This window comes from Rhodobacter flavimaris, assembly GCF_021378075.1.
GTDB lineage: Bacteria > Pseudomonadota > Alphaproteobacteria > Rhodobacterales > Rhodobacteraceae > Rhodobacter > Rhodobacter flavimaris.
In genome coordinates, this window is record NZ_JAJUOS010000003.1 from 110,803 (window position 1) to 223,280 (window position 112,478).

The 112,478-nt window shown below is 64.5% G+C and carries 110 protein-coding genes and 1 tRNA gene (2 of these 111 only partly in view); 47 read left to right on the top strand and 64 right to left on the bottom strand.

Features of this window, described 5'->3' with window-relative positions; translation table 11 throughout:
* The 9 genes from LZA78_RS05270 to purF form a co-directional block, all read left to right on the top strand.
* Positions 1–562, top strand: the 3' portion of a protein-coding gene (locus LZA78_RS05270; RefSeq protein ID WP_233675890.1) for an orotate phosphoribosyltransferase. Its footprint begins 119 nt before the window's first position; only the last 562 of its 681 coding nucleotides appear in the window; the start codon falls outside the window, past its left edge; it ends in the stop codon at positions 560–562.
* A 230-nt stretch (positions 563–792) separates the two neighbouring features.
* Entirely contained in the window at positions 793–2,289 is a 1,497-nt protein-coding gene (locus tag LZA78_RS05275) for a replicative DNA helicase (RefSeq protein WP_233675891.1), read from the top strand.
* Between the two features lie 111 nt (positions 2,290–2,400).
* On the top strand, positions 2,401–3,450 hold the full coding sequence (gene alr, locus LZA78_RS05280; protein WP_233675892.1) for an alanine racemase: 1,050 nt from the start codon (positions 2,401–2,403) through the stop codon (positions 3,448–3,450).
* Positions 3,450–4,229, top strand: a complete 780-nt coding sequence (locus LZA78_RS05285) for an MlaE family ABC transporter permease (RefSeq protein WP_218629746.1) — start codon at positions 3,450–3,452, stop codon at positions 4,227–4,229. Before alr ends, LZA78_RS05285 begins: the two co-directional genes overlap by 1 nt.
* On the top strand, positions 4,226–4,972 hold the full coding sequence (locus tag LZA78_RS05290; RefSeq protein ID WP_233675893.1) for an ABC transporter ATP-binding protein: 747 nt from the start codon (positions 4,226–4,228) through the stop codon (positions 4,970–4,972). Before LZA78_RS05285 ends, LZA78_RS05290 begins: the two co-directional genes overlap by 4 nt.
* A gap of 30 nt (positions 4,973–5,002) precedes the next feature.
* Entirely contained in the window at positions 5,003–5,431 is a 429-nt protein-coding gene (locus LZA78_RS05295; protein ID WP_233676111.1) for a paraquat-inducible protein A, read from the top strand.
* A 44-nt stretch (positions 5,432–5,475) separates the two neighbouring features.
* Entirely contained in the window at positions 5,476–6,843 is a 1,368-nt protein-coding gene (gene radA, locus LZA78_RS05300) for a DNA repair protein RadA (RefSeq protein WP_233675894.1), read from the top strand.
* Positions 6,844–6,867: 24 nt separating this feature from the next.
* Entirely contained in the window at positions 6,868–7,470 is a 603-nt protein-coding gene (locus LZA78_RS05305) for a CvpA family protein (RefSeq protein ID WP_233675895.1), read from the top strand.
* Between the two features lie 116 nt (positions 7,471–7,586).
* Entirely contained in the window at positions 7,587–9,059 is a 1,473-nt protein-coding gene (gene purF, locus LZA78_RS05310) for an amidophosphoribosyltransferase (protein WP_233675896.1), read from the top strand.
* A gap of 59 nt (positions 9,060–9,118) precedes the next feature.
* Here the strand turns inward: purF and LZA78_RS05315 are convergent, their stop codons facing one another.
* Genes LZA78_RS05315 through LZA78_RS05325 form a run of 3 tightly spaced genes read right to left on the bottom strand, consistent with a single transcriptional unit; the run spans position 9,119 to position 10,360 of the window.
* Positions 9,119–9,457, bottom strand: coding sequence for an MliC family protein (locus LZA78_RS05315; protein WP_233675897.1), 339 nt, complete (start codon positions 9,455–9,457; stop codon positions 9,119–9,121).
* Positions 9,454–9,831, bottom strand: a complete 378-nt coding sequence (locus tag LZA78_RS05320; RefSeq protein WP_233675898.1) for a cell division protein ZapA — start codon at positions 9,829–9,831, stop codon at positions 9,454–9,456. Before LZA78_RS05320 ends, LZA78_RS05315 begins: the two co-directional genes overlap by 4 nt.
* Positions 9,824–10,360, bottom strand: coding sequence for a hypothetical protein (locus tag LZA78_RS05325; protein ID WP_233675899.1), 537 nt, complete (start codon positions 10,358–10,360; stop codon positions 9,824–9,826). Before LZA78_RS05325 ends, LZA78_RS05320 begins: the two co-directional genes overlap by 8 nt.
* Before the next feature lie 203 nt (positions 10,361–10,563).
* On the opposite strand from LZA78_RS05325, the gene tkt reads away from it, so the two are divergent.
* The 3 genes from tkt to LZA78_RS05340 are packed head-to-tail and all read left to right on the top strand — an operon-like array spanning position 10,564 to position 14,398.
* A complete protein-coding gene (gene tkt, locus LZA78_RS05330; protein ID WP_233675900.1) occupies positions 10,564–12,582 on the top strand; it encodes a transketolase in 2,019 nt (672 codons plus the stop codon).
* Positions 12,579–13,511, top strand: a complete 933-nt coding sequence (locus LZA78_RS05335; protein ID WP_233675901.1) for a DMT family transporter — start codon at positions 12,579–12,581, stop codon at positions 13,509–13,511. Before tkt ends, LZA78_RS05335 begins: the two co-directional genes overlap by 4 nt.
* A complete protein-coding gene (locus tag LZA78_RS05340; RefSeq protein ID WP_233675902.1) occupies positions 13,508–14,398 on the top strand; it encodes a lysophospholipid acyltransferase family protein in 891 nt (296 codons plus the stop codon). The genes LZA78_RS05335 and LZA78_RS05340 overlap by 4 nt, the downstream gene beginning before the upstream one ends.
* Here the strand turns inward: LZA78_RS05340 and LZA78_RS05345 are convergent, their stop codons facing one another.
* A complete protein-coding gene (locus LZA78_RS05345) occupies positions 14,399–15,253 on the bottom strand; it encodes a DUF1223 domain-containing protein (RefSeq protein ID WP_233675903.1) in 855 nt (284 codons plus the stop codon).
* Positions 15,254–15,583: 330 nt separating this feature from the next.
* Between LZA78_RS05345 and acnA the strand changes: the two genes are divergently transcribed.
* The 3 genes from acnA to LZA78_RS05360 all read left to right on the top strand — a co-directional run bounded on the left by acnA (position 15,584) and on the right by LZA78_RS05360 (position 19,786).
* Complete coding sequence (gene acnA, locus LZA78_RS05350) at positions 15,584–18,334, top strand: aconitate hydratase AcnA (protein ID WP_233675904.1); 2,751 nt, start codon at positions 15,584–15,586, stop codon at positions 18,332–18,334.
* A 113-nt stretch (positions 18,335–18,447) separates the two neighbouring features.
* A complete protein-coding gene (locus LZA78_RS05355) occupies positions 18,448–19,419 on the top strand; it encodes an acyltransferase family protein (protein ID WP_233675905.1) in 972 nt (323 codons plus the stop codon).
* Positions 19,420–19,474: 55 nt separating this feature from the next.
* Positions 19,475–19,786, top strand: a complete 312-nt coding sequence (locus LZA78_RS05360; protein WP_233675906.1) for a TM2 domain-containing protein — start codon at positions 19,475–19,477, stop codon at positions 19,784–19,786.
* On the opposite strand, the gene LZA78_RS05365 is transcribed toward LZA78_RS05360, so the two are convergent.
* The gene (locus LZA78_RS05365) at positions 19,787–20,572 is read right to left on the bottom strand and encodes a heme-dependent oxidative N-demethylase family protein (protein ID WP_233675907.1); all 786 of its coding nucleotides are present in this window, start codon (positions 20,570–20,572) and stop codon (positions 19,787–19,789) included.
* Between the two features lie 61 nt (positions 20,573–20,633).
* Positions 20,634–21,041, bottom strand: a complete 408-nt coding sequence (locus tag LZA78_RS05370; protein ID WP_233675908.1) for a DUF6314 family protein — start codon at positions 21,039–21,041, stop codon at positions 20,634–20,636.
* 78 nt (positions 21,042–21,119) lie between these two features.
* Here LZA78_RS05370 and purB point away from each other — a divergent pair, with 78 nt between their 5' ends.
* The 7 genes from purB to LZA78_RS05405 all read left to right on the top strand — a co-directional run bounded on the left by purB (position 21,120) and on the right by LZA78_RS05405 (position 27,068).
* The gene (purB, locus tag LZA78_RS05375) at positions 21,120–22,424 is read left to right on the top strand and encodes an adenylosuccinate lyase (RefSeq protein WP_233675909.1); all 1,305 of its coding nucleotides are present in this window, start codon (positions 21,120–21,122) and stop codon (positions 22,422–22,424) included.
* 69 nt (positions 22,425–22,493) lie between these two features.
* Entirely contained in the window at positions 22,494–22,643 is a 150-nt protein-coding gene (locus LZA78_RS05380) for a hypothetical protein (RefSeq protein WP_233675910.1), read from the top strand.
* Positions 22,644–22,718: 75 nt separating this feature from the next.
* Positions 22,719–23,771 carry a flagellar motor switch protein FliG gene (locus LZA78_RS05385; RefSeq protein ID WP_438811059.1) on the top strand — a complete coding sequence of 351 codons (1,053 nt, stop codon included), beginning with the start codon at positions 22,719–22,721 and terminating at the stop codon, positions 23,769–23,771.
* A 292-nt stretch (positions 23,772–24,063) separates the two neighbouring features.
* Positions 24,064–25,065, top strand: a complete 1,002-nt coding sequence (gene gap, locus LZA78_RS05390) for a type I glyceraldehyde-3-phosphate dehydrogenase (RefSeq protein WP_233675911.1) — start codon at positions 24,064–24,066, stop codon at positions 25,063–25,065.
* A gap of 37 nt (positions 25,066–25,102) precedes the next feature.
* On the top strand, positions 25,103–25,246 hold the full coding sequence (locus LZA78_RS05395; RefSeq protein ID WP_233675912.1) for a hypothetical protein: 144 nt from the start codon (positions 25,103–25,105) through the stop codon (positions 25,244–25,246).
* An 88-nt stretch (positions 25,247–25,334) separates the two neighbouring features.
* Positions 25,335–26,336 (top strand): type I glyceraldehyde-3-phosphate dehydrogenase, encoded by a 1,002-nt coding sequence (gene gap / locus LZA78_RS05400; RefSeq protein ID WP_233675913.1) that lies wholly within the window; start codon positions 25,335–25,337, stop codon positions 26,334–26,336.
* A 99-nt stretch (positions 26,337–26,435) separates the two neighbouring features.
* Positions 26,436–27,068 (top strand): MarC family protein, encoded by a 633-nt coding sequence (locus tag LZA78_RS05405; RefSeq protein WP_233675914.1) that lies wholly within the window; start codon positions 26,436–26,438, stop codon positions 27,066–27,068.
* A 5-nt stretch (positions 27,069–27,073) separates the two neighbouring features.
* Here the strand turns inward: LZA78_RS05405 and coaD are convergent, their stop codons facing one another.
* The 3 genes from coaD to LZA78_RS05420 all read right to left on the bottom strand — a co-directional run bounded on the left by coaD (position 27,074) and on the right by LZA78_RS05420 (position 29,078).
* The gene (gene coaD, locus LZA78_RS05410) at positions 27,074–27,571 is read right to left on the bottom strand and encodes a pantetheine-phosphate adenylyltransferase (protein ID WP_233675915.1); all 498 of its coding nucleotides are present in this window, start codon (positions 27,569–27,571) and stop codon (positions 27,074–27,076) included.
* A gap of 92 nt (positions 27,572–27,663) precedes the next feature.
* On the bottom strand, positions 27,664–28,098 hold the full coding sequence (locus LZA78_RS05415; RefSeq protein ID WP_233675916.1) for a CBS domain-containing protein: 435 nt from the start codon (positions 28,096–28,098) through the stop codon (positions 27,664–27,666).
* Between the two features lie 80 nt (positions 28,099–28,178).
* Positions 28,179–29,078: a LysR family transcriptional regulator gene (locus tag LZA78_RS05420; RefSeq protein ID WP_233675917.1), complete on the bottom strand. Its 900-nt coding sequence runs from the start codon at positions 29,076–29,078 to the stop codon at positions 28,179–28,181.
* 106 nt (positions 29,079–29,184) lie between these two features.
* On the opposite strand from LZA78_RS05420, the gene LZA78_RS05425 reads away from it, so the two are divergent.
* The 7 genes from LZA78_RS05425 (at position 29,185) to LZA78_RS05455 (ending at position 35,467) form a co-directional block, all read left to right on the top strand.
* On the top strand, positions 29,185–30,684 hold the full coding sequence (locus LZA78_RS05425) for a CoA-acylating methylmalonate-semialdehyde dehydrogenase (RefSeq protein WP_233675918.1): 1,500 nt from the start codon (positions 29,185–29,187) through the stop codon (positions 30,682–30,684).
* Between the two features lie 158 nt (positions 30,685–30,842).
* Complete coding sequence (locus LZA78_RS05430) at positions 30,843–31,988, top strand: acyl-CoA dehydrogenase family protein (protein ID WP_233675919.1); 1,146 nt, start codon at positions 30,843–30,845, stop codon at positions 31,986–31,988.
* Positions 31,988–33,034 carry a 3-hydroxyisobutyryl-CoA hydrolase gene (locus LZA78_RS05435; protein ID WP_233675920.1) on the top strand — a complete coding sequence of 349 codons (1,047 nt, stop codon included), beginning with the start codon at positions 31,988–31,990 and terminating at the stop codon, positions 33,032–33,034. The genes LZA78_RS05430 and LZA78_RS05435 overlap by 1 nt, the downstream gene beginning before the upstream one ends.
* A 29-nt stretch (positions 33,035–33,063) precedes the next feature.
* Complete coding sequence (gene mmsB, locus LZA78_RS05440; protein ID WP_233675921.1) at positions 33,064–33,936, top strand: 3-hydroxyisobutyrate dehydrogenase; 873 nt, start codon at positions 33,064–33,066, stop codon at positions 33,934–33,936.
* Positions 33,937–34,003: 67 nt separating this feature from the next.
* The gene (locus LZA78_RS05445) at positions 34,004–34,666 is read left to right on the top strand and encodes a Crp/Fnr family transcriptional regulator (RefSeq protein WP_233675922.1); all 663 of its coding nucleotides are present in this window, start codon (positions 34,004–34,006) and stop codon (positions 34,664–34,666) included.
* 109 nt (positions 34,667–34,775) lie between these two features.
* Complete coding sequence (locus LZA78_RS05450; protein WP_233675923.1) at positions 34,776–34,979, top strand: YgaP family membrane protein; 204 nt, start codon at positions 34,776–34,778, stop codon at positions 34,977–34,979.
* Between the two features lie 125 nt (positions 34,980–35,104).
* Positions 35,105–35,467 (top strand): excinuclease ABC subunit A, encoded by a 363-nt coding sequence (locus LZA78_RS05455; RefSeq protein ID WP_233675924.1) that lies wholly within the window; start codon positions 35,105–35,107, stop codon positions 35,465–35,467.
* Between the two features lie 54 nt (positions 35,468–35,521).
* Here the strand turns inward: LZA78_RS05455 and uvrA are convergent, their stop codons facing one another.
* A complete protein-coding gene (gene uvrA / locus LZA78_RS05460) occupies positions 35,522–38,395 on the bottom strand; it encodes an excinuclease ABC subunit UvrA (protein WP_233675925.1) in 2,874 nt (957 codons plus the stop codon).
* A 301-nt stretch (positions 38,396–38,696) separates the two neighbouring features.
* Between uvrA and LZA78_RS05465 the strand changes: the two genes are divergently transcribed.
* Complete coding sequence (locus tag LZA78_RS05465; protein ID WP_233675926.1) at positions 38,697–39,068, top strand: rhodanese-like domain-containing protein; 372 nt, start codon at positions 38,697–38,699, stop codon at positions 39,066–39,068.
* Positions 39,069–39,191: 123 nt separating this feature from the next.
* Here the strand turns inward: LZA78_RS05465 and lpdA are convergent, their stop codons facing one another.
* The 4 genes from lpdA to LZA78_RS05485 all read right to left on the bottom strand — a co-directional run bounded on the left by lpdA (position 39,192) and on the right by LZA78_RS05485 (position 46,280).
* On the bottom strand, positions 39,192–40,586 hold the full coding sequence (lpdA, locus tag LZA78_RS05470) for a dihydrolipoyl dehydrogenase (RefSeq protein ID WP_233675927.1): 1,395 nt from the start codon (positions 40,584–40,586) through the stop codon (positions 39,192–39,194).
* A 118-nt stretch (positions 40,587–40,704) separates the two neighbouring features.
* On the bottom strand, positions 40,705–41,952 hold the full coding sequence (locus LZA78_RS05475) for an MFS transporter (RefSeq protein WP_233675928.1): 1,248 nt from the start codon (positions 41,950–41,952) through the stop codon (positions 40,705–40,707).
* A gap of 72 nt (positions 41,953–42,024) precedes the next feature.
* Positions 42,025–43,074 (bottom strand): tRNA preQ1(34) S-adenosylmethionine ribosyltransferase-isomerase QueA, encoded by a 1,050-nt coding sequence (gene queA, locus LZA78_RS05480; protein ID WP_233675929.1) that lies wholly within the window; start codon positions 43,072–43,074, stop codon positions 42,025–42,027.
* Positions 43,071–46,280, bottom strand: coding sequence for an AsmA family protein (locus tag LZA78_RS05485; protein WP_233675930.1), 3,210 nt, complete (start codon positions 46,278–46,280; stop codon positions 43,071–43,073). The genes queA and LZA78_RS05485 overlap by 4 nt, the downstream gene beginning before the upstream one ends.
* Before the next feature lie 233 nt (positions 46,281–46,513).
* On the opposite strand from LZA78_RS05485, the gene LZA78_RS05490 reads away from it, so the two are divergent.
* From LZA78_RS05490 to LZA78_RS05500, 3 genes are all read left to right on the top strand, one after another.
* Complete coding sequence (locus LZA78_RS05490; RefSeq protein ID WP_233675931.1) at positions 46,514–46,990, top strand: peroxiredoxin; 477 nt, start codon at positions 46,514–46,516, stop codon at positions 46,988–46,990.
* Positions 46,991–47,185: 195 nt separating this feature from the next.
* Positions 47,186–48,505 carry a DUF5930 domain-containing protein gene (locus tag LZA78_RS05495; protein ID WP_233675932.1) on the top strand — a complete coding sequence of 440 codons (1,320 nt, stop codon included), beginning with the start codon at positions 47,186–47,188 and terminating at the stop codon, positions 48,503–48,505.
* Positions 48,495–48,989, top strand: a complete 495-nt coding sequence (locus LZA78_RS05500; protein ID WP_233675933.1) for a bactofilin family protein — start codon at positions 48,495–48,497, stop codon at positions 48,987–48,989. Before LZA78_RS05495 ends, LZA78_RS05500 begins: the two co-directional genes overlap by 11 nt.
* A gap of 54 nt (positions 48,990–49,043) precedes the next feature.
* Here the strand turns inward: LZA78_RS05500 and LZA78_RS05505 are convergent, their stop codons facing one another.
* Positions 49,044–49,823: a DUF2189 domain-containing protein gene (locus tag LZA78_RS05505; protein ID WP_233675934.1), complete on the bottom strand. Its 780-nt coding sequence runs from the start codon at positions 49,821–49,823 to the stop codon at positions 49,044–49,046.
* Between the two features lie 191 nt (positions 49,824–50,014).
* On the opposite strand from LZA78_RS05505, the gene LZA78_RS05510 reads away from it, so the two are divergent.
* Positions 50,015–51,163, top strand: coding sequence for a Hint domain-containing protein (locus LZA78_RS05510; RefSeq protein ID WP_233675935.1), 1,149 nt, complete (start codon positions 50,015–50,017; stop codon positions 51,161–51,163).
* A gap of 9 nt (positions 51,164–51,172) precedes the next feature.
* On the opposite strand, the gene LZA78_RS05515 is transcribed toward LZA78_RS05510, so the two are convergent.
* From LZA78_RS05515 to LZA78_RS05535, 5 genes are all read right to left on the bottom strand, one after another.
* The gene (locus LZA78_RS05515; RefSeq protein ID WP_233675936.1) at positions 51,173–51,712 is read right to left on the bottom strand and encodes an ATP-binding protein; all 540 of its coding nucleotides are present in this window, start codon (positions 51,710–51,712) and stop codon (positions 51,173–51,175) included.
* Positions 51,713–51,715: 3 nt separating this feature from the next.
* On the bottom strand, positions 51,716–52,843 hold the full coding sequence (gene prfB, locus LZA78_RS05520) for a peptide chain release factor 2 (RefSeq protein ID WP_233676113.1): 1,128 nt from the start codon (positions 52,841–52,843) through the stop codon (positions 51,716–51,718).
* 94 nt (positions 52,844–52,937) lie between these two features.
* Positions 52,938–55,499, bottom strand: a complete 2,562-nt coding sequence (locus tag LZA78_RS05525; protein ID WP_233675937.1) for a penicillin-binding protein 1A — start codon at positions 55,497–55,499, stop codon at positions 52,938–52,940.
* A 141-nt stretch (positions 55,500–55,640) separates the two neighbouring features.
* Entirely contained in the window at positions 55,641–56,855 is a 1,215-nt protein-coding gene (locus LZA78_RS05530; protein WP_233675938.1) for an N-acetylmuramoyl-L-alanine amidase, read from the bottom strand.
* A gap of 55 nt (positions 56,856–56,910) precedes the next feature.
* The gene (locus tag LZA78_RS05535) at positions 56,911–58,053 is read right to left on the bottom strand and encodes a pyridoxal phosphate-dependent aminotransferase (RefSeq protein WP_233675939.1); all 1,143 of its coding nucleotides are present in this window, start codon (positions 58,051–58,053) and stop codon (positions 56,911–56,913) included.
* 166 nt (positions 58,054–58,219) lie between these two features.
* Between LZA78_RS05535 and LZA78_RS05540 the strand changes: the two genes are divergently transcribed.
* Complete coding sequence (locus LZA78_RS05540) at positions 58,220–58,966, top strand: DsbA family protein (protein ID WP_233675940.1); 747 nt, start codon at positions 58,220–58,222, stop codon at positions 58,964–58,966.
* Between the two features lie 57 nt (positions 58,967–59,023).
* Here LZA78_RS05540 and ispG read toward each other — a convergent pair whose 3' ends face one another.
* From ispG to hemA, 3 genes are all read right to left on the bottom strand, one after another.
* Positions 59,024–60,154, bottom strand: a complete 1,131-nt coding sequence (ispG, locus tag LZA78_RS05545) for a flavodoxin-dependent (E)-4-hydroxy-3-methylbut-2-enyl-diphosphate synthase (protein WP_233675941.1) — start codon at positions 60,152–60,154, stop codon at positions 59,024–59,026.
* 80 nt (positions 60,155–60,234) lie between these two features.
* Entirely contained in the window at positions 60,235–61,437 is a 1,203-nt protein-coding gene (locus LZA78_RS05550; RefSeq protein ID WP_233675942.1) for a helix-turn-helix domain-containing protein, read from the bottom strand.
* 110 nt (positions 61,438–61,547) lie between these two features.
* Positions 61,548–62,777: a 5-aminolevulinate synthase gene (gene hemA / locus LZA78_RS05555; protein ID WP_233675943.1), complete on the bottom strand. Its 1,230-nt coding sequence runs from the start codon at positions 62,775–62,777 to the stop codon at positions 61,548–61,550.
* 217 nt (positions 62,778–62,994) lie between these two features.
* On the opposite strand from hemA, the gene LZA78_RS05560 reads away from it, so the two are divergent.
* Positions 62,995–64,368, top strand: coding sequence for a M20/M25/M40 family metallo-hydrolase (locus LZA78_RS05560; RefSeq protein ID WP_233675944.1), 1,374 nt, complete (start codon positions 62,995–62,997; stop codon positions 64,366–64,368).
* A 25-nt stretch (positions 64,369–64,393) separates the two neighbouring features.
* On the opposite strand, the gene proB is transcribed toward LZA78_RS05560, so the two are convergent.
* The 6 genes from proB to rplU form a co-directional block, all read right to left on the bottom strand.
* Positions 64,394–65,509 (bottom strand): glutamate 5-kinase, encoded by a 1,116-nt coding sequence (gene proB, locus LZA78_RS05565; RefSeq protein WP_233675945.1) that lies wholly within the window; start codon positions 65,507–65,509, stop codon positions 64,394–64,396.
* Positions 65,497–66,522, bottom strand: a complete 1,026-nt coding sequence (obgE, locus tag LZA78_RS05570; protein WP_233675946.1) for a GTPase ObgE — start codon at positions 66,520–66,522, stop codon at positions 65,497–65,499. Before obgE ends, proB begins: the two co-directional genes overlap by 13 nt.
* 49 nt (positions 66,523–66,571) lie before the next feature.
* Entirely contained in the window at positions 66,572–67,108 is a 537-nt protein-coding gene (locus LZA78_RS05575; RefSeq protein ID WP_233675947.1) for a GNAT family N-acetyltransferase, read from the bottom strand.
* 2 nt (positions 67,109–67,110) lie between these two features.
* Positions 67,111–67,650: a GNAT family N-acetyltransferase gene (locus tag LZA78_RS05580; RefSeq protein ID WP_233675948.1), complete on the bottom strand. Its 540-nt coding sequence runs from the start codon at positions 67,648–67,650 to the stop codon at positions 67,111–67,113.
* Positions 67,651–67,852: 202 nt separating this feature from the next.
* Entirely contained in the window at positions 67,853–68,122 is a 270-nt protein-coding gene (gene rpmA, locus LZA78_RS05585; protein ID WP_233675949.1) for a 50S ribosomal protein L27, read from the bottom strand.
* Positions 68,123–68,137: 15 nt separating this feature from the next.
* Positions 68,138–68,524: a 50S ribosomal protein L21 gene (gene rplU / locus LZA78_RS05590; protein ID WP_233675950.1), complete on the bottom strand. Its 387-nt coding sequence runs from the start codon at positions 68,522–68,524 to the stop codon at positions 68,138–68,140.
* 358 nt (positions 68,525–68,882) lie between these two features.
* Between rplU and LZA78_RS05595 the strand changes: the two genes are divergently transcribed.
* Entirely contained in the window at positions 68,883–69,137 is a 255-nt protein-coding gene (locus LZA78_RS05595; RefSeq protein ID WP_233675951.1) for a YjhX family toxin, read from the top strand.
* On the opposite strand, the gene LZA78_RS05600 is transcribed toward LZA78_RS05595, so the two are convergent.
* From LZA78_RS05600 to LZA78_RS05615, 4 genes are all read right to left on the bottom strand, one after another.
* Positions 69,134–70,243 carry a CaiB/BaiF CoA transferase family protein gene (locus LZA78_RS05600; protein ID WP_233675952.1) on the bottom strand — a complete coding sequence of 370 codons (1,110 nt, stop codon included), beginning with the start codon at positions 70,241–70,243 and terminating at the stop codon, positions 69,134–69,136. The genes LZA78_RS05595 and LZA78_RS05600 overlap by 4 nt on opposite strands.
* 104 nt (positions 70,244–70,347) lie before the next feature.
* Positions 70,348–72,168 carry an ABC-F family ATP-binding cassette domain-containing protein gene (locus LZA78_RS05605; protein WP_233675953.1) on the bottom strand — a complete coding sequence of 607 codons (1,821 nt, stop codon included), beginning with the start codon at positions 72,166–72,168 and terminating at the stop codon, positions 70,348–70,350.
* Positions 72,169–72,218: 50 nt separating this feature from the next.
* Positions 72,219–72,983, bottom strand: coding sequence for a GNAT family N-acetyltransferase (locus LZA78_RS05610; protein WP_233675954.1), 765 nt, complete (start codon positions 72,981–72,983; stop codon positions 72,219–72,221).
* Between the two features lie 102 nt (positions 72,984–73,085).
* Positions 73,086–73,550: an outer membrane protein assembly factor BamE gene (locus tag LZA78_RS05615; RefSeq protein ID WP_233675955.1), complete on the bottom strand. Its 465-nt coding sequence runs from the start codon at positions 73,548–73,550 to the stop codon at positions 73,086–73,088.
* A gap of 124 nt (positions 73,551–73,674) precedes the next feature.
* Between LZA78_RS05615 and LZA78_RS05620 the strand changes: the two genes are divergently transcribed.
* The 9 genes from LZA78_RS05620 to LZA78_RS05660 all read left to right on the top strand — a co-directional run bounded on the left by LZA78_RS05620 (position 73,675) and on the right by LZA78_RS05660 (position 79,804).
* Positions 73,675–74,259, top strand: a complete 585-nt coding sequence (locus LZA78_RS05620) for a YceD family protein (protein WP_233675956.1) — start codon at positions 73,675–73,677, stop codon at positions 74,257–74,259.
* Between the two features lie 193 nt (positions 74,260–74,452).
* Positions 74,453–74,659, top strand: coding sequence for a 50S ribosomal protein L32 (rpmF, locus tag LZA78_RS05625; RefSeq protein WP_218629682.1), 207 nt, complete (start codon positions 74,453–74,455; stop codon positions 74,657–74,659).
* An 83-nt stretch (positions 74,660–74,742) separates the two neighbouring features.
* Complete coding sequence (gene plsX, locus LZA78_RS05630) at positions 74,743–75,861, top strand: phosphate acyltransferase PlsX (RefSeq protein ID WP_233676114.1); 1,119 nt, start codon at positions 74,743–74,745, stop codon at positions 75,859–75,861.
* Positions 75,858–76,832 carry a beta-ketoacyl-ACP synthase III gene (locus LZA78_RS05635; RefSeq protein ID WP_233675957.1) on the top strand — a complete coding sequence of 325 codons (975 nt, stop codon included), beginning with the start codon at positions 75,858–75,860 and terminating at the stop codon, positions 76,830–76,832. Before plsX ends, LZA78_RS05635 begins: the two co-directional genes overlap by 4 nt.
* A 105-nt stretch (positions 76,833–76,937) precedes the next feature.
* Positions 76,938–77,240, top strand: a complete 303-nt coding sequence (gene ihfA, locus LZA78_RS05640) for an integration host factor subunit alpha (RefSeq protein WP_233675958.1) — start codon at positions 76,938–76,940, stop codon at positions 77,238–77,240.
* 53 nt (positions 77,241–77,293) lie between these two features.
* Positions 77,294–78,010 carry a MerR family transcriptional regulator gene (locus LZA78_RS05645; protein ID WP_233675959.1) on the top strand — a complete coding sequence of 239 codons (717 nt, stop codon included), beginning with the start codon at positions 77,294–77,296 and terminating at the stop codon, positions 78,008–78,010.
* Positions 78,011–78,130: 120 nt separating this feature from the next.
* Positions 78,131–78,208: transfer RNA gene (locus LZA78_RS05650), tRNA-Pro, on the top strand.
* Positions 78,209–78,269: 61 nt separating this feature from the next.
* Positions 78,270–79,349: a 2'-deoxycytidine 5'-triphosphate deaminase gene (locus LZA78_RS05655; RefSeq protein ID WP_233675960.1), complete on the top strand. Its 1,080-nt coding sequence runs from the start codon at positions 78,270–78,272 to the stop codon at positions 79,347–79,349.
* A gap of 86 nt (positions 79,350–79,435) precedes the next feature.
* Positions 79,436–79,804 carry a YigZ family protein gene (locus LZA78_RS05660; RefSeq protein WP_233675961.1) on the top strand — a complete coding sequence of 123 codons (369 nt, stop codon included), beginning with the start codon at positions 79,436–79,438 and terminating at the stop codon, positions 79,802–79,804.
* Here LZA78_RS05660 and LZA78_RS05665 read toward each other — a convergent pair.
* The 7 genes from LZA78_RS05665 to LZA78_RS05695 form a co-directional block, all read right to left on the bottom strand.
* Positions 79,785–79,958, bottom strand: coding sequence for a hypothetical protein (locus LZA78_RS05665; RefSeq protein ID WP_233675962.1), 174 nt, complete (start codon positions 79,956–79,958; stop codon positions 79,785–79,787). The two genes, LZA78_RS05660 and LZA78_RS05665, sit on opposite strands and share 20 nt — an antisense overlap.
* A 29-nt stretch (positions 79,959–79,987) precedes the next feature.
* Positions 79,988–80,617: an SMC-Scp complex subunit ScpB gene (gene scpB / locus LZA78_RS05670; protein ID WP_233675963.1), complete on the bottom strand. Its 630-nt coding sequence runs from the start codon at positions 80,615–80,617 to the stop codon at positions 79,988–79,990.
* Positions 80,610–81,419, bottom strand: coding sequence for a segregation and condensation protein A (locus LZA78_RS05675; protein ID WP_438811060.1), 810 nt, complete (start codon positions 81,417–81,419; stop codon positions 80,610–80,612). The genes scpB and LZA78_RS05675 overlap by 8 nt, the downstream gene beginning before the upstream one ends.
* Positions 81,403–82,404 carry a glycoside hydrolase family 3 N-terminal domain-containing protein gene (locus tag LZA78_RS05680; protein WP_233675965.1) on the bottom strand — a complete coding sequence of 334 codons (1,002 nt, stop codon included), beginning with the start codon at positions 82,402–82,404 and terminating at the stop codon, positions 81,403–81,405. Before LZA78_RS05680 ends, LZA78_RS05675 begins: the two co-directional genes overlap by 17 nt.
* Positions 82,404–83,411 (bottom strand): SPOR domain-containing protein, encoded by a 1,008-nt coding sequence (locus tag LZA78_RS05685; protein ID WP_233675966.1) that lies wholly within the window; start codon positions 83,409–83,411, stop codon positions 82,404–82,406. Before LZA78_RS05685 ends, LZA78_RS05680 begins: the two co-directional genes overlap by 1 nt.
* Before the next feature lie 55 nt (positions 83,412–83,466).
* A complete protein-coding gene (gene argS, locus LZA78_RS05690; protein ID WP_233675967.1) occupies positions 83,467–85,212 on the bottom strand; it encodes an arginine--tRNA ligase in 1,746 nt (581 codons plus the stop codon).
* Between the two features lie 71 nt (positions 85,213–85,283).
* The gene (locus tag LZA78_RS05695; RefSeq protein ID WP_233675968.1) at positions 85,284–87,149 is read right to left on the bottom strand and encodes a cation:proton antiporter; all 1,866 of its coding nucleotides are present in this window, start codon (positions 87,147–87,149) and stop codon (positions 85,284–85,286) included.
* Positions 87,150–87,380: 231 nt separating this feature from the next.
* Here LZA78_RS05695 and LZA78_RS05700 point away from each other — a divergent pair, with 231 nt between their 5' ends.
* A complete protein-coding gene (locus tag LZA78_RS05700; protein WP_233675969.1) occupies positions 87,381–88,916 on the top strand; it encodes a DEAD/DEAH box helicase in 1,536 nt (511 codons plus the stop codon).
* 72 nt (positions 88,917–88,988) lie between these two features.
* Here the strand turns inward: LZA78_RS05700 and LZA78_RS05705 are convergent, their stop codons facing one another.
* The 24 genes from LZA78_RS05705 to LZA78_RS05820 all read right to left on the bottom strand — a co-directional run.
* Positions 88,989–90,614: a ribonuclease J gene (locus tag LZA78_RS05705; RefSeq protein WP_233676115.1), complete on the bottom strand. Its 1,626-nt coding sequence runs from the start codon at positions 90,612–90,614 to the stop codon at positions 88,989–88,991.
* Positions 90,615–90,661: 47 nt separating this feature from the next.
* On the bottom strand, positions 90,662–91,438 hold the full coding sequence (locus LZA78_RS05710) for a type III pantothenate kinase (RefSeq protein ID WP_233675970.1): 777 nt from the start codon (positions 91,436–91,438) through the stop codon (positions 90,662–90,664).
* 14 nt (positions 91,439–91,452) lie between these two features.
* Positions 91,453–92,202: a biotin--[acetyl-CoA-carboxylase] ligase gene (locus tag LZA78_RS05715; RefSeq protein ID WP_233676116.1), complete on the bottom strand. Its 750-nt coding sequence runs from the start codon at positions 92,200–92,202 to the stop codon at positions 91,453–91,455.
* A 1-nt stretch (position 92,203) separates the two neighbouring features.
* The gene (gene nuoN / locus LZA78_RS05720; protein ID WP_233675971.1) at positions 92,204–93,643 is read right to left on the bottom strand and encodes an NADH-quinone oxidoreductase subunit NuoN; all 1,440 of its coding nucleotides are present in this window, start codon (positions 93,641–93,643) and stop codon (positions 92,204–92,206) included.
* Positions 93,644–93,654: 11 nt separating this feature from the next.
* Positions 93,655–95,190 carry an NADH-quinone oxidoreductase subunit M gene (locus tag LZA78_RS05725; RefSeq protein ID WP_233675972.1) on the bottom strand — a complete coding sequence of 512 codons (1,536 nt, stop codon included), beginning with the start codon at positions 95,188–95,190 and terminating at the stop codon, positions 93,655–93,657.
* Positions 95,190–97,346, bottom strand: coding sequence for an NADH-quinone oxidoreductase subunit L (gene nuoL / locus LZA78_RS05730; protein WP_233675973.1), 2,157 nt, complete (start codon positions 97,344–97,346; stop codon positions 95,190–95,192). The genes LZA78_RS05725 and nuoL overlap by 1 nt, the downstream gene beginning before the upstream one ends.
* 6 nt (positions 97,347–97,352) lie before the next feature.
* Positions 97,353–97,658 carry an NADH-quinone oxidoreductase subunit NuoK gene (gene nuoK, locus LZA78_RS05735; RefSeq protein ID WP_218629665.1) on the bottom strand — a complete coding sequence of 102 codons (306 nt, stop codon included), beginning with the start codon at positions 97,656–97,658 and terminating at the stop codon, positions 97,353–97,355.
* A 46-nt stretch (positions 97,659–97,704) separates the two neighbouring features.
* Positions 97,705–98,313 carry an NADH-quinone oxidoreductase subunit J gene (locus tag LZA78_RS05740; protein WP_218629664.1) on the bottom strand — a complete coding sequence of 203 codons (609 nt, stop codon included), beginning with the start codon at positions 98,311–98,313 and terminating at the stop codon, positions 97,705–97,707.
* Positions 98,310–98,720: a carboxymuconolactone decarboxylase family protein gene (locus LZA78_RS05745; RefSeq protein WP_233675974.1), complete on the bottom strand. Its 411-nt coding sequence runs from the start codon at positions 98,718–98,720 to the stop codon at positions 98,310–98,312. The genes LZA78_RS05740 and LZA78_RS05745 overlap by 4 nt, the downstream gene beginning before the upstream one ends.
* Positions 98,717–99,208 carry an NADH-quinone oxidoreductase subunit NuoI gene (gene nuoI, locus LZA78_RS05750; RefSeq protein WP_233675975.1) on the bottom strand — a complete coding sequence of 164 codons (492 nt, stop codon included), beginning with the start codon at positions 99,206–99,208 and terminating at the stop codon, positions 98,717–98,719. The genes LZA78_RS05745 and nuoI overlap by 4 nt, the downstream gene beginning before the upstream one ends.
* Before the next feature lie 2 nt (positions 99,209–99,210).
* On the bottom strand, positions 99,211–100,248 hold the full coding sequence (gene nuoH / locus LZA78_RS05755) for an NADH-quinone oxidoreductase subunit NuoH (protein ID WP_233675976.1): 1,038 nt from the start codon (positions 100,246–100,248) through the stop codon (positions 99,211–99,213).
* 78 nt (positions 100,249–100,326) lie between these two features.
* Positions 100,327–102,342, bottom strand: a complete 2,016-nt coding sequence (gene nuoG / locus LZA78_RS05760) for an NADH-quinone oxidoreductase subunit NuoG (RefSeq protein ID WP_233675977.1) — start codon at positions 102,340–102,342, stop codon at positions 100,327–100,329.
* Positions 102,343–102,403: 61 nt separating this feature from the next.
* Positions 102,404–102,682 carry a hypothetical protein gene (locus tag LZA78_RS05765; protein ID WP_218629659.1) on the bottom strand — a complete coding sequence of 93 codons (279 nt, stop codon included), beginning with the start codon at positions 102,680–102,682 and terminating at the stop codon, positions 102,404–102,406.
* Positions 102,683–102,687: 5 nt separating this feature from the next.
* Positions 102,688–103,983 carry an NADH-quinone oxidoreductase subunit NuoF gene (nuoF, locus tag LZA78_RS05770; protein WP_233675978.1) on the bottom strand — a complete coding sequence of 432 codons (1,296 nt, stop codon included), beginning with the start codon at positions 103,981–103,983 and terminating at the stop codon, positions 102,688–102,690.
* A gap of 10 nt (positions 103,984–103,993) precedes the next feature.
* A complete protein-coding gene (locus LZA78_RS05775) occupies positions 103,994–104,224 on the bottom strand; it encodes a DUF5337 domain-containing protein (RefSeq protein WP_233675979.1) in 231 nt (76 codons plus the stop codon).
* Between the two features lie 7 nt (positions 104,225–104,231).
* Positions 104,232–105,377, bottom strand: a complete 1,146-nt coding sequence (locus tag LZA78_RS05780) for an NADH-quinone oxidoreductase subunit E (protein WP_233675980.1) — start codon at positions 105,375–105,377, stop codon at positions 104,232–104,234.
* The gene (locus tag LZA78_RS05785; RefSeq protein WP_233675981.1) at positions 105,377–106,618 is read right to left on the bottom strand and encodes an NADH-quinone oxidoreductase subunit D; all 1,242 of its coding nucleotides are present in this window, start codon (positions 106,616–106,618) and stop codon (positions 105,377–105,379) included. Before LZA78_RS05785 ends, LZA78_RS05780 begins: the two co-directional genes overlap by 1 nt.
* A gap of 53 nt (positions 106,619–106,671) precedes the next feature.
* The gene (locus tag LZA78_RS05790; protein WP_233675982.1) at positions 106,672–107,271 is read right to left on the bottom strand and encodes an NADH-quinone oxidoreductase subunit C; all 600 of its coding nucleotides are present in this window, start codon (positions 107,269–107,271) and stop codon (positions 106,672–106,674) included.
* Positions 107,272–107,281: 10 nt separating this feature from the next.
* Positions 107,282–107,815 carry a NuoB/complex I 20 kDa subunit family protein gene (locus LZA78_RS05795; RefSeq protein WP_218629653.1) on the bottom strand — a complete coding sequence of 178 codons (534 nt, stop codon included), beginning with the start codon at positions 107,813–107,815 and terminating at the stop codon, positions 107,282–107,284.
* A complete protein-coding gene (locus LZA78_RS05800) occupies positions 107,806–108,171 on the bottom strand; it encodes an NADH-quinone oxidoreductase subunit A (RefSeq protein WP_218629652.1) in 366 nt (121 codons plus the stop codon). Before LZA78_RS05800 ends, LZA78_RS05795 begins: the two co-directional genes overlap by 10 nt.
* Before the next feature lie 269 nt (positions 108,172–108,440).
* Positions 108,441–109,223 carry a crotonase/enoyl-CoA hydratase family protein gene (locus LZA78_RS05805; protein ID WP_233675983.1) on the bottom strand — a complete coding sequence of 261 codons (783 nt, stop codon included), beginning with the start codon at positions 109,221–109,223 and terminating at the stop codon, positions 108,441–108,443.
* Positions 109,216–110,079, bottom strand: a complete 864-nt coding sequence (locus LZA78_RS05810) for a hydroxymethylglutaryl-CoA lyase (RefSeq protein ID WP_233675984.1) — start codon at positions 110,077–110,079, stop codon at positions 109,216–109,218. The genes LZA78_RS05805 and LZA78_RS05810 overlap by 8 nt, the downstream gene beginning before the upstream one ends.
* The gene (locus tag LZA78_RS05815; protein WP_233675985.1) at positions 110,072–110,722 is read right to left on the bottom strand and encodes a glutathione S-transferase family protein; all 651 of its coding nucleotides are present in this window, start codon (positions 110,720–110,722) and stop codon (positions 110,072–110,074) included. Before LZA78_RS05815 ends, LZA78_RS05810 begins: the two co-directional genes overlap by 8 nt.
* A protein-coding gene (locus LZA78_RS05820; RefSeq protein WP_233675986.1) for an acetyl/propionyl/methylcrotonyl-CoA carboxylase subunit alpha crosses the window boundary here: on the bottom strand, positions 110,719–112,478 show its 3' portion. Its footprint extends 166 nt past the window's final position; only the last 1,760 of its 1,926 coding nucleotides appear in the window; the start codon falls outside the window, past its right edge; its stop codon occupies positions 110,719–110,721. Before LZA78_RS05820 ends, LZA78_RS05815 begins: the two co-directional genes overlap by 4 nt.

A 112,478-nucleotide genomic window follows, 5' to 3' on the forward strand; every position in this document is an offset into this window, starting at 1 on the left:
GCCCTCGCCGACCTATATCGACTGCCGCAAGCTGATCAGCTTCCCGCGCATCCGCTCGACCCTGATGGATTTCCTGTCGGTCACCGTAATGCGCGAGGCGGGCTTCGAGGCCTTTGACAATATCGCGGGCGGTGAAACTGCGGGCATCCCCTTCGCCGCCATGGTGGCCGAGCGTCTGGCCCTGCCGATGACCTATGTGCGCAAGAAGCCGAAGGGCTACGGCCGCAACGCGCGCATCGAGGGCGCCATGACCGAGGGCCAGCGCGTCCTGCTGGTCGAGGATCTGACGACCGACGGCGGCTCGAAGCTGAGCTTCGTCGATGCGATCCGCGACACCGGCGCCAGCTGCGGCCATACCGCCGTGATCTTCTACTACGGCATCTTCCCGGAAACCGTCCCGAACCTCGACGCGCATGGCGTCAAGCTGCATTACCTGTGCACCTGGTGGGATGTTCTGGCGGAAGCCCGCAAACAGGGCCATTTCTCGAAAGAGACGCTGGATGAGGTCGAGGCCTTCCTGACCAATCCGCGCCCCTGGCAGGAAGCCCGCAAGAAGGGCTGAGCCCTTTTCAGATTTCTGTGGATAAGCCTGTGGGCAGCTTGGGGGCGATTGGCACGTCGAATCGCGCCCCCTCCCCCGGCACCGCAACATGTGGTAGGCTTAGCCAAAGCCCAACACCAAGAAGGCGCTAACCGCAACTGAAACGCTGCGGTTATCCACATAATTATCCCGATAGCCTTGCGCCGCTCAGATCGGCTATGAGCGCGCTTCGTGGGGGGAATGAGGCAGAGATGAACAGCGTCGCAGCGATCCAGAACGACACTGCCGAACCAGCGGCAGGCGGGGAGGACAACGACCCGCATAACATCGAAGCCGAGCAGCAGCTGCTTGGCGCGATCCTGACGAACAACGACATCTACGACCGCATCGCCTCGATCGTGCGGGCCGAGCATTTCTACGAACCCGTGCACCGGCGCATCTATGAAACTGCCATCGCGCGGATCCAGAAGAATGCACTGGCTTCGCCGGTCACGCTCAAGGGCTATCTTGAGGACGACCCGGGGCTGAAGGAACTGGGCGGCCCGGCTTATCTGGCGCGCCTCGCGGGGGCTGCAATCTCGGCCTATGCAGCGCGGGACTATGCGCAGATGATCCATGACCTCGCCTTGCGGCGCGAGCTGATCCGTCTGGGCAAGGATCTGTCGGCCTCGGCCACCAAGCTTGATGTCGGCACCGAACCCGAAGAGCTGATCGTGCGCACCGAGGGCGCGCTTTACAAGCTGGCCGAGACGGGCACCGCCGAGAAGGGTTTTGTCAGCTTTCTCAAGGCCGTAACCGAGGCAGTTCAATCGGCTAACGCGGCTTACCAGCGCGAGGGCGGCCTTGCGGGCGTCTCGACTGGCCTGCGCGATCTCGACAAGAAGCTCGGCGGCCTGCACCCGTCCGACCTCCTGATCCTTGCCGGGCGTCCGTCGATGGGGAAAACCTCGCTGGCGACGAACATCGCCTTCAACGTCGCCAAGGCCTATAAGCGCGGGATGCGCCATGACGGCGTGGAAGGCGCGGTCGAGGGCGGCGTCGTCGGCTTCTTCTCGCTGGAAATGTCGGCCGAACAGCTGGCCGCACGTATCCTGTCGGAAGCCTCCGAAGTGCCCTCGGAGCAGATCCGCCGCGGCGACATGACCGAGACCGAGTTCCGCCGCTTCGTCGAGGCCGCAAAGTCGCTCGAAACCTGCCCGCTCTATATCGACGACACCCCGGCCCTACCGATCAGCCAGGTGGCCGCGCGCTGCCGCCGCCTCAAGCGCACACATGGGCTTGATGTGGTGATCGTCGACTACCTTCAGCTTTTGCGTGGCACCGGCCGCACCGACAACCGGGTGCAGGAGATCGGCGAGATCTCGATGGGTCTCAAGGCCATCGCGAAGGAATTGAATATCCCTGTTATTGCACTCTCGCAGCTCAGCCGGACGGTGGAAAGCCGAGAAGACAAGCGGCCCCAGCTTTCGGACCTGCGGGAATCGGGCTCTATCGAGCAGGACGCCGACGTGGTGATGTTCGTCTATCGCGACGAATATTACCACGAACGCCTAAAACCACCGGAGGACGACCCGAAGTTCGCCGAGTGGATCCAGAAGGCCGAACGTGTCCATGGCAAGGCCGAGGTCATCCTCGGCAAGCAGCGCCATGGTCCGATCGGCACGGTCGAGGTGGCGTTCGAGAGCCGCTTCACCCGCTTCTCCGACCTCGCCCGGCCTTGGCAGGGCGAAGGGGAAGAAGGGTTCTAAGGGGGGCTTCGGCCCCCTTTTCCTTGCCCGCAGCGCCACTTTTCGCTTAGGCGCCCGGCACGTGGCCAGATTGCGCTTGACCTTGGCGGCGCGGGGTTCAAGAACTCGGCCATGGCTACTGCATCTCTTCGTATCGACATTAACGCCGTGCTCGCCAACTGGCGGGCGCTGGACGCACTCTCTGGCCCCTCCACGGAAACTGGTGCCGTGGTGAAGGCGAACAGCTATGGCCTTGGGGCGGCGCGTGTCGCGCAGGCCCTTGCCCGCGCGGGCGTGCGCAAGTTCTTCGTCGCGGCCGCCGAGGAAGGCGCCGCCGTGCGTCAGGCTCTTGGCGAGGGGCCGCAGATCTTCGTCTTTTCCGGCCATATGGCGGGCGACACGCAGATGATCGCCGAACGCGGCCTGACACCGATGCTCAACTCGCTTGAGCAGGTCACCCGGTATTTCGAGGCCCTGCCTGGCGCGCCCTTCGGCGTGCAGCTTGATACGGGCATGAACCGTCTGGGCATGGAGGCCGCCGAATGGGAGGCCGTCGCGCCGATCGTTCTGGGCGCCGGCCCGCAACTGGTCATGAGCCACCTTGCCTGCGCCGATGAGCCCGCGCATCCGATGAACGCCCTGCAACTGGCCGAGTTTCGGCGCATGACAGATGGCTGTGGCGTGGCGCGCTCGCTGTCGGCCACCGGCGGTATCCTTTTGGGCCCCGAGTATCATTTTGACGTCACGCGGCCCGGGATCGGCATGTATGGCGGGTTGCCGTTCGAGAACGCCCGCCCGGTCGTGCGCCTCTCGCTGCCGGTGGTGCAGGTGCGCGATGTCGCGCCGGGCGAAACCGTCGGTTATTCGAACACCTGGCAGGCCGAGACCGAGACGCGCATCGCGACCGTCGCCGCCGGTTATGCGGATGGGCTGATGCGCACGCTTAGCTCGAAGGCGACGCTTTGGGCGGGCGACACCCCCTGCCCGGTCATCGGCCGCGTCTCGATGGACCTGATCACCGTCGATGTCTCGCATCTGCCCGAGGCGCCCGCTGCGCTTGATATCCTTGGCCCGCATCAGGGCGTCGATGATCTTGCTGATGTGGCAGGCACCATTGGCTACGAAATCCTCACCTCGCTCGGCCAGCGCTATCAGCGCCAGTATGTCGAGGGGACGGCCTGATGATCGCGCACGCGCTTGCAGCCCTCGGGCGCGGCGCGCTGGCGGCGCTGGCGGGCATCGGGCGCATTGCGCTTTATGCCGGCTCGGGCGTGGCGCATCTGCTGCGCCCACCCTACTACCCGCGTGAATTCCTTCAGGCCCTGCTGCAAATCGGCTGGCTGTCGCTGCCCGTCGTCGGCTTGACCGCCGTGTTTACCGGCGCCGCGCTTGCCTTGCAGATCTATGCCGGTTCCAGCCGCTTCTCGGCGGAATCCGTGGTGCCCTCGATCACCGCCATCGGCATGGTGCGCGAGTTGGGCCCGGTTCTGGGCGGGCTGATGGTGGCCGCGCGCGTGGCCTCGTCCATCGCGGCCGAGGTCGGCACGATGAAGGTGACCGAGCAGATCGACGCCCTCGTGACCCTCTCGACCCATCCGATGAAATACCTGACCGCGCCGCGCCTGCTAGCCGCGACGCTCAGCGTGCCGATTCTGGTCGGCGTGGGCGATATCATCGGCATCATGGGCGGCTGGATGGTCGGCACCGGTCGGCTTGGGTTCAACTCGACCACGTATCTGAAGAACACCTGGGAATACCTTGAGTTCTGGGATGTCGGATCGGGCCTTGTGAAGGGCGCGGCCTTCGGCTTCATCATCGCGCTGATGGGGTGCTATTACGGCATGAACTCCGAGCGCGGGGCACAGGGCGTGGGCCGCGCCACCAAATCCGCCGTGGTCGCGGCCTCGATCGCCATCCTCGCCGCGAACTACCTGCTGACGGAGGCATTCTTCAGCGCATGATCGAGCTAGAGGGCATCACCAAGGCATTCGGCAAGAAGCAGGTTCTGCGCGGCGTGAACCTGTCGGTCGGGCGTGGCCAGAGCCTTGTCGTGATCGGCGGCTCCGGCACCGGAAAATCCGTTCTGCTCAAATGCATCCTTGGCCTTATTCAACCGGATGACGGGGTGATCCGCCTTGACGGGCAGGACGTGCGCGAGGCCCCGCGCGACGCCTTTCTGGCGCGCTTCGGGATGCTGTTTCAGGGCGGCGCACTGTTCGACAGCCTTCCCGTTTGGCAAAACGTCGCCTTCCGCCTGCTGCGTGGCTCGCTCAAGCGCCCCCGCACCGAAGCGCGCGAGATCGCGCTTGAAAAGCTGCGTCGGGTCGGGCTTGGCGAAGAGGTGCTCGACCTGTTCCCCGCCGAGCTTTCGGGTGGGATGCAAAAGCGCGTCAGCCTTGCCCGTGCCATCGCCGCCGAGCCCGAGGTGATTTTCTTCGATGAGCCGACAACTGGCCTCGACCCGATCATGGCGGGGGTCATCAACCAGCTGATCCGCGAGATCGTGACCGAGATGGGCGCCACAGCGATCACCATCACGCATGACATGACCTCGGTCCGGGCGATTGCCGATCAGGTCGCCATGCTGCATGACGGGCGTGTGCAATGGGCGGGAAGCATCGCCGAAATGGACACGACATCAGACCCTTATGTGCAGCAGTTCATCCACGGCCGCGCCGAGGGCCCGATTGCGGCGCTGCGCTGAATCGGGGGCGGTATGAACCGACGCGCGGACATGTTGAAATACGCCAACCTCGTGCTGTTGGTCCTGCTGCCCATCTCATGGTTCGCGCCGCTCTTGCGCGCGGGGTTGCTGCCGTTCTTCGATCTCGATGCGATCTCGGTCATGTCGGGCCTTGTGGCGCTGTGGGAAAAGGACATCTTCCTTGCCGCCCTCGTAACCTTCTTCGCCCTTGTCGCCCCGCTTGCGAAGATCGCGGGGCTCGCGCTGATCCAGTTTGGCGTGACCTCGGCGCGATATCTACCCGTGCTGAGGGCCATGGGGCGCCTGGCGATGGCGGATATCTTCCTGATCGCGCTTTACGTCGTGCTCGCCAAGGGTGTCGGTGTCGGGCGGGTCGAGACCGGCTGGGGTCTTTACCTCTTCACCTTCTGCGTTCTGGCCTCTCTGGCTCTTTCCCACAGGGCCGAGCGGACGCGCTGAGCGGGCGCCCTTGCCGCGCGCGGCAAGCTCTGACACAAAGAGCCATGGCAAAAGCATCCCCCCAATTCACCTGCACCGAATGCGGCGCCGCCCATAAAAAATGGGCGGGCAAATGCGATGCCTGCGGGGCGTGGAACTCGATCGTCGAAGAGGCGCCGCTGTCTACTGGCCCGGCGTCAAAAACCCTCGGCGCGGCCAAGGGCCGCCGGATCGAGCTGAGCACGCTGGCCGCGGATGAGGCGCCGCCGCCGCGCACCCGCTCGGGGATGACCGAGTTCGACCGGGTTCTGGGCGGCGGGCTGGTTCCGGCCTCGGCCATTCTTGTGGGGGGCGATCCGGGTATCGGCAAATCCACATTGCTGCTGCAGGCCGTGGCAAATTTCGCGCGTAGTGGATTGAAATGCCTGTATATCTCGGGCGAGGAGGCATCGGCGCAGGTGCGGATGCGCGCCGCGCGGCTCGGCCTATCCGAGGCCCCCGTGCAACTCGGCGCCGAAACGAACCTGCGCAACATCCTGACCACGCTTGAGGCCGAGCGGCCCGATCTGGTGGTCATCGATTCGATCCAGACAATGTGGGCCGATATGGTCGAGGCCGCCCCCGGCTCGGTCAGCCAGGTGCGCGCCGCCGCGCATGAACTGGTGACCTTCGCCAAGACCCGTGGCGTCTCGGTCATCCTCGTGGGACACGTCACCAAGGAAGGCCAGATCGCCGGCCCCCGCGTGGTAGAGCACATGGTCGATACGGTCCTTTATTTCGAAGGCGAGCGCGGCCACCAGTTCCGCATTCTGCGCGCGGTCAAGAACCGCTTCGGCCCCGCCTCCGAGATCGGCGTCTTCGAGATGACCGGCGCGGGCCTGGCCGAGGTCGCCAACCCCTCGGCGCTGTTCCTGAGCGAGCGCGGGCAGGCCGCACCCGGCTCGGCCGTTTTCGCCGGAATCGAGGGCACCCGGCCCGTTCTGACCGAGATCCAAGCGCTGGTCGCGCCCTCGTCGCTGGCAAGCCCGCGGCGCACAGTGGTGGGCCTCGACTCGGGGCGCGTGTCCACGATCCTTGCGGTGCTTGAAAGCCGCTGCGGGATTCCCTTCACCGGGCTTGATGTCTTCCTCAACGTCGCGGGCGGCATGAAGGTGCTCGAGCCCGCAGCCGATCTGGCACTGGCCGCCTCCTTGCTTTCGGCGCGCGAAGATGTGGCACTTCCGCCCGATCTGGTGATTTTCGGCGAAATCAGCCTGTCCGCGGCGCTGCGGCCCGTAGGTCAGGCGGAAAACAGGTTGAAAGAGGCAGAGAAACTTGGTTTCTCACAGGCGGTCGCGCCACAAGGGACCAAGGTCGAGGGTGGCGCCGGGATGCGGTTGCGCAAGCTGCCTGATCTTGTGACATTCGTTGGAGACATGTTCGGCGCAGGCTAGCGCCACAAGGGGACGCGGGAACGCATGGAAGGTTTTACCATCGTAGATGCCATTGTGGCGGCCGTCATCATTCTGTCGGCAATCTTGGCCTATAGTCGCGGCTTTGTCCGCGAGGGCCTTGCAATCGCGGGTTGGATCGCCTCGGCGGTCGTCGCCTATATCTTCGCCGATGCCGCGCGGCCGCTGATCGCGCAGCTTCCGGTGCTCAACAAGTTCCTGGCTGACAGCTGCGAGCTGGCGACGATCGGCGGCTTCGCGGCGGTCTTTGCCTTGGCGCTGATCGTATTCTCTATCATCACGCCGCTGTTTTCCTCGGCGGTGCAGCGCTCGGCGCTTGGCGGGATCGACCAAGGCCTGGGCTTCCTGTTCGGGGTCCTGCGCGGGATCATCATCGTCGCAGTTACCTTCGTGGTCTATGATCGCGTGATGGTGGATGACGCGATGCCGATGGTGGACACCTCGCGCTCGGCTTCGGTGTTCCAGCGCCTGAGCGGCCAGATGGACGAAACCATGCCCGCCGACGCGCCCGGCTGGATCGTCGCGCGCTACGAGGAACTGGTCGCGAAATGCTCGGCCACGGGCGAGGCACCGGTGGCTACGCCGGCCCCTGCAGCGGCGTCGAACTGAGCACTATTCGAAATAGTGACATCCAGATGACGGTTTTCGGGACGGGAGGGCTTAACACCCCTCCCGTTTCGCAGTAAATGGGCCTCGCAAGCCCCACCGGACCAAGGACACCTCCCATGACCCAACCGGCCAAGCCCTTCCTTTCGCATCCGTTCGACGACGACAAGCTCAAGGAAGAATGCGGCGTTTTCGGCGTGATCGGCGTGGCAGATGCCGCGAACTTCGTGGCCCTTGGCCTGCACGCGCTCCAGCATCGCGGGCAAGAGGCGGGCGGCATCGTCGCCCACCACCCCGACAAGGGCTTCAACTCGGCGCACCGCTTTGGCTATGTGCGCGACAATTTCACCAAGGCCTCGCTGATGGAGACCCTGCCGGGTCCGCTGGCGATCGGCCATGTGCGCTACTCGACCGCCGGTTCGAAGGCCGCTGTCATCCGCGACGTGCAGCCCTTCTTCGGCGAATTCTCGATGGGTGGCTGTGCCATCGCCCATAACGGCAACCTGACCAATGCCGACGCGCTGCGGATGGAACTGATCGAGCGCGGCGCGATTTTCCAGTCCAGCTCGGATTCGGAATGCATCATTCACCTGATGGCCCGCTCGATCCAGAAGCATCACGCCGACCGGATCGCCGATGCGCTGCGCCGCGTCGAGGGCGCCTTCTCGGTCGTGGCGATGACGCGCACCAAGCTGATCGGTGTCCGCGACCCGCTCGGCGTGCGCCCGCTGGTTCTGGGCCGTCTGGGTGACAACGGTTATGTGCTGTCGTCCGAGACCTGCGGTCTCGACATCATCGGCGCGGACTTCGTGCGCGAGATCGAGCCGGGCGAGATGATCGTCATCCAGGATGGCAAGATCGAGACCTCGCGCCCCTTCGGCCCGTCGAAAGGCCGCTTCTGCATCTTCGAGCACGTCTATTTCTCGCGCCCCGACAGCATCATCGGTGGCCGCTCGGTCTATGAGACGCGCTATCAGATCGGCGTGGAACTTGCCGCCGAGGCGCCGGTTGAGGCCGACCTCGTCTGCCCGGTGCCGGATTCGGGCACGCCCGCGGCCATCGGCTACAGCCACGCCTCGGGCATTCCCTTCGCGCTAGGCATCACGCGCAACCAATACATGGGCCGCACCTTCATCGAGCCGACCGAGCAGATCCGCAACATGGGTGTGCGCCTCAAGCTCAACGTCAACAAGGGCCTGATCAAGGGCAAGCGCGTCATTCTGGTCGATGACTCGGTCGTGCGCGGCACCACCTCGCGCAAGATCAAGGAGATGATCCTTGATGCGGGCGCCGCCGAGGTCCACTTCCGCATCGCCTCGCCGCCGACCGCCTGGCCGTGCTTCTACGGCGTTGATACGCCCGACCGCGAGAAATTGCTGGCCGCGCGCATGACCGAGGAAGAGATGCGTGACTGGATCGGGGTGGACAGCCTCAAGTTCATCTCGCTCGACGGTCTTTACCGCGCGGCGGGTGAGGCACAGGGGCGCGACAATTCCTGCCCGCAATATTGCGACGCCTGCTTCTCGGGCGAATACCCGATTGCCCCTTCGGACAAGATCGCGCAGGGCTTCGAGATGAAAGCCGCCGAGTAAGGCACTGGCAAAAAAACGAAAACGCGCGGCTCGGTCCGCGCGTTTTGCGTTGATGGGCCTTATTCGACGATCCTACAGCCGCTGAGCAAGGTGAGACTGTCGTCCCCGGTGGCCCAGTTCAGCATCGCCTCGTCGCCCTTCATCCACAGCTCGTAGCGCCCGCCGCGATCTGCGGCGTCACGCTCGGCATAGCGCGCGCGCGAGCCTGAGATGACATGCTCCAGCAACACCGGACGCCCGAGGATTGCGCCGTAAATCAGGTCGCTTTTGCGATCCAGCGCGAGGGCAAATCGCGCCCCGTTTTCGCATTGGTAATCAAGCGGGATCGTCGCAGGCTCCTGCGCCCAAGCCGCCGAGGCAAGGGCGCCAGACACCATCAGGGCCGCGAACGGTTTCACAGCGTCTCTTCGACCTTGTCGGCCAGTGCCTCGGCGCGCGCGGCGATCTCGGCCAGAGTATCCGACACGGCGGTCGGAATCACCGGCACCTCGACCATGGCCGGGTTTTCGCGTGCCTCGGCAATCTCGACCTCCAGCTCGGCGACGCGCGCAAGCGCCGCGCGCAACTGATCCTCGACCCCTGCGGTCTTGTCGGCCAGCATCAGGCCCGCCATCAACAACATCCGCCCTTCGGGCATACGGCCGATCTGGCTGATCAGAACGCTCGCCTCGGCATCCAGCAACGATGCGGCGGCGCGCAGGAAATGTTCCTCGCCGGGCTGACAGGCCACGTCGAAATCGCGTCCCCCGATGCTGACTTTCATCTCAGGCATGGTCCCCGGCCCCCATCTGTTCCTGCGCCTCGATTAGCGGCTCGATACTGTCGAGAATGTCGCCAAGCTCTGCAACCTCGGCGGCGCGCGCGGCGCGCAGTGATTCCAGCTCGGCCTGAAGCGCGCGGTTGATCAGGTGCGGGGCAAGATCATTGCCCGCCTCGATCAACGCGCGATTGGCCTCAGCCAGATCCGTGTTGGCGCGCTTGAGCCGCGTCAGTTCGACCTGCGCGCTTTCATAGCTGCGCGTGGCCTGCGCCAGACGCTTTTCCATCGTTGAAAGTGTGGTTTCCTGCTTTTCACGGATCGCGCGCACCCGTTCGGAAAGCTGCGCATTAGCGGTGCGCTCGGCCTCAAGCGCGTCGCGAAGCTCGGCGATCTCGGCGGCGCGGGCATCGTCTTCGGGAACTTCGACCACGAGGCTTTCGCTGATCGAGACACCGCCGCCCGCCGTCAAGGTCTCGACCCCGCGCGCGATCCGCTCCAGCGCGAAACTGATCCGGCGTTCGTATTCGGCAATATCTGTCATCTGCCCGCCCCGTCCGTAAGTCCCTAATGAAATCGTCTGCGCGACCGAATCGCGCTCCTGCTCTTATTATGCAAGTTTACCCAACATACGGGGGGATAGCCCACCCTTTTGCATCAATGACTTGGGTGCTGCGCTTGATCTTGCCCCGATCCCTGCTATCAGGGGCGCAAGTTACCGTTATCAATAGCGAAGAGGACAGAGCCTTGGACATCGCTACGCTGCGCGCCAATCACCCCGACCACTGGAAGCTTGCCACCGCGATCCGCGCGCTGGCGATGGATGCCGTGCAGGCGGCGAATTCGGGCCACCCCGGCATGCCGATGGGCATGGCCGACGTGGCGACCGTTCTTTATCGCAACCACCTGAAATTCGACGCCTCGGCGCCGAACTGGGCCGACCGTGATCGCTTCATCCTCTCGGCGGGCCATGGCTCGATGCTGCTTTACGCGCTGCTGCACCTGACCGGCTACAAACAGGCTACGCTGGAAGAGGTGAAGAACTTCCGCCAGTGGGGCTCGCGCATGGCGGGTCACCCGGAATATGGCCACCTTGAGGGTGTCGAGACCACCACCGGCCCGCTCGGCCAGGGTATCTCGACCGCTGTCGGCATGGCGATCGCGGAAAAGTCGATGGCCGCGCGCTTCGGCACGAAGGTCGTCGATCACAAGATCTGGGTCATCGCGGGCGACGGCTGCCTGATGGAAGGCATCAGCCAGGAGGCCATCGGCCTGGCTGGCAAGCAGGAACTCGATAACCTGATCGTCCTGTGGGACAACAACAACATCACCATCGACGGCCGCGTGACGGTGTCGGACATCACCGATCAGCACAAGCGTTTCGAGGCCTCGGGCTGGACCACGCTTGCCTGCGACGGCCACGATCCCGCCGATATCGACCGCGCGCTGACCGAGGCCAAGAAGGCCAAGGGACCTGTTCTGGTGGACTGCAAGACCATCATCGGCTTCGGTTCGCCCAACAAGGCCGACAGCTACTCGGTCCACGGCTCGCCGCTTGGCGACGCCGAGATCGCGCTGACCCGCGAGGTTTACGGCTGGGGCTATGGCCCGTTCGAGATCCCGGCGGAAATCAAGGCCGCGTGGGAAGCCATTGGTTCCAAGGGCGCTGCTGACCGCGCCGAGTGGGAAGCCCGTCTGAACGGCCTCTCGGGTGCCAAGAAAGCCGAGTTCGAGCGCCAGATGGCGGGTGGCGTGCCGAAAAAGCTCGCCTCGGCGATCCGCGCCTTCAAGAAGGCCAACTCGGAAGCCGCGCCGAAGGTTGCGACCCGCAAGGCCTCGGAAATGGTGCTGGCGGCTATCAACCCGGTCGTGCCGGAAACCATCGGCGGCTCGGCCGACCTTACCGGCTCGAACCTGACCAAGACCGCCGACATGTCGGACTTCATGCCCGACAACCGCAAGGGCCGTTACGTGCGCTACGGTATCCGTGAGCACGGCATGGCGGCTGCGATGAACGGGCTGTGGCTGCACGGTGGCGCCCGCCCCTATGGCGGCACCTTCTTCTGCTTCACCGATTACGCCCGTGGTGCGATGCGCCTGTCGGCGCTGATGGGTGTTCCGGCGGTCTATGTCATGACCCATGACTCGATCGGTCTTGGCGAAGACGGCCCGACGCACCAGCCGGTCGAGCATCTGGCGATCTGCCGCGCGACCCCCAACACCTGGACCTTCCGCCCCGCCGACGTGATCGAGACCGCCGAGGCTTGGGAGCTGGCCATCTCGGCCGAAAAGACCCCGTCGGTGCTGGCGCTCAGCCGTCAGAACCTGCCGACGCTTCGCAAGGCCCACACTAACACGAACATGGTCGCCAAGGGCGCCTATGTGATCGAAGAGGCCGCGGGCAAGCGTCAGGCGATCATCATGGCCACCGGCTCCGAGGTCGAGATCGCGCTGAAGGCTCGCGACATCCTGCAAGCGCAGGCGATCGGGACGCGCGTGGTTTCCATGCCCTGCATGGAGCTGTTCGCAGCCCAGGACGAGGCCTATCGCCGCAAGATCCTGCCCCCGGGCGCGGTGCGCGTGGCCGTCGAGGCCGCCGTGCGCCAGCCCTGGGATCGCTGGCTCCTGGGTGAGCGTGGCACCGAGAAGAAAGCGGGCTTTGTCGGCATGGACAGCTTCGGCGCCTCGGCCCCGGCCGAGCGGCTCTACGCCGAGTTCGGCATCACCCCCGAGGCGGTCGCCGAAAAGGTCAAGAGACTGCTGTGACGCAGGACACCAGCCAGATTATCGAGGGGGGGCCGATTGCGGCCCCCTCTGTCGTTACGCCCAACCGGCCGGGTCTAGGAATTGCACTGCTGATCGGGTCGCTTGGCTTTTTCACGCTGATGGATGCTGCCGCCAAGCATCTGGGCACAGGCTACCATCCGGCGCAGATCGTCTGGGCACGCTTTGTTGTCAATGCGGCCCTGCTGGCACTGATCTTCCGCGCACGCCTACCGCGCCTGATCCGCTCCCGCCAGCCGGGGCTGCAACTTGCCCGTGCGGGGATGCAACTGGCCACCGTCATCCTGTTCTTCTGGGCCATCCGCCACATCGGTCTGGCCGAGGCCGCCGCCCTGACTGACCTCAATCCCGTTTTGATCACTCTCGGCGCCGCACTCTTCCTGGGCGAGAAGCTGGGCCCGCGGCGGCTGATCGGCATCGCGGTCTCCTTCGTCGGCGCGATGATCATTATCCGCCCTGGCGCGGGCGTGTTCGAGCCCGCAGCCCTTCTCGCCCTTGCCGCGGCCTTCACCTATGCCTTCGGTGCGCTTTTGACGCGGGTTGTGCGGTTTGACAGCACGGCCACCTCGCTCGTCTGGTCCGCCATGTTCGGCACCTTCGCTACCTCGCTCGTCATGCCCTTCGTCTGGACCCCGATCGAGGCGCAAGACCTGTGGGCCTTTGCCGCCTGCGGCGCGCTTGGCGCCGTTGGCCAAGCGCTGTTGATCCGCGCCTTCAGCGTGGCCGAGGCGGGCACCCTTGCGCCATTCGGCTATCTCGGCCTGATCTTCTCAAGCATCTGGGGCTGGCTATTCTTTGACCAGCTTCCCGATCGCTGGACGATCAGCGGCGCCCTTGTGATCGTGGCGGCCGGGCTTTATGTCTGGGCCAGAGAACACCGCGCGGCGGCGAAAACCGAACCGAGCCAATGAACGACACCGAAGATCTCCCGACGCTTTCAGACCGCATCAGCACCTCGGTCTTCACCGGGCTCATGCGTGTGCTACGCGCCATGCCCTATGAGCGGCGCGTGGCCTTGGCGGGCCGGGCGATGTCGGGCCTGATCGCGCCGCTCGCCGGTTGGCGGCGACGCATTCGCATCAATCTGGCGATGACCTGCCCAGACCTGCCCGCGTCCGAGGTCGAGCAACTGGTGCGCCTTGTGCCCGACAACATCGGCCGCTCGCTGTCCGAGATCTATTCGGGCGATGAGTTTCTCGACCGTGTGCGCGACCTACCCCTGACCGGCCCCGGCGCAGCGCATCTCGAAGCCCTGCGCACCGAGGGCAAACCCGCCGTGCTGGTCACCGGGCATTTCGGCAATTACGACGCCTGGCGCGGCGCGCTGCATGCGCGAGGCTACCGGATAGGCGCGCTGTACCGGCCAATGAACAACCGCGCTTTCAACGCGCAATATGTCGAGGCCATCGAGGGTATCGCCGAGCCGCTCTTCCCCCGCGACAAGCGCGGCATGGCGCAGATGCTGCGCTACCTGCGCGATGGCGGCATGGTCGGTCTGGCCATCGACCAGTATTTCCGTGCGGGCGCGGCCTGCACGTTTTTCGGGCTTGAGGCCAAGACACCGCTTTCGGCGGCCGAGCTCGCGCTGAAATACGATGCGCCGATGATCCCGATCTTCGCCGTTCGGCAAAAGGATGGCTTGTCGTTCGTGATCGAAGTCGAGGAGGCGATTCCGCCCTCTGACGCCCAAACCATGTCGCAGCAGTTCAACGACGCGCTGGAGCGCAAGGTCCGCGCCCATATGGATCAGTGGTTCTGGATTCACCGGCGCTGGAAAAAACGCGCGCCGCGCGACTGATCAGTTCAGCCGTCCCGCTGCAAGGATTGCGCCCGGCAGAGGCGCCGATTTAGACGGGCGGGCCGATTGCACGATTACCACGGCGGGCTCGTCTCCTTGGATCTTGGCCGTCAGTCGCGTGGGGATACGACCATCCCACTCGGCCACCGCGTGCCAGGCCGTGACCACGTTGGCATAGTCCATCTCAAGCCCGGCATTCTCGCCGCGCAGGATCTCGACGCGGGCCTGCGGGGCGTAGCGCACGATCTGCACAACGGTGCCTTGCTCAAGCGGAGGATCGGCGCGCAACTCGATCTCATATTGCCCGCCGCTACCGCTGATGGTCATGGCGACTGGCTGCTTGACCGACGCCTGGCTTGCAATGGCGCCTTCAAGGGCCTCGGCCGATGGGCCGACAAGTGTCTCGCTGCCTCCGATGATCATCTGCGGGGTGTAGATCATCCGCTCACCCGCGCCCCGGGCATAGGCCTTTTGCCGGGCGGTGAACGCGGGCTGGGCGAAGGGATCTTCCCAGCCCAGATAGTCCCAGTAATCGACATGCAGCGCGAGCGCGATGATATCCTGACGCGGCGCGATCTGTGCCAGCAGCTCATCCGCAGGAGGACAAGATGAACAGCCCTGCGAAGTGAACAACTCGACCACGACCGGGCTGGAGTGCATGGGTGCGGCTGCCGAAGCCGGGTTCGCCTTGAGGACCGAGGCCGTTTCTGCGGCTAGGGCACCCGCCAGCGCCTCGGCGCCGATACGCGCGGCCTCGGCAATATCCGTAGCGCCGTTCTGGGCGGTCGCGGCGAAGGATTGGATGCGGGCACCAGCAGCCCCAGCAAGCCCCGTATCGGCTGCTTCGCCGGGCATTACCTGCGCAAAGGAAAAAGACGACAGCGCCAGGCCAAACACCATACTCAAGGTCGCTGCGCGTGATATGCTGATGATCGTCGGTGTCATGCCGCCCCGTCCAGGTTCCTTTCTTTCCTATGACGCGATCCCTGCCTTTGCCAATCAAGGTTTTGCGATCTTGGCGATGTTTGCGCCCGAACTCGGATCTCGAAGTAGCCGGGCGCGCGGGAAGACACAAGAATTTGTATACATTGGTATACCAAATATGCCTCCCTGCACTTGATCGACTCCTTGCGATGGGGCAAGAACTGATCAGCAACACCGACACAGCAAAAGGGAGGCCATCTGATGCCCATCATTACCGGCAAGGACACCGCCAAGACCCGTCGTCAACTGACAGCTGGCGGCAAGACTGTTTCCTACTATTCGATCCCCGCCGCACAAGAGGCGGGCCTGGGTGATTTCTCGAAGCTGCCCGCTTCGCTCAAAGTCGTTCTGGAAAACATGCTGCGTTTCGAGGACGGCGGCTTCACCGTCTCGGTCGAGGACATCAAGGCCTTCGCCGAATGGGGCGCCAACGGCGGCAACAACCCGCGCGAGATCGCCTACCGCCCGGCCCGCGTGCTGATGCAGGACTTCACCGGCGTTCCGGCCGTGGTTGACCTTGCCGCGATGCGCGACGGCATCAAGGCGCTTGGCGGCGACGCCAAGAAGATCAACCCGCTGGTTCCGGTTGACCTCGTGATCGACCACTCGGTCATGATCGACGAGTTCGGTAACCCGCGCGCCTTCCAGAAGAATGTTGACCTCGAGTACGAGCGCAACATGGAGCGTTACCAGTTCCTCAAATGGGGTCAGGGCGCGTTCGACAACTTCCGCGTGGTTCCCCCGGGCACCGGTATCTGCCATCAGGTGAACGTCGAGTATCTGGCCCAGACCGTCTGGACCGACACCGACCAGTCGGGTGAGACCGTGGCCTACCCGGATACCCTTGTCGGGACCGACAGCCACACCACCATGGTCAACGGCCTGGCGGTTCTGGGCTGGGGCGTGGGCGGGATTGAGGCCGAGGCTGCGATGCTGGGCCAGCCGATCTCGATGCTGATCCCGGAAGTCGTCGGCTTCAAGCTGACCGGCGAGCTGGTCGAAGGCACCACCGGCACCGATCTCGTGCTGAAGGTCGTGCAGATGCTGCGCAAGCACGGCGTTGTGGGCAAGTTCGTTGAATTCTACGGCGAGGGCCTCGACAACCTGCCAATCGCGCAGCGCTCGACCATTGCCAACATGGCCCCGGAATACGGCGCGACCTGCGGCTTCTTCCCGATCGACGGCGAGACCCTGCGCTACCTGCGCCAGACCGGCCGCGACGAAGAGCGTATCGCGCTTGTCGAGGCCTACGCCAAGGAAAACGGCTTCTGGCGCGGTGCGGATTACGCGCCGATCTACTCGTCGCAGCTCGAACTCGACATGGGGTCGATCGTCCCGTCGATTTCGGGTCCGAAGCGCCCGCAGGACTACCTGCCGCTGACCGACGCCGCCCCGGCCTTCGCCAAGGTCGTCGCGGGCTACCGCGGCATCGACATCTCGGCCGAGGCATCGGACATGGCCGAGGAAGGCAACACCACCACCAAGCCGGTCGAGATCTGCAAATCGGCCAAAGTCGAGGGTGAAAACTACGAGCTCCATGACGGTTCAGTCGTGATCGCTTCGATCACGTCCTGCACCAACACCTCGAACCCCTATGTGATGATCGGCGCGGGTCTCGTGGCCCGCAAGGCGCGTGCGCTTGGCCTGAACCGCAAGCCCTGGGTCAAGACCTCTCTGGCGCCCGGCTCGCAGGTCGTCTCGGAATACCTTGAGGCCGCTGGCCTGCAGGAAGACTTGGATGCTGTCGGCTTCAACCTCGTCGGTTACGGCTGCACCACCTGCATCGGCAACTCGGGCCCGCTCCAGCCGGAAATCTCGAAGGCGATCAACGAGAACGACCTGATCGCGACCGCAGTCCTCTCGGGCAACCGCAACTTCGAAGGCCGCATCTCGCCCGACGTTCGCGCCAACTACCTCGCCTCGCCGCCGCTCGTGGTGGCCTATGCGCTGGCTGGCGACATGAACATCGACATCACCACGGATGCGATCGGCACCTCCAAGGATGGCAAGCCGGTGTATCTCAAGGACATCTGGCCGACCAATGCCGAGATCGCCGAACTGGTCGAGAAGACCGTGACGCGCGAAGCTTTCATCCGCAAATATGCGGACGTGTTCAAGGGCGACGAAAAGTGGCAGGGCGTGGAGACCTCGGAGGGGGAAACCTACGACTGGCCGGCGTCGTCGACATATATCCAGAACCCGCCCTATTTCCGCGGCATGTCGGCCGAGCCGGGCGTAATCTCGAACATCCGCTCGGCCCGCGTTCTGGCCGTGCTGGGTGACATGATCACCACCGACCACATCTCGCCTGCGGGTTCGTTCAAGCCAACCACCCCGGCAGGCAAGTATCTGACCGAGCGCCAGGTCGCGCCGAAGGACTTCAACAGCTACGGCTCGCGCCGCGGCAACCACGAAGTCATGATGCGCGGCACCTTCGCCAACATCCGCATCAAGAACGAGATGCTGGATGGCGTCGAGGGCGGCTACACCAAGGGTCCGAACGGCGAGCAGACCTCTATCTACGACGCCTCGATGGAATATCAGGCGGCGGGCACTCCGCTCGTTATCTTCGGTGGCATCGAATACGGCGCTGGTTCGTCGCGAGACTGGGCGGCCAAGGGTACCAACCTGCTGGGCGTCAAGGGCGTGATCGCCGAGAGCTTCGAGCGTATCCACCGCTCGAACCTGATCGGCATGGGCGTCGTTCCGTTCGAGTTCACCGGCGGCGACACCCGCAAGACGCTCAGCCTGACCGGCGACGAAGTGGTGACCATCGAAGGTCTGGAAGGCGACATCAAGCCGCTCAGCCTCGTGCCCTGCACGATCGAGTACAAGGACGGCTCGAAGAAGACCATCCAGCTCAAGTCGCGCATCGATACCGAGGTCGAGATCGAATACCTCAAGAACGGCGGTGTGCTGCACTACGTGCTGCGCAATCTCGCCAAGTCATAAACGACTGATATATAAGGAAACGGCCCCGCTCGCGCGGGGCCTTTTTCGTGCGGGCCCCCCTCGCGGTTTTTCAATGGCCCGTGGGCCGCAGTCTCAGGTGCATCGTGGCGGCCATGTCGTCCTCTCTCCCCTCGACCGGTACCGGCAAGCGCCTTGTCGCGTTGGACCTTCTCAAGTTCTTCCTTGCGCTGCTGGTGGTGACGATCCACGCCAACCCGCTCAGGGATGTGTCCGAGCAGGGCATGTGGCTGCTTGGAAACGGGCTGGCGCGGGTCGCGGTGCCGGGTTTTTTCGCGGTGGCCGGGTTCAACTTCCGTCCCGAGGTTCCAGGTCGCTCAGCGCGGCTCGTCTGGCGCTACCTCAAGCTACACCTGATCTGGCTGACGCTTTACATCTCGTTCTGGTGGCCATCGGTCGCGGCGGGCGGTCTGAAGCAATACCTGAACTGGTGGATCTTCGGCTGGTGGCACCTGTGGTTCCTAACCGGGCTGGCTGTGACGGTGCTGGCCGCCTCGCTGGTGTGGCGCTGGCGGTTGGGGGCGATCATCGCGCTGATCGCGGTCACCTTCCTGATCGGCTACGGCATTCAGGAGGCGATCATGCTGCGCATCATCCCGCGCGGCTACTGGCCCGCTGAGGTGCGCAACGGCATCCTGCTGGGGCTGCCCTTCTTCCTTCTGGGCTATGTCGTGCGCCGCGCGGGCCTGACCGCGCGCGTAGGCTTTGGCACGGCCATGACGCTTGGCCTTGCCGGGCTTGGCCTTGCGATGCTTGAATCCTGGACGCTGCGCCAGTTCGCCCATCCGCAATTCCCGCTGGCGCCCGAGACGCTGATCGCCGCGCTGCTTGCCTGCCCGCTGCTGATCATCGCGGCAGCGAAGGCGCCTGCTCTTCCCGGCTGGGTCGCGCGGCTGCCGCTTGGCACCTACTCGACCGGCATCTATTTCATCCATGTCGGCTTCGTCATCACGCTCAGCAAGCACTTCACCCTGCCCCGCGCCGAGGTCTTCCTGATCGCGGTCATCGGCGCGCTACTGGTGACGCAGGCGCTGATCTGGCTGCGGCTCGACAAGAAGCTGTTCTGAGCTCCTTGAACCGCGCGCGGCAGCCCCCATATCGCGTCATGTTATGGAGGTTAACATGACAGACACCCGCACCCTTTACATCGAACAACGCGTCGCGAACGAGGCACGCTCTCCCTTCGTGGCCTACCTGCTGTGGTTCTTCCTCGGCATGCTTGGCGCGCACCGCTTCTATCTGGGGCGGTGGGGGTCGGCGCTTTTGATGCTGATCCTGTTCGGCATCGGCTCGGCGCTGAGCTTCATCCTTGTGGGTTACCTGCCGCTGGCCGTTGTGGGCCTGTGGTGGCTGATTGACGCCTTCCTGATCCCCGGCATGATCGAGCGCGACAACGACATGCTGCGCTGGCAGTTGGCGCGCGAACTGCCCTGATCAGGCCGCGTGACGGATCGGGAACTCGGCGAGCAGCGCCGCCTGTTCGGGGCTAAGCGCCGAGGGCTCCACCACATAGGTGTGGATCGAGAAGGCCACGGCGCGGGTCTGCGGCAGGCGCACGAGGCCCTGCCGCTCGACCCGGATAAAGGGCAACTCACCCTCGGGCGCGCGGCCTTGCTCTTCCCGGCGCGGATTGAACAGCGGCGCGTTCGAGTGGTGCGCCGTGCCGCGCATCAGCGGGCGCCCGGGCTGAACCCCATCCATCAGGCGCTGAACACGACTACCGATATCCTCGGTGTAGACCTTGACGGGCTTGTGAATGCCGAACATCGCGCGACCGAATTTCTCGGTCAACGTCCAGCCAGCGGGAAAGCACAGCACCGCGCCGGTCAGGATATGGCCATCGGGGCCATCCTCCATCAGGCACAGATCTTCCTGCACAAGCCGGCCAAGCGTGGCGAGCGGGTTTTCGCGGTCCAGCACCATGCTTACCCCATCGGGGCGTGTGGCCTTTGTCGCCGTGATCGTGAAGCCCAAGGCAGGCAGAAGCGGCAGCACCAGATCGTAAAGCTCGTCCGCTGCGGGGCGGGCGGCCTCGGATAGGGCCAAGACGCGCTCGGGGCTGTCCAAGATCAGCCGCTCACGCAGCGCCATCTGCGCGGCGTAAGCGTCGTCGATTTGCAGCCAGTCCTCCATCGAAATCGGCATGATCCCCGGCAGGCGCCGGGTGCGCGGATCGACCCAGGGGGCGAAGGGCAGGCTTTTTTGACGAATGTCGCTCATGGCGCCACGCTGCCGCTGTTCACCATGCGGCGCAAGCCCCCGCGCTGCGGCACTTTGCACCTCAGGCGCGGCGATAGTCGGACACCATCACGTAGTCTTTTCGTGGGCCACGCACCCGCCATTCGGCGCGCCACACCGGCCAGCCCGAGAAATCATAGGCCACGCGGTAATCATCGGGGTCACACCAATGTGTGGCCTTGGGTGCTGCGGGATCGAAATCGTGAAACGCGCGCCCGTCCGAGAAGGCCACGACGATCCCTGCCCCACCCTCGGACCAGCGATAGGCGCGCTCGGCCCGCATCGGGGGCGCACCGGGCATCGTCAACTCCCCCTCTTCTCGGTAAAGCAGGCCTGCGCCCTCGGGGCGAAAGACCGCATGGCCGGAAAACCGCGCCTCGGGTTGGCCAACCGCGCGAATGATACGCTCGACGCGCCATTCTCCCTCAAAATCCGCCAGTTTTGGCGCCATCGCGCGTCCCTCCGCCTTGCCCCACAGGCCCCCGCAGTCTAGAAGCCCGCCAAACCCGTCACAAGCAAGAGGCCTCCGATGATCCCGCGTTATGCCCGCAAAGAGATGGTCGACATCTGGGAACCCGCCACCAAGTTCAAGATCTGGTACGAGATCGAGGCCCATGCCTGCGACGCGCAGGCCGAACTGGGCGTGATCCCCAAGGCCAGCGCCGAGGCGGTCTGGACCGCCAAGGACGTGGAATTCGACGTTGCCCGCATCGACGAGATCGAGGCCGTGACCAAGCATGACGTCATCGCCTTCCTGACCCATCTGGCCGAGCATATCGGCTCGACCGAGGCGCGCTTTGTACACCAGGGCATGACCTCGTCAGACGTGCTCGACACCACGCTGAACGTGCAGCTCGTGCGCGCTGCCGACATCCTGCTGAAGGACATGGACCGCGTTCTGGCCGCGCTGAAAAAGCGCGCCTATGAGCACAAGGACACCGTCCGCATCGGCCGCTCGCACGGCATCCACGCCGAGCCGACCACCATGGGCCTGACTTTCGCGCGCTTCTACGCCGAGATGGATCGCAACAAGAACCGCCTGGAAAAAGCCCGTTGGGAAATCGCCACCGGCGCGATCTCGGGCGCGGTCGGCACCTTTGCCAACATCGACCCGGCGGTCGAAGAGCATGTCTGCGAGAAACTGGGCCTGCGCCCCGAGCCGATCTCGACGCAGGTGATCCCGCGCGACCGCCACGCGATGTTCTTCGCCACGCTCGGCGTCATCGCCTCGTCGATCGAGAACGTCGCCATCGAAATCCGCCACATGCAGCGCACCGAGGTGCTTGAGGCCGAAGAGTTCTTCTCGAAGGGCCAGAAGGGCTCGTCGGCGATGCCGCACAAGCGCAACCCGGTGCTGACCGAGAATCTCACCGGCCTCGCGCGCCTCGTGCGCATGTGCGTCGTGCCCGCGATGGAGAACGTGGCGCTCTGGCACGAGCGCGACATCTCGCACAGCTCGGTCGAGCGCGGCATCGGCCCGGACGCGACCATCACCCTCGACTTCGCGCTGAACCGTCTGGCCGGCGTGATCGAGAACCTTGTGATCTACCCCGACAACATGCTGAAGAACATGAACAAGTTCAAAGGCCTGGTCATGTCGCAGCGGGTTCTGCTGGCGCTGACCCAGGCAGGTGTTTCGCGTGAAGACTCCTATCGTCTGGTGCAGCGCAACGCGATGAAGGTCTGGGAACAGGGTGCGGATTTCAAAACCGAACTGCTGGCCGACCCCGAAGTGACCGCCGCGCTAAGCCCTGCGGAGATCGAGGAAAAGTTCGACCTCGGCTACCATACCAAGCACGTGGACACGATCTTCCGCCGCGTCTTCGGCGAGTGATCACGCATCCGTGAAGCGGGGATCGGCCTGATTCGTGGTCTGCTATTCCTTTAAGGAAAGGAGCCGACCATGAAGACGATCCTCGCTTCCATCGCTTTGGCCCTTCTGCCGGTCGCGGCACTGGCCGAGTGCCCCTGGAAAGACAAGACCGCCATGAGCTGCCCGCAGGGGCAGGCATGGGATGGGCACGCCAAGGCCTGCGTGGTCCAGTCGAGCTAAGCGAAACAGGGCCGGTGTAACCGGCCCTTAACCTGCCCCATGCCAGCCTGCCCCAAGCAGGAATCGGAGGTTGGGGTGAACGCGATCACGCAGATCGACCCGGCGGCCCCGCCCGAAAAGGCGCGTGCCGGGGCAGTCAAGTTGAGCAAGCAGCAGAAGGCGGCGATCATCGTGCGTCTTCTGTCGTCCGAGGGGGCACGCCTGCCGCTCGCGCAGCTGAGCGAAGATCAGCAAACCATTCTGACCGAACAAATCGCCGCGCTCAGCCTGATCGGAAAGGACACGCTGCGCGAGGTGGTTGAGGAATTCTGCGCCGAGATCGGTGCGGTCGGCCTCGCCTTTCCGGGTGGGCTTGAAGGCGCGCTGTCGCTGCTTGACGGGCAGATCTCGGTTTCGGCCGCCAGCCGCCTGCGCCGGATCGCCGCCGCCAGCCCCTCGGCCGACCCGTGGGAGCGGATCGCAGCGCTACCCTCCGAGGCAATCGAGCCGCTTCTGCAAGCCGAAAGCGCCGAGGTTTGTGCCGTTGTGCTGTCCAAGCTCTCGGTACCGAAAGCCGCCGAAGTCCTTGGCAAGCTGCCCGGCGACAAGGCCCGGCGCGTGGCCTATCTGGTGTCACTGACCGGGAATGTCGCGCCCGAAACCGTGCGGCGGATCGGGCTTGCGCTGCTCCAGCAGCTTGATGCCGTGCCGCCCAAGGCCTTCGTCAGCGGCCCGGTCGAGCGGGTCGGCGCCATCCTCAACCATGCCGCAGCGGGGACACGCGACGATGTGCTGAGCGGTCTGGACGAACAGGATGCCGCCTTCGCCGAGCAGGTGCGCAAGGCGATCTTCACCTTCGCCAATATCCCCGCCCGGATCGAGCCGCGCGACATCCCCAAGATCCTGCGCGCGGTCGAGCAGCCGCGCCTCGTGACGGCCCTGACCGCCGCCGGGGCCGAGGATCCGTCAGCCTCCTTCATTCTGGCGAATATCTCGCAGCGCATGGCCGCAACACTGCGCGAAGAGATCGAGGCGCGCGGATCGGTCAAACCGCGCGATGCCGAGGAGGCCATGGCCGCGGTGGTCGCCGCAATCCGCACGTTGCAGATGGCAGGCGAGATCACTCTGATCACCCCGGAGGAGGAATGACACCCGCCTGCGGGCGCGCCCGGACGACCCGCGCCGCAGACGCCGTTCAGGGGGCGTTGCGCCGCGTGAGCGCCCGACTCAGCGCTTGGCTCGGCCCCGCCATTGCCGCGCCAAATGCACAACTGGTCTGCAATCCGGGCCAATTACCATCGCTAACGTTACCGCCATCAGTGCATGTTTCCGCTATCATCCCGAAACGCCGGGTTTTCCGAGGGCACAGAGCGTGGTATCGCCATGCGATCGGCACTCATCGCACGAAGGCCGCCTCATTTCGCCAGTTCAGGAGAGCGCTATGACCGTCACCATCGGGATCAACGGCTTTGGTCGTATCGGCCGCTGCACCCTCGCCCATATCGCGGAAGCCGCGCGCAATGACGTGCAGGTGGTCAAGATCAACGCGACCGGCCCGATCGAGACCAACGCCCACCTGCTGAAATACGACTCGGTTCACGGCCGTTTCGGTGGCCCGGTGAAAGTCGAAGGCAAGACGCTTGACCTCGGCCATGGCCCGATCGAGGTGATGTCAACCTACAATCCGGACGAGCTGGACTGGGATGGCGTTGACGTCGTGCTGGAATGCACCGGCAAGTTCAACGACCGCGCCAAGGCCGCCGTTCACCTGGGCCGCGGCGCCAAGCGCGTGCTGGTCTCGGCCCCGGCCAAGAACGCCGACAAGACCATCGTCTATGGCGTGAACCACCGCGATCTGAAGACCGACCACCATGTCGTGTCGAACGGTTCGTGCACCACGAACTGCCTCGCGCCGCTGGCGAAGGTGCTGAACGATGCGATCGGCATCGAGTCGGGCATCATGACCACGATCCACTCTTACACCGGTGACCAGCCGACGCTGGACCGCCGCCACAAAGATCTGTATCGCGCCCGCGCCGCCGCCATGGCGATGATCCCGACCTCGACCGGCGCCGCGAAGGCCATCGGCGAAGTGATGCCGGAACTGGCTGGCAAGCTCGACGGCACCGCGATCCGCGTTCCCACTCCGAACGTCTCGGCCGTGGACCTGACCTTCATCGCCAACAAGTCGGTGACCAAGGATGAGGTCAACGAGATCGTGCGCGAGGCCGCACAGGGCTACATGGGCATGGTTCTGGCCTATGACCCCGAGCCGAAAGTTTCGATCGACTTCAACCACACGCCCTACTCGTCCATCTTCGCTCCCGACCAGACCAAGGTCACCGGCGGCAAGCTGGTGCGCGTTCTGGCGTGGTACGACAACGAATGGGGCTTCTCGTGCCGCATGGCCGACGTGGCCGGCGCGATGGGCCGCCTGCTGTAAGGCGCTCCGGGAAGGCCTCGACGCGCGAGGGAGTGGTATGAATACCTCTGTCGCCGTCGGGCTTTCTGCACTTATTATCCTTGCCGCCCTGGTCGATGGCTTTGCCAACGACTGGGGCTTTTTCCTTTTTCTGGCCCGCAAGACCGTCGAATTGATCGATTGGGTCGAATTCTGGCGCTGAATGGCCCCACCTTTCTGTTGACCTTTGGCTCGAAATCGCGATGTTAGCGCTAAACTTGCGCTGCAGCGCAGAGTCACAGGAGGCAAAAATGGCGGTCAAGGTAGCAATCAACGGTTTTGGACGTATCGGGCGCAACATCCTGCGCGCGATCATCGAGTCGGGCCGCCGCGATATCGAAGTTATCGCGATCAACGATCTTGGCCCGGTCGAGACCAACGCGCACCTGCTGCGCTTCGACTCTGTGCATGGCCGCTTCCCCGCCGAGGTGACCACTGGCGAAGACTGGATCGACGTCGGGCGCGGACCGATCCGCTGCACCGCGATGCGCAACCCGGCCGACCTGCCCTGGTCGGATGTGGATGTCGTGCTCGAATGCACCGGTATCTTCACCTCGAAGGAAAAGTGCCAGCCGCACCTTGAGAACGGCTCGAAGCGGGTACTGATCTCGGCCCCCGGCGAAGATGCTGACAAGACCATCGTCTTCGGCGTCAACCATGGCACCCTGACCAAGGACGACATCGTCGTGTCGAACGCGAGCTGCACGACCAACTGCCTGTCGCCCGTTGCCAAGACGCTGAACGACGCGATCGGGATCGTGAAGGGCTTCATGACCACGATCCACAGCTACACGGGCGACCAACCGACGCTCGACACCTTCCACAAGGATCTCTACCGCGCCCGTGCCGCCGCGCTGAGCATGATCCCAACCTCGACCGGTGCCGCCAAGGCGGTCGGGCTGGTGCTGCCGGAACTGAAGGGCAAGCTCGACGGTGTCGCGATCCGGGTTCCGACCCCGAACGTCTCGGTCGTCGACCTGGTGTTCGAGGCCAGCCGCCCCACAACCGTCGAAGAGGTGAACGAGGCGATCCGCGCCGCCGCCGACGGCCCGCTGAAGGGCGTTCTGGGCTACACCAAGTTCAAGAATGTCAGCATGGACTTCAACCACGACAGCCATTCCTCGGTCTTCCACATGGATCAGACCAAGGTCATGGACGGCACGATGGTCCGTATCCTGAGCTGGTATGACAACGAATGGGGTTTCTCCAACCGCATGGCGGATACCGCTGTTGCCATGGGCAAGCTCATCTGACCTCCTCTTGGCGCGGTTGTGATCGTTCAGCAGCCGAATGAGATAGCCGCGCTTTTTCTGCTTTGGTAACTTGGGGCAACCCTCTGAAAGGATTGCCTCTTGCTTACTCCCGCGCAGCTATTGCAGGAATTCATCACGCTTTGGGTCGTGATTGATCCGATTGGCACGCTGCCGGTGTTTCTGGCGGTGACAACGGGCATGTCGGCAGCGCAGCGTCGCTCGGTCGCGGTGCGCGCTATCGTCGTTTCCTTCGTCGTCCTGACCCTGTTCATCGTCCTCGGGCAGATCGTTCTCGAAGCGCTTGGTCTGGCCTTGCCAGCCTTTCAAATCGCAGGCGGGATCGTGCTGTTCCTTTTCGCGCTCAGCATGATCTTTGGCCACTCGAAACCCGAAGAGGAAATCGCCGAGGCCGAGCGCGTCCGGCAAACATCAGTGTTTCCCGTGGCTATCCCGTCGATCGCTTCGCCCGGCGCGATGCTTACGGTCGTAATCCTGACTGACAACGACCGGTTCTCGATTGCGCATCAGGCGATCACGACGGGTCTGATGGGCTTGGTGCTGTTGGCAACACTGGCGATCTTGCTGCTGGCCACACCGCTTTTCCGCATCCTCGGTACGACCGGTGCGGCGGTCATCAGCCGCGTCATGGGGATGATCCTGGCCGCAGTCGCGGTCGATGCGGTGTTGCGTGCGCTTTCCACGATCGGTGCGCTGCCCGCGCTTGGTCCCTGATCCACTCAGACCTTGCCGAGACGCTCCATCAACCGCTCTTTGACAGCGGGGGTAACAAAGCGCGACACGTCACCATCGAGGCGGGCGATTTCCTTGACCAGTTTCGAGGCAATCGCCTGACGGCGGGCGTCGGCCATCAGAAAGACGGTCTCGACACTCGAATCGAGGGCGCGGTTCATCCCGACCATCTGGAATTCGTATTCGAAATCGGCCACGGCGCGCAGACCGCGAATAATCACGTTCGCGCCGACGTCGCGTGCACAATTGATCAGCAGGTTCTCGAACGGGTGGACCTGGATCTCACCGCCGCAGCGCGCGGTAATCTCTGCGCATTCGGCCTCGATCATCTCGACACGCTCTTCGAGTGTGAACATCGGACCCTTGTCGCGGTTGATCGCCACACCGATCACCAATCGATCCACCAGCGCCAACGCGCGCTGAATGATATCGATATGCCCGAGCGTCACCGGGTCGAAGGTGCCGGGATACAGGCCGATGCGCATGGGCGAACTCCTCACTTGCCGCTCACGAAATGGTTAGGGCACGCAACAATATTGCGTGCCCATTTGCAAGCATCTCTTGCCGCAGCGCAGAATTAATTGCCCATAATCATGCCGGTAAGGGCTTCTTTCTCAAGCTGAAGCTCCGACAGGCGGGCCTTCACGACGTCGCCGATCGACACGAGGCCGATCATCACGTCGCCATCCATCACCGGCATGTGCCGGAAACGGCCTTCGCTCATGCGCTCCATCACCTGGTCGGTGGTGTCGGTGCGCGCACAGCCGACGGCGTTCTTGGTCATGATCTCATCAACGGGGAGGTTTAGCACCGAGGGGCCACGGCGCCCAAGCTCGCGCACCACGTCGCGCTCCGAGACAATGCCGTCCACATGCTTGCCGTCCCGCGAAACGATCAGGGCACCGATGCGGCGCTGCGACAACGCCTCGGCCACCGCTGCAACAGTCGACCCGGGCGCAATCGTCGCCACGCTATCATCGCCCTTCGTTTTCAGAATTTGCAGAACCTGCATTGCAACCTCCCAATCGCTTCTCTGACTCGCAGCGTCACCGGGCGATGGGCGCCTGTCAAGACTGCTTTGCGGTTGAGAACTCAAGAGCTTGCCGCAAGGGCCTCAAGTCGTGCAACCTCGGCCCGCAAGCCTTGTCCGAGGGCATCTGCAAGACGGGTCAGCCGCTCGGAACGTCGATCATCCGCATGGCGAATGAGCCAGAAGGTCCGGCTGAGCGAGACCTGATCCATCAGCACACGCCGCACACCGGGGCAGAACGGAATCGCGAAGTCATGGACGATGCCGACCCCGGCCCCCGCCCGCACCATCTGCATCTGCACCGAGACAGAGTTCGACGCGAGGCCGACCGTCTCGCCCCCGGTCTCGGCGAAATAGTCCAGCTCCTTGTCGAAAATCATGTCGGGGATATAGCCGATCATCCGATGCGCCTTGAGGTCAGCGCGCGTGGTGATCGGCCCAACCTGGCCAAGGTAGTCGTCATGCGCCGCAAGATGCAGCTGGTAGTCGGTCAGCTTCTGCACCGTCAGCCGCCCGGCGGTTGGGCGCGACACGGCGATGGCCATGTCGGCTTCGCGCTTGGACAGGTTGAAGACGCGCGGCAGGGCGACGATGTGGATCTCAAGTCCGGGGTTTGCGTCACAGATCGCCGCACAGACCTGCGGCAGCAAGTAGTTCGCGCAACCATCGGGCGCGCCGATGCGCAACTGCCCGGTCAGCTTCCCGGCCGAGCCACCCAGTTCCTCGGCCGCGCCCGCCATCGCCTGCTCGGCCTGTTCGGCATGGGGCAGAAGGCGCGATCCGGCCTCGGTCAGTGCATAGCCCTGCGGCGACTTGACGAAAAGCTTGGCGCCGAAGGCTTCTTCAAGCCGCGCGATCCGTCGCCCGACTGTGGCCGCATCGCATTTGAGCGCCCTGCCCGCCCCGGACAGGCTTTCTGCCCGCGCGACGGCAAGGAAAACACGCAGATCGTCCCAATCCATTTTCGTCCAACCTTTGCATTAATGCAAAACACTTTTGCCAGACTTCCTCTTTTTCCGGCATTTTCGCAAGGCTAATGTGTTGCCAATCAATCCACGGGAGGATGCGATGAAAGAGATCGGTCACTGGATCAACGGCAAACATGTTGCAGGCACTTCGGGCCGCTTTGCCGACGTTTACAACCCCGCCACCGGCGAAGTGCAGGCCAAGGTCGCACTAGCTACCAAAGCGGAACTGGATGCGGCGGTTGCCGCCGCCGCCGAGGCCCAGAAGGCCTGGGGCGCCACCAACCCGCAAAAGCGCGCCCGCGTCATGATGGAACTCGTGCGCCTGATCAACCGTGACATGGACAAGATGGCCGAGGCACTCTCGTCCGAGCATGGCAAGACCTTCCCCGACGCGAAGGGCGACATTCAGCGTGGCCTTGAGGTGATCGAGTTCTGCATCGGCGCGCCGCAGATGCTCAAGGGCGAGTTCACCGACAGCGCTGGCCCCGGCATCGACATGTATTCGATGCGCCAGCCGCTTGGCGTCGTCGCCGGCATCACGCCGTTCAACTTCCCCGCCATGATCCCGCTGTGGAAAATGGGCCCGGCGCTCAGCTCGGGCAACGCGATGATCCTCAAGCCGTCCGAGCGTGACCCCTCGGTCCCGCTGATGCTGGCCGAACTCTGCCAGGAAGCGGGTCTGCCCGATGGCGTCCTGCAAGTCATCAACGGCGACAAGGAGTCGGTGGACGCGATCCTCGACAGCGAGATCATCCAGGCGGTGGGCTTCGTCGGCTCGACCCCGATCGCGCAGTATATCTATGAGCGTGCCGCCGCGACCGGCAAGCGCGCGCAGTGCTTCGGCGGCGCGAAGAACCACATGATCATCATGCCGGATGCCGATATGGACCAGGCCGCCGACGCGCTGGTTGGCGCAGGCTTCGGCGCTGCGGGCGAGCGCTGCATGGCGATCTCGGTCGCTGTTCCGGTGGGCGATGAAACCGCCGACCGCCTGATCGAAAAGCTGGTGCCGCGCATCGAGAAACTGAAGGTCGGCCCCTACACCGCCGGCAACGACGTCGATTACGGCCCGGTCGTGACCGCCGCCGCCGCCGAGCGTATCAAGGGCCTCATCGGCTCGGGCGTCGATCAGGGCGCGACGCTGGTCTGCGACGGCCGCAACTTCAGCCTGCAGGGTTATGAGAACGGCTTCTTCGTCGGCCCGACCCTCTTCGACAACGTCACCCGCGACATGGAGATCTACAAGCAGGAGATCTTCGGACCCGTGCTTTCGACCGTCCGTGCCAAGACCTACGAAGAGGCGCTGAGCTACGCCATGGACCACGAATATGGCAACGGCACCGCGATCTTCACCCGTGACGGCGACACCGCGCGCGACTTTGCCAACCGTATCAACATCGGCATGGTCGGTATCAACGTTCCGATCCCGGTTCCGCTGGCTTACCACACCTTCGGCGGCTGGAAGAAATCGGGCTTTGGCGACCTGAACCAGCACGGCCCGGACGGGTTCCGCTTCTACACCCGCACCAAGACGATCACATCGCGCTGGCCGTCGGGCATCAAGGAAGGTTCCGCCTTCAACTTCAAGGCAATGGACTGATCGGTTCGGGGGCGCTGCGGCGCCCCCAGCCATCCCTGCGGGCACCACGGCCCGCACGCCATCCGGATTCATTTTGCCTCGGATCCGCCCCTTGCAAAATTCCTGCAAGGTTTCACAATTAAACAGACGTTCAATTCACGCGTTTCGGGGAGGAAACCATGGATTTTGCTCTGAGCGAAGAGCAGCAGGCCATCTTCGATATGGCCCTGGCATTCGGCCAAGAGAATATCGCTCCCTTTGCCCGCGAATGGGAAGCTGCCGGCACGATCCCGAAAGAGCTTTGGCCCAAGGTGGCCGAGCTGGGCCTGGGCGGTATCTACGTCTCCGAGGAATACGGCGGCTCGGGCCTTTCGCGGCTGGATGCGACGCTGGTCTTCGAGGCGCTGGCGATGTCCTGCCCGGCGGTCGGCTCGTTCCTGTCGATCCACAATATGTGCGGCGGCATGATCGACAAGTTCGGCAGCGAGGAAACCAAGGCCCGCTGGCTTCCGGCGCTGTGCTCGATGGAAAAGATCTTCTCCTACTGCCTGACGGAGCCGGGCTCGGGTTCGGACGCGGCGGCGCTGCGCACCCGCGCCGAGCGCACGAACGACGGCTGGAAGCTGAACGGTAACAAGGCCTTCATCTCGGGCGGCGGCTATTCGGACGTCTATGTCACGATGGTGCGCAGCGGCGACAATAGCCCCAAGGGCATCTCGACCGTCATCGTCGAGGATGGTGCACCGGGCCTCAGCTTTGGCGGGCTGGAAGACAAGATGGGCTGGCGCGCGCAACCGACCGCGCAGGTCCAGTTCGACGATTGCGTGATCCCGGCCGAGAACCTTTTGGGCGAGGAAGGCAAAGGCTTCGCCTATGCGATGGCGGGCCTTGACGGCGGGCGGCTGAACATCGCGGCCTCGGCCCTTGGCGGCGCACAGGCGGCCCTGAACGCCACCCTGACCTACATGGGCGAGCGCAAGGCTTTCGGTAAATCGCTCGACCAGTTTCAAGCGCTGCAATTCCGGCTGGCAGAGATGGAAGTCAAGCTGCAATCGGCCCGCACCTTCCTGCGTCAGGCGGCGTGGAAGCTTGATAACAAGGCGCCGGATGCAACCAAGTTCTGCGCCATGGCCAAGCTGTATGTCACCGACGCGGCCTTCGAGGTTGCCAACCAGTGCCTGCAATTGCACGGTGGCTATGGCTATCTGGCCGATTACGGGATCGAAAAAATCGTGCGCGACCTGCGGGTTCACCAGATCCTTGAAGGCACGAATGAAATCATGCGGCTGATAGTCGGCCGCGCCCTGCTGGAGGAACGTGGTTGATGAACGACGCGCCGACCCTCATCGCCCGCAAACAGGGCCGCGCCGGGTGGATCACGCTCAACCGTCCCAAGGCGCTCAACGCGCTTGATTACGAGATGTCGATGGGGATCGAGAACGCCCTGCTGGCTTGGCGCGACGATCCCGAGGTCGCGGTGGTGATCATCGACGGCGCGGGCGAGCGCGCCTTTTGCGCGGGCGGCGACATCGCCAAGATCTATCACATGGGGTTGCAGGGCGATTTCACCACCGGCCCGACCTTCTGGCGCGAAGAATACCGCATGAATGCGACCGTCGCCGAATATCGCAAGCCCATTGTCGCCTTCATGCAGGGCTTTGTGATGGGCGGCGGCGTGGGCGTGGGCAGCCATGCCGCGCACCGGATTGTCGGAGACACGACACAGATCGCCATGCCCGAAACCGGCATCGGCCTGATCCCCGACGTGGGCGGCACGATGATCCTCGCCAAGGCGCCCGGCCGTGTCGGCGAATATCTGGGCGTCAGCGGTACCCGGATCGGGGCGGCGGATGCGATCTACACGGGCTTTGCCGATCTCTATATCCCCGAGGCCGAGTGGGAGGCGCTCAAGCGCGCGCTTTGTGAAACCGGTGATCCGGGGATCCTGCCCAAGGGTCTGGTGCCCGCGAAACCCGGCTATCTGCACGACCAGCGCCCGGTGATCGACGCGGCCTTTGCCGGCGCCACTGTGCCCGAGATCATGCAGGCCCTTGCGGGAATGGAAGGCGATTTTGCCGCCGACACGCTGGCGACCCTGCGCCGCAACTCGGCCCTGTCGGAAGAGGCGACCCTGCGTCTGGTCCGCATGACGCGCCAGTCGCCCGACATTCGCACCGCGCTGGAAAACGAATTCCGCTTTACCCTGCGCGCGGCGAAGGACGGCGATTTCCTTGAGGGGATCCGCGCCCAGATCATCGACAAGGACCGCAACCCGAGCTGGAAATACTCGCATGAGACCCTGTCGGAGGAAGTCGTTGCGGCCATGCTGGAACCGCTGCCAGAGGAATGGAAGATCCCCTTCGAGGATTAATTTTGGCGCCTGACGCCATGGGAGGAAACATGAAAGTCGGATTTATCGGATTGGGCAACATGGGCGGGCCGATGGCCGCCAACCTGCTGCGCGAAGGCAATGAGGTGACGGGCTTCGATCTGGCCGCGCCGATGCCCGAGGGCGTCAGCAAGGCCGCCAGCGCCGCAGATGCCGCCAAGGGCGCGGATGTGGTCATCACCATGCTGCCAAACGGCGCGATCCTGCGTTCGGTCGCGGCCGAGGTGATCCCGGCCATGGCTCCGGGCGCGGTGCTGTGCGACTGCTCGACCGTCGATGTCGAAAGCGCCCGTGCGGTCGCCGAGCAGGCGGCGGCAGCCGGTCTCGGCGCACTCGACGCCCCCGTCTCGGGCGGCGTGGGCGGCGCGACCAATGGCACCCTGACCTTCATGGTGGGCGGCACGGCCGCAGCCTTCGACAAGGTCAAACCGCTCTTCGATATCATGGGCCAGAAGGCCGTGCATTGCGGCGAGGCGGGCGCCGGTCAGGCCGCCAAGATCTGCAACAACATGATCCTCGGCGTGACCATGATCGCGACTTGCGAGGCCTTTGCGCTGGCAGATAAGCTCGGCCTCGACCGACAGAAGATGTTCGACGTGGTCTCGACCTCGTCGGGCTATAGCTGGACGATGAACGCCTATTGCCCCGCCCCCGGCGTCGGCCCGAAGAGCCCCGCCGACAATGACTACAAGCCGGGCTTCGCCGCCGAACTGATGCTCAAGGACCTGCGCCTGAGCCAGCAGGCCGCCGAGGCCGCCGATGCCGACACGCCGATGGGCCAGCTTGCCGCCGCGCTCTATACCCAGTTCGTCGAGCAGGAGGACGGACGCGGGATGGATTTCTCGGCCATGCTGCCGCGCTTCGAAAAGCGCCACCGCACCTGACCTTTTTGCGGCGCGCGTCACCGCGCGCCGCACTTGCACCTGCGCTCGGCTAGGCTAGAACCTATGCATGACCGACTGGATCGCCGACACCCCCAGCCTGAGCGCCCTCTCCCCCGCCAGCAAGACGCGCCTTGGCGCGTTACAGCCGATGGCGCTGCCACGCGGCGCCGTCATCTTTCGCCCGGGCGATGACGTTACGGGCTTCCCCGTCATCCTGTCCGGCCGCGTCGAGGTGTTCCTGACCGGCGCGGGCGGACGCGAGCTTCTGCTCTATGCGGTCGAGCCGGGACAGACCTGCGTTCAAACAACCCTCGGCCTGCTCGGCGGCGACGCGAGCTACTCTGCCGAGGCGCTCTGCGCGACCGACTCGCGCGCGATCCTGATCCCCCGCCCGGTCTTCCTGACCCTGATGGACAGCGATCCGGCCTTTCGCCAGCTTGTCTTCACCGCCTTCGCCGAACGCATGGGCGGCATGATCCAACTGATGGAGCGCGTCTCGTTCCAGTCGGTCGAGTGTCGCCTGGCCGCCTTCCTGTGCAACCGCGCCGAAAACGGCCGGGTTCAAGCGACCCAATCCGAGATCGCCGCCCAGATCGGCACCGCGCGCGAGGTGGTCTCGCGCCGCCTCGACGCCTTCGCCCGCCGCGGATGGGTGCGCACCGAGCGCGGCGCCGTCGAGATCATCGACGCCCCCGCCTTGCGCCGCCTTGCCCTGGCCGAGGGCCTCTGAACGAAGGTGACCTTGTCACAGACAAGGCGGTGCGACTCGGCGTAAGTTCATGTCACACGGGCAGAAACGCCCGCAAATTTCAGAAACGCGCCTGGGAAGGGAGCATATCATGTTGAAATCCAATGTCGGCGGCATCGACCGCGTGCTGCGCATCCTCGTCGGTCTCGCCCTGCTGGCAGGCTTTTTCCTCAACGCCGAGGCCACCTATCGTTGGGCCTATCTGATCGGCGTCGTGCCGCTGCTGACCGGACTGATGGGCAGCTGCCCGCTCTATTCGATCTTCGGGTTCAACACCTGCCCGATGAAGAAATAATCCTGCGCAGCGCCCGCCATCCCGGCGGGCGCGCCACTTGGCAAAACTCCGCGCAGCGCTATTTCAGGGCATGGAACCCGGCGGCGCTTCGGTGCATTGTCCGGGCAGAGAGAAAGGAGAGCTTCATGAAGCACTTCACGCAGATTCTGTTTGCCGCCGCCCTGATCCTGAGCCCTGCGCTCGCCCATGCCGACGGAAAGAAAACGGTCATCTTTCGCGACTTCAGCGCTGTGGACAAGGGCAACACCGGCTGCCCGCCGGGTCTTGCCAAGAAAAACAACGGCTGCATGCCGCCCGGCCAGGTCAAGCACCGCTGGCGCGTCGGTGATCGCATCCATGACGATTACTACATCGTCCGCAATGTCGATCGTTACGGCCTCAATCCGAGCTACGATTATTGGAGCAAGGATGACTACATCTACCGGGTGGACCGCCGCACCGGAGAGATCCTTGACCTGATCGGGGCGGTTTCGGCGATCCTGCGCTAAGGCACCGATACCGCATGGTCAAATCAGCCGCCGGGCGATCTTCGCCCGGCGGCTTTATTCTGCGGCGACCTTGATCCCCAGCATTGGCGCCAGATAACGTCCAGTATGACTGCGCGGGTTGAGCGCGACCTGTTCTGGCGTGCCCTCGGCCACGATCTCGCCGCCGCCATCGCCTCCCTCGGGGCCGATGTCGACGATCCAATCGGCGGTCTTGATGACGTCGAGGTTATGCTCGATCACGATGACCGTATTGCCCTGATCGACAAGGCTGTGCAGCACCTCAAGCAGCTTGCGCACATCCTCGAAATGCAGGCCCGTCGTCGGTTCGTCAAGGATGTAAAGCGTGCGCCCCGTCGCCCGCCGGCTGAGTTCCTTCGACAGCTTGACGCGCTGCGCCTCGCCGCCCGAAAGGGTTGTCGCCTGCTGGCCGACCTTGATGTAGCCAAGGCCCACCTCGACCAGCGCATCCATCTTCTCGCGGATTGATGGCACCGCCTTGAAGAACTCTTGCGCGTCTTCAACCGTCATCTCAAGAACATCCGCTATACTCTTGTTCTTGAATTTTATTTCAAGCGTTTCGCGGTTGTATCTGTGGCCCTTGCAGGTCTCGCAGGTGACGTAGATATCGGGCAGGAAGTGCATCTCGATCTTAATCACGCCATCGCCCTGGCAGGCCTCGCACCGCCCGCCCTTGACGTTGAAGCTGAACCGCCCCGGCTTGTAGCCGCGCGCCTTCGCCTCCGGCAGGCCCGCGAACCAGTCGCGGATCGGGGTGAAGGCCCCGGTATAGGTGGCGGGGTTCGAGCGCGGCGTGCGACCGATCGGCCGCTGGTCGATATCGATGACCTTGTCGAGATGCTCGAAACCCTTGATCGTCTCGCAGGGCGCCGGGGTCTCTCGCGCGCCGTTCAAGCGCATCGCGGCGTTCTTGTAGAGCGTCTCGATGGTCAGGGTGGATTTGCCGCCGCCGGACACGCCCGTCACACAGATGAACTTGCCAAGCGGAAAGTCGGCGCTGGTTTCCTTGAGGTTGTTGCCCGTGGCCTTGATCACGCTCAGCTTCTTGCCATTGCCCGCGCGGCGCTCCAGCGGCACCTCGATCCGGCGCGTGCCGCTCAGATACTGGCCGGTCAGGCTGGCCGGGTCGGCGGCGATCTCCTCGGGGGTGCCGCGCGCGACGATCTGGCCACCATGGACACCCGCGCCGGGGCCAATGTCGAAGACATAATCGGCGTGGCGGATCGCATCCTCGTCATGCTCGACCACCAGCACGGTATTGCCCTGATCGCGCAGGTTCTTGAGCGTCATCAGCAGCCGGTCATTGTCGCGCTGGTGCAAGCCGATGGACGGCTCGTCGAGCACATAGAGCACACCTGTCAGGCCCGAGCCGATCTGGCTCGCCAGTCGAATCCGTTGGCTTTCACCGCCTGACAGTGTCCCCGCCGACCGGCTAAGCGTCAGGTAGTCGAGCCCGACATTCACAAGGAAACCAAGGCGTTCGCGGATTTCCTTGAGAATGGGCCGCGCGATCTCCTGCTTTTGCTTGCTCAGGTGCTCCGGCATACCCGAGACATGCGCATGGGCGTCTTTGATCGACATCTCGACCAGTTGCCCGACATGCATACCGCCGATCTTGACGGCGAGCGCCTCAGGCCGCAGGCGATAGCCACCGCAGGCGCCACAGGGACGGCTGTTTTGATAGCGCTCGAACTCTTCGCGCACCCAGGCGCTGTCTGTCTCGCGAAAGCGCCGCTCCATGTTCGGGATGACGCCCTCGAAGGTTCGGCTGACCTCATAGACCCGCCCGCCCTCGTCGAAGCGGAACTTGATCTCGGTGTCGCCCGAACCGTAGAGGAACAGGTTTCGGATCTCTTCCGGCAGATCCTTCCACTGCTTGCGTTTGTCAAAGCCGTAGTGCTTGGCCAGCGCGTCGATTGTCTGGGTGAAATAAGGGCTTTTCGATTTCGCCCAGGGCGCCAGCGCGCCTCCGGCAATAGTCAGCGACTGATCGGGCACCACGAGACGCTCGTCAAAGAACAGCTCGCCCCCCAAACCGTCGCAAACCGGGCAAGCCCCGTGGGGTGCGTTGAACGAAAACAGCCGCGGTTCGATCTCGGGGATTGTGAAGCCCGAGACCGGACAGGCGAAATTCTCGGAGAAGGTGATCCGCTGCGGCTCCTGCCCCGCCTCGGTCTGATCCGCGCTCAGCGCCTCTTCGAACAGCGCGATCCCGTCGGCAAGGTCCAGCGCCGTGCGGAAACTGTCGGCCAGACGCGTCTCCAGCCCCTCGCGCACCACGATCCGGTCCACCACAACGTCGATATTGTGGCGGAACTTCTTGTCGAGCGTGGGCGGCTCCTCCAGTTCATAGAACTCACCATTGACCTTCACGCGCTGAAAGCCCTGCTTGCGCAGTTCGATGAATTCCTTGCGGTATTCGCCCTTGCGGTCGCGCACGATGGGCGCCAGCAGGTAGCCCCGCGTACCTTCGGGCAGGGCCATGATGCGGTCCACCATGTCCTGCACCTGCTGCGCCTCGATCGGCAGGCCGGTGGCCGGGCTATAGGGCGTGCCGGCCCGCGCGAAGAGCAGGCGCAGATAGTCGTAGATCTCGGTCACCGTCCCCACGGTCGAACGCGGGTTCTTCGAGGTCGTTTTCTGTTCGATGGAAATCGCGGGCGACAGGCCCGAGATGTGATCGACATCGGGCTTGCCCGCCATATCGAGGAACTGGCGCGCATAGGCCGAGAGGCTCTCGACATAACGGCGCTGCCCCTCGGCATAGATCGTATCGAAAGCCAGCGAGGACTTGCCAGAGCCGGACAGGCCGGTGATCACCGTGAACGCATCCCGCGGAATGTCGAGATCGACGCCCTTGAGGTTATGCTCGCGCGCGCCGCGCACCTCGATGAATTTCTGCTCGGCCATGACTGCCCCCGTTTCCACCCTCCCTAGATAGGTGAGGCGCGCTGAGTCTCCAATCGAAATACGCGAACGAATAGTGAACTTATTAACGCTGTTTCGCTTGGGTCACAAGAAAGCGGCACCTGCCCGCCGATCAGAGATTGGGCGGATCGGCGCTTTGCTGCGCGGGAGCCCGCATTCATTCTGGATTTTGAATATATTTTTCGTGAGGATCTGGATTGAGACTTGATTTGCACGCCCGATCTGCCAAATCAGTCTCGACAAGCGGGGAAGGCCCCCGCGCGAAATTCGAAAGGTGCTCGGCATGTTCAACTTCCTTCGCCCCTCGGGTGGCGCCCAGGTCCAGCGCATCAATGCCAAAGACGCGGTCGCGCAGGTCGCCGCGGGTGAGCTGACCCTGATCGACGTGCGCGACGGGATGGAGCTGCGCTCGAGCGGCAAAGCCGCGGGTGCGCTGCATGTGCCGCTGATGTCGCTCAAAATGAAATGCGACCCGTCGAGCCCCGAATGCCTCAAGCAGCTGGCGCTGGACAAGCCGGTTGCGCTGTATTGCGCCTCGGGTGGCCGCAGCCAGGGCGCCGCACAGATGTTGGCGCAGATGGGCTACCAGAAGGTCTATAACCTCGGCGGGCTTTATGACTGGCACGCCGCGGGCGGCGCCATCGAGCGCGCCTGATCGCAACGCAGACCGGGGGCGAAACCCCCGCCGAAAACGGGGGGCTCGATGCCCCCCTTTTTCGTGCCCCCCGAACGAAAAAGGCCCGCAATCGCGGGCCCTTTCCAATTCTGTCGCCTGAAATCAGAAGTGCAGCGCGCGGCCATAGGCCGACAGCACCGATTCATGCATCATCTCGCTCAGCGTCGGGTGCGGGAAGACGGTTTCCATCAGCTCGGCCTCGGTGGTTTCCAGCGTCCGGCCAACCACATAGCCCTGGATCATCTCGGTCACCTCGGCGCCAACCATATGGGCGCCCAGCAACTCGCCCGTCTTCGAGTCGAAGATGGTCTTCACCAGGCCTTCCGGCTCGCCAAGCGCGATGGCCTTGCCGTTACCGATGAAGGGGAAGCGACCGACCTTGACGGTGTAACCCGCGGCCTTGGCCTTCTCTTCGGTCAGACCGACCGAGGCCACCTGCGGGTGGCAATAGGTGCAGCCGGGGATCGAGTTCGGCTTGATCGGATGCGGATGACCGCCCGCGACCAGCTCGGCCACCATGACGCCCTCGTGGCTGGCCTTATGCGCCAGCCAAGGCGCACCGGCAATGTCGCCGATCGCGTACAGACCCGCGACGGCGGTGCGGCAGAACTCGTCAGTCACGACATGCGTGCGGTCAATCTTGACGCCAAGCGCCTCAAGACCAAGGTTCTCGACGTTGCCGACGATCCCGACCGCCGAGATGACGGTGTCGAATTCCTCGGTGGTGGTCTTGCCGTCTTTCTCAAGATGCGCGGTGACCTTGCCAGCGGCCCGGTCGAGCTTCTTCACCGTGGTCTTTTCACGGATCTTCATGCCCTGCTTTTCGAACTGCTTCTTGGCCAGCGCCGAGATTTCCGCATCCTCGACCGGCAGCACGCGATCCATCACTTCAACCACGGTCGTGTCCGCACCAAGCGTGTTGAAGAACGAGGCAAACTCGATCCCGATCGCGCCCGAGCCGATCACCAGCAGCTTCTTCGGCATCCGCTTGGGCATCAGCGCGTGCTTATAGGTCCAGACCAGATCGCCGTCGGCCTCAAGACCCGGCAGCTCGCGCGCCCGTGCGCCGGTCGCCAGAACGATGGCTTTCGAGGTCAGCTCTTCCACGCCCTTGTCGGTCGTGACCGAAACGGTGCCCGCCTTCGGAAGCGTCGCCGCGCCCATGAAGACGGTGATCTTGTTCTTCTTCATCAGGTGACCGATGCCGCCCGAAAGCTGCTTGGCAACCCCGCGCGAGCGTTGCACCACCGCGTCGAGGTCATAGCCGATCTTGTCGGCGGAGAGGCCGAATTCCTTCGCGCGGTGCATCAGGTGGAACACCTCGGCCGAGCGCAGCAGCGCCTTCGTCGGGATACAGCCCCAATTCAGACAGATCCCGCCGAGATGTTCACGCTCGACGATGGCAACATTCAACCCCAGCTGCGCGCCCCGGATGGCGGCGACGTAGCCGCCCGGGCCCGCGCCGATCACGATCATATCGAAGCTCTTGGCAGCCATGTTTTCTCCTCCGCTTGAAAAACTAGTTTGGTATTAAACTATTTTTCCGAAAACATCAACAAAAGGTTTAATGGCGCGGCGTTTCCCCTGAAACCCATTGCTTTTCCATGCGTTACGGTCATACGGTCGGCGTCGTATCCTCCTGAGCCGATTCCAAAGCTGCCTCTACGGCAAGCGCAGTCGCCGCCGGAGAAAGCACCGCATAGGCCCCCGTTTCGGCCGCGCTCAGCGCCGGGCGCCGCGTCATGCGCCACAGCGCATAACCCGCGATCCCGGACATCAGCAACGCAAGGAACAGGAAGAAACCGCCATTACCCACGGTTTCCATCAGCCAGCCGGTGATCGGCGGGCCGGACATGGCCCCTACCCCGTTCACGAACAAAAGCCCGCCCGAGGCTGCAGCCATGTCCGAGTTATCCAGGTAGTCGTTGGTATAGGCCAGCAGCAGCGAATAAAGTGGGTTTGCCACCCCGCCGATCACCGCGCCCAGACCCGCCAGCACCCAGAAACCGGGATCAAAGGCGAATGCGATGAACATGGCCACAGCCCCGGCTGCCGCAACGCCGACAATCAGCTTGCGCCGATCCATGCGATCCGACGCCCAGCCGATCGGGTATTGTGCGACAAGCCCGCCGAAATAGATCACCGAAACAAAGAGCGAGATTTGCGAGACGCTCAGCCCCGCGCGCGTCCCCCAGACCGACACCATCCCGAACATCGCCGAGAAGGTCCCGCCCATCAGGAACATGCCGACCACGCCCAGAGGCGAGGCAATGAAGAGCTTGCGGATGCTCAGCCGGCGCACCTCGGCGAAGGTCGGCGCGGGTGCGACCGACAGCAGGATCGGGGTAAACGCGAGCGACACGAGCACGGATGGAATGATGAACAGCACGAAACCCGCCGGGTCGGCAGCGTTCATCAGCAACTGCCCCACAATGATGCCGATCATCTGCACGATCATATAGGCCGAAAGCGCCTGCCCCCGCGTCTCATTGGTCGAGCCCGCGTTCAGCCAGCTCTCCGCGGTGATATAGACACCCGAGAAGCTGAAGCCGATCAGCACGCGCATCACCGACCAGGCGATCCAGTGGGGGAAGGCCGCATAGAGGATCAACACCGCCGAAATCATGCTGCCAAGCGCCGCGAAGACCCGGACATGCCCCACCCGGCGGATCATCACCGGCGTCATCTGCGAGCCGAACAGAAACCCGGCGAAATAGGAGGCCATGACGACCGACATCTGATAGGTGCCGATCCCTTCGATCCCGCCCCGGATACCGAGCAGCGTGCCCTGCATCCCGTTGCCGACCATCAGCAACATGACCCCAAGCAGAAGGGGCCAGGATTGGCGCAGAACGGTCAGCATCGGAGAACTCCTTCTTAGGCGGAGCGCCGCAGATAGGTCGGCGCATAGGGAACGTCAGCGAAAAATGCGACGTCAGGGTATCAAAAGCGACGCATCCCCGTAGGAAAAGAAACGATAACCGTTTTTGACCGCATGTTCATAGATCCGGCGCACGCGGTCTTGTCCCATCAGCGCCGAGACCAGCATGAGCAGCGTCGATTTCGGCAGGTGGAAGTTGGTCATCAGCGCGTCGGTGATGCGGAATCGATAGCCGGGGTAGATGAAGATATCGGTGGTGCGGCAGAAGGGCTCGACCCGCCCGTCGGCAACGGCGGCGCTCTCGATCAGCCGCAGGGCGGTGGTGCCCACGGGAATGACGCGCCCTCCGGCGGCCTTGGTCGCGTTGATCTCGGCGGCGGCCTGCGCCGTCACCTCGCCCCATTCGGCGTGCATCCGGTGGGTGGTCACGTCCTCGACCTTCACCGGCAGGAAGGTGCCCGCGCCGACATGCAGCGTCACCTCGGTAAAATCGACCCCCTTCGCCGCCAGCGCCTCAAGCAACTCGCGCGTGAAGTGGAGCGAAGCCGTGGGCGCGGCAACCGCCCCCGAGTGGCGCGCAAAGACGGTCTGGTAATCGGTCTTGTCTTCCTCATCGGGCGCACGCAGCGCGGCGATATAGGGCGGCAGCGGCATCGCCCCGGCCTCGGCCAGCGCGGCGTCGAAATCGGCTCCAGTCAGGTTGAAGGCAATCCGCATCTGCCCCGCCTCGATCGCCGTGACCGTGGCCGAGAGGGCCTCGGAAAACCCCACCTGCTCGCCTTCCTTGAGCTTGCGCAGCGGCTTGGCCAGCGCGATCCATTCGCCCCCCGGCGCGGGCTCAAGCAGGGTCACCTCGATCTTGGCCACCGCCTCGCCCTGCGGGGTCAAGCGCGCGCGTGTGCCGTTCAGCCGCGCCGGGATCACCTTGGTGTTGTTCAGCACAAGCCGGTCGCCCGCCTGGAACTGATCCACCAGGTCCGCCACATGCAGATCGCGGATCGTATCGCCTTCGGCCACCAGCAACTTGGCCGCCGTGCGCGGTCGGGCTGGGCGCGTTGCGATCAGCCCATCGGGCAGATCGAAGTCGAAATCGTCGAGTTTCATCGTGCTTCCAGTTGCGGCGGTTCGCGGCGGAAGATCTCGCGGAACATGCCGGGGGTAAAGATCGACAGCGGGTTGATCGTCACGCGCGGCGAGGCCACCTGCCCGCTGAGGCTGTAGGTGAAGCCAAACAGCCCCTCGCGCCGCCCCGAGAAGATCCCGCCGATCGCATTGACCATATAGAAGGGCGAAATGACGCCTTGCATGTCGATCTGTCCGCTGCCGGGGTAATAATTGCCGGTCATGGTGACGCCCATCGAGGCGCCGACGGCCTCGCCCCTTGTGAGGCTCAACCCCTCGGGCGTCAAGCGGAAGGCGGCATCGACCTCGGTAAAGAGGATGCCATCGCCGTTCAATTGCTCGAGAAGTCCGATGATCGAGGCAGCGGACAGCATCGAGGCCAGCACCGGCGCATCCTGCACCCGCAGGTTGGCAACATGCGCGCGCCCCTCGTAGCTATGCGCGCCGACGGGCGAAAGCGTCATGTCAAGCGCCCCGCCCCGCGCCTTGCTGAAGATCCCGGCCGAGGCGATGGCCGCGCCCGCATCCGCGGCGGTAATCCGCGCTGCGGTGCGCCCGTTATCCGCGGGGCCTACGACCCCTACGACCGGCGCCCCGCCATTGACGTTCCCGGTGAACGTGCCCTTAAGCCCGCCCTGCGTCGAGAACGTGCCGCGAAGCCCGGTCAGTGCGATCCCCTCCGAGATCGTCAGCCGGTCGAGCGCGGCGGTGATCTTTGTTCCCCCCGCTCCGCCCGAACCGCCACCCAGTGCCATGCGGCGCATATCAAGCGCGCCCGACAGGATCTGCACATCCGGCGCCTGCCCCGCATCGCGCCCGATCAGCGCCGCGCCCCCATCGAACCAGTCCGCGATCACCAGCTTGTCGAACTCGGCCCGGTCCAGTCCGCCTTCGGCCTTGACCGAGACCTTGCCCTCCGCGCTTAGCCCCGGCGCACTCAGCGCCAGCGCCTCGACGACCGGCGGCTTGCCCAGAAGCCCCGCAACCTTGAGATTGCCCTTGGTCGCCGCTGGCTTGGACCAGCCGATCTGAGGGATGCGCAGATCAAGGCCCTTGAGGTCGCTCTCAATGCGGTAGCGTGCGGGCGCACCCGCCGTCAGGTCGAGCGCAAGCGATCCCCACCCCTCCCCCGCAACGGTTCCCGAGGGAAGCCCGACGCGGAAGGTCTCGAGCCCCGCTGGCGTAATCTCGACATAGCCTCGAACCGCCGAGATGCCCTTGTGCTCGGGCCCGAATTGCTGCGACCAGCGTGCCTCGAACCGCGCGCCAGACAAATTGCCCCGCCCGGAAATCGCGATGCCAGACCGATCCGCGCTTAGCCGCAAGAGCGGCGAGGACAGGACTTGCCCCGGCACGACCTTGTCGGAACGCACGGCGGTGAGCCGCGCCGAGACGTCGAAATCCACCTCGTTCGGCGCGACCTTGCGCTTCATCACGAAGCGCAGATCGGTCTGCGCCTCGGCCCAACCCTCGGCGATATCCGGCGTGCGCCCGGCCTTTTTCAGAAACTCGAAGGGCGGCTGGTCAAGTAGCGACAGCGCGGCGGGAATGGGCGAGCGGGTGATCAGCCTCACCTCGGCAGGCGCGGGCTTGATGCGCACATCGGGCACGACCATGACCGAATCCGCGACCTCGATCTGGCCACCTGCTGGGGCGATCACATGCCCCTCCTCGACCATAAGCGCATGGCTGAATTCATGGATCGTGGCAAAGCCGCGCCCTTCCTGTACCGGCGGCAGCGAGCGCAGGATGCGCACCTGCGCGCCGCGAAATTCATAACTCAGCGCCAGACGCGGTGCGGCCTCGGGCGCCAGCCGCACCGCCGCACGGACGTTTTGCAGCTCTCCCGTAGCCACGTTATCCGCCAGCCATTTGCGCGTCGGCGGCACCAGCGCCCGCGGCCAGAGCGCCAGCAGGTCTTCCTGCGCGATGCGATCGACCCCGGCATCCAGCGCCAGACGCCAGCCCTCCGCATCAGCCGAGGCCTCTCCGCGCGCGCTGATCCGCCGCTCCCCCTCGATCAGTTGCAATTGCCCCAGTTCGACCTTGAAGGGCGAAAGGCTGATGCGCAGATCCGCCGCGCCCTGAGAAAACCGCGCGGGCTTGTCGAAGATCCCCTCGGGGTCAAGCCGCAGATCCGAGATTGCCACTTGCGCCAGCAGCGCCGAGGGCAACCCGTTGCGGAAGTCGCGCAAAAGCGCCTGTCCGCTGCCCTTCAGACGCAGCGCGCGACTTTGGAAACTCATATCCGAGACGCGCACCTGCTGCGTCTCGCTATCGTAGCTCAGGTAAAGCTTGCCGCCCGCGAAGGGCAACGGGATGGCCCCTTCGGCCGGGCTGATCGCCCCGGCGCCAACCTCAAGCGAGCCCTCCATCAGCTTTAGCTGACCCTGCGCATCCAGCCCCGAGCGCAGCGACCCCGAGATCGGCGCATCCAGCAGCCCGAGCACCGCCAGCGCAGGCGATTGCACCGCCAGATCGCGCGCCGGAACCGAGGTCACCACGGCGCCAAAGCTGGCCTCCTTGCTTTTCTTCTGCGTCGTCGCGCTCAGCGCAAGCTGCGCGGGCAACTCATCGCGCTGGCCGGCATCAAGGCTGAGCGTCACGGCGATCTGCTCGCGGTTCTGGGTTAGCCGGAAGCGCCCCTCCGACACCTGCCAGACCCGCCCGAGGCGCTCGTCGTTCAGGCGAATGCGGACATCCTCGGCCAGGATCTGCTCGACCTTGCTCAGCGCCGATGTCTCGAATGCGGCCTCGAACAGATCGGTGGCCTCGGAGAGCGTGTCGATCTGCAAGCCGCTCAGCGCCCCCGCGCCGCCCAGATCAAGGTCGATCCGCCCATCCGCCATGCGCCGCAGCGCAAGCGTGGCGCCGCGAACCCGGAAGCCACGCAGCTCGACCTTGCCGCGCAGCAGCGGTTGCGACCACAGCGTCGCCCGCGTCTCTGAGAACACCGCCAGCGGCATCCCCGAGGGCCGCGTGATCTCGACCATGTGGAAGCGCAGGCGCGGCACGACGCCTTCATCGACGATCAGATCGGCGCCGCCCGCCAGCGAGACCCGCATCCGCCCTTCAAGGGCGCTGTTGGCGCGCGTCTCGACACGCTCGACCGCCCAAGCGGGCAGAGTGACGGGCACATGGGTCACCGCCATGAAGGCAAATATCGCGGCCAGTGCAATCAGCGGCAAACTTAGCAGCAACCAGATGCCAAAACGCGCAGGCGGCCTCCCGACAGGGCCCGCAAGGCCTGCCGTCGGCGCATTCGGCGGAACCGGGGCATCTGCCCGATCCTGTCCTGCGTGCTCGTCTCTCATCCTACCTCACGGGGCTTCACCTACCCCTTTTCGTCCGGCTTTACGGTTTACAATTCGTGTCGCCGACCTAGACCTTAGCACCACGCCCGCAACAGAAGGAGAGGCAAATGCGAGCCATCGGCGAAACCGCGCCTGACTTTACCCTGCCGCGCACCGACAATGGGTCGGGTGAAAGCGCCCTGACGCTTTCGGCGCTGCGTCCGCAACCCGTGGTGCTTTACTTCTACCCCAAGGACGACACGCCGGGCTGCACGACCGAGGCGCTCGATTTCACCCGCCTCGCAGGAGAGTTCGAAGCGGCAGGCGCGGTGGTGATTGGCATCTCCAAGGACACGCAAGCCAAGCACGAGAAGTTCTGCGCCAAACATGGCCTGGGCGTCATCCTTGTGTCGGACGAGGCCTCGGACACCTGCGAGAGCTACGGCACCTGGGTCGAGAAAAGCATGTATGGCCGCACCTACATGGGGATCGAGCGCGCAACCTTCCTGATCGACGGCGCAGGCAAGATCGCGCGGGTCTGGCCCAAGGTGAAGGTCAAGGGCCACGCCGAAGAGGTGCTTGAGGCGGTGCGCGCGCTGAGCTGAAAGCCGGGCGTCATCGGCAGGAATCTGCCCATGGCGCCCAATAATTCGCCACCCTTGGTCGCAGCCTAGGCAAAACCGGTTGCACCAAGGGTTTGCCACTTGTTAAGCCCTGTCAAGTTCCGGCGGCCCGGTTGTCCGGCCTGCCGATATGGGTGCCTTGCGCCCGCTGCCCACGAACGAGACAGGATCACAGGTTTGCCCAGACGCCTCCTCGACCGCGCGAACTCGAGCCTAGAACGCTGGCTGCCCGAGCAACGCCTGTTCATGAAGTCCGACAGCTCCACCCGGTTCGTCCGGTTGCGGCCGCTGACCCAGACCGCCGCCTTGGGCGCCATCGGCTTGCTGTTCGTGTGGTCGGTGCTGGCCACCTCGCTTTTGTTCATCGACCGCATCTCGTCGGGATCGGCGCGCGAGCAGGCGGCGATCTCGCAGGCGGCGTTCGAGATGCGCCTCGACAGCCTTGCGCGTGAACGCGACGCCCGCGCCCGCGAGGCCTCCGCCGCGCAGCAACGCTTTCAGACCGCGCTTGAGCAGGTCTCGCAGATGCAGACCGCGCTGTTGTCATCGGAAGAGCGGCGGCGCGAGTTGGAGACCGGGATCAACGTCATCCAGTCCACCCTGCGCCGCACCATGAACGAGCGCGACACCGCGCGTCTCGAACTTGCCGATGCCCGCAGCACGGACACGCAGAAAGGCCAGACGCCCGAGGCGCGCGTGCAGGACATGGACCAGACCATGGACATGCTGACCGCAGTGCTTGGGCGCACCGCCAAGCAACGCGATGCCGCCACCCGCGACGCCGAGGCCGCGCGTCTTGAAGCCGAAGACATCGCCCTTGAGAAGCGCCTTATGGAAGAGCGCAACGACGAGATCTTCACCACCCTCGAGGGCGCCGTGCAGATTTCGATGGAGCCGCTGAACAAGATGTTCAAGGCGGCAGGCATGAACCCCGACTCGATCCTGTCGCAGGTTCGGCGCGGCTATTCCGGCACCGGCGGCCCGCTGCTGCCGATCGCCTATTCGTCGAAAGGCGCCGTCGATCTGAGTGCCGACACCGAGCGCGCGAACGGCATCCTTGCCCGTCTCGACGAGATGAACATGTACCGCATCGCGGTGGATCGCCTGCCCTTCGCGCTACCGGTCAAGCAGGGCTCGTTCCGTTTCACCTCGCCCTACGGCCACCGTTGGGGCCGCCTGCACGCCGGCGTCGATCTGGCCGGCCGCGTGGGCACCGACATCTACGCCCCGGCTGACGGCACCGTCACCGAAGCCGGGTGGGAGAACGGCTACGGCAACGTCGTGAAGATCCGGCATGAGTTCGGCATCTCGACCGTCTACGGCCATCTGTCCAAAATCCGCGTGAAGGCCGGGCAAAAAGTCTCGCGCGGGGAGCTTATCGGTGATATGGGCAATACCGGTCGGTCCACGGGACCGCATCTGCACTATGAAATCCGGGTGGACGGTTCACCCACCAACCCGATGACATTCATCAAGGCTGCCAAAGATGTTTTCTAAGAGCAAAATCCACGAGCCCGGCCCCAAGGCCGCTTCGGAAACCGAAAAGCCCAAGGCTGCCGACGCTACGCCGACGGCCCGCCCGCTTGGGGACTTTGCCCCCGCCGCTCGCAACAAACCCGCCGTCTCGGTGCTGTCGTCCGACCTGACCGTCGTCGGCAACATCAAGACCACCGGCGATATCCAGGTTGAAGGCGTCGTCGAGGGCGACATCCGCGCACATCTGCTGACCGTGGGCGAGAGCGCCACCATCAAGGGCGAGATCGTCGCCGATGACGTCGTGGTCAATGGCCGCGTCGTGGGCCGCGTGCGCGGCCTCAAGGTGCGCCTGACCTCGACCGCGCGCGTCGAAGGCGACATCATCCACAAGACCATCGCCATCGAATCCGGCGCCCATTTCGAGGGCTCGGTGCAGCGTCAGGACGACCCGCTTCAGGGCACCGGCGCGCCCAAGCTGGCCCCGCCGAGCACCTCCGAGGCCTGATCGGCCCCGCGACTGAATTGGAAAGGGCAGCCCCTGCGGCTGCCCTTTTTCATTTCAGACCGTCAAGTGGCGGTACATATGCCAACTGGCGTGTCCCAGCACCGGCAGCACGATGAACAGCCCCAAGAACAGCGGCAGCATCCCGACGAACAAGAGCCCCGCGATCGCACCTGCCCAGATCAGCATCGAGGCCGGGTTCGCCGCCACCGCCTGCACCGACACGATGATTGCAGAGATGAAATCGACCTCGCGCTCCAGCAGCAGCGGCAGGCCGACGACGGTGAAGGCAAACAGCACCAGCGCGAAGGCGCCGCCGACCACTGTTCCAAACAACAGCATCGCGGGACCGTTTCCACTCAGCAACACCCCGAGCGGATCGGTTGACACATTGGTCATCGCCTGAAGCCCCAGGAACATCGCGAAGGTCATATGCGCGATGAACATCCAGAACATGAACAGCAGCAGGATCACCACGGCCATCGAGGGCAGTTGCCGGTCTTTCTGCGCGAAGATGACGCCCAACACGGCTGGCCAGATCAGAGGCTCTCCGGCCTCAATCCGGCGGCTGACCTCGTAAAGGCCGATGGCCGCAAAGGGCGCGAGCAACGGAAAGCCCAGGAAGAACGGCACCAGCCACCATTCCCGGCCATTCATCGAAAACACCAGCCAGAGCACGATCCCTCCCAAGACGTACACGGCGGAAAAGAAAATCCCGAAGGCCGGCGCGCGCAGAAAATCACGCAGCCCCGCCCGCAGGACATCCGGGATAAGGGCCACCGGCATGTCCCGAATTTCGGGCAAGGCCGATGGTCCGCCATCCTCGATATGCGTCATATTGTCCTCCCTGCTTTTTGCTTACGCTAAGGGCAGTGGTAGCGCTCTCGCAAACAAAAAGATCGTCGCGGCCCCTGCGCGGGCGTTGAACACGGGAACGTTTGTTTTACACCGCATGGCTTAGTCTATGTTCGCGAGGCGATCCGGGCGTCACGGATCGTCACCTCATCGGGATCTCACGCGTCTTCATCATGGCCGACAGCAGCTATACCGGGCCCATCTATCTGACGGGCGACATGATTGCCCAACTATCAAGCCAGCCGACCAATCCTCCAGGTGTCAATCCCGGTCAGACGGGGTTCGGCATCGTGTTGAAAGGCGTGGATGCGCTTGGCTCCGAGAGCGACCTTTATCGTCTTGTCTGGTGGCAGAACCCCAACACAACCGCGACCAATTTCACCAATGGGCAAACGTGGAAACTGCAAAGCTATAACCCGGCCACAGATACCGACAGCGATCCCTACAATGGTGATGCGGGCTGGACGACAATTCCGGTCTACAGCAGCCTGACACCCAAGAACGATCTGGTCAGCGGTCTTGGCGCTGGTGACGATTACGTGGTGTTCCAGACGGGCAGTCACTACCTGCTCTACGGTCTGAACGGCGGGTTGCCGCAGACGCCGACAACGCTGACCTATTACGCGACCGACGAGAACGGCGATCTGACGGTCGGCGACAACGACGGTCAGCTGGACTTCGGCGACGCCTATGCCGCTGGCCCCAACGTGATCTGCTTTGCCGCAGGTACACGGATCGACACGGTCTTCGGCGAATTGCCCATTGAAGTGCTGCGGCCGGGAATGCTGGTGCGCACGCTCGATCATGACTTCCAGCCGATCCGCTGGATTGGTCGCAGCGAAGTTCCGCCAAACAGGCTTCAGGTGGCGCCGAACCTGCGCCCCATCCGCATCCGGGCGGGTGCGATAGGGCGCGGCAAGCCTGCTGCGGATCTGATGGTTTCGCCGCAACATCGCATCCTCGTGCGCTCGCGGATCGCCGAGCGGATCTGCGGCTCTCCCGAGGTTCTGCTGGGCGCCAAGCACCTGACCGCCCTACCCGGCATCGAACAGATCGCCCCGGAAGACGGCGTGATCTATTTTCACCTGCTCTTCGACCGGCACGAGTTCATCTTTGCCAACGGGCGTGAGGCCGAGTCGCTGCTGACCGGTCCGCAGGCGTGGCGCACGCTCAGCCCCAGGGCGCGGCAAGAGATCCTGACCCTGTTTCCCGAACTGCGTGGCACCGAGACAGGGCTGCCCGCCCGGACGCTCGCGCCCGGTCGCAAGGCCGTCAGCATCGCACGCCGCCACTTGTTGAATCGAAAACCCTTAGCAACGTAGCACGGGCGGTCAGCCAAGACGCGCCAGGCATTCCTGCGCAAGTTCCGTCACTGGCCGCGCCCCTGAAAGTTCGAGCACCGGCACGGCCTGCCCCGCCAGCCAGTTGCGGTGGCGTTGTAGGCTGCGCCCGCCGAAATAAGGATCGTCATAGGATGCCGCCCAGGTCAGGAACGAGCCATGGTTGCGGTGCATATCGCCGCCCTCGCGCACCCGGTTGCCAAACTTTGCCACCTCACGCCTGCGAATACGCATCAGGCGCACCGGCGTTGGCGTGACCAAAAAGACGATCAGATCGGCCGCGGCAATGAACCCGTCGCCCCAGCTGTCGGCCGAGCCGGACAAGACCCAACCCCCATCCGGCCCCGCGGCCTGCGCCAGAAGCGACAGGCGCTCGGGCACCGGGCGCTTGAGCGTGAAGGGCGGGTCAGAGGGCGCCCAGTAGAAATCATCGGTATCAAGATGCGGCACGCCCAGGCTTTCCGCCAGCGCGTGCCCTAAAGACGAAGTCCCCGATCCTGCGGCGCCGGTGATATAGACCCGCGCCGCCATGGATCAATCCTCGCCCTGCGCGTCAGCGCGGGACTTGCCCGCAACATCCATGGCCAGCGTAGCCGCCATAAAGCCGTCGAGGTCGCCATCCAGAACGCCCTGCGTGTCCGAGGTCTCGTAGCCCGTGCGCAGGTCTTTCACCATCTGGTAGGGCTGCAGCACGTAGGAACGGATCTGGTTGCCCCAACCCGCCTCGCCCTTGGCTTCGTGCGCGGCGTTGATTGCGGCGTTACGCTTGTCGAGTTCGAGCTGGTAGAGGCGCGAGCGCAGCGCGTTCATCGCGATCTCGCGGTTCTGGTGCTGGGACTTCATCGACGAGGTGACGACAATGTTGGTCGGCAGGTGGGTAATCCGCACCGCCGAGTCGGTCGTGTTCACGTGCTGACCGCCAGCGCCCGAGGAGCGGTAGGTGTCGATGCGGATATCGCTTGCCGGAATGTCGATCTCGATATTGTCGTCCACTACCGGATAGACCCAGACCGAGCAGAACGAGGTATGCCGCCGCGCCGCCGAGTCGTAAGGCGAAATCCGCACCAGGCGATGCACACCCGATTCCGACTTGAGCCAGCCATAGGCATTCGGCCCCGAGATTTTGTAGGAGGCCGACTTGATCCCCGCTTCTTCGCCCGCGCTTTCGGCCTGAAGCTCGACCTTGTAGCCCTTCTTCTCGGCCCAACGCGTATACATCCGCGCCAGAATCGAGGCCCAGTCGCAGCTTTCCGTGCCGCCCGCGCCTGCGTTGATCTCAAGGAACGTATCGTTGCCGTCGGCCTCGCCATCCAGCAGGGCCTCCAGCTCTTTCGCGGCGGCGAATTCGCGCAATTCCTTGAGCGATTTTTCGGCCTCCGAGACGATCTCGGGGTCTTCCTCCATCTCACCCAGTTCGATCAGCTCGACATTGTCGGTCAGATCGCGGTCGATGCGCTGGTAGGTCTCGACCTTATCCATCAGCATCTGACGATCGCGCATCAGCTTTTGCGCGCGCGCCGGGTCCGACCACAGGTCGCCATCCTCGATCATAGCGTTGAATTCTTCCAAGCGGTGCGGAGCGGTTTCCCAATCCATCCGCTGGCCCAGAAGTTTCAGCGACTTCTTGATCGCTTCCACGGTGTTCTGCGTTTCGGCGCGCATATCGCGTTCGTCCTCTTTATCGTCTTGCCGGGGTGATACAGCCAAGGCCAAGCGCGGGCAAGGCTTGCCCGTGCCACATGGCAATCACCCGATGTCAGTAAAGCCCGCCCGAGCTGAGCGTGCCGAAATCGGCCTTCTTCGGGATCACCGCGCGCTCGCCGGTCGAGGTGATAACCTCGGTGCCCTCGCCATCGGTCTCGCCCGCAGCAAACAGCGGCAGGTTCGCGCCCATGGCAAAGCCGCCGTCCACGATCAGGCCAAGGCCGAACATGCCGTCCTGGCCCTCGCGCAGGTATTCGGCCTGCACGAAATCGCCCGTGATATCATCGGCAAGGCGCTCGCCCGTATAGCGGTCGAACTTGGCCCAGTAGCCGCCCGGCGGAACCTTGAACCGGCTGCCGCCGTATTCCTTGATCGCTTCGGTCATGAAAGCGTTGAACACCGGAACGCAGAGCGTGCCGCCATAAGCGCCGCGCCCCAGCGTGCGGGGCTGGTCGTAACCCATGTAGCAGCTTGCCACGATGTTCGAGGTGAAACCGGTGAACCACACGTCTTTCGCGTCGTTCGTGGTGCCGGTCTTGCCCGCCACCGGCACCGGCAGGTTGACGCCCGAGCCGGAGCCGCGCTGCACCACGCCCTCCATCATCGAGATCATCTGATAGGCGGTGACCGGGTTGATGACCTGCTCGCGCTCGGCGCGGATGCGCGGGCCAAGCCCCTCGGCCAGGATCTCCTTGCCGCAATCCTCGCACTCGCGCTGATCGTGGCGATAGACCGTGCGGCCCCAGCGGTCCTGCACCCGGTCCACAAGCGTCGGCTCCACCCGCTGCCCGCCATTGGCGAACATCGCATAGGCGCTGACGATCTGGTACATCGTGGTTTCCTGCGAGCCGAGCGCGTTTGCCAGGAACGGGCTCATCGGATTGTAAACGCCGAACTTCTCGGCATATTCCGCGACCGTCTCCATCCCGATTTCCTGCGCGATACGCACGGTCATCAGGTTTCGCGACTGCTCAAGCCCGGTGCGCATCGGCGTCGGACCATAGAACTTGTTCGAGGCGTTCTTGGGGCGCCACAGGCCCTGCGGGGTGTTCACCTCAATCGGCGCGTCCACAACGATGGTGGCCGGGGTAAACCCCTTGTCCAGCGCCGCCGCATAGACGAAGGGCTTGAAGTTCGAACCCGGCTGCCGCATCGCCTGCGTCGCGCGGTTGAAGACCGAGGCCTGGTAGCTGAAGCCCCCCTGCATCGCGATCACGCGCCCGGTGTTGATGTCCATCGCCATGAAGGCGCCCTCGACCTCGGGCACCTGACGCAGGGTCCAGCGCACGAAGGAGCCATCCTCGTCCTTGGTGACGGCGCGCACCAGTACCACATCGCCCACATCGACAAGGTCCGAGGCGCGCTTGGCCTTGGGGCCGAGCTTGCCATCGGAATTCAGCTTCTTGGCCCAGGTGACATCCTCGGCCGGGATCCAGTGGCCGTCTTCGTCCTCTTCGATACCCTCGATGCCGATGCGGGCCGAATCCTCGCCCAGTTTCAGCACAACGGCGGGATACCAGCCCTCGATATCGCGGGGCGCCTTGTCGGTCGGCACGGCGGCAAGGGCGGCTCGCCAGCTTGCCTCGTCGCCCAGTTGGTCGGCGGCAATGGTCGTGCCGGTGCCGCGCCAGACGCCCTGACTGCGGTCATATTTCTCCAGCGCCTGCTGGAGCGCCTTGGCGGCGGCGCTCTGCATATCGGGGTTCACCGTGGCGCGGATCGTCAGACCGCCGCCGAAAAATTCCTCCTGCCCGAAGGACTTCGACAGCTGGCGACGAATCTCGTCGGTGAAATAGTCGCGCGGCGGCAGGGCCTGACGGAAGGGCGGGAAGTCGCCGTTCTGGACCGAGCGCACGGGCTGCTGGCGCTCGCTCTCATAGGTCGCCTCATCGATATAGCCGTTCTGCCACATCTCGCGCAGCACGTAGTTGCGACGGCCTTCCAGCTTTTCCTTGTTGCGCACGGGGTGGAAGTTCGAGGGCGCGGCAGGCATCGCGGCCAGCGTCGCCGCCTCATGCGGGGTCAGCTCGGACAGCGTCTTGTTGAAATAGGTCTGGGCCGCAGCGGCAACACCATAAGAGTTCTGGCCCAGGAAAATCTCGTTCATGTAGAGTTCGAGAATGCGGTCCTTCGACAGCGCCTCCTCGACGCGCGAGGCTAGGATCAATTCCTTGATCTTGCGCTCGACCGAGCGGTCCGAGCTGAGCAGGAAGTTCTTCATCACCTGCTGCGTGATGGTCGATGCACCGCGCAGATCGCGCCCGCCCGATTTCACGGCCTGCACCGCGGCGGCAACCATGCCGCGCGCGTCATAGCCGCGGTGGACCCAGAAGTTCTTGTCCTCGGCCGAGACGAAGGCGTTCTTGACCAGATCGGGGATCTCGTTGATCGGCACGAAAATCCGGCGCTCTTCGGCGAATTCGTCGATCAGACGCCCCTCGCCGTTATAGATGCGCGAGATCGTCTTGGGGGTGTATTGGGCAAGCTGCTCGTGGCTGGGCAGGTTGCGCGAATACATCCAGAAGATTGCACCCAAGGTCAGCGCGGCGAAAAACACCGCGGTCACGATCCACGAGAACAGACCCCCGATCGACGACAGGACAAAACGGATCACAAGCACCCCCATGGGGCCGACTGCCCCCGTTCGGCCGCCCGTATATCGCGCGTGCGCGCGTGGGTCAAAACAACTTGGCGTCAGACCGGCGGCGATGCGCTTGCGGCACCGCTGAACGCTGAAATTCTGCTGCGCGGTTAATCACTTGCGCAGCAGGCGGGCCTCGGCGGCATCGGCCTGCGCCCAGCTTTCAACCCCCTTGACGACGGCGCGCGCCATGCGCTTGCGCCACTCGGCATCCAGCAGGCGGTCACGGTCGGCCTCGGAGGACAGGAACCCCAGTTCGAGCAGCAGCGAGGGGATATCGGGCGATTTCAGCACCGAGAAATCGGCGCCCTGCACCGGGTGGCGGTGCATCTTCAGCCCCTCGGCCTTGATCGCGCCCGCCAGCACCTGCGCAAGGCGCAGGCTGCGCGGATGTGTCTCGACCCGCGCCAGGTCCATCAGCACCCCGGCAACAGCATCGTCATGGCCTGACAGATCGACGCCGGCCAACAGGTCGGCGCGGTCATGACGCTCAGCCAGTTTCTGCGAGGCCGCGTCCTGCGCCGCATCATCGAGCAGATAGACCGTGGCGCCGGTCGCCTCCCCTTCCTCCAAAGCATCGGCATGGAGCGACAGCAGCAAATCCGCCCCCGCCGCGCGGGCAACGGTGATCCGGGTTTCGAGCGGGACAAAGACGTCCTCCTCGCGGGTCATCAGCACTTCCATGCCCGCCCGCGTCATCGCCTCTTTCAGATCGCGCGCGAAGGTCAGCACCAAGACCGCCTCGTTCTGCGCATCGGCCTCGGCGCCCGGGTCGATACCGCCATGACCGGGATCGAGCACGACGCGCAAGGGCCGCGCCCCGTCCTGACGGCGATGCGGCGCATCAGTCACGGCGGGTTGCGGCAGATCCCACAGAACCGAGGACGGCGCGCCCACGCGCGCGGTGAAATCATCGGGCGAGACGGGTTCAAGTTGCACGCGCACCAGCGCCGCATCAGGCGCGGTTTCCTCGACCGCCTCAAGCAGGCGCATCGGTCCCGGAAGCTCTGCCACAAGGCGCGACCAGCCGGGTCGGAAACGACCCCACCGCAGACCTTGCAGCACCCCGCCCTCGTTCAGTTCCGCCGGGTTCTGGCCGGTGAAATCCACCTCGCGGAAATCGACGACCAGGCGCGGCGGGCCATCCAGTAGATAGGCGCGGAAGGGCACCGGCTGGCTGATGCCCAGAACGATCTCGGTCTTGCCGTCGGTCTCGCGCACATGGCTGCGCGCGGGCTCAACCCGTGCGAGCGCCGAGAAATCCTGCGCCTGAACCAGCCCGATGCCCGCCAGCCACGCCAGCGCGATACCCAAGAGAATGCGTTTCATGCCGCCCTGCCCGTTTTCGCGCAGTATAGCGCGCCCCAAACGCCTGCGGAACCGCTCAACCGCGCGCCGCCATGAAACGAGTCAGACGATCGAGCCCCTCGGCGATATCGGCGGTGGCGCGGGCATAGGAAAAGCGCAGGGTCTGCGCGCCGCGACGCGGGTCAAAATCGAGCCCCGGCGTCACGGCCACGCCCGCCTTTTCAAGGATTTCGGCGGCGAAGGCCACGCTGTCCTGCGTCAGATCCGACACATCGGCGTAGATGTAGAAGGCCCCGTCGGGCGGCGCGATCTTGGTGAACCCGGCCTTCGGCAGGCCCTCCAGCATCAGGCGACGGTTCTCAGCGTAAACGGCGCGGTTCGCCTCCAGCTCGTCGATGCAGTCCAGCGCGGCGAGCGCGGCGATCTGGCTGGCATGGGGCGGGCAGATGAACAGGTTCTGCGCCAGCCGCTCGACCGTGCGGATGTGATCCTCGGGCACGACCATCCAGCCCACGCGCCAGCCGGTCATCGAGAAATACTTCGAGAAGGAGTTGATCACATAGGACTGGTCTGAGACCTCAAGCGCGCTGACCGCCCGATCGCCATAATGCAGACCGTGGTAGATCTCGTCCGAGATGAAGGCGATGTCGCGCGCTTGCGCCTCGGCCATCAGGGCGGCCAGTTGCGGCTTGCCCAGCATCGTTCCCGAGGGGTTGCCGGGCGAGGCCACGATCAGCCCCTGCACATCGGCCGGGATTTCGGAGGGCACAGGCTGGTAGCGGTTCTCGGGACGGCTTTGAATACCGACCGGCGTGACCGACATGGCGCGCAGGATCTGGCGGTAGCTCGGGTAGCCGGGCTCCCCCAAAGCCACGCGGTCGCCCGCGTCGAAAAGCGCCGAGAAGGCCAACACGAAGGCCCCCGACGACCCCGCAGTTACCACCACCCGCGCCGGGTCCAGATCGACGCCATACCAGCGCGCGTAAAGCAGTGCGATCCCCTCGCGCAGCGCGGGCAGACCCAGTGAAACCGTGTAACCAAGCGAGTCGCGCTCCAACGCCTCTACCAACGCGGCACGGGCCTGCGCGGGGGCGGGCGTCGAGGGCTGCCCCACCTCCATATGGATGATTTGGCGCCCGGAGGCCTCTGCGGCGCGCGCGGCCTCCACCACATCCATCACAATAAAGGGATCGACCTGACCACGGCTTGAGAAACGCACCTTCTGCCTCCATCCTGCGGTTTGAATATGCGCGATAGGCCGCCTTGGCGGTAGGGTCAATGGCGGCGGTCACAGAGTCGCACCACGAACACCCCTCTTGCGCTTGAAGACAGGACTGGCCAGTTTGGCCCGAACCGGCCGCAGAGGCCCAGAACAGGATGAACTGATGACGCGCAAGCTTTTCGCCGCCCTAGCCCTCTCGACGGCACTTTCCGCCCCCGCGATGGCCTTCGATATCACCGAGATGTCGGATGCCGAAAAGGCGGCTTTTGGCGAGGCCGTTAAGGCCTATCTGATGGAAAACCCCGAGGTCCTGGTCGAAGCGATCGGCGTTCTCGAAGAGCGTCAGCAGGCGGTCGAAGTGCAAAACGACAAGGTTCTGGTGCAAACAAACGCCAAGGAACTGTTCGACGACGGCTATTCCTGGATCGGCGGGAACCCCGAGGGCGACCTGACGATCGTCGAGTTCATGGATTACCGCTGCAGCTACTGCCGCAAGGCCTATACCGAGGTCGAGGAACTTCTGGCCAAGGACGGCAAGATCCGCTTCATCGTCAAGGAATTCCCGATCCTGGGCCAGGAATCCGACCTCTCGGCGCGCTTCGCGGTGGCCGTGAAGCAGCTTGCGGGCGACGAGACTTACAAGAAGGTCCATGACGAACTGATCGCCTTCCGAGGCTCGGTCACGCTCGAAAGCCTCGCGCGGCTGGCGGATGAACATGGCGTGGACAAGGATGACGTGCTCAAGCGCATGAACGAGGAAGAAGTGACCGCGGTGCTGCGTGCCAACCACCAGCTGGCCGAACGCATGAAGATCTCGGGCACCCCGGCCTTCGTCATCGGCGGCGAGATGCTACGCGGCTATGCGCCCCTCAAGACGATGCAGCAGATTGTGGCCGACCAGCGCGGCTGATCGCCCTGCCCAGAACACGAAAGGCCGGCATCGCGCCGGCCTTTTTCTTTTCGCGGATTACTCGGCCGCGTCGGGCGTATCGCCTTCGGCCTCGATCTCGGCCACACGGGCCTCGACCAGCCCCACGATATGATCGACCATCTCGGCGTTCGAGAGCTTGTGGCTCTGCTTGCCCGCCAGATAGACCATGCCCGAGCCCGCACCGCCGCCGGTAAAGCCGATATCCGTCATCAGCGCCTCGCCGGGGCCGTTCACGACGCAACCGATGATCGACAGGCTCATCGGGGTCTTGATGTGCTCTAGGCGCTTTTCCAGCGTCTCGACCGTCTTGATCACGTCAAAACCTTGACGCGCGCAGGACGGGCACGAGATGATCTGCACCCCGCGCGTGCGCAGCCCAAGCGATTTGAGGATCTCGTAGCCGACCTTGACCTCTTCGACCGGATCGGCCGAGAGGCTGACGCGGATCGTGTCGCCGATCCCCATCCACAGCAGGTTGCCAAGACCGATGGCGGATTTCACCGTGCCCGCCATCAGACCGCCCGCCTCGGTAATCCCGAGGTGAATCGGCGCATCGGTCGCCTCGGCCAGCGCCTGATAGGCTGCGGCAGCAAGGAAGACGTCGGACGCCTTGCAGGAAATCTTGAACTCGTGAAAGTCGTTGTCTTGCAGGATCTTGATGTGATCGAGGCCGCTTTCGACCATCGCGTCGGGGCACGGCTCGCCGTATTTGTCGAGCAGGTGCTTTTCAAGGCTGCCCGCGTTCACGCCGATGCGGATCGAGCAGCCGTGGTCCTTGGCAGCCCGGATCACTTCTTTTACGCGGCTCGCATCGCCGATGTTGCCGGGATTGATGCGCAGACAGGCGGCGCCCGCCTCGGCCGCCTCGATGGCGCGCTTATAGTGGAAATGGATGTCGGCCACGATCGGCACCGGGCTTTCGCGCACGATCTCGCGCAGGGCACGGGTGCTGGCCTCATCCGGGGTCGAGACGCGCACGATGTCGGCGCCCACATCGGCCGAACGGATCACCTGGTCCAGCGTCGCCTTGACGTCCGCGGTGTCGGTGTTCGTCATCGTCTGCACCGTGATCGGCGCATCCCCCCCCACGGGCACATTGCCAACCATGATCTGGCGCGACTTGCGGCGGTAGATATTGCGCCAAGGACGAATGTGATTGAGCGACATGGCCGGGTCTCCGATTGCTGCCCCAGACATAGGTCAGCCGCTGCCCGAGGGCAACGGCTGCACAATCCTGTTCAGGGAATTCACTGGCCTGCGGGCTGAACAGCCGCCACGCCGCTGGCATCGGCCACGGCGATCATCCGCGCAAGGTCGCCATCCGCGTCGATCTTGGCGGTGGCGTATTTCTCACTCACCGCCTCGGGGGCCAGCACGATGTTCTTGGTCACTTCTCCGCGCTTGCCGACCGGGCCATGGGCCACGCCGTTCACCGCGAAGTAGATCGCACCAGACTCACCCGTGCGCAGGACAGGCGCCTCTTCGAGCTTGGGCGGGGCATAGCGTTCGCCCGCGTCCATCACCTTCTCGAACAGCACACTGCCGTCCGCGGCGCTCACGCGCACCCACGCAGGGCGCACGGCAAGAATTTCAAGCGCAGGAGCCTCGGCGGCGACGGTGCGCACCAGCGGATCGGCGCTCTCGACTGCGGCCTCGGCCAGAGCGTTCTCGATGGCGGGCTGCGCGCCCGGCAGCCCGGCCAGAACGCCGGTCTGCGACGGGTCGATCGCGGCAATCGGGCCATCGCGGGCGATCAGGACCGGGGTATCCAGCGCGGCGGGGCGATAGATGCGGTCAAGCGCCTCGGGCACAGGAAGCTCGGGCAGGCTGTCGTCAGCATCGGCCGTGCGCATGGGCTGCACGCCTTGCAGCGGATCAAGCTCGGCCACGACGCCGGGCGCCTGATCGACCGGCGCCAGCTGCACGCGCTGCACCTCTTGCAAGACGGACCAGCCGCCATAACCGATCCCGCCCGCCAGCAGCGCCAGCACAAAGACCGAACCGATTGCACGCGGCTCGATCTGCGTCCAGAAGGCCTGGGTGCGCGGCACGAAGGTTGCATTGGGATTGGCCAGCGCCTCGGCGACCTCGGTCGGGCGACGCTGCGGCTTGGGCCCGGAGGCCGCCGCAGCCATACCGTGGGTCGGCTGGTAGCCTGCCTCGCGGCAGAATTTCTCAAACGCCCAATCCGGATCAAGCCCGAGATAACGGGCGTAAGAACGGACGTAACCTGCGATGAACGAGGGCGTCTCGAAGGCGGCGACATCGCAGCTTTCGATGGCCGCTATATAGGCCGCCTTGATGCGCAACTCGCGCTGCACATCCAATAGCGACTTCGCCAGAGTTGCGCGTTCCCCGCGCATGAGATCACCAAGACGAAGCTCGAAGTCGTCAAAGCCTTTCGGCTTGTCCTCGGCCTGCGTCGAAGGTTTGCTCCTCCGCCCGATCATGTGGCTGCCCCTGCCTCAAAACACTAAAGCTTGTCGATTCGGGTTATGTGATGCCTAACCCTTAGTCCGTGTTTATCACAAGCAGGAGAGCTGTGCATCCGCGAAGCGACTTACGCCGACGCTTCGGCACGATTCAGCGCACAGCGCGACCACAGCGCGTCCATGGCGCGCACAAGATGGTCAATCTGCTTCAGATCGTGCACCGGCGAGGGCGTGAAGCGCAGCCGCTCGGTCCCGCGCGGGACGGTCGGGAAGTTGATCGGCTGCACATAGACGCCAAATTCCGCCAGCAACATGTCCGACAGCGCCTTGGTGTGCACCGGATTGCCGATCACCACCGGAACGATATGCGAGCCGTGGTCGATGATCGGCATGCCAAGCGCCTTGAGGCGCATCTTGAGAACCTTGGCGTGCAGCTGCTGCGCATCGCGCAGTTTCTGGCCATCGGCGGTCTTCAAGAAGGCGATCGAGGCGGCCGCGCCCGCGGCAATCGCCGGCGGCAGCGAGGTGGTGAAGATGAAGCCCGGCGCATAGGAGCGGATCGCGTCCACCATCTTGGCCGAGGCCGCGATATAGCCGCCGAACACGCCGAAAGCCTTGCCGAGCGTGCCGTTGAAAATGTCGATGCGGTGCATCTCGCCGATCTTCTCGGCGATACCGGCGCCGCGCGGGCCATACATGCCGACCGCGTGGACCTCATCGAGATAGGTCAGCGCGCCGAATTCCTCGGCCAGGTCGCAGATCTCGGAAATCGGGCCGAAGTCGCCGTCCATCGAATAGACCGACTCGAAGGCGATAAGCTTGGGAACCGAGGGATCCTCGGCGGCAAGCAACTCGCGCAGGTGAGCAACGTCATTGTGGCGGAAGATCCGCTTGGCGCCGCCGTTGCGCTTGATCCCCTCGATCATCGAGGCGTGGTTCAACTCGTCCGAGAAAATCACTAGCCCCGGGAACAGCTTGGGGAGCGTGCTCAGCGTCGCGTCGTTCGCGATATAGGCCGAGCTGAAGACCAGCGCCGCCTCCTTGGCGTGCAGATCGGCCAGTTCGGCCTCAAGCCGCTTGTGATAGGCGGTGGTGCCGGAAATGTTTCGCGTCCCGCCAGAGCCCGCGCCAACCGCGTCAAGCGCCTCATGCATGGCCGCCAGCACGACCGGGTTCTGGCCCATGCCCAGATAGTCGTTGCCGCACCAAACGGTGATGTCCTGCTTGTCGCCGTCAGGGCGATTCCAGACCGCTTTCGGGAAGGCGCCCTTCTCACGCTCGATGTCGATGAAGGTCCGATAGCGCCCCTCGTCGTGAAGACGTTGGATCGCTGCGTCGAGAGCGTGATTGTAGTCCATTTCCGTTTCCCTCGCCTAAGTTCGCTGGGGAGAGCCATAAAGGCCCCATTCGCGCCGGGCATTGATAAAGGTCAAATGCGTCAAATGGGAGCGTAAAAATGTCGCGCCAATAAATCAATTCATACTTTGGAATGTATTGCGCATTTCTGACATGCCCCGCGACCGGCTGGACAGTGCGAGCCGGGCTGCTAGGTTTCGCGCAGAAAAGGAGATCCGCATGACCCTGCAAGCCGTTCTGAACCGCGTCGATGAGACCCTGCCGCAGGCGCTCGACCGCCTCGTGGATCTGCTTCGCATTCCCTCGATCTCGACCGACCCGGCCTTCAAACCCGATTGCGCCGCCGCCGCCGACTGGCTGGTCAAGGAACTGGAATCACTTGGTTTCACCGCATCTGTGCGCCCCACCCCCGGCCATCCGATGGTCGTGGCGCGGCATGAGGCACCCGGCCCCCATATCCTGTTCTACGGCCATTATGACGTGCAGCCGGTCGATCCGCTGTCGCTGTGGGACCGCGATCCTTTCGACCCGGCAATCGAGGAAACCGCCAAGGGCGCGGTGATCCGCGCGCGCGGCGCCTCGGACGACAAGGGGCAGTTGATGACCTTCATCGAGGCCTGCCGCGCCTGTAAAGAAATCCACGGCACGCTGCCCGGCAACCTCACGATCTTCCTTGAGGGCGAAGAGGAATCAGGCTCGCCCTCTCTCATTCCCTTCATGGAATCCAACCGTCAGGAGCTTTCCGCCGACCTCGCGCTGATCTGCGACACCGGGCTTTTTGCCGACAGCCAGCCCGCCATCGAGATGATGCTGCGAGGCCTCGCCAAGGTGGAATTCACGATCAAGGCGGCGACAAAAGACCTGCACTCGGGCATGTATGGCGGCGCGGCGATCAACCCGATCCGGGTGCTCACGCGGATCTTGGGCGGTCTGCACGACGATCAGGGCCGCGTCACAGTCCCGGGCTTCTACGACGATGTCGATGAGCTGCCCGAGTCGGTGCGCGCGCAATGGCAATCACTGACCTTCGATGCGGGCAAGTTCCTGGGCGATGTCGGCCTCTCGATCCCTGCGGGTGAGGTTAACCGCACGCCGCTCGAACAACTCTGGTCGCGCCCGACCGCCGAGATCAACGGGATCTGGGGCGGCTATACCGGCGCGGGCTTCAAGACCGTGCTGCCCGCCGAGGCCAGCGCCAAGGTCAGCTTCCGCCTTGTCTCGCGGCAAGACCCAAGCAAGATCTTGCCCGCCTTCAAAGCCTGGATCGAGGCGCAACTGCCCGCCGACTGTTCACTGGAGTGGAACGATCCGATCGGCAGCCCCGCCAGCGTGATGGAAATCACCGACCCGGCCTTCGAGGCCGCGCGCGCCGCGCTGTCGGACGAATGGGGCGTGCCCGCCGTTTATACTGGCTGCGGCGGCTCGATCCCGATTGCGGGCTATTTCAAGACGATCCTGAATATGGACGCGATGCTGATCGGCTTTGCCTGCGACGATGACCAGATCCACAGCCCGAACGAGAAATATGACGTGAAAAGCTTCCACAAGGGCATTCGAAGCTGGGTGCGCGTGCTCGACCGGATCGCGAAATGAAAAAGGGGGCCAGCGGCCCCCTTTCCTATCCCATCGCCATATCGTCGCGGTGCACCAGCGCCGCCCGGCCCGGATAGCCGAGCAGTTCGGCGATATCGGCCGAACGGTGCCCCGCGATCAGCCGCGCCTCGTCCGAGGTATAGCGCACCAGCCCCTTGGCCAGAACCGCGCGATCTGGGCCGGCAATCACCACCGGCTCGCCCCGACCAAACCGGCCTATGACCTTGGTCACCCCGGCGGGCAGAAGCGACTTGCCCGACATGAGCGCGTTCACCGCGCCCGCATCCACGAAAATCTCGCCGCGCGGCTTCATGGCCGCGATCCAGCGTTTGCGGGCCACTTGCGGATCGCCCTCGGGCAGGAACCAGGTGCAATTCGCCCCCTCGGCCAGCGCGCTCAGCGGGCGCGGGGTCGAGCCCTCCATGATCGCCATGGCGCAGCCACCTGCCACGGCGGTCTTTGCCGCCAAGAGCTTGGTCTTCATCCCGCCTTTCGAGAGGCCCGAGATCGGATCGCCCGCCATCGCCTCGATCTCGGGCGTGATCTTTTCGACCAGCTCGAACCGGATCGCGGTCGGGTCTTCCTTGGGGTTGGCCGAGTAGAACCCGTCCACATCCGACAGCAGAACCAGCTGATCGGCGCCCACCGTGACCGCGATCTGCGCCGCCAGACGGTCGTTGTCGCCAAAGCGGATCTCATCGGTGGCGACGGTGTCATTTTCGTTCACGATCGGCACGACGCCCATCGACAAAAGCGTCTCCATCGTCGCGCGCGAGTTCAGGTAGCGGCGCCGGTCGTCGGTATCTTCCAGCGTCACCAGCACCTGCGCGGTGGTCACACCATGGGGCGCCAGCACCTCTTCATAGGCGCGCGCCAAGCGGATCTGGCCAACGGCCGCCGCTGCCTGGCTTTGCTCCAGCGGCAGCGCACCAAGCGGCAGGCCCAGAACCCGGCGGCCAAGCGCGATCGAGCCCGAGGACACCAGAACCACATGACAGCCACGCGCGCGGGCCTCGGCCACATCCTCGGCCAGCGCCTTCAGCCAATCGGTCTTGAGCCCCTCGGCGCCCACCAGCAGGGCCGAGCCGATCTTGATCACCAGCCGCCGTGCGGCCCGCACATCCGGTTTCAGGGTCGCCACGGTTGCGCCTCTTCCTCGCTGCGGCGGTCCTCGGAAATCTCGGCCCAAAGCGCGCGCAGAACCTCGTTCACGCCCTTCTTGGCGACACCCGACATCAGCATGACCGGGCCACCAACTGCCTTTTCAAGCGAGCGTTTGCGGCTCGACAACGTCTTGGCGTCGAGCGCGTCGATCTTATTCAGAACGGTCACGCGCGGCTTATCGGCCAACTCGGGCGAATAGGCCTCAAGCTCACCGATGATGGTGCGGTAATCCTTGGTGATCGTGCTCGAGGTGCCATCGACCAGATGCAGCAGCACCGAGCAACGCTCGACATGGCCCAGGAACTGATCGCCCAGACCACGCCCTTCCGAAGCGCCCTCGATCAGGCCCGGAATATCGGCCATGACAAACTCGCGCCCGTCGATGCCCACCACGCCCAGGTTCGGCACCAGCGTCGTGAACGGGTAATCCGCGATCTTTGGGCGCGCGTTCGACACGGCCGCAAGGAAGGTGGATTTACCAGCGTTCGGCAGCCCCAACAGGCCCGCGTCGGCGATCAGCTTGAGGCGCAGCCACAGCGTCCGCTCGACGCCCTCCTGCCCCGGATTCGCGCGCGAGGGTGAGCGGTTGGTCGAGGATTTGAAATGCAGGTTGCCCCAGCCGCCGTTACCACCCTTGGCCAACAGGATACGCTGCCCGACCTCGGTCAGGTCGGCGATCACGGTTTCCTCATCCTCGTCGATAATCTCGGTGCCCACCGGCACTTTCAGCACGATGTCGTCGCCATCCTTGCCGGTGCGCTGGCTGCCCATGCCGTGCTGGCCGCTCTGCGCAAAGAAATGCTGCTGGTAGCGGAAGTCGATCAGGGTGTTCAGCCCCTCGACCGCCTCGGCATAGACCGAGCCGCCCTTGCCGCCGTCGCCGCCATCCGGGCCGCCGAATTCAATGAACTTTTCGCGCCGGAACGAGACGCACCCGGCACCGCCGCCACCCGAGCGGATATAGACTTTGGCGAGGTCGAGGAATTTCATCGGCTTTGGTCCTTACTTGCAAGGCGCCGACATACGCCGCCCGCCGGATTTATTCAAGCGGGGCGTGGGGATCGGCGTATTCGGCGCGATAGAGCCAGACCGGGTGCAATTCGTCGCGCTGCGCCGATTGCACCTCGTCATGCCCGACCCGGTGGAAGCCGTTCGCCTCAAGCACGCGGGCCGAGGCGGGATTGTCGGTAAAGACCTTCGCACCAAGCGCCAGCAGGCCGAACCGCGCCTGCACGAAGGGCAGGAAAAGCGCGACCGCCTCGCGCATAAGCCCCTGTCCGGCGGCGGCCGGATCGAGGAAATAGTAGATGTCGGGCTTATCCCCCACCCCAAGCCCGATCGTGCCCAGCAGACAGTCACCGCCCGGGCGCCGGATCGCCAGCCGCAAAGGGCGGCACGCCGGATCGGCGTCGCGCGCGATCAGGGCGGCGGCGGCCTCGGTCGTGTAATCGGTGGGGAAGATGAAGAGCATCCGCCCGACCTCGGAGATAGTGACGATCCGCCGAAAGTCCTCGGCGTCGGCGGCGACCAGCCGATCCAGCACGAGACGCGCGGAACGGATCGGCAGGTCGCTCAAGTTCAGGCCATCTTTTTCAGATAGGTCCAGGTCGGCACACGGGCGCCGCGCGCCACCGACCAGCTTTCGGCGTCGCCCAGATAGGCAAAACCGGCATTGGTCAGGACACGGGCCGAGCCTGGGTTGTCCTGAAACACCTCGGCAAAAAGCGTGCGGGCGTTGTGCGGATTGGCCTCGACCAGTGCCGCGACAGCCTCGGACGCAAAGCCCGTGTTCCAAAATCCGGGACCGACCCAAAAGCCCACCTCGGACTGGTTGTCGTCGAGATGGGTCAGCGAGACCACGCCCAGAACCTCGGCCAGCCCCTGGGCCGAGCCGTCGAGCGCCCAGACATCCTCGCTGCGCGTATCGGACATCGCGCGGGTGATATAGCTTTCGGTCGCGCCAGGCGGCAGCGGATGGGGAATCGCGCGCGTGCCCTCGGCCACGCGTTTGTCGGCGGTATACATCGCGATGAGCCCCGCATCCGACTTGCGCAGGGGGCGCAGGATGAACCGCTCGGCCTCGATCACCGGCTGCGTCGAAATCGTATCTTGAAACATGGCGCTCCTCCTCGAAACGCTGGCCTTTACGGCCTATTCTTCAAATTGGGCGGGCTGATGACAAAGTTAAGCCCATGCCCCTGAATTTTTAGTGAAACCCCGTTCGGCGCGCCTCCACTCGCCCCGAACAGAGATCCGGAAAACGAAAGGGGGACCGGCCTTCCAGCCGATCCCCCCTGTCGTTATGCGGGTCGAGTTCGGCTTACTCGGCCGCCTCCGCAACAGGGAGCACCGAGATGAAGGTGCGGCCTTTAAGGCCCTTGCGGAAGGTAACCTTGCCTTCGGTAACGGCGAAGATGGTGTGGTCTTTGCCCATCATCACGCCTTCACCCGGCCACCAGGTGGTGCCGCGCTGACGCGCAATGATGTTGCCCGGGTTGGCCGACTGGCCACCGTAGAGCTTCACGCCAAGACGACGACCAGCAGAGTCGCGACCGTTGCGGGAAGAACCGCCAGCTTTCTTGTGTGCCATAGGTCAGGCCTCCTCTTACTTCGCTTCGTGCGCGGTGCGACGCGCAGCAGCGGTGCCAACAGCTTCCTTCACGCCCGACTTGTCGGCGCCCGAAGCGAGAACTTCGGTCACGCGAACCAGCGTCAGCTTCTGACGGTGGCCACGGGTGCGCTGCGACGAATGCTTACGGCGGCGCTTGTGATAGGTGATGACCTTGTCGGCCTTGATGTTGTCGATGACTTCGGCAACCACCGCAGCACCATCGACGAGCGGGGCGCCAACGGTCAGCGTGTCACCGCCCACCATCAGGATTTCGTTGAACTGGACTTTATCGCCAGCCGTCGCGGCAATCAGTTCCACGCGGAGCACGTCGCCCGCCTGAACCTTGTATTGCTTGCCGCCAGTCTTGAGGACCGCAAACATGGGCCATTCCTTTGTGTCAACCGCGCCCTGTGGCACCTTTCGGTTTGCCGGGTTTCCCCGCCTCGGACTGCGCGCTCTGTCAGGAGCGTTGTTACAAAACGATTCCCGGCGGAAAGAGACTCCTCCCGCCGGGTTGGGGGCTTATGTGTGATCCACCCCCCGCCTGTCAAGGGCCTCGGCCTTGTATCACGGGAAATCCGCTCCTATCTTGGCCGCAAGCCGGGAACACCCCGGCCAATGACGGAGCCTTGATGCTGGAGATTGTGCGCACGCTGTGAGCCGGGATGACCCCGGACACATCCACCCCGCCGCCGATGCGGTCGGGTGTCTTGTGCCATGCTTTCCACTCGAGGACATCATGAATATCTCGAAACGCGAACAGCGCGTGCTTCACGCGCTGGCGCAGGGCGGGCAGATCCGACACATGCGCGAGGCCGGCAAGGTCACCGAAGTGCTCTGCGTGACACGCGACGGGCTGATCCTGAGCGATTGCACGCTCGATCTGTTCGCGCGGCTGCGCAAGCGGCGGCTGATCGAAAGCCAGAACGGCTGGCCCTACCGGATCTCGCTGCGCGGGCGCCTGTCGGTGCGCGCGCAGCCCGACAACCGCTAGGCCTGCCAGCGGCTGAGCGCCTCCTCGGGGGGGATACGGTTCCGGGACGAGCCCGGACCGATCGCCCCCGGGGTCAGCGACAGCTTGGGCGCGGGTGCGGGTTGGACCATGCCCTCGTGTTCAAGATAGGCCCTGCGGGCGACGTTATGCGGATGACGGGTAGCCTCGGAAAGGGTCAGCACCGGGGTTGCGCAGGCGTCGCTTCCCTCGAAGATCACGGCCCATTCATCGCGGGTCTTGCTGGCGATGCGCTCGGTCAGGGCGCGGCGCAGTTCCGGCCAGAGGTCGCGGCGGGCGCGGTCGGGCAGCTCACCCTCGGCAAAACCGGCGAGGCGCTGGAACTCGGCCCAGAATTTCGGCTCCAGCGGGCCGATGGCGAGGTGCTGCCCGTCGGCGCAGGCATAGACACCATACCAGGGGATCGCGCCGTCGAGCATGCTCTCGCCGCGACGATCCGACCAGAGGCCGTTCCCGGCCATGCCGTGGATCATGCCCAGAAGGCTGGCCACCCCGTCGGTGATCGCCGCATCAACGACCTGGCCCTGCCCCGTGGTCCGGGCATGCCAGAGCGCTGCCATCATCCCGAACGCGAGATACAGCGTGCCGCCGCCGAAATCGCCGACAAGGTTGAGCGGCACAACCGGCGTTTCGGGCGTGCCAATGGCGCCAAGCGCACCCGAGAGTGCGACATAGTTGATGTCATGCCCCGCTGTGTGGGCGAGCGGGCCGTTTTGCCCCCAGCCGGTCATGCGACCGTAAACAAGGGCCGGATTTTCAGGAAAATCCTCGGGGCCAAGGCCCAGACGCTCCATCGCGCCGGGGCGCATCCCTTCGATCAGCGCATCGGCGCGCAGGATCAGGCGGCGCGCGATAGCGTGATGTCCGGGGTTCTTAAGATCGAGTTCGAGCACATCACGACCGCGATCGAGGGGATCGTTCTCCATACCAAGCACATGGTTTTCAGCGCCAGCAGAATTGGGGCGCGCGATGCGGATTACCTCGGCGCCCATGTCGGCAAAGAGTTGCGCGGTGAAGGGCGTGGGGCCGAGACCGGAAATCTCGACGATGCGAAGACCCGTCAGGGGCCCCTGCGCTGCGTGCTGCATGAAATTCTCCCGTTAGGCCGGAGGTTTTGCACCCCCGGACCCCCGCAGGATATTTTCACCACATTGAAGAGGGGAAGCCTTGGCCTAAGTGACGCTGCGTCAGATCAGCCTTGCGCCTTTTCTTCGAGCGTCAGCCATTCCTCTTCGGCGGCGCTGAGGGTGGCCTGGCGTTCGGTGAGCATGTCGGTGGCCTTGCGGAACTTGACCGGCTCGCGCGTGAAGAGATCGGGGTCACCGAGCAGTTCCGAGAGCTTGCCGATTTCGAACTCGAGTTTCTCGATGATCCCCGGCAGGGCTTCGAGGCGGTGCTTTTCTGTGAAACTGAGGCCGGATTTCTTCGGTGCCTCTTTGGCGGTCGAGGCAGGGGCATCGGCCTTTTTCGGCGCAGGCTTTTCGGCGGTTTTCTCCGGGGCGCTCAGGGATTTTTGCGTCTGATAATCGCTCCAGCCACCCGCATAGACCGTGGCGCGGCCGTCGCCTTCCATCGCGATGGTGGTGGTGGCGACGCGGTCGATGAAGTCACGATCGTGGCTGACCAAAAGCACGGTTCCGTCGTATTCGCCCAGGATGTCCTGCAACAGGTCGAGCGTTTCGACGTCGAGATCGTTGGTCGGTTCGTCCAGGATCAGAAGGTTCGAGGGCTTGGCCATGATCCGTGCGAGCAAGAGACGCGCGCGTTCGCCGCCCGAGAGCGAGCCGATGGGCGCGCGGGCCTGCTGTTCGTCAAAGAGGAAGTCTTTGAGATAGGCCACGACATGCTTGGGCGTGCCGCGCACCATCACCTGATCCGAGCGCCCCGAGACGCGCATGTCGGGGTCGTTCACCATCCCGTCCCAAAGCGACATGCTGAAATCGAGGGTGGCACGGGCCTGATCGAAGACCGCGATTTCGAGATTGGTGCCCAGTGTGATCGTGCCTTCATCCGGCGCGACCTCTCCGGTCAGCATTTTCAGCAGCGTCGTCTTGCCCACACCGTTCGGGCCGACGAAGGCGACACGATCGCCGCGCAACACGCGCAGGTCGAAGTTCTTGACGATCTGTTTCTCGTCGTAGCGCTTGGACAGGCCGCGCGCCTCGATCACGCGCTTGCCCGATTGGGTGCCCGCCTCAAGCTCCATCGCGGCGGTGCCCTGACGACGGATCTGGCTGGCGCGCTCCTCACGCAGGGCTTGCAGCGCGCGCACGCGCCCCATGTTGCGCTTGCGCCGGGCCGAGATACCCTCGACCGCCCATTTCGCCTCGGCTTTGATCTTGCGGTCGAGCTTGTGGCGGGCCTCGTCCTCCTCGGCCCAGACCTGCTCACGCCATTCCTCGAACGCCTCGAAGCCGCGTTCCTGCCGGCGCACCTGCCCGCGGTCGATCCAGAGCGTCGCGCGGGTCAGCGCGCGCAGGAAGGCGCGGTCGTGCGAAATCAGGACGAAGGCGGTGCGGGTGTCGCGCAGCTGTTCCTCAAGCCAGCCGATGGCCTGGATGTCGAGATGGTTCGTCGGCTCGTCGAGCAGCATCAGCTCCGGCGCCTCGGCCAGCAGCTTGGCCAGCGCAGCGCGGCGCCGCTCGCCGCCCGAGGCGGTCTCGACCGGCGTATCGGGACGGAATTTCAGCCCCTCGGCCACCATCTCGACCTTGTAGCGTTCTGCGGCATCCAGCGCCGAGGCGGCGAAGTCGCCAAGGGTTGCGAAGCCCGACAGGTCGGGTTCCTGCTCCATATAGCCCACGCGCACGCCGACGGGCACGATCCGCTCGCCCTGATCGGGTTCGACCAGACCGGCCATCACCTTCATCAGCGTGGATTTGCCCGAACCGTTGCGGCCGACCAGGGCCACCCGGTCACCAGGTTGCACGACTAGGTCGAGGCCGTCGAAAACGGGATTGCCGCCGAAGGTCAGCGAGATACCGGAGAGCTGAAGAAGGGGTGCGCGTGCCATGCGCTCCGGCTACTCGGGCGTAAGGAAAACGTCAACGGCTAGCTGCGGCCTCAGCCCGCGACCAGCCGCAGGGCGCGCGCACGGGCGGGCGGGATCGCGGCGATCTCAAGCCCGGTGAAGACATGGAGCGTATCGAGCTGGGGATCGACCACGGCGTGATCGCTGACCCAGCCCCCCATCAGCAGATAGGTGCGCAGAAGCGGCGGCATCCGCTGTTGGGCGATCTTGGCGTCGGCGGTATGCGTAGCCAGACGCTCGGCATAGCGGATGACCGAGGGCGCGGCTTCGCGCGGCGCCCATGCGGCGGGCGCAAGGTGGCGCGCGGCCAGCAGCGCGAGGGAATCGCTGTAGTGCGCCCAGTCGGTGCCGGTGAAGGACGAACAGCCAAACAGCATCCCCACCCCGGCCTCATCGACAAAGCGCGTCACCGCCCCCCAGGCGAGACGCAGGATGTCGGGGTCCTGACACTCGGGGTCGATGCAGAAGCGCCCCATCTCGACCATTGGCAGGTCGAAGCCCTTCAGCGCCGAGAGGTCGTAATATTGCGCCGAGTAGCTGCGACCGATCTCGGAGCCATCGCGCAGCGGCAAAAGGCGGAAGCAGCATACAAGCCTGCCCGCCTGCGCATCCTCGACTAGCACATGCTGGCAGTTCGCGTCGAACGCATCAGCGTCAAGCTGCGCATCCTGATGCGTCCCACCGGCGCCATGCTGACGGCTCAGAAACCCATTCCAGCGCAGCGCCTGCGCGGCGCGCACATCTTGCGGCGTGCTTGCCAGACGAACGGTGTACCGACCCTTGCTGAGCGCCTGCATCCTTCCCCCCGGACGGGTGTCGAGCCTGCCCGAAGCCTACCCGAAGGCAAACGCGGCGCAAGACGAAAGATGCCGCAACGCGGCATCCCCTCCGGGAAGAAATCAGCGGTCGAGTACCTGGTTGGCCGAAATGCGGCCGAACGAGCCCATGAGCTGCTGGATCAGGCCGATGCCCTTGATCGAGGTTTCGGTCACACGCCGCGACAGCACGACGACCTCGCCACGCTCAAGCCCGAAGCGCTCAACATTCTCGACGATACCCGCATCGGTGAAGGAGATCGCGACGACCTGACGATCCAGTTCCTGGGGCGGGAAGGCGCCGTAATGCTTCCAGCGAGAGCCCACGTAATACCACCCCGAACCCTCAAGCAGACCGGCCGAAGACGGACGCCCAACCGCCGCAGCGACATCATCGCGGGTCGATTTGCCAACCTCGATCTTCGCCAGATCCTCTTCCAGCGGGATGTAGCCGTGGTTGCGATAGACAGGCGAGCACCCCGCCGCCAGAAGCGCCGCGCCGAGTGCCAGTGCAAGCGCCCCGCGCCGCGTGACCGTTTCGCGTCCCACCTGAAACCCCCTCTTGCCTCATAGCCTTTGGCCTTTTATCCCGCTTACAACATGCTGGCACGGCCCTCAAGCGCGTTGCGAGCCAAGCTGCGCCCTTGCGCGGGAAAAGCAAAGGATATCATCCATGAGTGACGCCGCCTTCGACCCCAACACCCCCCTGCCCTGGAACGAGCCGCGGCGCGTCGCCGACCTGGCGGGGCGCAAACCCAACCGCTTCGACATCAGCCCCGACGCGACCACCTGCGCAGCGATTGCGCAGTGGGCGGGCATCTCGGCGGTGAAATCGCTGCGCCTCAAGGGCACGCTGACCGCCAAGGGCCGCAGCGACTGGCAGCTGGAGGCCGCCTTCTCGGCCCGCGTCGTGCAGCCCTGCGCGGTCACACTGGCGCCGGTGACGACCGACCTGGCCGAGGAAGTCACCCGCCACTACCTTGCCGATCTGCCCGAGCCCACCGGCGACGAGATCGAGATGCCCGAGGACGACTCGCTCGAGCCGCTGCGTGCCGAGATCGACCTTGCCGCCGTCGCGCTCGAGGCGCTGGAACTGGCCCTGCCGCTGTATCCCCGCGCAACGGATCTGGAGGCCGACGCCCGCCTGAGCGCCGCGCCCGAGGGCGCGCAGGAGCTGACCGAGGAAGCCACCCGTCCTTTCGCCAACCTGCGCGATCTGCTGGCCGGCAAGGGCAATGGCCCGGGTGAAAACGACTGATTTCCCGCCGGAAGCAGCCCGGTTTGGAGGGCGGAAAAAAAAGGCGGAAAAAGGACTTGCGCCGGATCAGAATCGCAGTATGTTCCCGGCCTCATTCAAAGTTTGGGTTCGCACCCGGTTCGCCACCCGGCGCCAGTGACGAAACTCCAGGAAAATCAGGGCTGTAACGCCCCCGAACACCCGAGGTTGAGACATGGCTGTCCCTCAGAACCGAGTCACGCGCTCCCGTCGTAACATGCGCCGTGCGCATGACGCCCTTGTTGCCGGGAACCCGGCAGAATGCCCGAACTGCGGCGAGCTGAAGCGCCCGCACCACGTTTGCGGCGCTTGCGGTCACTATGACGACCGCGAAGTGGTGGCTCAGGCTGCCGAGGTCGATCTGGACGACGACGCGGCGTAAGCCCGCGCCGTCGCTAGCCCGACATCATGCCCGCTGTGCAGGACATTCCGAAGACCACGGGGCAGGATCAGGGCCGATCCGACATGAGCAATATTGAACAGGGCCACGACGTGGCCAAGGCGCCGGGTGATTCCGGCGCCATCGTCATTTCCATCGACGCGATGGGCGGCGACCGCGGCCCTGAGGCCATCGTCGATGGTCTGGCACTTGCCGCAAAGGAATCGCCAAGCCTGCGGTTCATCCTGCACGGACCCGAGGGTATTCTCGCCCCGCTTCTGGCCGCGCGCGGCCTGACCGAGCGGTGCGATATCCACCATGCCGAAGGCGTGGTGACGATGCATGACAAACCCTCTGCGGTGATGCGCAACGGCAAGGGCACCTCGATGTGGTCCGCCATCGAGTCGGTGCGCGCCAAGGAGGCCGAGGTGGCCGTGTCCTGCGGCAACACCGGCGCGCTCATGGCCGTGTCGATGATCCGCCTGCGCAAGCTGCCGGGCGTCAACCGCCCTGCCATCGCCTCCTTCTGGCCCTCGCGCAACCCCACGGGCTGGAACGTCATGCTCGACATGGGCGCCGACGTGAAGGCCGAGGCCGCCGACCTGTTGACCTATGGCCTGATGGGCACTTCCTACGCGCGTAATGCGCTTGGCCTGACCCGCCCGCGCGTCGGCCTGCTCAACGTGGGCACCGAAGAGCATAAGGGCCACGCCGAACTCAAGGCAGCCTACGACATGATGACCAAGGCGCAGGACGCCGGTCAGTTCGAATTCATCGGCTTTGTTGAGGGCAACGACCTGCCCTCGAACCGCGTTGACGTGATCGTGACCGATGGCTTCACCGGCAATATCGCGCTCAAGACCGGCGAAGGCACCGCCAAACTGGTATCCGAACTGCTGCGCGAAGCGCTGACCGCCTCGCCGCTGGCCAAGCTGGGGGCGCTGCTTGCCATGGGTCCGCTCAAGCGGATGAAGGCTCGCGTGGACCCTCGGCGCGCAAATGGCGGCGTTTTCCTGGGGCTCAACGGCACCGTGGTCAAGTCGCATGGCTCGGCCGACGCGACCGGCGTCGCCGCGGCAATCGAGCTGGCCGCACGCCTTGCCCGCTCGGGCTTCAGCGCGAAACTTGCGGCACGGGTTGCCTCGGCGTCAGTCTCGGGGCAGGATGCGCCCCAAGGCGAGGAAACCAGCGAGAAAGTATCATGAAAATCAGAGCCGTGGTCCGGGGCGTTGGGCATTACCTGCCTGAGCGCGTCGTCGAGAATGCCGAGTTCGAGGCCACGCTCGACACGACCGACGACTGGATCCGCGCCCGCACGGGAATCGAGCGCCGCCACTTCGCCGCTGAAGGCGAGACGACCTCGCAGCTGGCTATCAAGGCCGCGCAGGCCGCGCTGATCGACGCGGGCATGGCCGCCGACCAGATCGACGCGATCGTCGTGGCCACCTCGACGCCCGACCTCACCTTCCCCTCGGTCGCCACGATGGTCCAGGCGGGCCTCGGCACGACCAGCGGTTTTGCCTATGACATCCAGGCGGTCTGCGCGGGCTTCGTGTTCGCCTTGACCAATGCCAATGGCCTCATCGTCTCGGGCCAGGCCGAGCGTGTTCTGGTGATCGGCGCCGAGACTTTCTCGCGCATCATGGACTGGGAAGACCGCGGCACCTGCGTGCTTTTCGGCGACGGCGCCGGTGCGCTGATTCTCGAGGCCGCAAACGGCTCGGGCACCAATGAGGACCGCGGTGTTCTGTCGACCGATCTGCATTCGGATGGCCGGTACCGCGAGCTGCTGTTCGTCGATGGCGGCGTGTCGTCGAATGGCAAGGCCGGGCATCTGCGAATGCAGGGCAATGCCGTCTTCAAACATGCCGTCCAGAAGCTGGCGGAAACCGCGCATACCGCGCTTGGCAAGATCGGCATGTCCGGCGAGGACGTGAACTGGATCGTGCCGCATCAGGCCAATCTGCGCATCATCTCGGCCACGGCCGAACGTATGCAGGTGCCGATGGAGCGCGTCGTCGTCACCGTTCAGGACCATGGCAACACCTCGGCCGCCTCGATTCCCCTCGCGCTTTCGGTCGGCAAGCAACGCGGCCAGATCAAGACCGGCGATATCGTCGTGACCGAGGCAATCGGCGGCGGGCTGGCCTGGGGCGCGGTCGTGCTGCGCTGGTAAGCAGAACCGGCTTTCCACACGCTTGAAAAGCGCCTCCCAAGTCATTGATATTGACTCGGGATTTCATTGCCCCCATCGTTGTGAAAATCAATCCGGGGGGATGGTATGTCTGAGAAGACCTTGACGCGCATGGATTTGAGCGAAGCGGTGTTCCGCGAGGTCGGATTGTCGCGCAATGAATCCGCGCAGCTTGTCGAAAGCGTTCTGCAACATCTCTCGGATGCGCTGGTGCGCGGCGAGACGGTGAAGATCTCGTCCTTCGGCACGTTCTCGGTGCGCGAGAAGTCGTCTCGCATGGGCCGCAACCCCAAGACCGGCGAGGAAGTGCCGATCTCGCCGCGGCGCGTGCTGTCCTTCCGCCCCTCGCATCTGATGAAGGATCGCGTGGCCGCCGGCAACGCGAACTGAGGCGCTGCCCCGTTTCGGGGCGCTAAGAGCAGGCGAACAAGAAAGGCGGCGCGATGGCGAAATCAGCCGATGCCTTCCGCACGATCTCCGAGGTCTCGACGATTCTCGATACGCCGACGCATGTGCTGCGGTTCTGGGAGAGTCGCTTTGCGCAGATCAAGCCGGTGAAGCGCGCCGGTGGTCGGCGCTACTACCGCCCCGAGGATGTTTTGCTCCTAGGTGGGATCAAGCGCCTGCTGCATGAAGATGGCATGGCCATTCGCGGCGTGCAGAAGCTGCTTAAGGACGAGGGCGTGCGTCACGTCATGTCGCTTGCTACGGTCGATCTGAGCGCGGAGGCCGAAGAGGAGACCGAGGCTGAAGCAGCGCCCGAGGTCTGGCCCGCCTCGCCCGAGCCGGAGCCCGAGGTCCCGGCCGCGCACTTCCCCCCCGACCCGCAAGATGCGGCCCCCGCAGCGCCGCCCCCGAAGGCCGCCTGGCGTCAGGCCTCGTTCTTTGACGAACCGGCGCAAGAGGCGCCCATGGCGCTTGATGTCGAGCCCGAAGCGGTTTCGAGCGCCGAGATCGTCGATCTTGCCACCGCACGCGGGGAACCGATTCCCCCCGCCCTCCCAGAGGCTGAGCCTGCACCGCCGATCTCGCTGCGTCTGCGCGCGCTGTCTGGCGCAACACTGAGCGAGGCGGAGAAAGCCACGCTCGGGGCCGCGAAATCGCGACTGGTTGCCCTGCGCAGCCGGCTGGCAGCGGCGGCGCCCGGCCGGGCCGAATAATGCCAGCCTTGCCGCTTTCCCCTGCCCGGCTACGCGCCGACATCCCGCGCGCAGAGCGTTGCGGAAAAATGCGTTTTGCCGCTTGCGCCCGCCGCCCGGATGCCTCTATATGCGCCTCGTCGGGCCGTGGCGCAGCCTGGTTAGCGCGTCCGTCTGGGGGGCGGAAGGTCGAGAGTTCGAATCTCTCCGGCCCGACCATCTCGAACAACGCCCATCCCGTTCTGCGGGGTGGGCGTTCGCATATCCGGGGGAACGAGACATGACCCAAGGCGTTCTGACCGACAGCGCCATCCGCGCGATGATCGAGCGCGGCGAGATCAGCGTAACGATCCCCGTCCTGCCCGAGCAAATCCAGCCCGCGAGCCTCGACCTGCGGCTTGGCCAGGTAGCCTATCGCATCCGCGCCTCGTTCCTGGCCGGGCGCAATCAGCGCGTGGACACCAAGCTTGCCGAGTTCGAGATGCACCGCATGGACCTGTCCAACGGCGCCGTGCTTGAGAAGGGCTGCGTCTATCTGGTGCCGCTGATGGAGGGGCTTGCCCTGCCCGCCGGTCTGACTGCCGTCGCGAATGCCAAAAGCTCGACCGGGCGGCTTGACCTGCTGACCCGCGTCATCACCGATGGCGGCACGGAATTCGACCGAATCCCCGAAGGTTACACCGGCCCGCTTTACGCCGAGATCTGCCCGCGCTCGTTCTCGGTGCTGGTGCGGCCGGGAATGCGGCTCAACCAGATTCGCTTCCGCGCGGGTCAGGCGATGCTGAGCGATGCCGAGCTGAAAATCCTGCACACGGCCGAGCCGCTGGTCTCGGGCGAGGCAGTGATCGACCACGGGCTTGGTTTCTCGGTCGACTTGCTACCCTCGGAAGGCGATCTGGTCGGCTATCGCGCGAAGCCGCATACCGGGGTGATCGACCTCGACCGGATCGCGCATTACCCGGCCTCGGAATTCTGGGAGGAGCTGCGCACCCGCGAGGGGCGGATCATCCTCGACCCGGGCGCGTTCTATATCCTCGTGTCGCGCGAGGCGGTGACGATCCCACCCGATTTCGCCGCCGAGATGGCGCCCTACCTTGCAATGGTGGGCGAGTTCCGGGTGCATTACGCGGGCTTCTTCGACCCCGGTTTCGGCCATGGCACGGCTGGCGGTGCGGGATCGCGTGGGGTGTTGGAAGTGCGCTGCCACGAGGCGCCCTTCGTGCTTGAGCACGGGCAGGTCGTCGGGCGCCTGGTCTATGAGCGCATGGCCGAGCGACCCGAGCGGCTTTACGGCACCGGCATCGCGTCGAACTATCAGGGCCAGGGCCTCAAGCTCGCCAAGCATTTCCGCGCGGGCTGAGGGGACCAGCCCCCTCGCGCGTTCCGCGCTCACCCCCGGGATATTTGGGCAAAGCCGAAAGGGGCTTGTCTTCGTCAGGAGGCCCGATGCGTGTCATCGAGGATATCATCAGCGATCGCGGGTCGAAATATGCCGTATCCGGAGCGCCTTGCGGATCCGAGGAAGAGGCGAAGGCGCTGATCCGGGAGCTGAAGAAGTCCAAGAAGTTCGCCAAGGCGACGCATAACACCTGGGGAATGATCGGTGCCGAGGGGCCCGTGAAAAATGACGATGGCGAGAGCGGCGCCGGGGCGATCACTTTGCGGATGCTCGAGCGCGCCGGGTTGCGAGACCATCTGATCGTCGTCACGCGCTGGTATGGCGGCAAGCATCTGGGCGGCGACCGCTTCCGCCATGTGCAGGATGCGGTGCGGATCTATCTGGCGGATTTGGGCCTTAGCGCAGGCGGCGGGTGATGCGGGCCGCTCGGCGGGCCTGCGTGACGGCCTTGCGGGCGGTGCGGGCCTGCGCGCGCTCGGCCTTGGTCATTTCGGCCGGGGGTTTGCCGCGGCCGACCAGAAGGTTGATGACAAGCTCGGTCAGGGGCCGGAACAGAATCCGGAATACCATGCCAATCAGCCGGTCCAGGTTCATTTCTCTCAATCCTCGAACAGTTCGCTCTGGCCGGTAAGTTCTTCGTCGTCCTCGTCGCCCCCTGCCCCCGGCAAGGCACGGTTGTCGAGCAACCCGGCCGCGCGCAGTTCCTTGAGTCCCGGCAGATCGCGTGCGGATTCGAGCCCGAATTCATCGAGGAACTGCTGCGTGACGACGAAGGTGACCGGGCGGCCCGGGGTCATGCGGCGGCGGCCAAAGCGGATCCATTCCATCTCGAGCAGCTGGTCGATGGTGCCCCGGCTGACCGCGACGCCGCGTATCTCTTCGATTTCGGCGCGGGTGACGGGCTGGTGATAAGCGACGATGGCCAGTGTCTCGATGGCCGCGCGCGAGAGCTTGCGCTGCTCGACCGTTTCCTTCTGCATCAGGAAGGCGAGATCCGGCGCGGTGCGGATCGCCCAGGCGTCCCCCACTTTGACCACGCGCACCCCGCGCCCCTCGTAGCGTTTGCGCAGATAGACCAGCGCCTCGGCCGGGTCGGAGCCATGCGGCATCCGTTCTTCCATCTCGCGCAGCGTCACGGGTTCGATCGAGGCAAAGAGGATCGCCTCAACCATGCGTTCCTGCTCGGCCAGCGGGGGGGCGTCGAAAAGGGATTTTTCGGTGTCAGTCATTGCGGTTCCGGGGTTGCGCGGCGCGGATCGAGATCGGCGCGAAGGTCTCGGATTGGCGGATTTCGATCTGGCCCTGCTTGGCCAGTTCGAGCGAGGCGGCGAAGGTCGCGGCGGTGGCGGTGCGGCGACGCTTGGGGTCGAGGCCCCAGCCCTCGGGCAGGTAGCTGACCAGATCGGTCCATTCCATGGCAAAGCCGACAAGCCCGCGCATCCGGTCAAGTGCCTGTTCCATCGTGAAGACGTCTTTGCGATCAAAGGCATAAGGGCGGAATTCATCGCGCGTGCGGATCCGGGCATAGGCCTGCATCAGATCAAGAAGCGAGGCGGAATACTGCACCTTGCGCACCCGCTCGATCTCTTCCGAGACCCCGCGCGCGAAGAAATCACGCCCCAAACGGTCACGCGCCATCAGCTTGGCGGCGGCATCGCGCATGGCGGCGAGGCGTTCGAGCTGGAAGGCCAGGTGAGCCGCCAGATCCTCGGCCGAGGGGCCATCCGCCCCCGGCTCGGGCGGCAAGAGAAGCTTGGATTTCAGAAAGGCGAGCCAAGCCGCCATCACCAGGTAATCGGCGGCCAGTTCGATCCGCAGCGCCTTGGCACGCTCCACGAACAGCAGGTATTGCTCGGCCAGTTGCAGCACCGAGATCTTGCGCAGATCCACCTTTTGCGTGCGCGACAGCGACAGAAGCAGGTCGAGCGGGCCCTCGAAGCCGTCCACATCAACGATCAGCGCCTCGGCCTGAAGCCGCTCGCTGACGCTCATCGCTTCGAAAAGGTGGCTTTCCTCAGACATCCGCCCCATCGCCCAACAAAGCCACAAGTTCGGCTTCGAGCGCGGCGATGTCAACGGGGTCAGGCGCGTGGCGGCGCGCAAGTGCCGCATCTGCGCGGGCGGCCGCTGCGGGGGTCAGCAGGCCTGCAGCCTCGGCGACCTCTTCCATCGGCGCCATGTCGCCCTTGCAATAGAGCACCACATCGCACCCCGCCGCGATCGAGGCCGCGGCGCGTGCGCCCTTGCTGCCCGAAAGCGCCTCCATCCCGATATCGTCGGTCATCAGGAGGCCGTCAAAACCGATCTGCTCGCGGATCAGCGCGATCATCTTGCGGCTTTGTGTGGCGGGGACGTCGTCATAGGCGGTAAAGCGGATATGCGCGGTCATCCCCATCGGCAGATCGCGCAGCGCCCGGAACGGCGCGAAGTCGGTTTGCGCCAGATCGGCGGGATCGGCCTCGACCACGGGCAGGTCCAGATGGCTGTCGGCCTCGGCGCGGCCATGCCCTGGCATATGCTTGAGGATCGGCAACACGCCGCCCGCCAGAAAGCCCTCGGCCGTGGCGCGCGCATTCGTGATCACGGTGGCGGCGTCGGCGCCAAGGCAGCGGTTTTGCAAGAAGGGATGGGTGCGCGGCCCCGCGATATCGCAGGTGGGCGCGCAGTTGGCATCAATGCCAATCGAGCGCAGTTCATCTGCCTGAATGCGCGCGCGGAGCCAGAAGCTGCGCGGCACATCACTCGCGGCGCGGGCCTGATCGAGCGGCGGCAGCCACTCGCGCCAATGCGGCGCGCGCAGGCGCTGGACGCGGCCGCCCTCCTGGTCGATCAGGATCGGGGCGGCGCGGCCAACGGCCTCGCGCAGAGATGAGCAAAGCCGCACAACCTGTTGCGGCGTTTCAATATTTCGCGAGAAAAGGATGAAGCCCCATGGGTCCGATGCGCGAAAGAACGCGGCCTCTGACGGCGAAAGGGTCAGCCCTTCGCAGCCGAAAATCGTTGCGCCTGCGGGCATTAGCGCACCAGCGCGGGGATGCAGTTGGTATTTTCAGCAACCAGCGCGGCACAGAAGCGGCGCGCGTCATCTACATCGTCGAAGCCCTGCACGCGCAGCCGATAGAAGGTGCGCCCGCCCGAGCTTGCCTCTTGCACGACGCGCTTCTTGCCCTCCATCAGGGCGCCGAAACGGTTCGACACGCGGTCCCATTCCAGCCGCGCCTGCTGCGGGCTGTCGAAGGCGCCAAGCTGAACAAGGCGGGTGCCTGCGGGCAGGCTGTCGGGTTCCAGCTCGACCGTCGGAATGACCGAGGCCTTGCCGCTGATCTCGGCGGTCAGCGCGGCCGCCAGCGCATCGTTCGACATCTCGGCCTCGGGGCGACGAAGGGGACGCGGCGAGGTCTTGAGGCCGGGCGCATCGGTTAGCGCCGAGGCCACCTCGGCGGGCGCTTCGGGCTGAGCGGGCTCGGCGGCTTCGGGCGCAAGCGCGGCAACCTCTGCCTCGGCGGGCGCCTCGACCGGCGCTTGGGTCACGGGCGCGGCAGCGGATGCCATCTCCGGCACGGGGAAAGCGGCGGGGGTCGGCGTCAGCTCCTGGAGCTTCGGCGCTTTCGGCGCCTCGGCCAGCAGTTTGACATCGGCCATCGGCGTGTCTTCATCGGTCAGGCCTGCGGCTTCGGGCGCAAGGGCCACACGCTCGGGCGCGGGCGCGGCAAGCCCCGTTCCGGCAACCGCATTGACCGACAGGCCGACATGGCGCGCGAGATCGCCACCGGGATCCTCGGGCGCAATCCGCGCCGGGCCCTGTATCGCGCGGATCACCGGCACCCCGGTCACATCACGCACCGCCAGCCGGTAGCCCCAGACCACAACGCCAAGGATCAGCGCGACCGAGGTGATGGCACCCGCATACTGGATCCAGCCAGAGCCCGAAGGAGCCGCAGCCAAATTGCCCCGGTGGGTGTCATAGCCCCCCGAGTTGCCATAGCCATAGGCTCCGCCGTCGCGGTAGTGAATGCTCGCCATGCCTGCCTCGTCGCCGGTTGTCCGGCTTTACTGCCTCTTCCGGCGACGGCGCGCTTTAGCGCATCTCTTCCGCCGGAGTTACGCCAAGAATACCAAGACCGGCCGAAATAACAACTGCGCAGGCCCGGGCAAGGGCGATTTTCGCCGAAGTGGTGCCCGCATCCCCCTCTTGCACGAAGCGCAGCGCCGGTTCGTCATTGCCGCGGTTCCACAGCGCATGCAGATCCGAGGCGATCTCGTAGAGGAAGAAGGCGATCCGGTGCGGCTCATTCGCGCGGGCGGCGATCTCGACATGGCGGGGCCATTCGGCGACCTTCTTGGCCAGCGCGAGTTCCGCCTCATGCGTATTGCCCGACAGATCCGCCTTGGCTAGCGCAGCGTCGGAGACGTCGATGCCAAGCTCGGTCGCCTTGCGGGCAACCGAAGCCACGCGGGCATGGGCATATTGCACGTAGAAGACCGGGTTATCCTTGGACTGCTCCAGCACCTTGTCGAAGTCGAAGTCCAAGGGCGCGTCGTTCTTGCGCGTCAGCATGTGGAAGCGCGTCACATCGGCGCCGGCCTGCTCGACCACATCGCGCAGGGTGACAAAGGTCCCTGCCCGCTTCGACATCTTGAAGGGCTCACCATTCTTGAACAGCTTCACCAGCTGGATCAGCTTGATATCCAGCGGCACGCGGTTTTCCGACAGCGCCGCGACGGCCGCCTTCATGCGCTTCACGTAGCCGCCGTGGTCGGCGCCGAAGACGTCGATCAGCATATCGAAACCGCGCAGCACCTTGTCATAGTGATAGGCGATATCGGGCGCGAAATAGGTCCAGGAGCCATCCGATTTCTTCACCGGGCGGTCCACGTCATCGCCATAGGAGGTCGAGCGGAACAGCGTCTGCTCACGCTCTTCCCAGTCCTCGGGCAGCTTGCCCTTCGGCGGTTCCAGCACGCCCTCATAGATCAGGCCCAGATCCTGAAGCCGCTGCAACGCGGCCTCGATCTTGCCGGTGCCATAAAGCGCCTTTTCGGACGAGTAGACATCCATCTTGACGTTTAGCAACTGAAGATCCTCGCGGATCATGGCCATCATCGCCTCGGTCGCGAAACCGCGCACCTCGACCAGCCAGTCACCCTCGGGCTTGTTCAGCAGGCTCTCGCCGTATTTCGCCTTGAGCGCCTCGCCCACCGGGATCAGGTAATCGCCGGGGTAAAGACCTTCGCGGATCTCGGGTTCAAGACCGCAGGCCTCACGGTAGCGTTCATAGGCCGAGCGCGCGAGCACGTTCACCTGCGCGCCGCCGTCGTTAATGTAATATTCGCGCGTGACGTCATAGCCCGCGAAATCCAGAAGCGAGGCCAGCGCGTCGCCGAAAACCGCCCCGCGCGTATGGCCGACATGCATCGGCCCGGTCGGGTTGGCCGAGACATATTCTACGTTGACCTTGATCCCCTTGCCCAGATCCGAGCGGCCGAAATTCGCGCCCTCGGCCAGTGCCGCGCGGGTCACATCGGCCCAGACCGCCGGGTCAAGACGCAGGTTCAAAAAGCCCGGCCCGGCCACTTCTGCCGAGGTGATACGCGGATCTGCGGCCAGTTTCGCCGCCAGCGCCTCGGCGATATCGCGTGGCTTGGCGCCCGCGGGCTTTGCCAGCACCATCGCCGCATTGGTCGCCATGTCGCCGTGCAATGTGTCTCGCGGGGGTTCGACTGCGACGTTGGCAAAATCGAGCCCGGCGGGCAGTTGCCCCTCGGCGACCAGAGCATCCAGCGCGGCGATCACCGCAATACGAATATCGGCAAAAAGGTTCATTTTCGGCTTTCCTTCGGTTGCCTCTCCCCTGCCAGAGCGGGCGCGCCGCGTCAATGGTCAGGCGGGGGGCCTCAGGGCAGCGGCGCGGCGGGATGGGGCTGTTCGGGCTCGGCCCGCGCGGCGGCGGCCTCGTCAAGCGCGCCGGGCGGCAGCAGGGCAATCAGCCGGTCACCCGGTTCGGCGCGCAGCTTCTCGTCATCGCGGACAAAGCGTAGCTCTCCCTTCGGGCCGATGCGCAGCACCGGAATGGCATCGGGGCGTTTGAGGCGCCATACCTCCAGCGGGTATTCCTCGGTCAGGCGCGTCAGGCGGAAATGCCAGCCCTCTTCAATGAGCTCCTCGAAAGCATCGAGCGTCCGCCCGGCCCCGAAGGGCCGCCCGCCCAACTGCGTGGGAAGGCTATGGCGCGGGCGATCATCTTTGTGCCGCGCCACCTGCCAGACCGCGTCGCGCCCGATCTCGGGGGCAAGGTCGGTCGCCACCAGCGTGTTGTAAGCGTCGTTCGAGGTGGCGGCCAGAAGTGAACCGAAGGCCATCAGCTCGACCCGGTCCTCGGCCGCCTCGCTGAGGATATCGCCGTAAAATGTCGGGATGCCCGCCGCGCGCGGCCGGATCAGCCGGGCGTGGTTCGGGTCGGTGATCAGCACAGACGCCTCAGCCTTGTGCAGCGTCTCGGCCAACCCGGTGGTGAAGCGCGAGCCGCCCACGATCAAAAGCCCCGGCGCCTCTTTCCCTGCCAGCCCCATGGCCCGCGCCAGTGGCGCAAGCGTGAAGCCGTGCAGCACCACGGTCGAAAGCACAAGCACGAAAGCCAGCGGGCCGATCCGCGCGCCGTCGACCACGCCTGCCTCGGCCAGGCGCTGCCCGAACAGCCCCGCGACGGCCACCAGAACCACCCCTCGCGGGCCGGTCAGCGCGATGAACAGCCTCTCGCGCATCGGCAGGCCCGAGCGCAGAAGCGAGACCAGCACCGTCAGCGGTCGCGCGACAAGGATCGTCGCCAGCACAAAAGCCCCCGCGCGCCAATCGAGCGCGCGCACCTGTTCCATATCCAGGCCCGCCGCCAGCAAGATGAAGACGCCCGAGACAAGCATGACCGTCGCCTGCTCCTTGAAGCGGCGCAATTCGGTATAGGAGGGCAGGTCAGCATTCGCGATCACAAGGCCCATAACGGTCACGGCCAGCAAGCCCGCCTCATGCAGCAGATGGTCGGCAGAAGCGAAAACGGCCAGAAGGCTGACGAAGAGAACGGGCACCTTCATATATTCAGGCACAAGCCCGCGGCGGAAGCTGTAGGCGATCACCCGCCCGCCCAGATAGCCCAAAAGTGCCGCCGACATGATGCCGATCACGACAAGCCCGGCGGCGCCTGCTGCGTCATGGCCTGCGCGCAGAACCAGGACCACCTCGAAGGCCAGAACCGCGGCCAGCGCGCCAATCGGATCGTTGACGATTGCCTCCCATTGCAGAAGCTGCGCGGGGCGGCGCGCAAGTCGCGCCTGCCGCAGCAAGGGTGCGATGACGGTTGGACCGGTGACGATCATGATGCCCCCGAAGACCGCGGCGGTCTCCCAGCTCAGCCCCGCCACGAAGACCAGCACCAGCGCCGACATCAGCCACCCCAGAGGCGCGCCGATCAGCACCAGCCGCCGCACCCCGGCGCGGGCATCGCCCAGACGGTGGAGGTCAAGCGACAGCCCGCCCTCGAACAGGATCACCGCGACGGCCAGCGCAACAAGCGGCCCCATCAGATCACCAAGCACGGCCCGCGGGTCGAGCAGCCCGGTCACCGGCCCGGCGATGATCCCCGCCACGAGCATGATCACGATGGCAGGCAGCCGCAGCCGCCAAGCAAGCCACTGCGCCCCCACCCCGATCGCACCGATCAGGGCCAATCCCATGACCGGCTCAATCCCTGCGATATCCGTCGTTGCCATACGCCTGCACCCCGCCTACCCGATACTCCCCCCTCTTTGTGCCCTGCCTGCAAAGTCCCGCGCAAGGTATTGAACCTGCCCCCGAGGCATTTTCGCCCCGCGCCCGCGCAGATTGACGTTTTGCCGCATTTCGAGTAGCTACTGCGCACCCGCATCCGGCGGGCAAATTCCGGGGCGCCCGAACCTTGCGTCCCATCACCCTGCGGTCCGACACCGCATCCAAGGACGCTGATGACCAAATTCTCTGACCTTAAGCTGGACCCCAAGGTCCTTTCCGCAATTGCAGACGCGGGCTACGAAACCCCGACCCCGATCCAGGCGGGCGCCATTCCGCACGCGCTTGAAGGCAAGGACGTGCTGGGGATCGCCCAGACCGGTACCGGCAAGACCGCCTCGTTCACGCTGCCGATGATCACGCTGCTCTCGAAGGGCCGTGCCCGTGCACGGATGCCGCGCTCGCTGGTGCTGTGCCCCACGCGCGAACTGGCCGCGCAGGTGGCCGAGAACTTCGATATCTACGCCAAGAACACCAAGCTGACCAAGGCGCTGCTGATCGGTGGCGTCAGCTTCGTCGAGCAGGACAAGCTGATCGACCGCGGTGTTGACGTGCTGATCGCAACGCCGGGCCGCCTGCTCGATCACTTCGAGCGCGGCAAGCTTCTGCTGACCGGCGTGCAGATCATGGTGGTGGACGAGGCCGACCGGATGCTCGACATGGGCTTCATCCCGGATATCGAGCGCATCTTCCAGCTCACCCCGTTCACCCGGCAGACGCTGTTCTTCTCGGCCACCATGGCGCCCGAGATTGAGCGCATCACCAACACCTTCCTGCACGCCCCCGCGCGTATCGAGGTTGCCCGCCAGGCGACGACCTCGGAAACCATCACGCAAAAGCTGGTGCAGATCACGCCGCCGCGCCGCGACCAGGCCGCCAAGGCCAAGCGCGAACTGCTGCGCGCCCTGATCCAGGCCGAGGGTGAAAGCTGCACCAACGCCATCATTTTCTGCAACCGCAAGTCGGATGTGGATATCGTGGCCAAGTCACTGAAGACGCATGGTTTCAACGCCGCGCCGATCCACGGCGACCTCGACCAGAGCCAGCGGATGAAGACGCTCGACTCCTTCCGCGAAGGCGGGCTGCAACTGCTCGTGGCCTCGGACGTCGCGGCGCGCGGTCTGGACATTCCGGCGGTCAGCCACGTCTTCAACTACGACCTTCCGAGCCATGCCGAGGATTACGTCCACCGCATCGGGCGCACCGGCCGTGCCGGGCGCAAGGGATCGGCCTTCTCGATCGCGACACCCGCGGATGACAAATACCTCAACGCCATCGAGGCGCTGGTGAAAATGGAGATCCCGCGCGCCGAGACGCCCGAGGGCTTCTCGCTGTCCGAGGCCGCGCATCGCGAGCCGCGCCAGTATGACGATGCCAAGGGCGGGCGCTCCAAGTCGCGCAACAGCCGTGGCGGGCGTGGCCGTGGCGAGCGGCGCGAAGCTCCGGTTGAGGAAAAGGTTCTTGAAGTCGTCGCCGAGGCTGTTGTCGAAGCGCCCAAGCGTGAGGAACGCCGCGAAGAGCGTCGCGAAGACCGCCGTGATGACCGGCGCGAGCGCGGTGGCCGCGGTCGCGATGGCGGCGGGCCCGCCGTGGTCGGCATGGGCGATCATGTGCCCGACTTCCTGCTGCGTTCCTTCCGCACGGCCCGCCCGAGCACGGCTGCGACCGACAGCGAAAGCGACGCAACGACCGAGGACAGCAGCGAAAGCTGATCCTGCAAGCGAGATACGAAAAAACCCCGGCGCCTCTGGCTGCCGGGGTCTTTCTTTGCGCTGTGAGCCGGATCAGTCCGCCATCAGGCGCGAGACGACGACGGTAACCTCGGGCTTCTTGCCGATCTCTTCCATCGTCACCTGACGCGCGATGCGGCGCAGCGCCTCGTCCATCTTGTCGTCGTTCGAGATGATCTTGTCGGGCGCTCGTTCCAGGAACTCGGCCAGTTCATCCTCGATCTGATCGGCAATGGGGGTGCCGGAGCGGCCGACCTCGGGCAGGCCCATCAGCTCGACCCAGGCATCGCCGAGCGGCACGTCATCCTCGTCGATGATGACGGTGATCAGGACGTGTCCGTTCAGCGCCATGCGGATACGGTCACGCACCACGCCATCGAGCGCGCCGATCAGCACCGAGCCATCCAGATAGGTGCGGCCGGCCTCAATATACTCGGCCACCTTCGGCGCTGTGCCGGTGATGTCGATCATCATGCCGTTCGTCGCCACCAGCGAGGCAATCCCCTTGGAGGTGGCGATCTTGGAATGCTCGCGCATGTGGCGGTGTTCGCCATGCATCGGGATCAGCATCTGCGGCTTGAGCAGATCATGCACCGCCTCAAGATCCGGGCGGTTGGCGTGGCCCGAGACGTGGTAAAGCCCGCCGCGGTCGTCGATCACCTCGACGCCCTTCTCGGAGTACGCGTTCATGATGCGGATCACGCCGCGCTCATTGCCCGGAATGACCTTGGACGAAAACAGGAAGGTGTCGCCGTCCTTCATCTCGATCCCAAGGTATTTGCCCCGCGACAGCTGCGCCGAGGCGGCGCGGCGCTCACCCTGGCTGCCGGTGACGATCAGCATCAGGTGATTGCGCGGCACATCCGCCGCATCCTCGGCCGGGATATGGCCGGGGAAGCCAGTCAGCACGGCGGTTTCCTCGGCCACGGTGACCATGCGCTTCATCGCGCGGCCCAGAAGGCAGATCGAGCGGCCCGCCGCCTTGCCCGCCTCGGCCAGCGTCTTCAGGCGCGCCACGTTCGAGGCGAAGGTAGTGGCAACCACCATCCCCTCCTGCTCGGCGATCAGCTTGGTCAGCGGCTCGGCCAGCGTGGCCTCCGAGCGCCCCGGCTGCGGCGAGAAGACGTTGGTCGAGTCGCAGACCAGCAATTTGACGCCCTCGCCTTCACCGGCGATCTCGTGCCACAGCACCGGGTCGAAGGGCTCGCCCACGATCGGGCTGCCATCAAGCTTGAAGTCACCGGTATGCACGATGCGCCCGGCGGGCGTGTCGATGACCAGAGCCGAGCTTTCCGGGATCGAATGCGACACCGGCACGAACTGGACCTTGAACGGGCCTGCCTCGATCACCTGCGGGCGCGGTTCGACCACGTGCAGCTCCTCGGTGCCGATCCCGGCCTCTTCCAGCTTCAGCGCACCGATCCGGGCGGTGAAACGGCGGGCATAAACGGGCTTGCGCAGACGCGGCCACAGATGCGGCAGCGCGCCGATGTGGTCCTCATGCGCGTGGGTGATGAAGATCGCGTCGATGCGATGCTTGTTTTCCTCAAGCCAGGCGACATCGGCCATGATCAGATCGACACCGGGCGAGCTGTCCATATCCGGGAAAGTCACGCCCAGATCGATGACGATCAGCCGCTCTTTCCCGGGCTTGCCGTAACCATAGACATAGGCATTCATGCCGATTTCGCCGGCGCCGCCCAAAGGTAGATAGATCAGCCGCTCGCTCACGCACTCAGCCCCTTATTATAATCGTTGATGAGCCGCAGCCCATGGATGGTCAGGTCGTCCTCGACCGCGTCGAACAGATCGAAGCCCTGATCGAACAGCCCCGCAAGACCGCCGGTGGCGATCACTTTCATCGGGCGGTCGCGCTCGGCCCGGATCTGGCGCACGATGCCTTCGACAAGACCGATATAGCCCCAATAGACCCCGGATTGAATACAGGCCACCGTATTCGTACCGATCACCTGCGCGGGATGGGTCACATCGACGTGCGGCAGGGCGGCGGCGGCCATATGCAGCGCCTCAAGGCTGAGGTTCACGCCCGGCGCGATCACGCCGCCGATATAGGCACCATCCGCGGCGACCACGTCAAAGGTCGTCGCCGTGCCAAAATCCACCACGACGATATCGCCGCCGTGCCGGTCGTATCCCGCCACCGTGTTCACAAGGCGGTCGGGGCCAACGGTGGTGCCAACATCAACGCGCGGCGCGACCGGCAGGTGGCAATCGGGCTTGCCCACCACGAGCGGTCGGCAATCGTAATAGCGGTTGCACAGGACGCGCAGGTTGAAGACCACGCGCGGCACGGTCGAGGAGATGATCGCCTCGGAAATCTGCGCCGGAATCCCCTTGAGGTTCATCAGCCCCGAAAGCCAGACGAAATACTCATCCGCCGTGCGGCGATGGTCGGTCGCGATCCGCCAGGTCGAGACAAACTCGGCCCCGTCCCAGATCGAAAAAACCGTGTTGGTGTTCCCGCAGTCGATGCACAGAAGCATTCGCGGCTCCTTTATCAGAAAAACACATCCGCAGCCGCGATCGCCCGCGGGCCATGCGCGGTGCGCAAAATCATCGCCCCGGAGTCGTCGATGGTCTCGAAGACGCCTTCGGTGGTCTCGGTCGTCGTGCGCGCGACGACGGTTTCGCCAAGCCGCGCCGCGCGGGCCAGCCAGGCGGTGCGGATCGGCGCGAAACCGTAGGTCTCGAACTGCCGCGCAAGCCGGTCGAAGGCCATGGCCAGAGGCGGCAGGAATTCCTCGGGGGTGATCGTCAGCCCGGTCTCGCCAGCGACGCTGACCGGCGCCATTGCACTGGTCTCAAGCTGCGCGGCGGGCGGCGCCTCGGCAAGGTTCACGCCGATGCCAATGGCAAGATGGCTCAACTGTCCACCCGTTCCGATGGATTCAAGCAAAATTCCCGCGACCTTGCCGCCGTTAAGCAGCACGTCATTGGGCCACTTGATCGACAGCCGCCCGGCAGGGCCGATAAGGCGCGAGAGCGCCTCTTCCAGCGCCAGAGCCGCGACGAAGGAATAGAGCGCCGCCTGCGTCAGTTCGCATTTCGGGTGAAACAGCAGGGTCGCGGCGAAATTGCCCTCGGGCATCTTCCAGTCGCGGCCACGGCGCCCGCGCGCCGCGGTTTGCTCCCTGGCCTGAATCCACGCAGGCCCCGCGATCCGCGGGGCCAGACGGGCAGCCTCAGCCATGGTCGAGTCGACCCGCGCGAGAACGTGGCGCGCCACGCCCTCGGGCCAGTCTGTCAGGTCAGTGGACAAGCGCCGCGGCCGCTGCCTGAGCAGCCCCCTCGATCCCCACCATGTTGAACGCGCCCGCGACCATCACGAATGCGGCCAGCATCAGCAAGCCCCACTGAACGGCCGGCATCCGCGATTCAAGCGCCTCGGTTTCGGTGCCGAAGTACATGTAGAAAACGATGCGCAGGTAGTAGAAGGCACCGATCACCGACGCGATCACACCGAAGACCGCAAGCCAGATGTAGCCCGCCGAAACGGCAGCCTTAAGCACGCCGAACTTGGCGAAGAAGCCCAGCATCGGCGGCACACCGGCCAGCGAGAAGAACAGCACCAGAAGCGCCAGCGCCTTCAGCGGCTCGGCCTTGGCGAACATGTTGAGCGAGGCGATGTCGGTCACCGGGGCGCCGTCACGCTCCATCGACAGGATGAAGGCGAAGGTGCCAACGTTCATGGCCACGTAGATGGTCATGTAGAGCAGCATCGACTGCACGCCTTCCTCGGTCCCGGCGGTGAGGCCGAGCAGTGCAAAGCCCATATGCGCGATCGAGGAATAGGCCATCAGGCGCTTGATGTTCTTCTGGCCGATACCCGCAATCGAGCCGAGGAACATCGAGGCGACGGCGATCAGGCCGATCACCTGGCCCCACTCGTTCGTCACATGGCCGAAGGCGTCCTGCACCAGGCGCGCCATCAGCGCCATCGCGGCCATTTTCGGCGCGGTGGCGAAGAAGGCGGTCACCGGGGTGGGCGAGCCCTCATAAACGTCGGGGGTCCACATGTGGAACGGCACCGCCGAGACCTTGAACGCAAGGCCGGTCACCATGAAGACCATGCCGAAGAGCACGCCGATCGGCAGATGCCCATGCTCGACCACGGTGATGATGCCCGCAAACGAGGTGGTGCCGGCAAAGCCGTAGGTCAGCGAGGCGCCGTAGAGCAGCAGACCCGACGAGAGCGAGCCAAGCACGAAGTACTTCAGACCCGCTTCCGACGAACGCGCCGAGTCGCGACGCATGGCGGCGACGACGTAAAGCGCAAGCGATTGCAGCTCGAGGCCCATGTAGAGCGACATCAGATCGCCCGCCGAGACCATCATCATCATGCCGATCACGGCCAGAACGACCAGGATCGGGTATTCGAAGCGCAGCAGGCCGCGGCGGGCCATGTAATCCGCGCTCATTGCCAGCACGGCAGCCGCCGACAGCAGGATCGCGATCTTGGCGAAGCGCGCGAAGGCGTCGTCAATGAAGAGACCGCCGAAGGCTTGGGTCGCGCCCTCGCCCCGTAGGCCGATCCATACGCCGACCAGAACCAGCACCGCCACCGTGACCCACAGAAGGCCGGAAGCGATCTTGTCTTTGCCGCCATAGGCGCCTGCCATGAGCCCGACCATCGCGAAGACGGCAAGCAGGAATTCCGGCAGGATCGTGGAGAAATCCGCAGAAGTCATTTGTTTCTCCCTCAGTGCCCGGCCGCTGCCATTTGGTCGGCAGGCAGGCTGGCGTTGTAGTCTTGGACGAGCTGGCCGACGGACGGCCCGATGATATCAGTCACCACGCGCGGATAGACCCCCAGCAGGAGCGTCATCGCGACGAGCGGCGCAAAGATCCACTTCTCGCGCGCGGTCATGTCGGTAATCGTCTTCAGGCTTTCCTTGATCAGATCACCCAGGACCACGCGGCGATAGAGCCACAGCGCATAGGCGGCCGACAGGATCACGCCCGAGGCGGCCACGGCCGTCACCCAGGTGTTGACCTTGAAGATCCCCATGAGCGTCAGGAATTCACCGATGAAGCCCGAGGTGCCCGGAAGGCCGACGTTCGCCATGGTGAAGAACATGAAGATCAGCGCATAGGCCGGCATCCGGTTCACGAGGCCACCGTAGGCGTCGATCTCGCGGGTGTGCATCCGGTCGTAGATCACGCCGACGCAGAGAAACAGCGCGCCCGAGATGAAGCCGTGCGACAGCATCTGGAAGATGGCGCCGTCGATGCCCTGCTGGTTCACCGCGAAGATACCCATGGTCACATAGCCCATGTGCGCCACCGACGAGTAAGCGATCAGCTTCTTCATGTCTGACTGCGCGAGCGCCACGAGCGAGGTGTAGACGATCGCAATCGCCGACATCCACAGCACCAGCGGCCCCATCACGTCCGAGCCCACCGGGAACATCGGCAGCGAGAAGCGCAGGAAGCCGTAGCCGCCCATCTTCAGCAGGATTGCGGCCAGCACGACCGAGCCCGCCGTCGGCGCCTGCACGTGCGCGTCGGGCAACCAGGTGTGCACCGGCCACATCGGCATCTTCACCGCGAAGGAGGCGAAGAAGGCCAGGAACAGCAGCGTCTGCATCCCGCCGATCACCGTGAAGCCCGCGACATGCAGGGTCTCCGAGGCGAAGTCATGCTTGAGCAGCGCGACGATATCGGTGGTGCCCGCGTCCATATACATGGCGATCATCGCCACGAGCATCAGCACCGAGCCGAGGAAGGTGTAGAGGAAGAACTTGAACGCGGCGTAGATGCGCTCCTTGCCACCCCAGATACCGATGATCAGGAACATCGGGATCAGGCCAGCTTCGAAGAACAGGTAGAACAGCACCAGATCAAGCGCGACGAACACGCCGAGCATCAGCCCCTCGAGCACGAGGAAGGCGATCATGTATTCCTTCACGCGCTTCTCGACGCCCCAGGCCGAGGCAATCGTCAGCGGCATGAGGAACGTGGTCAGCAGCACGAAGAGGATCGAGATCCCGTCAACGCCGAGCTTGTAATGCAGGCCCATGATCCACTCACGGTCCTCGACGAACTGGAAGCCCGTGTTCGACGGATCGAAGCCCGACAGCAGGAAGAGCGAGACAAGGAACGTCACCGAGGTCGCGGTCAGCGCGAACCATTTCGCGTTTCGATCCGCAGCCTCACCGCCCCCACGCTGCACCAGCGCCAGGATTGCCGCCGCCACCAGGGGAATGAAAGTGATGATGGAAAGCAGGTTTTCCATTAGTTCGACCCCCCGGTCAGGACGACCCAGAACATGAGCACCACGATGCCGATGACCATGGCGAAAGCGTAGTGGAACAGGTAGCCGGACTGCACCCGGCCAGCGAGACGGGTCAGGCGCGGCACGATACCGAGCGCAACACCGTTGATAGCCCCGTCGATCGTCGCGCCATCACCCTTCTTCCACAGGAAGTTGCCAAGCCATTTGGCTGGACGGATGAAGATCGCGTCATAGAGCTCATCGAAATACCACTTGTTCAGCAGGAACTGGTACAGCGCGGGTTGCGCCTTGGCGAGACGCTCCGGGATCGCCGGATTGACGATGTAGAACAGGTAGGACAGCGACAGGCCGATCAACATCGCGATGAAGGGCGACACCTTGACCCAGGCGGGTGCGTGGTGCGCGTCATCCATCACGGTATTGTCCGGCGCCATGAAGATCGCGCCTTGCGGAGCGGCGCCGGCAACGGCGTGGCCATCGGCCGCGGCATGCTCGGTCGCGGCGGGGGCGGCATGTTCGGCCGCCGGAGCAGCGTGCTCGCCTGCGGGCGCCACGCCCGACATTGCGGTTTCCTGATTCACGGCAGCGGCCTCGGCAGCGTGCTCACCCTCGGCCGCCACTTCTTGATGCGGCATGCCGAAGAATTCGGTCACCTTGTTGTGGTCGCCGAAGAAGCTGTTGTACCACACCATCCCCGAGAAGATCGCACCAAGCGCCAGAACACCAAGCGGAACCAGCATCACCATCGGGCTTTCATGCGCGTGGTCATGCGCATGATGATCGCCGCGGGCCTTGCCGAAGAAGGTCATGAAGATCAGGCGCCACGAGTAGAACGAGGTCAGCGCGGCCGCGATCACGAGCAGCCAGAAGGCGTAGCCCGAACCCGAGGCATAGGCGCTCTCGATGATGGCATCTTTCGACAGGAAGCCCGCAAAGCCGATCGAGGTGAGCGGAATGCCGACACCGGTGATGGCGAAGGTACCGATCATCATGATCCAGAAGGTGAACGGGATTTTCTTGCGCAGGTTGCCGTAGTTCCGCATGTCCTGCTCGTGGTGCATCGCATGGATGACCGAGCCGGCGCCAAGGAACAGCATGGCCTTGAAGAAGGCGTGAGTCAGCAGGTGGAACATCGCCGCCGAGTAAACGCCCGCACCGGCGGCCACGAACATGTAGCCAAGCTGCGAACAGGTCGAATAGGCGATGACGCGCTTGATGTCGTTCTGCACGAGGCCCACGGTCGCCGCGAAGAAGGCGGTGGTGGCGCCGATGTAGACGATGAACATCTTGGCCTGCGGCGCGTATTCGAAGAGCGGCGACATGCGCGACACCAAGAACACGCCCGCGGTCACCATGGTTGCCGCGTGGATAAGGGCCGAAACCGGCGTCGGGCCTTCCATCGCGTCCGGCAGCCAGGTGTGCAGCAGAAGCTGCGCCGACTTACCCATGGCACCCACGAAGAGCAGGACGGCCAGAAGGTTGGCAGCGTTCCACTCGGTCCAGAGGAACTGCAGGTTGGTCTCGGCCAGCGTCGGTGCGGCGGCGAAGACATCGTCCATCGAGATCGAGCCGACCAGATAGAACAGGCCGAAGATGCCAAGCGCAAAGCCGAAGTCGCCGACGCGGTTGACGATGAAGGCCTTCATGGCCGCCGCGTTCGCCGAGGGCTTCTTGTAGTAGAAGCCGATCAGCAGATATGAGGCCAGACCCACGCCTTCCCAACCGAAGAACATCTGCACCAGGTTGTCCGAGGTCACCAGCATCAGCATCGCGAAGGTGAACAGCGACAGATAGGCGAAGAAGCGCGCCTTGTAATGCTCGTGGTGGGTCCAGTTGTCGTCATGGGCCATGTAGCCCCACGAATACAGGTGCACCAGCGCCGAGACCGTGGTCACCACGATCAGCATGATCGCGGTCATCCGGTCAACGCGGATCCCCCAAGAGGTGTTCAGCTCGGTGCCCGACTGGATCCAGTCGAGGATGTGGATGTGGTGCGTCTGCCCGTCATGGCCGAGGAACACGGCCCAGCTGAGCACACACGACAGGAACAGCAGGCCGGTCGTAACCGCCATGGCGCCCTTTTCGGAGATCACGCGCCAACCGAAGCCGCCGATGATCGCCCCGAGAAGGGGAGCAAAGAGGATGATCGTTTCCATTGTCCCTTACCCCTTCATCACGTTGACGTCTTCGACTTCGATCGTGCCGCGGTTCCGGAAGAACACGACAAGGATCGCCAGGCCGATCGCCGCTTCGGCGGCCGCCACGGTCAGGATGAACATCGTGAACACCTGGCCCGCAAGGTCGTTCAGATGCGCCGAGAAAGCCACCATGTTGATGTTGACCGACAGCAGGATCAGTTCGATCGACATCAGGATAACGATGACGTTCTTGCGGTTCACGAAGATGCCGAAGATGCCGGTGACGAACAAAGCCGCCGCCACCCCTAGGTAATGTTCAAGTCCGATCATCGCTGTCCCTCCGGGTTTACGCCCGTTTCATTCTTTCTAGCGTTCATCACAGCCCCTGCCCCGGTTTCACGTCCACCAGTTCCAGAGCTTTGGCCGGGTCGCGGTGCATCTGGGCGATCACGTTCTGGCGTTTGACGTCCTTGCGGTGGCGCAGCGTCAGCAGGATGGCGCCGATCATCGCGACCAGCAGCACCAGACCCGCCGCCTGGAAGAGGTAGAGATACTTGTCATACATGACCATGCCGAGCGCGACCGAGTTCTGGACGCCCTCTTCGATCGGGACCATGCGCAGCGTCTCGGCCTTGTCCGAGGCGTGCCAGGCGCTGAAGCCCGCGCCCAGTTGCAGCAGCATGACCACGCCGATCAGCAGACCAAGCGGCATGGTGCGCGCCAGCTCGCCCTTCAACTCGGCGAAATCGACGTCGAGCATCATGACGACGAAGAGGAAAAGCACCGCAACCGCGCCGACATAGACGATGATCAGCAGCATGGCCACGAACTCGGCCCCAAGCAGGACGAACAGGCCCGCCGCCGACAGGAAGGTCAGGATCAGCCACAACACCGAGTGGACCGGGTTTTTCGACACGACCACCATGAAGCCCGCAACCACTGCCACGACGGCGAAGAGGTAGAAGGCGAAAGCAAACACCGTCATGTGTTATCCCCCGATTTTTCGTCAAAGACCGAACGCGCGATCTCGAGCGCGCGGGTCATGGCGGGAACTCCGCCGAACATGCTCATCTGGAAGATCACCTCGGCGATCTCCCGTTGCGTCGCCCCGGCCTCGAGCGCGTGACGGATCGTCAGGCGCAGCTGCGCATCGGCCTGCGCGCCCAGAACGGTCAACGCGGCGATGGTCACCAGCAGGCGGGTGCGCGCATCGAGACCTTCGCGATTGAAGGTCTTGCCGAACCACATCTCCATCATGTCCTTGGACATGGTGGGGAAGAGTTTCTCAAACGCGGCCGGGTTGAAACTTTCCAAGGCCGGATTGAACAGGCGCGCCATCTCGGTGCCCTGCTCCATCATCGCGCTGAAGAGTTTCGTGAATTCCTCGTTCATCTGTAGGGCGCATCCAGCTCGAGGTTACGGGCAATCTCCGCTTCCCAACGCGCGCCGTTCTCCAGGAGTTTCTCCTTGGTGTAGAACAGCTCTTCGCGGGTCTCGGTGGCGAATTCGAAGTTCGGACCCTCGACGATGGCATCGACCGGGCAGGCTTCCTGGCAGAAGCCGCAGTAGATGCACTTGGTCATGTCGATGTCGTAACGCGTGGTCCGGCGCGAGCCATCCTCGCGCGGTTCGGCGTCGATGGTGATCGCCTGGGCCGGGCAGATCGCCTCGCACAGCTTGCAGGCGATGCAGCGCTCTTCGCCGTTGGGATAACGGCGCAGGGCGTGCTCACCGCGGAAGCGGGGCGACAGCGGACCCTTTTCATGCGGGTAGTTCAGCGTGGGCTTGGGCGCGAAGAAGTAGCGCATCCCCAGGGCGAAACCCTTGATGAAGTCCAGCAGCAGGAAATACTTGGCAGCGCGTGCGTAGTCGAAAGCCATTCTCAGCCCCCCATCGTCCAGCGGGCCCAGAAGCCGCCGAGCACTTCGAATTTCGCAAGGAACGCCACGATCACGACCCAGGCCAGCGACAGCGGCAGGAACACTTTCCAGCCGATCCGCATGAGCTGGTCATAGCGGTAGCGCGGCACGATCGCCTTCACCATGGCGAACATGAAGAACATGACCCACATCTTGCCGACCATCCACAGCACGCCATCCGGAATGCCGGGGATCGGGCTCAGCCAGCCGCCGAAGAACAGGATCGACATCAGAGCGCACATCAGGAAGATCGCGATGTATTCGCCGGCCATGAACAGCAGGTAGGGGGTCGAGGAATATTCGACCATGAAACCCGCGACGAGTTCCGATTCCGCTTCCGGAAGGTCGAACGGCGGGCGGTTCGTTTCGGCCAGCGCCGAGATGAAGAACAGCGCCACCATCGGCAGGTGCGGCAGCCAGTACCAGTTGAACAGACCGACCGAGCCGCGCTGCGCCTCGACGATGGCCGAGAGGTTCATCGAGCCGGTCGAGATGATCACACCGATGATGATCAGGCCGAGGCTGACCTCATACGAGATCATTTGCGCGGCCGAACGCAGCGAGCCGAGGAACGGGTATTTCGAGTTCGACGCCCAACCGCCCATGATCACGCCGTAAACCTCGAGCGAGGAAACCGCGAAGACGAAGAGGATGGCGACGTTGATGTCGGCCAGCACCCAGCCCTCGTTGAACGGAACCACCGCCCAAGCGAGGATCGCGAGCACAAGGCTTAGCATCGGCGCGAGGAAGAAGACGAACTTGTCGGCGCCCGCGGGGACGACGATTTCCTTCACCACGTATTTCAGCGCGTCGGCCACCGATTGCAGCAGGCCGAATGCGCCCACGACGTTCGGACCTTTCCGCATCTGGACAGCCGCCCAGATCTTACGGTCGCCATAGACCAGGAACAGCAGGGAGAGCATCACGAATGCGATGATCCCCAGACCCTGCACTGCGATCAGGAGCGCGGTGCCCAGTGGTGTTGCCAGAAACTCAGCCATTTTGTCCCTCAGACCGCCTTATTTCATTTCGTCGGTATTCTTGTCCCCCCACCCGAGTGGGCAAGGGTAGTTATTCACTTATTCCGCCGCGACCGGCGCCTTGCCCGCGACCCGTGCCTTGGCCGCAGCCGAAAGCTCGGCCATCAGCACCGAGGCGCGCGCAATCGGGTTGGTCAGGTAGAAATCGCGGATCGCGTGACGGAAGCTCGCGCGGCCCATGTCGCGCAGGGCAACCGGCGTCCACTCGTTCGCGACCACCTGATCGACCTGGGCCAGATGCGGCACGGCCTTGATCATCTCGCGGCGCAGGCTCGCAAGGCTGTCCCACGGCTGGGTCGCGCCAAGCTCGGCCGACAGTGCGCGCAGGATCGCCCAGTTTTCCTTGGCCTCACCGGGGGCAAAGCCCGCACGGAACGCAAGCTGCGGACGGCCTTCGGTATTCACGAAGAGACCGTTTTCCTCAGTATAGGCGGCGGCCGGCAGGATCACGTCGGCGCGCGAGGCACCGCGGTCACCATGGCTGCCCTGGTAGATCACGAACGGACCCGGGGCCACTTCGACCTCGTCCGAGCCCATGTTGTAGACGACCTGAACGCCCTCGACCGCAGCAAGCAGACCGCCCTCGGTCACGGCGCCCACATCCATCGCGCCCACACGGCCCGCGGCGGTGTGCAGCACCAGCATCTTGCCGCCCATTTTCCCGGCCAGCGCCTGAGCATGTGCGATAACGGCTTCGCCATCGGCCTCGTTCACAGCGCCCTGCCCCACGATGACCAGCGCGCCCTCGACCGGAGCGGCATCGGCCACCAGAGCCGCCAGCGCCGCGCGGTCTTCGCCGAGCTTGTCGTAATCGTAGGTCAGATCCGCATCCAGACCGATCAGCGACACGCGGGCGCCGTTCAGCCAGGCCTTGCGGATGCGTGCGTTCAGCACCGGGGCCTCGACGCGCGGGTTGGTGCCAATCAGCACGATCTGCTTGGCCGTGTCGATATCCGCAATCGCGGCATTGCCGACATAGCCCGAACGGTTGCCCGCCGGAAGACGCGCGCCATCGGTGCGGCATTCCACCTTACCACCCAGACCTTCGACCAGTTGCTTGAGCGCGAAGGCGGCCTCGGTCGAGGCCAGATCGCCGACCAGCCCCAGAACCTTCTTGCCCTTCATCGCCTCGGCGGCCTTGTGCAGGGCCTCGGCCCAGGTCGCTTTGCGCAGCTTGCCGAACTCACGCACATAGGGCGTGTCGAGACGCTGGCGGCGCAGGCCGTCCCAGATGAAGCGGCTCTTGTCCGAGATCCACTCTTCGTTCACGCCGTCATGGTTGCGCGGAACGATGCGCTTCACTTCGCGGCCCTTGGTGTCGACGCGAATGTTCGAGCCAAGCGCGTCCATCACGTCAATCGACTCGGTCTTGGTCAGTTCCCACGGACGGGCGGTGAAGGCGTAGGGCTTCGAGGTCAGCGCGCCGACCGGGCACAGGTCGATGATGTTGCCCTGAAGGTTGCTGTCGAGCGTCATGTTCAGATACGAGGTGATCTCGCTGTCCTCGCCGCGGCCGGTCTGACCCATCTGGGTGATGCCCGCCACTTCCGAGGTGAAACGCACGCAACGGGTGCAGCTGATGCAGCGGGTCATGCAGGTCGAAACCAGCGGCCCGAGGTTCAGATCTTCCGACGCGCGCTTGGTCTCGCGGTAGCGCGAGAAATCGACGCCATAGGCCACGGCCTGATCCTGAAGGTCGCATTCGCCGCCCTGGTCGCAGATCGGGCAATCAAGCGGGTGGTTGATGAGCAGGAACTCCATCACCCCCTCACGGGCCTTCTTGACCATGGGCGAGTTGGTCTTGATCACCGAGGGCTCGCCGTTCGGGCCGGGACGCAGATCCTTGATCTGCATCGCGCAGGAGGCCGCGGGCTTGGGCGGGCCGCCAACCACTTCGACCAGACACATCCGGCAGTTGCCGGCGATCGAGAGGCGCTCGTGATAGCAGAAGCGCGGCACCTCGATCCCGGCCTGTTCACAGGCCTGGATGATCGTCAGGTTCGGATCAACCTCGACCTCATGGCCGTCGATGATGATGTTGCGAAGGTTCGACATGCTCTGATCCGTCAGTTGGCTCGGGCGCGGGACAGGCCCACGCGGTGTTGCAGTTGGAGGTTCATGCACAACCTCTCAGGAAAACCCAGGCGCCACCCTGGAAATTGTCATCCGGCCCCGAGGCGACGCCCGCGCCCCGGCAGTAATCATTCGCGGCCCGCTTCGCCTCGGCGCCATCGGCATAGCCGAAAGCGTTCGGAACTCGCGTCACCACCAGCGTGCCTTCGATCTCCGTGAACCGGTAGGTCGTGGGCGCAGGCCCGAACCCCACCGATTCAGTCCCCGAGGCACAGGCGGCGAGCGCCAGCGTGCCAAGGGTCATGGAGAGCGCACGCCGCATCCGTTTCACTCCGCCGCCATCGCGCCCATACGGCCGGTCTTCTTGGCCTTGATGCGATCCTCGATCTCTTCGCGGTAATGGCGGATAAGGCCCTGGATCGGCCAGGCCGCCGCATCGCCAAGCGCGCAGATCGTGTGGCCCTCGACCTGTTTGGTCACCGACAGAAGCATGTCGATTTCCTCGACCTCGGCCTCGCCGCGCACAAGACGGTCCATCACGCGCATCATCCAGCCGGTGCCTTCGCGGCAGGGCGTGCACTGGCCGCAGCTTTCGTGCTTGAAGAACTTCGACAGGCGCCAGATCGCCTTGATGATGTCGGTGTTCTGATCCATCACGATCATGCAGGCGGTGCCAAAGGACGACTGGAGCGAGCGCATCCCGTCGTAGTCCATGATCGCGTCTTCACACAGATGCGCCGGAATGACGGGGCACGAGGCGCCGCCCGGAATGACCGCCTTGAGGTTCTTCCAACCGCCGCGAACGCCGCCGCCGTGCTTCTCGATCAGTTCCTTCATCGAGATCGACATCGATTCCTCGATGACGCAGGGTGTGTTCACATGGCCCGACATGGCGAACAACTTGACGCCCGCGTTGTTCGGACGGCCGAAGCCCGCAAACCATTCGGCGCCGCGACGCAGGATGGTCGGGACAACGGCGATCGATTCCACGTTGTTCACCGTGGTCGGGCAACCGTAGAGGCCCGAGCCAGCCGGGAACGGCGGCTTCATCCGCGGCATCCCCTTCTTGCCCTCAAGGCTCTCGATCAGGGCGGTTTCCTCGCCGCAGATATAGGCGCCGGCGCCGTGCGACAGGTAGACGTCGAAATCATAGCCCGACTTGCAGGCGTTCAGACCGATCAGACCCGCCTCGTAGCATTCGTCGATGGCGGCCTGCAGGGCCTCCTTCTCGCGCACATATTCGCCGCGGATGTAGATGTAGGCCGCGCGCGCGCCCATGGCGAAACCGGCGATCAGCGCACCTTCGATCAGCGTGTGCGGATCGTGGCGCATGATCTCGCGGTCTTTACAGGTCGCGGGTTCGGATTCGTCGGCGTTGATCACCAGATAGGCCGGGCGGCCATCCGATTGCTTGGGCATGAACGACCATTTCAGGCCGGTCGGGAAGCCCGCGCCACCACGGCCGCGCAGACCCGAGGCCTTCATCTGGTCGATGATCCAGTCACGGCCATTGGCCAGAATGTTCGCCGTGCCATCCCAGTGGCCGCGCATCATCGCGCCCTTGAGGGATCGGTCGTGCATCCCGTAGAGGTTGGTAAAGATCCGGTCCTGATCTTTCAGCATGTTCTGTCCCTCAGTTACGCGGGCTGCCGGAGCGCCGGCGCCAGATACGCCAGACCTGTGCCAGCGCGAATAGATAGGCGGCAATCGCCGCGAAATCGGCAAGGAAGGCGAAGCGCGGCGGCAGCCCTGCCGCCTTGCCAAACCACTGAACAGCCAGCCACAGGACCGTCGCAACAACGATCACGAGGGCGGCGAGCCGTCCCTCGGTCGTGTCGAGCGCCCTGTTGGTTGCCTGCGTCATTCCCGCCTCAGTAATCGTTGGTCTTTGCGCGCTCGAGGAAGGCCTCAAGCCCCTCGGTCACGATGATCTTGGCCTGCGCCACCCACTTGTCGCGCGAGCAACGGCCCTTGAAGCGCGGCACGTTGTTGTCGGCATAGGCGACTTCGTCGGCGCCCCAGGCGGCGATCTGGTCGTAGTGGAAGATGCCCCACTCGTTCAGACGCTCTTCTAGAACCGGGCCGATGCCTTCGATCTTCTTCAGATCGTCGGCCTTGCCATCGCGCGGCGCGGCCAGACCCTCGGGCTTCTCGCCCTCGGCCTCAGCGGCAACCGGCTCGGCTGCCTTCGGCGCCTCGGCTGTGTTGCTGGCGGCCTTGGGGGCCGAAGCGGCCTTGGCGGCGGCCTGCTGGACAGCCGACATCGGGCGCTGGCCCGCGCCCATGATGCCGATGGACGGATACTGACCCGACATCTGCCACGGCGCGCGCAGCGCAACCTCGGTGCCGTCGATCTTCTTGACCACGTCGCCCACGGTGACCGCGGGATCGACCGAGCCGTTATATTTCTCCATCTCGCCCGCCGAAGCGGAGAGCGAGGTCAGACCGGTCGCCGGTTCCGACGAGAAGCGGCCGGTTTGCGAGCCCGGACGCGGCTGGCCGCCAGCGGCCATGTCGTCGATCAGCTTCGCGAGGCTCGCCTCCGAGAGATCCTCGTAATAGTCCTTGCCGATCTGTGCCATCGGCGCGTTGGCGCAGGCGCCAAGGCACTCGACCTCTTCCCACGAGAACTTGCCGTCAGCCGACAGCTCGTGCGCGTGCGGCGCGATCTTTTCCTTGCAGACCTTGATCAGGTCCTCGGCGCCGCAGATCATGCACGAGGTCGTGCCGCAGACCTGGATATGGGCCACCGAGCCGACCGGAGCCAGTTGGAACATGAAGTAGAAGGTCGCCACTTCCAGCGCGCGGATATAGGGCATCCCGAGCATGTCGGCGACGTATTCGATCGCCGGACGCGACAGCCAGCCTTCCTGCTCCTGCGCGCGGAACAGCAGCGGAATGATCGCCGAGGCCTGACGGCCGACCGGGAACTTGGTCATCTGGGCCTGAGCCCAGGCGAGGTTCGCCGGGGTGAACTCGAAGCTTTCGGGTTGTGCGTGATGAAGGCGGCGCAGCATTAGCGGTCAATCTCCCCGAACACGATGTCCATCGTGCCGATGATGGCCGAAACGTCGGCCAGTTGGTGTCCCTTGCAGACCGCATCCATCGAATGCAGATGCGGGTAGCCCGGGGCGCGGATCTTCGCGCGGTAAGGTTTGTTGGTGCCGTCCGACACGAGGTAAACGCCGAATTCGCCCTTGGGGGCCTCGACGGCGGCGTAAACCTCGCCGGCGGGAACCTTGAAGCCCTCGGTATAGAGCTTGAAGTGGTGGATCAGCGCTTCCATCGAACGCTTCATCTCGCCACGCTTGGGCGGGGTCATCTTGCCACGCGCCAGAACGTCGCCCTGCCCTTCGGGCGCGCGCAGCTTGGCGATCGCCTGATGGATGATCTTGGTCGATTCACGCATCTCGGCCATGCGCACGAGGTAGCGGTCGTAGCAGTCACCGTTTTTGCCGATACAGACCTTGAAGTCGAACTCGTCGTAGCACTCGTAGGGCTGCGCGCGACGCAGGTCCCAGGCAAGGCCCGAACCGCGCACCATGACGCCCGAGTAGCCCCATTTCTGGATCTCTTCCTCGGTGATGATGCAGATGTCGGCGTTGCGCTGCTTGAAGATCCGGTTCTCGGTCAGCAGGCCCTCGATATCGTCGAGTACGCGCGGGAATTCGTTGGCCCAGATCTCGATGTCGTCGATCAGTTCTGACGGCAGATCCTGGTGGACACCGCCAGGACGGAAGTAGTTGGCGTGCAGACGCGCACCGCAGGCACGCTCATAGAACACCATCAGCTTCTCGCGCTCTTCAAAGCCCCAAAGCGGCGGGGTCAGCGCGCCCACGTCCATCGCCTGAGTGGTGACGTTCAGCAGGTGGTTCAGAATTCGGCCGATTTCCGAGTAGAGCACGCGGATCAGCTGCGCGCGTCTGGGAACCTCGGTGCCCGTCAGCTTCTCGATCGCCAGACACCAGGCATGTTCCTGGTTCATCGGCGCCACGTAGTCGAGACGGTCGAAATACGGAAGGTTCTGCAGGTAGGTGCGGCTTTCCATCAGCTTCTCGGTGCCGCGGTGCAGCAGCCCGATATGCGGGTCCGCGCGCTCGACGATCTCGCCGTCAAGCTCAAGCACCATCCGCAGCACGCCGTGCGCCGCCGGGTGCTGGGGCCCGAAGTTGATGTTGAAGTTGCGGATGCGCTGTTCGCCCGTCAGGAAATCCGTCGAGCCGTCATCGTAGGTATTTTGCCGGATGTCGCCGTCCATAGTCTTTACCTTTGCTTGCCGATGGCCTGGGGCCCGTGAGCCCCCGGCGAGGCTCAGCCCTGCTTTTCGTCGCCGGGCAGAATGTAGTGGGCGCCCTCCCAGGGGCTGAGGAAGTCAAACTGACGGTATTCCTGGGTCAGCTTGACCGGCTCATAGACCACGCGCTTTTGCACCTCGTCATAGCGCAGCTCAACATAACCCGTGGTCGGGAAGTCCTTGCGCAGCGGGTGCCCGCGGAAGCCGTAGTCGGTCAGGATGCGGCGCAGGTCCGGGTGGCCCGAGAACAGGATACCGAACATGTCGAAGATCTCGCGCTCGAACCAGTTGGCAACCGGGAAAGCGTCGGTGATCGAGGGGCACATCTCGTCTTCGCGCAGGGCAGCCTTCACGCGGATGCGCTGGTTGCGCCACATCGACAGGAAGTGCCAGACCACGTCGAAACGTGCCGGACGCGAGGGCCAGTCAACGGCGGTGATATCCACCAGCGTGGTGAAACGGCAGTTCGGATCGTCGCGCAGAAACTCGAGGAACGAGACGATATTGCCGGCGGTGACCGTCACGGTCAGCTCGCCAAAGGCGATCTCGGTCGAGACCACGTCATCCGCGCGCTTGAGTTCGATATGGGCGGCCAGTTCTTGCAGTGCTTCGCTCATCGTCCCCTCCTCAGCGCACCAGCGTCCCGGTGCGGCGGATCTTCCGCTGCAACTGGAGGATGCCATACATCAGCGCCTCGGCCGAAGGCGGGCAGCCCGGAACGTAGATATCGACCGGAACGATCCGGTCACAGCCACGCACCACCGAATAGCTGTAGTGGTAATAACCACCACCGTTCGCGCAGGAGCCCATCGAGATCACGTAGCGCGGCTCGGGCATCTGGTCGTAGACCTTGCGCAGAGCGGGGGCCATTTTGTTGGTCAGCGTGCCCGCGACGATCATAACGTCCGATTGACGAGGGCTTGCGCGCGGGGCGAAGCCGTAGCGCTCCACGTCGTAGCGCGGCATCGCGGTGTGCATCATCTCGACAGCGCAGCAGGCCAGACCGAAGGTCATCCAGTGCAGCGAGCCGATGCGCGCCCAGTTGATCAGGTCCTCGGCGGTCGTAAGGATGAAGCCCTTGTCCTGCAGGTCGCGGTTGAGCGCCTGTGCCGCGCCTTCCATATCGGCGGCAGCGGTATTCGCTCCGGTCATCACGCCCATTCCAGCGCCCCTTTCTTCCATTCATAGGCAAAGCCCACGGTCAGCACCGCCAGGAACACCATCATCGACCAGAAGGCGACCATGCTCAGACCACCGAAGGCGACCGCCCAGGGGAACAGGAACGCCACTTCGAGGTCGAAGATGATGAACAGGATCGAGACGAGGTAGAAACGGACGTCAAATTTCATCCGCGCATCGTCGAAGGCGTTGAAGCCACACTCATAGGCCGACACTTTTTCCGGGTCGGGGTTGCGCACCGCAAGCACGGCAGCAGCGAGGATCAGCACCAGACCGAGTCCGGTGGCCATCGCGAGAAAAATGAGAATGGGAAGATATTCACGCAGCATATCGTGCACTGGTTGGCTCCCTCGTGACGCGACGCAATGTCGCGCAGGTTCCGGCTAGGCCGACCTTTAGCCCTGCGCCCGCTCCGGGTCAACCGAGAGGTGCCCAAATGCGGAGCGAAAAGTTCAATTTGTATACCGATGCACACAAATGGGCGGGGACAAGGCCCCGCCCAGTGTCATGTTTCGCGCTAACGGCGAGGCATCGCCCAAATCGACGCCGCGACGTCCTTGATCAAAGTCAACAAAATCCGCCTGACCGGGGAAATTACTTTACCGCCTCAGGCGATCCAGCCCGGCTTGCGCTTGCTGAAGAACGCAGTGATTCCCTCTATCGCCTCGGGGCTTTCCCATCGCGCGACGAGCGCGGCGATGGTGGCGTCCTGCACCTCGGGGCCGGTGTCGGGGCCAAGCATCCGGATCAGCGCCTTGGCGTCGGCCACGGCGCCCGGCGCGCAGCTCAGGTAAGGCACGACTTCGGCCTCGATCGCCGCATCAAGGGCGTCCGCCGCCACGACCTTGGCCAGCAGGTTCAGCTCGTGCGCCTCGGTGGCATCGAAGAGCCGTGCCGACATGAAGACCCTGCGCGCCTTGTCCGCGCCCATGCGCGCCACGACATAGGGTGAGATAGTGGCAGGCGTCAGCCCGAGCCGCGTCTCGGTCAGGCCGAAACGCGCCCCCTCGACCCCCACGGCGACGTCGCAAACCGACATCATCCCGATCCCGCCGCCAAAAGCATTGCCATGCACCCGCCCGATCAAGGGCTTCGGGCAGCGATCAAGCGCCGAGAGCATCCCCGCCAGCTTGCGCGCTCCGGCAGCGCGCTCCTCGGCTGTAGCGGCTATCTGCGCCTGCATCCAGTTCAGATCGCCCCCGGCGCAGAAGCTTGCACCCTCAGCCGCCAGCACAACCACGCGCACCGACGGGTCATTGCCCAGATCGGTGATCGCGGCAGTGATCTCATCCATCATCTGCGCACTCAGCGCGTTGTGCTTGTCGGCGCGGGAAAGCCACAGATGGGCTACGCCGCGCGCATCGGTCTCGATCCGGATCGTCTCAACCATCCTGGCCTCCCTTCATCGACCGCGCCAGCGTGGCGGCCTCTTGCAGCACAGCCATATCCAGCCCGGTGTCATAGCCCAACTCGGCCAGCCGGGCGGCCACCTTCTCGGTCGCTACATTGCCCGCTGCGCCTGGCGCATAGGGGCAGCCGCCAAGGCCACCCACCGCAGCGTCAAAAACCCGCAGACCAAGCGCCAGGCTCGCCTCGATATTCTCAAGCGCGCGGCCTGCTGTATCGTGGTAATGACCTGCAAGGCGTTCCGGCGGCAATTCGTTTAGAACCGCCTCAAGCATGGCGCTGATCGTCTCAGGGCGCCCCTGCCCGATCGTGTCGCCCAAACTGACCTCATAGCAGCCCAGATCGCGCAGCGCGGCGACGACGCGCGCGACTTGGCCCGGCGCGATCGCCCCGTCATAGGGGCAGTCGGTCACGACCGAGACATAACCGCGAACAGGCATATTATCGACCTTTGCGGCCTCGATCACCGGCGCGAACCGTTCAAGACTTTCACTTATCGAACAATTTAGATTGGCGCGCGAAAACCCCTCAGAGGCCGAGGCGAAGATCGCCACCTCATCGGCGCTGGCGGCACGAGCGGCCTCGTAGCCCTTCAGGTTCGGCGTCAGCGCGGCATAACGCACGCCCGGCGCGCGGGTGATCCCGGCCAGCACATCGGCGCTGTCGGCCATCTGCGGCACCCATTTCGGACTGACGAACGAGGCCACCTCGATCCGCCGGAACCCCGCCTTGCTCAGCCAGTCCACCAGCGCGATCTTCTGCGCCGTCGGGATCATGCGTTTTTCGTTCTGCAACCCGTCTCGGGGCGCCATTTCAAAGATTTCGACGGTCTCAGGCATCGGGCAACTCGTATAAGTCCTGGGTGTAGATTGCGCTGGAACCGCCCTTCGCGGCCGCGCGCTGATAGGCTGGACGCGCCATGACCCGCGCGCAATAGGCGGCAAGCGCCGGGTAAGCATCGGGCCGCACGAAGCGGAACATCGCCTCGACGTTGAAGCCCATCATGCAGTCGGCGGCTGAAAAGTCGCTCAGCAGCCAGTCGCGTCCCAGCAAATGGCCTTCGAGCGCGCGCATCGTGACCTCAAGCCGCTTCGTATCGAGCTTGGTCAGCGCCGCCGAACGGGCGCTTTCGGGCCGCAGGAAGATATGATGAATATTGAGGTTTTGCAGTATATTGGCCTGCGTTTCCGAGAAACTGACCCATTCGAGGAACTGCGCGCGTTCGGCCTCTCCGGGCTTGGGGGCAAGGCGCCCGCGCGTCTCGGTCAGGTATTGCACGATGGCGCCCGACTCGAAGATCACCTGCCCGTCAACCTCCAGCGCCGGGATGCGCCCCGCCGGGCTGAGGGCGCGAAACTCGGGGCTACGCAGACTTCCGTCGGTCAGCGACCATAGCCGCAACTCGGCCGCCTCGCCAAGTTCCTCAAGCAGCCAGAGCACGCGGAACGAGCGCGAGCCGGGGACATGGTGCAGCCGGATCATGCCGCCTCCTCTTCCTCGGCCAGGCGGATCAGTGCCGCCCCAGCCTCGACCTGCGAACCTTCGGTGACGAGCACCTCGGCCACGGTGCCCGCCCGCGCGGCCAGCATGGTGTGCTCCATCTTCATCGCCTCAAGAATAGCAAGCCTGTCGCCTTCCGCCACTTGCTGTCCGGGCTGCACGAAGACAGCCTTCACCAGCCCCGGCATCGGCGCCAGCGTCAGATCCGAGGCCGGCCCCTGCGAGGCACGCGCCAGCGGATCGGGGCGCACAAAGCGATGCGCGCCATGCAGGAAAACGGTGATCTCATCGCCGCCCAGATGGAAGCGCGCGCCGGTCTTTGCCCCATCGACCCACCAGCCATCGGCGCGCATCTCGCAGATATGCTCGGCCCCGTCGATCTCGACCGCCACACGGCCCGGTCCTTCGACCCGCAGATAGGCCGGGGGATCGAAGGCGATCGCGCGCCGCAACGCGCCCCAAAGCGCGAATCCCGTCCCCTGCCCCGATTCGAGCCCCGCCACCGCCAGCACCGCCAGCGCCCGCGCCGCCAGCGGCGCCTCGGCCTCATGCACCAGCGCGTCGAGATCACGCCCGATCAGGCCAGTATCGACATCGCCCGCAGCGAAGCCACGATGCCGCGCCAACGCGCCGAGGAAGGCCAGGTTCGTCGTCGTCCCCGCAACCTCGGTCTGCTCAAGCGCACGGGCAAGACTTGCAAGCGCCACCGCACGCGTCGGGCCATGCACCACGACCTTGGCGATCATCGGGTCATACCAAGGGCTGATCGTGTCACCAGGTCGCACCCCGGTTTCTATCCGCGCGCCAGAGGCGAAACGCAGATGCGCCAGGGTCCCCGTGGCAGGGAGAAACCCCGCCGGCACGTCCTCGGCATAAAGCCGCGCCTCGAAGGAATGCCCCCGGATCGTCAGATCTTCCTGTCGCGCGGGCAAGTCTTCACCCGCTGCCACGCGCAGTTGCCACTCGACCAGATCGACGCCGGTGATCGCCTCGGTCACGGGATGCTCGACCTGAAGGCGCGTGTTCATCTCCATGAACCAGAAGCGATCGGGGCGCAGGCCCTCCGAGGCATCCACGATGAATTCAATCGTGCCCGCGCCCTTGTAGTTGATCGCCTCGGCGGCGCGGACAGCGGCCTGCCCCATCGCCTGCCGCATCTCTTCGGTCATGCCGGGGGCCGGAGCCTCTTCGATCACCTTCTGATGCCGCCGCTGGAGCGAGCAGTCGCGTTCGAACAGATGGACCGCGCGGGTGCCATCACCGAAGACCTGCACCTCGATATGGCGGGGCTTCTCGACGTATTTCTCGATCAGAACGGCGGGGTTGCCAAAGGCGGTCCGCGCCTCGCCCTGCGCCGAGGCAAGGGCCGCCGCGAAATCCTGCGCGCCGTCCACCTTGCGCATCCCCTTGCCGCCGCCACCGGCAACGGCCTTGATAAGCACGGGATAGCCCACCGCCTCGGCGGCGCCAGCCAGATGCTCGGGGTCCTGGTTTTCGCCGTGATAGCCGGGCACGACGGGAACACCAGCCTCGGACATCAGCGCCTTCGCCGCATCCTTGAGACCCATCGCGCGGATCGCCTTGCCCGACGGCCCGATGAAGACCAGACCGGCGGCTTCGACAGCATCCACAAATTCAGGGTTCTCGGACAGAAAGCCATAGCCGGGGTGAATGGCTTCGGCGCCAGTAGACAGCGCGGCGGCAATGATTGCGTCACCGCGCAGGTAACTGTCCTTCG

Coding starts and splice junctions, on each gene's coding strand:
- LZA78_RS05275 (WP_233675891.1), top strand. CDS start 793: ATGAACAGCGTCGCAGCGATCCAGAACGACACTGCCGAACCAGCGGCA.
- alr (WP_233675892.1), top strand. CDS start 2,401: ATGGCTACTGCATCTCTTCGTATCGACATTAACGCCGTGCTCGCCAAC.
- LZA78_RS05285 (WP_218629746.1), top strand. CDS start 3,450: ATGATCGCGCACGCGCTTGCAGCCCTCGGGCGCGGCGCGCTGGCGGCG.
- LZA78_RS05290 (WP_233675893.1), top strand. CDS start 4,226: ATGATCGAGCTAGAGGGCATCACCAAGGCATTCGGCAAGAAGCAGGTT.
- LZA78_RS05295 (WP_233676111.1), top strand. CDS start 5,003: ATGTTGAAATACGCCAACCTCGTGCTGTTGGTCCTGCTGCCCATCTCA.
- radA (WP_233675894.1), top strand. CDS start 5,476: ATGGCAAAAGCATCCCCCCAATTCACCTGCACCGAATGCGGCGCCGCC.
- LZA78_RS05305 (WP_233675895.1), top strand. CDS start 6,868: ATGGAAGGTTTTACCATCGTAGATGCCATTGTGGCGGCCGTCATCATT.
- purF (WP_233675896.1), top strand. CDS start 7,587: ATGACCCAACCGGCCAAGCCCTTCCTTTCGCATCCGTTCGACGACGAC.
- LZA78_RS05320 (WP_233675898.1), bottom strand. CDS start 9,831: ATGCCTGAGATGAAAGTCAGCATCGGGGGACGCGATTTCGACGTGGCC.
- LZA78_RS05325 (WP_233675899.1), bottom strand. CDS start 10,360: ATGACAGATATTGCCGAATACGAACGCCGGATCAGTTTCGCGCTGGAG.
- LZA78_RS05340 (WP_233675902.1), top strand. CDS start 13,508: ATGAACGACACCGAAGATCTCCCGACGCTTTCAGACCGCATCAGCACC.
- LZA78_RS05345 (WP_233675903.1), bottom strand. CDS start 15,253: ATGCCCGGCGAAGCAGCCGATACGGGGCTTGCTGGGGCTGCTGGTGCC.
- acnA (WP_233675904.1), top strand. CDS start 15,584: ATGCCCATCATTACCGGCAAGGACACCGCCAAGACCCGTCGTCAACTG.
- LZA78_RS05355 (WP_233675905.1), top strand. CDS start 18,448: ATGTCGTCCTCTCTCCCCTCGACCGGTACCGGCAAGCGCCTTGTCGCG.
- LZA78_RS05360 (WP_233675906.1), top strand. CDS start 19,475: ATGACAGACACCCGCACCCTTTACATCGAACAACGCGTCGCGAACGAG.
- LZA78_RS05365 (WP_233675907.1), bottom strand. CDS start 20,572: ATGAGCGACATTCGTCAAAAAAGCCTGCCCTTCGCCCCCTGGGTCGAT.
- LZA78_RS05370 (WP_233675908.1), bottom strand. CDS start 21,041: ATGGCGCCAAAACTGGCGGATTTTGAGGGAGAATGGCGCGTCGAGCGT.
- purB (WP_233675909.1), top strand. CDS start 21,120: ATGATCCCGCGTTATGCCCGCAAAGAGATGGTCGACATCTGGGAACCC.
- LZA78_RS05380 (WP_233675910.1), top strand. CDS start 22,494: ATGAAGACGATCCTCGCTTCCATCGCTTTGGCCCTTCTGCCGGTCGCG.
- gap (WP_233675911.1), top strand. CDS start 24,064: ATGACCGTCACCATCGGGATCAACGGCTTTGGTCGTATCGGCCGCTGC.
- LZA78_RS05395 (WP_233675912.1), top strand. CDS start 25,103: ATGAATACCTCTGTCGCCGTCGGGCTTTCTGCACTTATTATCCTTGCC.
- gap (WP_233675913.1), top strand. CDS start 25,335: ATGGCGGTCAAGGTAGCAATCAACGGTTTTGGACGTATCGGGCGCAAC.
- coaD (WP_233675915.1), bottom strand. CDS start 27,571: ATGCGCATCGGCCTGTATCCCGGCACCTTCGACCCGGTGACGCTCGGG.
- LZA78_RS05415 (WP_233675916.1), bottom strand. CDS start 28,098: ATGCAGGTTCTGCAAATTCTGAAAACGAAGGGCGATGATAGCGTGGCG.
- LZA78_RS05420 (WP_233675917.1), bottom strand. CDS start 29,078: ATGGATTGGGACGATCTGCGTGTTTTCCTTGCCGTCGCGCGGGCAGAA.
- LZA78_RS05425 (WP_233675918.1), top strand. CDS start 29,185: ATGAAAGAGATCGGTCACTGGATCAACGGCAAACATGTTGCAGGCACT.
- LZA78_RS05430 (WP_233675919.1), top strand. CDS start 30,843: ATGGATTTTGCTCTGAGCGAAGAGCAGCAGGCCATCTTCGATATGGCC.
- LZA78_RS05435 (WP_233675920.1), top strand. CDS start 31,988: ATGAACGACGCGCCGACCCTCATCGCCCGCAAACAGGGCCGCGCCGGG.
- mmsB (WP_233675921.1), top strand. CDS start 33,064: ATGAAAGTCGGATTTATCGGATTGGGCAACATGGGCGGGCCGATGGCC.
- LZA78_RS05445 (WP_233675922.1), top strand. CDS start 34,004: ATGACCGACTGGATCGCCGACACCCCCAGCCTGAGCGCCCTCTCCCCC.
- LZA78_RS05450 (WP_233675923.1), top strand. CDS start 34,776: ATGTTGAAATCCAATGTCGGCGGCATCGACCGCGTGCTGCGCATCCTC.
- LZA78_RS05455 (WP_233675924.1), top strand. CDS start 35,105: ATGAAGCACTTCACGCAGATTCTGTTTGCCGCCGCCCTGATCCTGAGC.
- uvrA (WP_233675925.1), bottom strand. CDS start 38,395: ATGGCCGAGCAGAAATTCATCGAGGTGCGCGGCGCGCGCGAGCATAAC.
- LZA78_RS05465 (WP_233675926.1), top strand. CDS start 38,697: ATGTTCAACTTCCTTCGCCCCTCGGGTGGCGCCCAGGTCCAGCGCATC.
- lpdA (WP_233675927.1), bottom strand. CDS start 40,586: ATGGCTGCCAAGAGCTTCGATATGATCGTGATCGGCGCGGGCCCGGGC.
- LZA78_RS05475 (WP_233675928.1), bottom strand. CDS start 41,952: ATGCTGACCGTTCTGCGCCAATCCTGGCCCCTTCTGCTTGGGGTCATG.
- queA (WP_233675929.1), bottom strand. CDS start 43,074: ATGAAACTCGACGATTTCGACTTCGATCTGCCCGATGGGCTGATCGCA.
- LZA78_RS05490 (WP_233675931.1), top strand. CDS start 46,514: ATGCGAGCCATCGGCGAAACCGCGCCTGACTTTACCCTGCCGCGCACC.
- LZA78_RS05500 (WP_233675933.1), top strand. CDS start 48,495: ATGTTTTCTAAGAGCAAAATCCACGAGCCCGGCCCCAAGGCCGCTTCG.
- LZA78_RS05505 (WP_233675934.1), bottom strand. CDS start 49,823: ATGACGCATATCGAGGATGGCGGACCATCGGCCTTGCCCGAAATTCGG.
- LZA78_RS05510 (WP_233675935.1), top strand. CDS start 50,015: ATGGCCGACAGCAGCTATACCGGGCCCATCTATCTGACGGGCGACATG.
- LZA78_RS05515 (WP_233675936.1), bottom strand. CDS start 51,712: ATGGCGGCGCGGGTCTATATCACCGGCGCCGCAGGATCGGGGACTTCG.
- prfB (WP_233676113.1), bottom strand. CDS start 52,843: ATGCGCGCCGAAACGCAGAACACCGTGGAAGCGATCAAGAAGTCGCTG.
- LZA78_RS05530 (WP_233675938.1), bottom strand. CDS start 56,855: ATGAAACGCATTCTCTTGGGTATCGCGCTGGCGTGGCTGGCGGGCATC.
- LZA78_RS05540 (WP_233675940.1), top strand. CDS start 58,220: ATGACGCGCAAGCTTTTCGCCGCCCTAGCCCTCTCGACGGCACTTTCC.
- ispG (WP_233675941.1), bottom strand. CDS start 60,154: ATGTCGCTCAATCACATTCGTCCTTGGCGCAATATCTACCGCCGCAAG.
- LZA78_RS05550 (WP_233675942.1), bottom strand. CDS start 61,437: ATGATCGGGCGGAGGAGCAAACCTTCGACGCAGGCCGAGGACAAGCCG.
- hemA (WP_233675943.1), bottom strand. CDS start 62,777: ATGGACTACAATCACGCTCTCGACGCAGCGATCCAACGTCTTCACGAC.
- LZA78_RS05560 (WP_233675944.1), top strand. CDS start 62,995: ATGACCCTGCAAGCCGTTCTGAACCGCGTCGATGAGACCCTGCCGCAG.
- obgE (WP_233675946.1), bottom strand. CDS start 66,522: ATGAAATTCCTCGACCTCGCCAAAGTCTATATCCGCTCGGGTGGCGGC.
- LZA78_RS05580 (WP_233675948.1), bottom strand. CDS start 67,650: ATGTTTCAAGATACGATTTCGACGCAGCCGGTGATCGAGGCCGAGCGG.
- rpmA (WP_233675949.1), bottom strand. CDS start 68,122: ATGGCACACAAGAAAGCTGGCGGTTCTTCCCGCAACGGTCGCGACTCT.
- rplU (WP_233675950.1), bottom strand. CDS start 68,524: ATGTTTGCGGTCCTCAAGACTGGCGGCAAGCAATACAAGGTTCAGGCG.
- LZA78_RS05595 (WP_233675951.1), top strand. CDS start 68,883: ATGAATATCTCGAAACGCGAACAGCGCGTGCTTCACGCGCTGGCGCAG.
- LZA78_RS05600 (WP_233675952.1), bottom strand. CDS start 70,243: ATGCAGCACGCAGCGCAGGGGCCCCTGACGGGTCTTCGCATCGTCGAG.
- LZA78_RS05605 (WP_233675953.1), bottom strand. CDS start 72,168: ATGGCACGCGCACCCCTTCTTCAGCTCTCCGGTATCTCGCTGACCTTC.
- LZA78_RS05610 (WP_233675954.1), bottom strand. CDS start 72,983: ATGCAGGCGCTCAGCAAGGGTCGGTACACCGTTCGTCTGGCAAGCACG.
- LZA78_RS05620 (WP_233675956.1), top strand. CDS start 73,675: ATGAGTGACGCCGCCTTCGACCCCAACACCCCCCTGCCCTGGAACGAG.
- rpmF (WP_218629682.1), top strand. CDS start 74,453: ATGGCTGTCCCTCAGAACCGAGTCACGCGCTCCCGTCGTAACATGCGC.
- plsX (WP_233676114.1), top strand. CDS start 74,743: ATGAGCAATATTGAACAGGGCCACGACGTGGCCAAGGCGCCGGGTGAT.
- LZA78_RS05635 (WP_233675957.1), top strand. CDS start 75,858: ATGAAAATCAGAGCCGTGGTCCGGGGCGTTGGGCATTACCTGCCTGAG.
- ihfA (WP_233675958.1), top strand. CDS start 76,938: ATGTCTGAGAAGACCTTGACGCGCATGGATTTGAGCGAAGCGGTGTTC.
- LZA78_RS05645 (WP_233675959.1), top strand. CDS start 77,294: ATGGCGAAATCAGCCGATGCCTTCCGCACGATCTCCGAGGTCTCGACG.
- LZA78_RS05655 (WP_233675960.1), top strand. CDS start 78,270: ATGACCCAAGGCGTTCTGACCGACAGCGCCATCCGCGCGATGATCGAG.
- LZA78_RS05660 (WP_233675961.1), top strand. CDS start 79,436: ATGCGTGTCATCGAGGATATCATCAGCGATCGCGGGTCGAAATATGCC.
- LZA78_RS05665 (WP_233675962.1), bottom strand. CDS start 79,958: ATGGTATTCCGGATTCTGTTCCGGCCCCTGACCGAGCTTGTCATCAAC.
- scpB (WP_233675963.1), bottom strand. CDS start 80,617: ATGACTGACACCGAAAAATCCCTTTTCGACGCCCCCCCGCTGGCCGAG.
- LZA78_RS05675 (WP_438811060.1), bottom strand. CDS start 81,419: ATGGGGCGGATGTCTGAGGAAAGCCACCTTTTCGAAGCGATGAGCGTC.
- LZA78_RS05680 (WP_233675965.1), bottom strand. CDS start 82,404: ATGCCCGCAGGCGCAACGATTTTCGGCTGCGAAGGGCTGACCCTTTCG.
- LZA78_RS05685 (WP_233675966.1), bottom strand. CDS start 83,411: ATGGCGAGCATTCACTACCGCGACGGCGGAGCCTATGGCTATGGCAAC.
- argS (WP_233675967.1), bottom strand. CDS start 85,212: ATGAACCTTTTTGCCGATATTCGTATTGCGGTGATCGCCGCGCTGGAT.
- LZA78_RS05695 (WP_233675968.1), bottom strand. CDS start 87,149: ATGGCAACGACGGATATCGCAGGGATTGAGCCGGTCATGGGATTGGCC.
- LZA78_RS05700 (WP_233675969.1), top strand. CDS start 87,381: ATGACCAAATTCTCTGACCTTAAGCTGGACCCCAAGGTCCTTTCCGCA.
- LZA78_RS05705 (WP_233676115.1), bottom strand. CDS start 90,614: ATGAATGCCTATGTCTATGGTTACGGCAAGCCCGGGAAAGAGCGGCTG.
- LZA78_RS05710 (WP_233675970.1), bottom strand. CDS start 91,438: ATGCTTCTGTGCATCGACTGCGGGAACACCAACACGGTTTTTTCGATC.
- nuoN (WP_233675971.1), bottom strand. CDS start 93,643: ATGACTTCTGCGGATTTCTCCACGATCCTGCCGGAATTCCTGCTTGCC.
- LZA78_RS05725 (WP_233675972.1), bottom strand. CDS start 95,190: ATGGAAAACCTGCTTTCCATCATCACTTTCATTCCCCTGGTGGCGGCG.
- nuoL (WP_233675973.1), bottom strand. CDS start 97,346: ATGGAAACGATCATCCTCTTTGCTCCCCTTCTCGGGGCGATCATCGGC.
- nuoK (WP_218629665.1), bottom strand. CDS start 97,658: ATGATCGGACTTGAACATTACCTAGGGGTGGCGGCGGCTTTGTTCGTC.
- LZA78_RS05740 (WP_218629664.1), bottom strand. CDS start 98,313: ATGACGGTGTTTGCTTTCGCCTTCTACCTCTTCGCCGTCGTGGCAGTG.
- LZA78_RS05745 (WP_233675974.1), bottom strand. CDS start 98,720: ATGAACGAGGAATTCACGAAACTCTTCAGCGCGATGATGGAGCAGGGC.
- nuoI (WP_233675975.1), bottom strand. CDS start 99,208: ATGGCTTTCGACTACGCACGCGCTGCCAAGTATTTCCTGCTGCTGGAC.
- nuoH (WP_233675976.1), bottom strand. CDS start 100,248: ATGGCTGAGTTTCTGGCAACACCACTGGGCACCGCGCTCCTGATCGCA.
- nuoG (WP_233675977.1), bottom strand. CDS start 102,342: ATGTCGAACCTTCGCAACATCATCATCGACGGCCATGAGGTCGAGGTT.
- LZA78_RS05765 (WP_218629659.1), bottom strand. CDS start 102,682: ATGCGGCGTGCGCTCTCCATGACCCTTGGCACGCTGGCGCTCGCCGCC.
- nuoF (WP_233675978.1), bottom strand. CDS start 103,983: ATGCTGAAAGATCAGGACCGGATCTTTACCAACCTCTACGGGATGCAC.
- LZA78_RS05775 (WP_233675979.1), bottom strand. CDS start 104,224: ATGACGCAGGCAACCAACAGGGCGCTCGACACGACCGAGGGACGGCTC.
- LZA78_RS05780 (WP_233675980.1), bottom strand. CDS start 105,377: ATGCTGCGCCGCCTTCATCACGCACAACCCGAAAGCTTCGAGTTCACC.
- LZA78_RS05785 (WP_233675981.1), bottom strand. CDS start 106,618: ATGGACGGCGACATCCGGCAAAATACCTACGATGACGGCTCGACGGAT.
- LZA78_RS05790 (WP_233675982.1), bottom strand. CDS start 107,271: ATGAGCGAAGCACTGCAAGAACTGGCCGCCCATATCGAACTCAAGCGC.
- LZA78_RS05795 (WP_218629653.1), bottom strand. CDS start 107,815: ATGGGCGTGATGACCGGAGCGAATACCGCTGCCGCCGATATGGAAGGC.
- LZA78_RS05805 (WP_233675983.1), bottom strand. CDS start 109,223: ATGGTTGAGACGATCCGGATCGAGACCGATGCGCGCGGCGTAGCCCAT.
- LZA78_RS05810 (WP_233675984.1), bottom strand. CDS start 110,079: ATGCCTGAGACCGTCGAAATCTTTGAAATGGCGCCCCGAGACGGGTTG.
- LZA78_RS05815 (WP_233675985.1), bottom strand. CDS start 110,722: ATGATCCGGCTGCACCATGTCCCCGGCTCGCGCTCGTTCCGCGTGCTC.